Raw genomic sequence first — 115,343 nt, 5'->3', positions numbered from 1 at the left:
CATGCAACAATTCCGCACAGTCTGAAGTACTTGAGACTGAAAGTGTAAGGAATTGCTGACAGATTAATAATCATTATATCATGAAAATGGAAAAGGAAAAAGATATCAGCTGGCTTTTTTAGTGCAACCGGCGTCAGTCTATGATACAATGTTTTTATACGGCAAATACTGTTGGTGAAGTTGTTCATGTTGTGGCGGGAGGATTTTTATGAAGGTTATTGATTTTAAGAATGCAAGCTGTAAGCATTGCTATAAATGTGTTCGTTCGTGTTCTGTCAAGGCGATTAAGGTCAAAGATGCACAGGCAACGATTATGGATGATCATTGTGTCCTTTGCGGCACATGTCTGGAAGTCTGTCCGCAGAATGCCAAGACCTTTGTCAGTGATCTGGAGAAAGTCAGGGCATTCATTACAATGGGAGAGAAAACGATTGTGTCACTGGCACCGGCCTATCTCGGTATCTTTGATTATGACAAGCCTGGGCAGGTTGTGGATGCGCTTTTGAGGCTTGGATTTTCTGAAGTGCGGGAGACGGCAGAGGGGGCAGCCTATGTGACGGAGGCTTATACCAGGCTTCTGGCAGAGGGGCAGATGAAGAATATCATTTCCACATGCTGTCCAAGTGTGAATGAATTGGTAGAGAAGTATTATCCGGAGCTGGTGGAATATATGGCACCGGTTGTATCTCCGATGATTGCCCATGGCAAACTGATCAAATCTATGTACGGGCCGGATGTGAAGGTTGTATTTGTGGGCCCTTGTATTGCCAAGAAGCAGGAAGCAGAGGGGGATGACCGGACAACTGGTTTTGTGGATGCGGTTCTGAATTTTGAAGAGATTGAATCATGGCTGCAGGAGCGTGATATCTCCATCAGAGAATGTGAAGAGAAGCAGCCGACCAATCCGGATCCGAAGATCAACCGCCTGTATCCGGTGACCAGCGGTGTCATTTCATCTGTTCTGGCGAAGAAAAAGGTGGATTCATACAAGAAAATTTTTGTAGACGGTATTGAGGATTGCCGTGAAGTTTTTGAAGATATGAAAAAAGGGCTGATCGAGAACTGTTTTATTGAGGCCAATATGTGTGAGGGCGGCTGTGTGAAAGGACCTGCCGTGAATAAATTGCATATTTCCAAGTACAAGGCAACCATGGTGATCGAGGAACAGGTTGAGAAGCAAGATCCGGCATATCCGCAGCTGGCAGGGAACATTGATATCAACAAGCATTTCAGATCGGAGAGGATTCAGGATGAAATGCCGACAGAGGAACAGATTACACGGATTCTCAAGGCAACCGGCAAATACAATAAGACACAGGAGTTGAACTGCGGTGCCTGCGGTTATCCGACATGCCGGGACAAAGCCATTGCCGTTTTTCAGGGCAAGGCAGAACAGGAGATGTGTCTGCCGCATGTGTATGAGAAGGCGCGTTCCATGTCCAATGTGGTGCTGGAAGCTACACCTGAAATCATTTTGATCGTAGATTCGGCTTTCCAGATCATTGAGTTTAATAAGCGGGCAGAGGATGTTTTTGGTATCAACAAATCAGAGGCTGTCAATAAGATGATCTTTGAGATTATGGATGCTTCCGATTTTGAACAGGTTCTGGAGGATCACCTGTCCATCAAACGCAAGAAGATCCATCTCAGCGGTCTGGGACTTGTTCTGTTGGAGAATATTATCTATATTGAGGAAATGGATGCTATGCTGGCTATTTTCCAGGATGTTACCGATGAGGAAGCGGAAATGGAACGACAGCTTCAAATGCGGATGGATACGGTGGATATTGCGCAGCAGGTTATTGATAAGCAGATGACGGTAGCGCAGGAAATTGCCGGATTACTTGGTGAGACAACCGCTGAGACGAAGGTGATTTTGACCCAGTTGAGAGATTCTATGATGAAGGAAGCAGATCAGACTGATAGTCGTCGGAGGAAGATAGAATGGAAGTAAGTGTTGAAACATGCTGGAAAAGTCTGAATAAGATACATGAGGAACTGTGCGGCGACAAAGTGGAGATCCTTAAGACAGAAGATTCGGATGTGGTCATTCTGGCAGACGGTATGGGAAGCGGTGTAAAGGCCAACATTCTGGCAACGCTGACATCTAAGATCCTCCGCACGATGTTTCAGAAAGGAGCACCTATCGAGCAGGGGGTTGAGACGATCGCACGAACGCTGCCGATTTGCCAGGTGCGTCAGGTGGCTTATTCCACCTTCAGTATTTTGCAGATTTTTCATAATGGGGAAGCTTATCTTGTGGAATATGACAATCCGGGATGTATTTTTGTCCGGGACGGCAAATTGATGGATATCCCTTATACAGTCAGGGAGATTGAAGGCAAGAAGATTAGAGAATACCGTTTTCAGGTCAAATTGAAAGACTGTTTTGTCCTGATGAGCGACGGCGTGATCTATGCCGGTGTCGGAGAACTGCTGAATTTCGGCTGGACGTGGGAAAGCATGGCGGACTACACCGTGAAATGTACCAGGGATACACTTTCGGCCAAGCGTCTGGCAGCGATGCTGTCCCAGGCCTGCGACGACCTGTATATGCAGAAACCGGGAGACGATACAACAGTGGCGGTAGCAAGAGTCATTGAGCGAAAAGTGGTCAATATCTTTACGGGCCCGCCGAAGGATATGGATGATGATGAGCGGATCATGCTTGATTTCATTACAAGTCCGGGCAAACATATCGTATCCGGCGGAACAACAGCCAGCATTGCTTCAAGATATCTGAAGCAGCCGGTGACCAACAACTACGATGGCACACCGGAAGTACCGCCGACATCTAATATTAAAGGCATCGATCTTGTTACAGAAGGGGTTTTGACTATGAACAGAACTCTTTACCTTCTGCGTGAATTGGCCAAAGACGATGTGGATTTTGACATTTTCCTTCAGCTGGACGAAGACAATGGTGCGGCGAAACTGGCCAAGATCATATCAGAAGAATGCACAGATCTGAATTTATTTGTGGGCAAAGCCAACAACACAGCCCATGAAACTCTGCTCTTTGATGTCAGCGTCCGGCATAACCTTGTCGAGCAGCTCAAAGAAGCAGCAGAAAAGCTTGGCAAAAACGTCACCATACGGTATTATTAAAGCAGACACTAAAATGCCGCATTTACGACAGGAGGGATGCAGGTGTATACCTATTCGATGACACAATGGCTGGCATTTTTCTTCATCTATTGTTTCTTTGGGTGGTGTTTTGAATCGGTATATGTTTCAGTTCATGAACACAGATGGGTCAATCGAGGATTTATGACAGGCCCCTATATTCCATTGTACGGATCAGGCGCGGTTCTGATGCTTTTTCTCACGATACCGGTAAGAGGTAATTATCTGTTGATGTATATTGTGGGTGCCATCGGAGCAACGGTGCTTGAATACATAACAGGAACAGTGATGGAGAACCTTTTTGGGGTCCGTTATTGGGATTATACAGACAAGAAGTTCAATTTCCGCGGCAGAATCTGTCTTGAAGCGACAGTTCTGTGGGGATTTTTTACCCTTGTGATGGTGGAAGTGATTCAGCCGCCGGTGGAGCATATGGTGATGATGATCAATGACAGAGTGTTGTATTATATGACCTGGGGGATCACGGTTGTATTTACATTTGATTTTGCATCATCCTTCAGAACAGCCATCGACCTGAAAGAAGTGCTTATTCAGGCAGAGCGCGCCAAAGAAGAAGTTCAGCGTATGCAGAAACGAGTTGAAGTACTTGAAGCTGTGGTGAATGATTCACTTGAAAGTGCGAAGGATGGAATGGAAGTCCGCTGGGATGAACAGAAGCAGAGAATGGCACTTTTGACAGAAGAGAGAATGACAGAGCTTGCGAGACATATGGATGCCCTTCGTAAGCGCCTGGAGAACTCAGAGAGTATCGAAAGAATCCGTGAAGCGGTGGAAACATCGGGAGCCGGTGAGAAGCTTGAAGATATTCAGAATGAAATGCGTCAGATGCGCGGCAGAATTGAGGCGATGAGAATGCGTGTACGCACAAAGATGCATCCGAGACAGCTGCATATGATGCTTCGAAATCCTTCTGCAAGATCTTTCAAGTACCAGGAAGGCTGGCGGTATCTGAAGAATAAGATGTCCCGCGGTGAGGACAATGAAAAGAAATAAATGCGCAGGAATCTCTTTGTGCGTATTGAAAGAAAAAATAAAGTGATCGATGGAGGTTGACAAATGAAAATTGCATTATGTCAGACAACAGTTCATAAGGATTGGCATAAGAATCTCAGAAATGCAGAGCGCGTGATCGCAGATGCTGTCAAGTCCAAAGCAGATATGGTTGTTCTGCCTGAGATGTTTATCTGTCCATACAACAAGAAAGCCATTTCGGCAGCGGCCCAGCCGGAAGGCGGGGAAGCATGGCAGGCGATGTCAGAGGCGGCTGCAAAGAATCATGTTTATCTTGTGGCGGGAAGTGTACCGGAGAGCGCGGATGGACATATTTACAGTACAGCCTATACTTTTGACAGAGAAGGCAGACAGATTGGCAAGTATCGCAAGATGCATATGTTTGATATTGATGTGGAAGGTGGACAGTATTACAGTGAGTCCAGCGTCATTACGGCCGGAGATGAAGTGTGTGTTGTCGAAACAGAATTTGGTCCGATTGGTGTAGCTATCTGCTATGATGTGAGATTTCCTGAGTTGTTCCGGCTTCTTGCGAAGCGAGGGGCAAAGGCGGTTGTTATGCCGGCATCCTTCAACAGAACAACAGGACCGGCACATTGGGAGCTGCTGATGCGGGCACGTGCCCTTGATCAGGAGATGTATGTTCTTGGATGTGCGGCAGCAGGTGACCTGGCCGGTTCTTATAACGGATGGGGACATTCCATTGCGGTGGATCCATGGGGATCGATCATGGAGGAACTGGGCGAGGGTCCGAACATGCTGATGGCTGCAGTAGACTTCGCAAAGGCGGATGCAGTACGCAGTCAGATCCCTGTTTTGCAGCAGTTAAGGACCGATATTTATGAAGTTTGTGAAAAGACTGTCGGATAAACAGAAAAAGCCTTGACAAAAGGGCCAGAAACGTATATAAATAGATTTGTTAACATTGAAGCGTATGGCCGAAAGAGCGGTAAATGCAAGGGTTTCCGCCGGTTTCATTTGCAGAAGATGACTGCGTACGCTTATGATAATTGAGGAGGAATTATAATGAATAAAGCAGAATTAGTTGCAGCAATGGCTGAGAAAACAGGCATGAAGAAGAATGATGCTGAAAAAGCTTTAAAGGCATTTGTAGATGTTGTTACAGACGAACTTGTAAAAGGTGAGAAGATTCAGCTTGTAGGCTTTGGTACATTTGAAGTGTCTGAAAGACCTGAAAGAGAAGGAAGAAATCCTAGAACAGGTGAGACAATGAAGATCGCTGCTTCTAAAGCGCCTAAATTCAAAGCAGGTAAGGCATTAAAGGATATGATCAACGCCTAATCGAAGATAACACAAGAAGGATTCCCGCTCAGCATTTATCTGGTGAAAGGGAATCCTTTTCTTTTTGTAAAGGAGAAATAAAATGAGACTTGATAAATATTTAAAGGTTTCCAGACTGATCAAGAGAAGGACGGTAGCTAATGAAGCCTGCGATGCCGGTCGTGTGATGATTAACGGAAAAACAGCGAAGGCAGGTACAGATGTGAAAGTCGGCGATGTGATTGAAATCGGATTTGGTACAAGAAATGTCAAGGTAGAAGTATTGGATGTACAGGAAACAACCCGAAAAGAGGATGCGAAAGAGCTGTTCCGTTATTTATAAAAAAGGTCATGAAACGGCAGGATGTCTCATATACTAGGAGCAATAGCAGATGCTGGCGGTGAAGTCTATGTATATGGAAGAACAGCCTGTGGTGAAGCCTCACAGACTGACAATGCAGAACCGGTCGACGATTCAGGTGACGGGGGTTTCGAATGTGATCGCCTATGATCCCGGAGAGATCATTCTTGAGACATCAGCGGGCCTTTTGCTGATCAAAGGGGCGGAACTTCACATGAATCATTTGTCCCTTGAAAAAGGAGAGACCGGGGTAGACGGCAGAGTGGATAGTTTGACATATTCCGAAGCCAATGGCGGTGCAAGGCAGGCCGGAAGCTTTTTCGGGCGGCTTTTTAAATAACCATGAGTCAGGATGTGGTGTTTCAGGCAAGGCTTTTTGGAATGGCTGTCCTGTGGGGTACGGGATTGATGCTGGCTTATGATTGCCTGCGGATGCTCAGAATGATGATCAGGCAGCGTAAAGGCATACAGGCGGCAGAAGAAGCTGTATTCTGGCTGCTGGCGGCCGGCTGTCTTTTTGGGTTGCTTTACCGTTTTAATAACGGTGCAGTACGCAATTATATTGTATGCGGAATGGGGACAGGCATGGTGCTCTACAGATGGCTGCTGTCATCCATGGTTGTTCGTTGGATGCTGGCGGTATTGCGCCCGATAAGACAAATAGTTCGAATTTTTAAAACTTTTGTGAAGAATGCAGGAAATACATTGCAATCTGCCGCTGCAAAGCGTACAATTAAAGGTAGAAAGTTACAACAAAGACAGGGGGAGCATGATGACAGCTAACAGGCGGTCTGTCAGAAAACGCAGATCGAAGCATAAAGGCAGTATGAAGATCATTACGTTGATCGTGCTGGTGTTATGCGGAGTGTTTGGCGTTTTTACATGGCAGAATACACAGAAGAGTGAACAGTATGCTTTAGTACAGGAGAATCTGCAGCAGCAGATTGACGATGAAGAAGAGAACCAGAAAGCGATTGAAGAGCAGGCTGAATACCAGAAGACAGATGCTTATATTGAGGATCTGGCCAGGGAGAAGCTGGGATTGGTTCATGAAGATGAGATTATCTTCAAGAAGAAGTAATAGAGAATAGAACGACAGAGGAATCAAAATGGCTGATTTATTATATTATGTTGTAGAGAAAATGGCCGGGATTCATGATGTGCTTATGACGTTGAATGATTCTTATGAGACGATGTTTTCTGATAAGGAATTGCATTTTATTGTCATTGGTGTGCTGGGAATGGCATTGCTTTTTGTCATTTTTCCGCTGTTCAAAGCGCTCAGCAGGCATCATGTTCTGGTGATTGCATGGATTTATGTATTTATGGTCATGATCGTTGTGACCTTTGCAATAGAGATCGGTCAGGGCATCACGAATACCGGGAAGATGGAAATGGAAGATATCGTAAGCGGTCTGGCTGGATTTATGTTCCTGTTTATCATATTTGCGGTGCTGAGGGCGATTGTTCTTGGCATTGTGCATCTGGTCAGAGGTATTATGGGCCGGGATGATGACGACGATGACGATGATGATGAATAGAAAACAGACGGATAGGAGATGAGACTCTTATCCGTCTGTTTTTGTGTTATAGGTATGAAATATCAGCAATGCGCCGATTGCTGTGGGGTTATTTAGATTTCTGTGCTGAAACGGGTATAATCAGCTTCCGTCTGAGGCATGACGCTGCCGCCGTAAGGGATGATGTAAACATCTTTGCCTTTGATATCAACATCAGCCATGATATCTTCCATGCGGTCATATTTTCTGATGCCCATATCGTTGACAATTCGGGCATCCAGCTTAGGACCGGCCAGCAGAAGAATATTGGCCTTGCGGATATTTTCACAGGCAGCATAGAAAATATAGCCGGCGATCGTAAAGGCTTCACGAAGACTCTGATCAAGATGGCCCTCTCTCAGCGGTGTCAGCCAGTCAAAGAAATCTTTGGCACCGGCGCCTTCGCTGCATTCAGCCAGCATGACGAGTGTTCCGCCGGGTTTGACGGCACGAACGGCATTAAAGAGACTCTTGGAACCCTGATAGAAGTTCAGATCCTTTGGAAAGCCGCCGCAGCTGACAAAGACAACATCTGCCTGATCTTTGATCGGAAGACCGTAACATTGCTGGACATACTTGCAGCTTTCCCGCCATGCAGCATCGAAGTCACCGCAAAAAAGACCGCTGTGTCTGGAGGCGGAGTTGACAACAATATTGATGCCGAAGACCGGATGAAGCAGTGCACCTGCTTCGCGCATGTCTTCATTGATCGGGTTATTGTTGAATTTGCCGGGACCGACTCTCGGATCACTTTGCTCGCAGTGAGGATCCAGGGCCATGGCATGGTTGTGCCGGATAGTTTCACGGCCGGCAATACCGGGAACGATGCTCTTTCTGCCGCCGCCGTAACCGGCCATCAGATGATGAACAGTGCCGCCGATGCAGATGACCTTGCGGCCGATGGACAGCGGATTGATCAGGACTCTGGTTCCATAAGAGGTTGTGCCGATATCGACAAGATCCGGGGCATCACAGTCGTGGTCCACAACAGCGGCAACATGGTCATAGACATAAGCACCTGTCAGAACCTTCTGGTCGGCAGGTGTATTTTTGTGATGGGTACCGAGGCCGATCAGGACGACTATGTGTTCAAAAGGAATACCGATGACTTCATTCAGATAACGAACCAGTTCCTCACAGATGATATCCTGGCGCATCCAGAAGCGGGTCATATCGCTGATCACAATGGTGATTTGGTCTTCAGGGTTCACCAGCTGATCAAGTGCCGGTGATTCGATGACATCTGTGCTGACTGCTTTGAGAAAAGCTGCATGAATGTCTTCAATTGTGTTCATAGGGTTCTCTGTCAGCGTCTGAATGCTGCGGGCACCATCAAGAACAAAAGATACTTCGCTTTTACCATACTTTAAAGAAAAATTTTTCATCATTTAATCTACTTTCTTAAATCACTGTCTTTGTTAATAGCGGATTTTCTTAATGCAGATTTGCCGTTTCCATCGAAGCGGCGGCTACATCGTTATGAATAGTTACATACTAACACTTTAAAGCTGCATAGTCAATGACGGACATGAGGACCTTAAAAAACCCTCGAAAAAACATTTGAAGGGAGGTCTTGTCATCCGATTGGAATCGTAAGTGTCTCGTTTTTCCATATAATGCATGTAACAGATCCATGAAGCGGCAAAATGCGGATCTGTACAAAATTCAGGAGGCATGTGCATGAGAAAGCTTGGCATGAAAGATTTATTGGTGATCGTCCTTGGTGCGTTCATCAATCTGTTTGTCTGGCACGACAGAAACCCGGTGGGTGTTGCGTTTTTCTGCGCGGCATACGCCCTGATCCCGGGGAAAATGCTGTTGGCGATGGCTGCCCTGTTCGGGATGGCCTATGCACTACCGATGACTTCTTTTATAAGATATACAGGATTGATAACGACGGTGATGGCTATGGCAGCTGTTTTGAAAAAATGGCGGCCGGCCGGGCTGACACCGGTGGTTATGTGTGGTCTGATGGTGTTGACGATGGTGACAGCCGGCGTAGGTTATGGCCTGGCTTACGGGGAAGGCTGGCAGCAGCATATGTTGGACACACTGCCGGAATCGGCATTAGAACTGGCAGCGGCATTTGTGTGTTACTGGCTGTTTGCAGGAATGATCGCCTGGATGAAGGGCTGGCGTCCTGTAGGAAGGAGGAATATGCCGATGAAAGAAGAAGCGATGATCACCAAAAATCAGCTGCATGCTTTTTCGGAATCTTTCAGAAAATTATCCCAGTCCTTTGAGGTAGATGTCAGTCCCCGCGGCGCTTTAAATGATCAGGAGATGCAGGATATTTTTAATGCCGTAACAGAGCAGGTATGCAAAGACTGCAGCCGGTGCAGTTATTGTTGGGAAAATGTATTTGAGGACAGCTGTGAATCGGCCTATGAGATTTTGAAATTGTGCAGTGAGCGCGTGAATATGAAGAAAAAGGATCTGCCGGAACGCTTCAGGCAGCGATGTGTCCGATCAGATAATTTCCTGGCGGAAGCCCGAAGAATGATGGGGCTGGCGCAGACGAATCTGTCCTGGCAGAACCGCCTGGCAGAAAGCAGATTGGCACTGGCGGGCCAGTTCGGGGAAGTGGCAGATGTCATAGGGGATTTTTCAAAACAGATCAGTGATGAACCTGTCAGAAAAGGGGCACCGGAAAAACAGGCGGTGCACCGGCTGGCGGCTCAGAAAATCAATGTGCGCAGAATCGCAGCGTCTGACCGTTCAAATGGTCGCAAATGCGTTTATATAGAGGCAAAGACACCAAAAAATATTGAAAAAACAGCGCAGGAGGCGGCAGATATCATCGGAAGGGTCTATGGGCGGCGGTATCTGCCGCGACCGGGAACGGCATCGGTTATCGGACATCGATGGGAAATGCTGTCTTTTGAGGAAGATGTCCGCTATCGGACCATTATCGGTGATGCCAGGATGGTCCGGATGGGGGAAGCTGTTTCAGGGGACAGTTTTACGGTGATGCATATGGAAAGCGGACAGACTGTGCTGTCCTTATCCGATGGTATGGGAAGCGGTGAGAAGGCAGAAAAGGAGAGCAACCGCATTATTGGGCTTTTGGAACAGCTGCTGTCTACCGGATTTAACCGTCAGTCTGCTATCAGACTGATTCATTCAGTGGTGTTATCCGGCAGTGAACCGCACACCTATTCAACGCTGGATCTGGCTACCCTGGATTTATTTAATGGAAAATGTGAACTGATCAAGATGGGGGCGGCGGCCTCCTTTATTAAAAATGGTCCGGATGTGAAAAAAATCACCTCGGAGGCGCTGCCTCCGGGGGTGCTTCCGGAACCGGAAAATGAAGTCAAGACGGCGGAAATGGTCCACGGCGATATGCTTGTTATGATGAGTGACGGTGTATTGATGGGACTTGGACAGGATGATGACCGGAATGAAGAAAAGATGGCAGAGTTTTTGAAATCCTGTCAGGCGGTGAATCCGCAGGAACTGGCCAATGCCATTTTGAATCATGCGATGGCAGCCTGTCATTATGAGGCAGAGGATGATATGACGGTACTTGTCTGTGGTCTTTACCGCAAACCGAAGTTGTAATATGAGGCATGTGTTTTGAGCAATGTGTATGAAATGTGTTGAATGCAGTGTGGGTGGCGGATTGAAATGGAGGGGGTTGACGGAATATGTTATACTCAAAATACAGAGTATTCGGACTTTGTAAGGGCTATATGCAGCAATCAGGTAAAGACTGAAAGTATAAGTTGATGAGCTGCCGGAATGGAGTAAAATGAAAGAAAAGGAAACGGGTGATGAAAGTGGACAAACTGGTCAAAAATGTATATGAGACAATCATGGCATCAGAGATGATCTGTCAGGGAGATTCGGTGGTGGTCGGCGTTTCAGGCGGGGCGGATTCTGTCTGCCTGCTGTCTGTGTTGAAAAACCTGCAGATGTCCATGGCACTTCAATTGACGGCTGTCCATATTCATCATGGCCTGCGGGGAGAGGCAGCGGATCGTGACAGGGATTTTGTAACGGCACTTTGCGAAGATATGCAGATTCCGTGTGTATGTTTTCAGGCAGATATTCGGGCAATGGCGAGGGAGCAGCATTTATCGGAGGAAGAGGCCGGAAGAAAATTCCGCTATGACTGTTTTGAAGAAGTCAGACAGGAAAGGCAGGCATCTAAAATCGCAGTGGCTCATCACAGGGATGATCTGGCAGAGACAGTGCTGCTGAATCTTTTCAGGGGAAGTGGCCTGAAAGGATTATCCGGTATTCCGATGATGCGCGGCTGTATTGTTCGGCCTCTGCTTGGTGTCGGACGGGCGGATATAGAAGCGTATCTCGGACGGCAGGGAATGTCTTACCGGAATGATGCCACCAATTTTGAGACAGAATATACCAGAAACAGAATTCGACTGGATATTCTGCCCTATGTCACAGAGCATATTAATCAGGCAGCGGTTTCGCATATTGCGGAGACAGCGGCCATTGCATCTGATATCTGTCGTTATGTGGAGAATCAGGCAGCAGCCATTGGAAAATCGATCATTCAGTGGAACGGGGAGGCGGAATGTCTGACGGCGGAGATTGATGCAGCTGCATTTGTAGGACAGGATATTGCGATTCAGCGCGAATTATTGCGGCAAGTGCTGGAACGGACGGCCGGTCAGCTGAAAGATATCCGGTCTGTTCATATTGGGACGCTCAGGGCACTGTTTTACGGGCATGCAGGAAAAAAGGCAGATCTGCCTTACGGCCTTCGTGCGGAACGCACCTATCGGACAGTGAGCGTCTCACAGAAAAAGACACATAAAAGTGCAGATGCTCTGCATGGGGATGACGCGGAGATCAGACTGAGTGCACCCGGAAAATATGTTTTGGATGGTGGGAAAAGAGAGGTTTGCCTTAAAATTTTTCCTGTGGAGAAAAATCTGCAAATTCCTAAAAAAATGTATACGAAATGGTTTGATTATGATAAAATAAAAAATGGACTGGTTCTGCGGCAGCGCCGTCCTGGTGATTTTATGATGATCGGCGGCGGACACAAGAAGGCAATTCGACGTATTTTGATGGATGATAAGGTGCCGCAGTCGAACCGAGAGACATTGAACATGTTGACAGATGGCGGTCATGTCCTGTGGATACCGGATATTGACCGTATGAGCGAATATTATAAGATTACCGGAGAGACAAGGCTGATTTTATCAGCGGAACTGAAGGAGATTGAAGAATGAAAGAAAAGATTAAGGTTTTATTGCCGGAAGCAGAAGTTGACAAGAAGATTCAGGAACTGGGGGAACAGATCAGCAAGGATTATGAAGGCAAGAACATTCATATGATCTGTGTATTAAAGGGCGGCGTGTTCTTCACATGCGAACTGGCCAAGAGAATCAGCGTACCTGTATCCCTTGACTTTATGTCCGTTTCCAGTTATGGCAATGGTACGACATCATCAGGTGCCGTTCGTATTGTCAAGGATCTGGATGAGCCGCTGGAAGGCAAGGATGTTCTGATTGTTGAAGATATTATTGACTCAGGCAATACGCTGCATTATCTTGTTGAGATTCTTTATAAGAGAAGACCAAACAGCATCAAGATCTGTACACTGCTGGACAAACCGGAACGCCGGACAGCAGATGTTAAGGTAGACTATTCCGGATTCAACATTCCTGATGAATTTGTTGTAGGCTATGGTCTTGACTATGCGCAGAAATACAGAAATCTTCCGTTTATCGGAGTTGTTGAATTTACAGAATAACAGAAGATAAGTCGAACAGAAGCTGAAGGGGGTTGCTGCGCGTTTATGAGCAGCATCCCTTTTTCATCCTATTCATCCTATTTTTTGAGGAGAATTATCAATAAAGACAAAAGAGAAGTCATGAAGTGACAGGAGGAGTGTAACATTGAATAATAAGAAAAGAGGAATTGGCCTCTGGGTCGTTGTTCTTGTCTGTGTATTCATTGGGATTATTGTCAGTGAGGGATGGAACCTGCTGACAACCAGTGATTACTCGTACAGCGATTTCCAGCAGGATATACAGACTAAGGCAGAACAGATTGAAGATGTTGTCATCTCACCGAATAAGGAGACACCGACAGGTATGATCTCTGTAGAGTGGAAGAACAGCAGCAAAGAGGAAAGTTTTTATGTCACAGATGTCAATCAGGTCAAGGAATGGCTTGAATCTGTGAATTATACAGACTACAAAGAGACAGATGTCATTAACCGAGAAGGCTGGTTTTATAATAACGGTGCTCTGTTAGTGCTTGGCGGCATTTTTCTGTGGTTCCTGTTCTCCTTTATCAACAGTCAGCAAAGCGGCGGCGGAAATAAAATGACGGATTTCGGCAAGAGCCATGCGAAGATGACAAAGGACGGCAGTCACAATGTAACATTTCGTGATGTGGCAGGTCTTCAGGAAGAGAAAGAAGATCTCCAGGAGATCGTTGATTTCCTGAAGTCCCCTGAGAAGTATACAAAAGTCGGCGCACGTATTCCGAAGGGGGTTATCCTTGTGGGACCTCCGGGAACAGGTAAGACATTGCTGGCCAAGGCGGTAGCCGGAGAAGCCGGTGTACCTTTCTTCAGTATCTCCGGTTCGGACTTTGTGGAAATGTTTGTAGGTGTCGGTGCATCCAGAGTGCGTGATCTTTTTGAAAATGCCAAGAAGAACGCACCGTGTATTGTTTTTATTGATGAGATCGATGCGGTAGCAAGAAAACGTGGAACAGGTCTCGGCGGCGGCCACGATGAACGTGAGCAGACACTGAATCAGCTGCTTGTAGAGATGGATGGTTTTGGTGTCAATGAGGGCATCATTGTTATGGCAGCTACAAACCGTGTGGATATTCTTGATCCGGCAATCCTTCGTCCGGGCCGTTTCGACCGTAAGGTTGGCGTTGGCCGTCCGGATATTCAGGGACGTCGTGAAATCCTTGAAGTGCATGCCAAGGGCAAGCCGCTGGGGGATGATGTGGATCTGGATCAGATTGCCCGTACAACAGCAGGTTTTACAGGTGCAGATCTTGAGAATCTGATGAATGAAGCAGCCATTTATGCGGCAAAACAGAGTCGTGCATATATTGTGCAGGATGATATTCGCCGGGCGTTTGTCAAAGTCGGCATCGGTGCAGAAAAGAAGAGCCGTGTTATTTCCGACAAGGAGAAGAAGATTACGGCTTATCATGAATCCGGACATGCGTTATTATTCCATCTGCTTCCGGATGTAGGACCGGTTTATTCCGTATCTATTATTCCGACAGGTATTGGTGCAGCAGGTTATACAATGCCGCTGCCTGAAAGAGACAATATGTTCAATACCAAGGGCAAGATGATGCAGGATATTGTTGTATCTCTGGGCGGACGTGTCGCGGAAGAATTGATCTTTGATGATATTACAACGGGTGCCTCCCAGGATATTAAGACGGCAACAGAGACAGCACGTGCCATGGTTACAGAGTACGGTATGTCTGATGCAGTTGGTCTGATTAATTATACAAGCGGCAGTGATGAGGTGTTCATCGGCAGAGATATCGGCCATTCCAAGCCATATGGTGAGGGCATTGCAGCTGTGATCGACCAGGAAGTGAAACGTATCGTTGATGGCTGCCATCAGGAAGCCAGACGTATCATTACAGAGCATCTGGATGAGCTGCATGCATGCGCGAATCTGCTCATTGATAAAGAAAAGATAACAAGAGAAGAATTTGAGGCAATTTTTCCAGAGAAAACAGAAAATGAAAAATTGCGCTTTATGTAACTTGCATAAAAAGGTTTGGTGAATAAATAAAACTTTGTGAACACTTTTAAGTGGGGGCATGGTATTATAATAGACGTAAACCCCCCAATACATTATAAAGTTTTTGTTTCACCCCATAAACAAAAATACCTTCTCCAAAAGGACAGCAACGGAAGCTGTCCTTTTTTCTTTGTCCCCCAAAATTAGAAAAAATAATAGATGAAATGCGGCTCAAGAGTATTTCGAAGCTTTTTTCCGAAGCATTTTTGAGCTGCATTTTATCTATTTTCAGATAAAATTTTAGAATTAAAGGATACATATTTTCATAGTTTGTGTGTATACAATGTAGTAGAAGGTTGAAAAACCATTTAATTTACTATACAATAGAAATAATTTTGCGGCTGTTTAAAGATAAGTGAGGTAGTATGAAATTGTTGATAAATATGAGGCAATATGGATATTATATTTGAACGGTTGCTATCAATATCTGCGAAATTCTCAGTATTCTTGGATGAAACAATAGGATGGGCAAATTCATGGAAGGTGCTTCCGATGCGACCAGTACTTAGGCACTGTTTTTTAGTGCCTTATGTACTGCTGTCAGCGTCGGGCAACGCGAGTGTGCCTGCCATGAATTTGCCCATCCTATTGTTTCTCGAAAATAAGGATGAGTTTCGCTCCAATTTTTTTGACAGGAGCAAGGGAATGAATAAAATTTTGAACAGACAGGCGTTCTTTGCGGATGGGACTCCTTTTTATCGGTTATATACATCTGACGGCACCGGTTATGGTGTCAGGCTGCGCTTTCGGACGGCGAAGGATAATGCAGAACTGGTAACGGTTGTGACGGACAGCATGAAAGCAGATATGCATAAATGTTTTACGGAAGGTCGGTTTGATTATTATGAAGTGATGCTTCATTATCCGGAGTGCGGCACGAATTATTATTTTACGGTTACCGGAGCGGAAACTGACGAAGGCAAAAGGACAGCTGTGTACAATAAACGCGGTGTGATGGACGGTGTGCAGGATTATTATAACTTCAATTTCTATCCGGAGTTCAAGACGCCAGACTGGGCGAAAGGTGCCGTTTTTTATCAGATTTTTACAGATCGGTTCTGTAACGGAGATCCGACAAATGATGTGCTGGATCGGGAGTATAGCTATGTGAAGCTGCATTCAGAGCAGGAGAAGGACTGGCAGGCTTATCCGCATGACATGGATGTCTGTCACTTCTATGGCGGCGATCTTCAGGGAATTATGCACAAGCTGGATTATCTGCAGGATCTGGGGATTGAAGTTCTTTACCTGAATCCGATTTTTGTTTCACCATCCAATCATAAATATGACATTCAGGATTATGATTATATTGATCCACATTTTGGCAGAATTGTTGATGATGCAGGAGAAGTACTGGAGAAAAGCGATATGGACAATTGTCATGCCAGCCGCTATATCCGTCGTGTAACCAATAAGAAGAATCTGGAAGCCAGCAACGAACTTTTTGTTCAGTTTGTAGAGGAAGTACATCGCAGAGGCATGAAAGTGATTCTGGACGGTGTGTTCAATCACTGCGGTTCTTTCAATAAATGGATGGACAGAGAGCGGATTTATGAAGGACAGGAGGGCTATGCGCCGGGGGCATATGTGGATGAGAAGAGCCCTTATCGCAGCTTTTTCAAATTTCATTCAGAAAAATGGCCGTATAATAAGGATTATGATGGCTGGTGGGGGCATGATACACTGCCGAAGCTGAATTATGAAGAATCTGAAAGTTTGTGTGAATATATTCTGAGAATCGGACAGAAGTGGGTGTCACCGCCTTACAATGTGGATGGCTGGCGTTTGGATGTGGCGGCGGATCTCGGTTATTCTCCGGAGTATAATCATTTATTCTGGAAACGTTTCCGAAAAGCAGTCAAAGAAGCAAATCCGAATGCCTTGATTCTGGCTGAAAATTATACAGATCCGGCTTCATGGCTTGAAGGGGATGAATGGGATACCGTGATGAACTATGAGGCATTTATGGAGCCGATCACATGGTTCCTGACCGGTGTGGAAAAACACAGTGATGAGAGAAGAGATGATCTGCTGTGTAATCCGGAGACATTTGAAGGTGCTATGAGTCATCATATGTCACGCTTTGAGTATGATTCTCTCTATGTGGCCATGAATGAGTTGTCCAATCACGATCATTCAAGATTCCTTACAAGAACCAATGGACAGGTTGGAAGAATTCAGAGCAAAGGGGCAAAGGCAGCTGAAGAAGGCATCCATGATGCTGTTATGCGGGAGGCTGTGATCATGCAGATGACGTGGCCGGGAGCACCGACTGTTTATTATGGGGATGAGGCCGGTGTCTGCGGATGGACGGATCCGGACAATAGAAGAACTTATCCGTGGGGTCATGAAGATAAGCAGATGCTGCAATTCCACAAAGAAGCCATTCGAATTCACAAAAGCAGCACGGCACTGTGTACCGGTTCCTACAAAATGCTTTATACAGCATGGGGAATATTGGGCTATGGCCGTTTTGATAAGAATGAGCGGTATGCAGTCATTGTCAATAATACACAGGAGACAGTGAATGTGGCAGTGCCGGTTTGGCAGATTGGTGTGGCAGATGGAAGCCGCATGGAGCAGCAGTTGATGAGTGTGGCAGAGTCGTTTACAAAGGTGCCGGATATTTATGTTGTAACAGATGGCTATTTGATGGTAGCGATGCCGAGGACATCGGCTGTTATCCTGAAGGATATCGGATAACGGATAAGCAATATGTCGGATGGAAGGATAGTTGCATAGCTATTTTGACGCGGTACGGATATACGGTGAAATTTTAGGGGTTGAATTTTAAAATTAAATATGATATCATGGATAGCGGTCAGAAATGACTTATGGATGGATTCCCGAGTGGCCAAAGGGGACAGACTGTAAATCTGCTGCGACACGCTTCGGTGGTTCGAATCCACCTCCATCCATGATTTTATAGACGCCATGTATTTGAGTCATCAGGTACGTGGCGTTTTTGTTTTTCGGGAAATACTTGCATCTGCCTATTGATTATTTTTGGGATAAAAGATATACTGGTATTTAATAATACGCATGCGAACTATTTAAAGAAGAATCAGGAGGACACATCATGCAATATGAAGGAACTGTTTACAGACCACCGAGTGAGGCACGCAGTCTGATTGTGCAGGTAACTGTGGGCTGCGCCCACAACACCTGTACATTCTGCACGATGTATAAAGACAAGAAATTTAAGATCAGACCCCTTGCAGATATACTGGCGGATTTTGATGAGGCTGCGATGCTGTATGGCGGCCATATTCGCAGGATTTTTCTGGCAGACGGTGACGCATTGATTGTGAAAACGGAAATGCTGATACAGATTCTGACGTATATCTGGGAGAAATTCCCGAATCTGGAGCGAGTGACTGCTTACGGAACGACGCAGGATATTCTTCATAAGTCTGAGAAAGAACTGATGCAGTTGAAAGCTGCAGGCCTTGATATGGTTTATATGGGAATTGAGTCCGGTGATCCGCAGGTCTTAAAAGATGTCAAAAAGGGTGTGACAAGGGAAGAGATGATCGAAGCGGGCAGGAAGCTGAAAAGATGCGGTATTCTCTGTTCGGCCACATTGATTTCCGGCCTTGGCGGACGGCAGCGGCTGAGAGAACACGCCATTGCATCGGCTTCCCTGATCAGCGCGATCAAGCCGGATTATGTTGGATTCCTGACATTGATGATCGATCCACAGGCACCGGTTTATTCGAAGATTGTTTCCGGGGAGCTGGAACTTCTCAATCCGGAGGATGTGGTGGAAGAGATGAAATTGTTTCTTCAGAATGTGGATTCCGAGGGTACGGTTTTCAGGTCCAATCATGCATCGAATTATGTTATCCTGAAAGGAACATTGAATGAGGATATTCCGTCTATGATGGCGTATCTGCGACAGGTAGAAGAGCAGGGCAAATACAGAGAAGAACGTTGGAGAAGATTTTAGAATAAAGGCGCTTACTCGGATGCTGGAAGATTTTGCTGCCGGTGTCTGAATAAGTGCCTTTTGGTATCAGCATGGTGGTACTGAAAAAATCAGAAAATTAAAATATTTACACAAAATATATTGACAAATGCAAAAATGATGCTATAATTAAAGCATAAAAAGAAAACAACAGAAGAAATTAACAAATAACTCACGAGAGTAGAAAGGACTGATTCCAAAATTCTAAGTAGCTTTATACCAAGTGTCTAAAAGTGAAGAAGGAGGTACGGACCACCAGAAAGTTTATTTTAATTTTTTAAACCGAAACTGAAGAAAGGAGTATAGTCCAATGTACTGTACAGAAGAACACCAGTGAAGGGTCATCTGATGATTATATATAACGTCGGATGGCTCTTTTTTTGCGTTTCCAGGGGTGGCGGTGAACAGTTTTCACTTTTTAGTATTGCGCATTTGCTTCGGGTAATATATACTGAACCAATGAAGAGAGGTTTTAGTTATGTCAAAAAGATGTGCTTTTTCGGGTCACAGGCCTTTTTATTTTCCATGGAAAGAGAATGAGTCTGATCCGGCCTGTATACATTTGAAAGCGGCCCTGGAAGCTGAAATCAACAAGGCTGTAGCGGACGGATTCTTTTATTTTATTGTCGGCGGCGCTGATGGTGTTGACACATGGGCCGCTGAGATTGTATTGGAGAAAAAGAAAACGAATCCGGAGATTAACTTGGAGCTTGCGAAGCCCTTTGCGGATTATAACAAACATTTGCAGAATGATTATGGTCGGAGACTTCGGGCCATTGAGGAAGCCGCGGATCGTGTGACGGCTGTATCAGATGGTGCGGATGAGGCAGCGGATTATATTTTGCGGGACTGCTATATGGTGGATGCCAGTGAGCGGATGATCATTGTCTATGACGATGACAGCAAAGGACCAAGCGGTACGAAGGATGCGCTGCTTTATGCGAGATCCAGCGGTGTGGAGATCCGTCAGATCCAATGGATGCATTTATAAGAAAGAAGAGGTAATTTGTTGAAAGAAGAATTTAAAAAATATCTGGCAATGATACTGGCCGTATTCTGTACAGCGGCATTGAGTATTCTGTTCTTCTTTATATTATTCAGAATGGATGCACTGCGAAGTCTGATCGGCAAGATATTGAATATACTGATGCCGTTTATATATGGTGCAGGCATTGCCTATGTTCTGAAGCCGCTGTGTAATACCTACGAGCGTTTTTTGAACAAACACTGGCATCCGAAGCGGCAGAAGCTGATCGGTACAGTGAGTGTGATCGGAAGTATTGTGACAGGTCTGGTGGTCATCTATGCAGTCCTGGCTATGCTGCTTCCGCAGTTGGCACTGAGTGTGGCAAGGATCGCACGGTCACTGCCGGAGATGATCGAGAGTATCAGTCATATGGTGGATCATCTGTTTGAAGGCAATGAAGTGATCCGGAATTATATTATGCAGTTGTCAGATGCAGGCACAGAGTCCCTTTCAGGATGGTTAAAGGAGAGTATTCTTCCGTATATGAATATGATCCTCACCGGTTTATCTGACAGTATGATCAATATGGCAGGAATTTTTATGGATCTGTTCATTGGTCTGGTGGTGGCTATTTATCTTTTGTATGGACGCAGAAAATTCAAAAAACAGGGCAAACTGTTGTTGTACAGTCTGTTTAAGGAGCGTTGGGCGGATAAGATTATTGAAGAGATACGTTTTGCGGACAGAGTCTTTTCGGGATTTATTGGCGGTAAGCTGCTGGATTCAGCTATTATCGGCGGTATCTGTTATATTGGAATGATGATCATGGGGCTGCCTTATGCGATCCTCATCAGTGTCATTGTCGGTGTGACGAATATCATTCCGTTTTTTGGACCATACATCGGCGCTATTCCATCGGCGATCATTTTGCTGACGGTTAGTCCAATGTCCTGTCTGATGTTTGTTATTTTTATTGTGATTTTGCAGCAGGTGGACGGCAATATCATCGGGCCGAAGATTCTTGGAAGCAGTACGGGATTATCTGGTATCTGGGTGCTTTTCTCTATTCTGCTTTTCGGTGGATTATTCGGTTTTGTCGGTATGATCATTGGCGTGCCTGTTTTTGCGGTTATTTATGATTTGATCAGGCAGCTGATCATCAGGGGCCTGGAGCTTCGAAGCAAGTCAAAGATGTTTGATGATTATCAGCAGGAATATCCGCGCAAAGAATAAAAGCAAAATATTGAGGAGTGATAAATGTGTTGAAGAACTGGAAAGTACAGGAGATTGGCGGTGCAGTGGCCCTGCTGATCTGCGGGCTTGTTTTATTGTTGATGCCGGAACTGACGCTGGTCACGATTGCCAATGTGATCGGTATTCTGGTGATCATGATTGGTGCGTTTTTCCTGATCGGTTATTTTCTGAGGAAGGAACTGGCAGCGGGCAATAATGATCTGATCAAAGGACTGGTGATTGTCTGCATCGGTATTTTTATTTGTGTGAAATCGGAACTTGTAGTTTCTGTTTTGCCCGTTGTTCTGGGAATCGGTGTTGTCCTCAGCGGTATTCTGAAACTGCAGCATGCTTTCGATCTGAAACGAATGGGATTTGATACATGGGTGCGGATCGGTCTGACATCAGCGGTGAATATTTTTATCGGTTTAATTGTCATACTGAATCCGTTTTCAACCGTGGCATGGCTGATGCGTCTTGTGGGCATCGGATTCCTTTTCAGCGGTGTGACAGACCTCATTACAACCATTTATGTTTCTAAAAAGGCATCTGAATATTATGTGGATGGTAAAGCTGAAGAGACGGATGAGGAAATAAAATGACACTGCAGCAGTTAAAATATGTCATTGCCATTGCCGAGAAAGGGAGCATTAATGAGGCGGCAAAGGTGCTGTATATTTCACAGCCCAGCCTGACCAATGCCATGCATGATCTGGAGAATGATCTGGGAATTCAGTTGTTTATCCGCAATAATAAAGGCATCCGTGTGACGAATAAAGGAGAAGAATTTCTCAGGTATGCAAGGCAGGTCATTGAGCAGGTTGTACTGCTTGAGGACAAGTACCTCAATAAGGAGCCGGAAAAGCAGTATTTTCATATATCTGCCCAACATTATAACTTTGCGGTCAGGGCATTTATTGATCTGGTGCAGGAATATGGGCCGGATGAGTATGATCTGGCACTTTCGGAGAAGAAGACATATGACATTATAGAGGATGTCAAAAATGGTCGAAGTGAGTTGGGAATCCTGTATCTGGCAGATTTCAACAAGAAGGTCATTATGCGGACTTTGAAGGAGTATAATCTGACTTTTACGGAGATGTATACAACGAAGCCCTACATTTTTATTTCAGCGAGACATCCCCTGGCAGATCGGGATCTGATCCGGATGGAGGATCTGGAACCTTATCCGTATATTTATTTTGAACAGGGCGAGAGCAATTCTTTTTATTTTGCGGAAGAGGTCCTCAGTACATTTCAGCATAAGAAGTCCATTCGTGTGACGGACAGGGCAACATGTTTTAACCTGATTCTCGGCCTGAACGGCTATACACCGAGTGCAGGTATTTATATTGAAGAATTGGGCGGCGGGGATCTGATCTGTAAGCCGTTGGCGTTGGATGAGACGATCCATATCGGGGCGATCGCAATGAAAGATTCGGTCCGGAGCGAGATCGGCCGTAAATACCTCGAATTTTTAAAAAAATATCTGATCGAATAGCGGCAGATGCTGTTGCCGTAATAATAGGAGCTTGCTATAGCTGATGACTATAGCAAGCTATATTTTTTGGGAATTATGCAAATTTTGGAAAATGGTTTAAAATAAATGTAGTATGTGATGAATTATTCACCGCCCGGACTGACGTTCCCTCAATACAGTTAATTTTTATTAACTTTGTCAGGCCGGGCTTTCTGTTACAAAACGGTGTAAAGATATCACGGAATTTTGGGAAAGAGGATTGCAGATATGAATTTGATGGCATTTAAGAGAGGACTGAGAGATGGCATTGCGATTGCAATTGGTTATTTCTCAGTCTCTTTTTCATTTGGACTGACAGCGGTTGCTTCGGGCATCAGCTGGTGGGAAGCCGTGTTGATCTCGCTGACGAACCTGACATCATCCGGACAGTTTGCGGGGATCGGGATTATAGCGGCATCGGGGTCCTATGTTGAAATGATGGTGACGGAACTGGTCATCAATATGCGGTATGCGCTGATGAGTATTTCTTTGTCACAGAAGCTGGATCCTACATTTAAGCGGTGGCAGCAGCTGATCCTGGGTCACTGCAATACGGACGAGATTTTTGCGGTGGCTATGAGCCGGAATAAGACTGTAACACCTGCGTATATGACTGGTCTGGCCGTTCTTCCGTATATCGGATGGACAGGCGGCACCCTTGTAGGGGCTATCTGCGGCAATATTTTGCCGACAACTCTCGGCAACGCATTGGGCATTATGATCTATGGCATGTTCCTGGCGATTATTATTCCTGCTATGCGGAAGGAACATCCGATTCTTGTGGTTGTATGTGTGGCGGTACTGCTGAGCTGCATCATCCATTTTGTGCCGGTATTTTCATTCATTACAGACGGATTTTCAATTATTATCTGTGCGGTGGCAGCATCCGCGGTAGGCGCACTGCTTTATCCGGTGTCAGAAGAAGAGGAGGCCGAACATGCAGCATAATTACTGGATTTATCTTTTTATCATGTTTGCGGTGACATATCTTGTACGTGTCCTGCCGCTGGTCGTTTTCAAGAAGAAGATCACCAATCGTTTTGTACGGTCGTTTCTGACCTATATTCCATATGCGGTGCTTGCAGCGATGACTTTCCCGGCTGTGTTTTTTGCAGTGGACTGTATTCCGGCAGCGGCAGCCGGTGTAGTGGCCGGTGTGATTGCGGCACTTGCGGGAGGCAGTTTGTTTACCGTTGCCATTTCTGCCAGCGCAGTGGTTTATGTCCTTTTGCTTATTATTTAGATCATATTCAAAAACAGCTGAATTTTATACTTTTTTGTAAAATTCAGCTGTTTTTCCTGTAATGATTATGGTATTATTTTCCTATGTACATTATGACAGGAGGGGAAAGAATGAAAAAGCTTGTTGCAGTGACAACAACTATTTTGATTATTCTGATTGCTGTACTGGGTGTATTCATGATCAAGGGGCATGGGTCTGACAGCAGTACGGCGAAATCGACACTATCGGATCTGAAAGAGAGTCTGTCTGATAAAGAAGATACAAAGGCAGCGGAGGCATCCAAAGACAGTGATGCGGACTGGGTGTATGATGGTGAGCTGCTTCGCATGAATAAGCAGATGAAGACCATTACATATGAAGGAAGAGATTTTAAGGTCAAGTTTACCAATCCGTTTTATGAAGAAGGCAGTGACAGCTACATCAGTGTCATTTTTTATGATAAGGCGCATGGATATCTGCTGAAGTCTCTGGGAGAAGGCACGGACAGTGCATTCTATGAAGCCTATAAAACTGAAGATGGCTGTGAGACATGGAATAAATGTACTGCGGATGTATGGTTTGACTTAAATGGCAGTAATCATTTGGAGATGATCAGTGAGAATGAGATCGTCTATGTATGTTCAGTGGTCAATGAGAATCTCGGTACCAATGAGACGACCATCAGCTACAGTGCAGACGGCGGTGATTCATGGCAGGCATTTAAGAGTAATTCCGGCGGTGACAGTGAAGCAATCAAGGCTATCATTGACAAGATGACACTGGAGCAGAAGGTGGCACAGTTATTTGTTGTTTCTCCGGAGACACTGACCGGTGTGGATTCTGTACAGTATGCGGGCGATATGACCTATCAGGCTTTACAGGATTATCCGGTGGGCGGTATTGTGTTTGCGAAGGATAATATTGATTCTTCAAGCCAGTTTGGTACGATGACAGATAATCTGCAGTCTTACAGTGAAGAGATATCCGGCCTTCCGCTTTTCCTGGCAGCAGCCGAAGAGGGCGGAAGCGCATCTGTTCTCGGCAATAATGACAATCTGGATGAATACTACGAGAACAGCTACAGTGATGACGGCAGTGACTATTCGTCATCATCAGCAAATTCGGTACATAGCGGTGCACCGTCCATGTCTGAAATCGGACGCAAGGATGACAGTACCAATGCCTATGAAGCAGGCAAGTCCATCGGCAGTCTGATGTCAGCATATGGATTGAATCTTGATCTGGCACCGGTTGCGGATGTTTTATCCGGCAACAGTACCGGCATCGGCAATCGTACATTTGGCACTGATGCCCAGACGGTTTCCGATATGGCACTGGAGGTTATAAGAGGTATCCAGGAGGAAGATGTGAATGCGGCTATGAAGTATTTCCCGGGATACGGTGCAGCATCTTCGAACATGTCCGGTTTTCCGGTGATCAACAGTTCACTGGATGAGCTGAAGAAGAAGGAATTCCTGCCGTACAGCAATGCCATTGCACAGGGAATGGATTTTGTTATGGTGGGACATATTTCTGTGCCGAATGTGACAGGTGATGATACACCGACTTCGTTGTCTGAGAAGATGATCAGCGAGGTCCTTCGCAAGGATCTTGGATTTAAGGGAATTGTTATGACAGATTATCTGAACGACAAGACCATTGTGAAGAACTACGGTGCAGCGGATGCAGCGGTGAAGGCTATTCAGGCCGGGGCTGATCTTCTGCTTGAACCGGATGATTTGGAGGCAGCCTACGAAGGCGTACTCAAGGCAGTTAAGAAAGGAGATATCACAGAGGATCGCCTGGATGAATCTATTTACCGAATTCTCAGAGTGAAGCTTTCCATGCAGGATGAATCCTCAGATACGACAGAGTCAGAGAGCGTCAGTGACTATTAGATACAGGGCAAAGTATAAACTTCTTCTAAAATAATGCCCGTATTCCTGTTAAAGACTTGACGTTTTCGGGAATCTGCTGTATATTCGATACACAGACAGGACAGATGGTTGGCTTTTCCATTTGTCTGTAAGATATATTAGGAGGAGTATATGAGAAGACATACCAGAATCATGTTATTTATGCTGCTGGTAATGCTCTTGGCTTTGACAGGGTGTGAGAAGATATATACCGGCAATGCAGATACGCAGACATCATCCGATTCAGAGAAATTGACAGAGACTGTACAGGAGACGGAGACAAATCCGGAAACTGTGCGTGAAAGTGTGGAATCAGATAAAGTCACAGAAGGCAGTACACAGAACAAGAAAGTGTTTGAGAGCAGCCTGGGTTACAGTGTGATTTATGATGACACCGTATTTGAATATAATCGCACAGGAGATTATGATGAAATTGGTCTGAGAGGACAGACATTTTCTTCAAAGCCGGTTTTCTTCGCGGCCATGAAGATCAAGAATGAAGACATCCAGACGGTGATGGACCAGATTTTCAACAATTCTGTACAGCAGACAACCATCGGAGTCAAGGCTTACAGTGCAGTTTGCCAGCCGACAACAGAAGAAGTGGATGGCGGCAAGAATCTTAAGTATCATAATCAGTATCTGGTGGAACTGGCCAATGGTGATGCATTGCTCTTTGAAGTCCAGTGGTTTGAAGAGAACAAGAATTTCAGAGAGACAGAAGCGACCGGAGAGAGTGAAGATACTGCAGAGACTGAGAACGTTCGGGAGACGGAAGAAACAGTCAAAGGTACAGAGGCAGCAGCTGAAAGCAGTAAAGAAGTTGTCGCTGAGAGTGCCAGCAAGAAACTGTCAGAGATGTTGGATTCTATTGAGATTGAGGTGTCGGTTAAAGGCGAGGAGCCTGCGGAGGCATTGGAGACGGTTCTGGAATCCGGGACAGAGACTCAGCAGACTGAAGAAACAGCGAAATAGCATAGATTTATGCATTTGATGTATAGCCAGAAGATATAAATGTATTGACACAGCATGTGATTTCCAGTAAAATATTTATATGAACTAGCGTATATGAAGTACGCATACGAATAATTATTTGGCGGATACGCCACACCGACGAAATGCGTAGCATTTTGGAGGTTAGCTTTGAACAGTTACCAGTATATTTATTTTAACAGATATATGCACAGGCAGTGTATGATAGTGGAGTATGAAGCTCCTGTCCTTTTGGACAGGAGCTTTTTACGTTTGTAAATACAACATTATTTAATTTGTAACTGTTCAGAGCCAAGCAAAATTTCAAAAAGCAGGTATAAAATGCGTAGCATTTTGGAGGTTAGCTCTGAACAGATACTTTAATTTTATGTAGAGGCGTAATTGAAGGGGAAGTCGATGAAGAAGGATGAATTATTAAAGAATATTGAAAAGTATTGGACAAATCGTGCAGAAGGCTATTCACAGGTGAATCTTGAAGAACTGGCAGGTGAAAAATGGCCGGTCTGGTTGTCGGTCATTGAAGAACATATGCCAAAAGTGGAAAGAAAAGGGATAAGAATTCTGGATATAGGAACAGGACCGGGTTTTTTTTCAATTATCTTATCAAGAGCCGGCTATCAGGTGACAGCTATTGATTATACAGAAGAAATGCTGAAAAAAGCAAAGAATAATGCCGGTATCCTGGCAGATAAAATCGAATGGTATCAGATGGATGCACAGGCGCTTCGGTTCGCTGATAATACATTTGATATGATTGTCAGCCGAAATGTAACATGGAATCTGGAACATCCGGATAGGGCATACTATGAATGGATGCGTGTTTTGAAGCCTGGCGGCGTTCTTTTGAATTTTGATGCCAATTGGTATCATCATTTATTTGATGAAGAGAAAAGAGCTGCATATGAGGCGGATCGCAATAAGGTCAGCAGTCTTGGAATGCATGATGATTATACGTGTACGGACATTGAAGCAATGGAGGCAATTGCACGTCAGGTGCCGCTTAGTCACATTCAGCGTCCGGAATGGGATCGTCAGATTCTTAAACAATTAAATGGTATACAGATACAGTTGGATGAAAAGGTGTGGCAGCGTGTCTGGTGTGAGGCTGAAAAAGTGAATAATGGTTCTACACCGATGTTTATGGTTGCGTGTACTAAAGCACCGGTACAGCAGACAGAGCGGCTGAGACTTCAGGCTGCGATGGTATAGATAGAGGAGAAAGGTTTTGGCAAATTTATGAAATTTTTGATAAAAAAGGCGGGAGGCTTTTGCCTGTTGATCATAGGCATTACATTTTTATCGTTTCTCCTGTCTTATCTGTCTCCGGGAGATCCGGCACAGATACTATTGAATAATCAGGGGGTAAAAGCCAGTGAGGAAGCGCTGCAGTCCACCCGGCATGAGCTGGGACTTGACCGACCGATGATTGTTCAGTATGGTGATTGGCTGATGGACTTATGCAAGGGTGATATGGGCACTTCTTATAAGTCCAATCGGCCGGTATTAAGTGAAATGACAGCAAAGATTCCGGGAACACTTATTCTGACAGTGACAGCACTTGGGGTTACAATGCTGCTTTCTATTCCTTTAGGTACTTGGTGTGCGTGGTATGCAGGCGGCAAAGCAGATCGCCTGATTCAGATGGTGACTTATCTATTTGCTTCGCTTCCGTCTTTTTTTCTGGCGCTTTTACTGATGTATTTTTTGTCTTTAAAGATAAAAATATTTCCGGTGATCGGAAGTCTTAGTCTGAAAGGACTTGTTATGCCGGTTTTGACGTTGGCATTGACCTTGTCAGCCTGGTATATACGTCAGGTGAGAGCCATTATCAGAAAAGAAATGCAGGGATCCTATATAGATGGCCTCAGGGCAAGAGGTATGTCTGAACGGCAGATTTTATTTGGACACGTACTGCGTAATTGCAGAGGCCCATTAGTGACTTTGATCGGGATATCTTTTGGCAGTATGCTTGGTGGTACAACAATTGTGGAAAGTATTTTTTCATGGCCGGGAGTCGGCAAATTGGCAGTAGATGCGATTACAGCCAGAGACTATCCGGTGATACAGAGTTATGTTGTCTGGATGGCAGTTATTTATCTGAGTATCAATTATCTGATTGAATTTCTGTATCCTTTGCTGGATCCGAGGACAGGCAGGAGGAGACAGAAATGAAAAAGAAAAAAATGATCAAGTTCAGACTGATAATTCTGATGGTACTTTGTGCAGGCCTTTTGCTGGGCGCATGGATCGTGCGGGGGCATTTGATTCATGAACCATTTCGTACCAATGTGCGTCAGGCTTTTCAGGCACCCTGCAGAGAGTATATCTTTGGGACAGATAATCTGGGAAGGTGTGTTGCCTGCAGAATTCTTTATGGCGCAGCGACATCCCTTTATGCGGCTGTTCTTGCCGTTCTTGCTGTATTTATTATCGGAACGGCAGTTGGTGTTACAGCAGCATATGCCGGTGGTATTGTGGATCGGATATTAATGAAGATTACATTGGTTTTTCAGGCTTTTCCGAATTTTATTCTGGCAGTTGCAGTAGCCGGAATGCTGGGAACAGGCTTAAAAAACAGTGTGCTGGCGCTGGGGGCTGTTTATTGGATCACTTATGCAAAACTGTCCCGAAGCCTGGTTTTGTCAATCAGAGATTCTGAGTATATAAGGGCAGCAAAAATATGCGGTGCAGGACCGACGGCAATTATTTTTAAATATATACTGCCGAATATGGTTTCACCGCTTATTGTGACGGCTGCTCTGGATGTCAGCAGTTTTATACTGAGTATGGCCGGTTTATCGTTTCTTGGGCTGGGGCCGTCCAGACCAACAGCGGAGTGGGGAGCCACCATGAGCGAGGCGAAAACATTTATCCAACAGGCGCCATGGTGTATTGTATTTCCGGGGCTGGCGCTGTTGGTTACAGTTGTTATATTCAATTTATTGGGAGATGCACTTCGTGATGTGATTGATGAAGGGTAATAAAAGGGTAACATTTTAAATTTATATAAAAAAGAACAAGGAGTAATCAAATGAAAAAGAAATTATTAACGATTGCTGTGACAGCAGCAATGGTGTTTAGCCTTGTGGCCTGCGGCAGTAATGGTGGGAGCAATGAAACAAAGGCGGTGGAGACAAGTGCGTCAGAAACAGCAGCTGAGAGTGCTGTTTCTGAAGGTGATGGTGAGAAAACACTGAAAGCCGGTGCAACAACAGGATTTTTCGGCGCAGAGAGTCTGGATCCTGCGAACAACTGGGATGGATGGATTATGTCCATTTATGGTATTAGTGAGAACTTGTTCAGATTAGATGATAATCTGGCACCTCAGCCATGGCTGGTTGACAGCTATGAGAATACGGATGATACAACATGGGTATTCACCTTGAAGGATGGCATCACATTTTCCAATGGCAATGCCGTTACTGCAGAAGCTGTAAAGAAGTGTTTTGAAAGAACCTATAGCAATAATACCCGGGCGGCCAGTACACTGAAAATTGATTCCATGGAGGCTGACGGCCAGATATTGACGATTCATACACCAGAAGCGAATCCTACAATTTTGAATGATCTTTGTGATCCGATGTTTGGTGTTTATGACGCGGAAAGTGAGATTGATCCTGAACTTGGGGCATCATGTACAGGACCTTACGTGGCGACTGCTTTCACAGCTATGACAGAAGTAAAGATGGACAAAAACAGCAATTACTGGGGCGGAGAACCGGCAATTGATCATATTGAACTGAAAATTATGGATGATGTAGATGCGTTAAATATGGCACTTCAGAATGGAGAAATTGATATGATTGCACAGCTGCCGGCAGCAAGTGCTTCACTTTTCTCTGATACAGATACCTATACAATTGGTGCAGCAACATCAACAAGATCCCAGTTCCTTCAGTTCAATCTTGAATCAGAAGCATTGAAGGATGTGAATATTCGTAAAGCCATCAGTATGTGTATTGATCGTGAGGGCTATGCAGATGTTGTATTTGCAGGATATGCAAAACCATCCTATGGCATTTATCCGGATACATTGAGTTATGGCGGTACGGATGGCATTAATCTTTCTGTTGATAAGTACGATACAGAAGCAGCCAAAGCACTGGTAGAAGCTGCAGGTTACACACCGGAAAAACCTCTGGAATTAAAACTGGTTACATACAGCTACAACACAGGTTTACTGCAAATGACAGATATGCTGCAGCCGGAGCTGGAAGCAATTGGAATTAAGTTAAGTATTGAGACTTATGATGTACTGGATGATGTACTTCAGGACGGAAACTTTGATATTGCAGCTTTGAGTTATGCCCTTGCACCAACAGGTAATGCTCAGTATCTGATCAATATGTTGTTTGTATCAGATGGCACTGATAATTATGGCCATTACAGTAATTCAGATGTAGATGCGGATGCACAGAAACTGGAAACTACCTTTGATACATCTGAAAGAGATGCAATCGTCAAAGATCTGACTCAGAAAGTTGTAGATGATTGCCCGGATGCTTTTATTGCCAGCCAGCAGCTGCTTATTGTTTATAACAATAAAGTAACGGGTGTGGATGTGAATCCATCTGAGTATTATCTGATTACGAATACATTGGATATTGCGGAGTAAAACATATGCTTTCAGTTGAACAGCTTTATGTGAATTACGGAGAAAAAGAAATACTGCATGATGTCGATCTTCAGGTTGCTCAGGAAGAAATTGTGATGATTGTGGGAGAGAGCGGCAGTGGGAAAAGTACTCTGGTGCGCAGTATCATGGGCCTTTTGGGTGAAGAAGGGCGTATTACTAAAGGAAATATTGTCTTTCAGGGGGTCAATTTGTGTCAACTGAACAAAAAACAATACCGGGAGCTGAGAGGCTCCCGTATTGCTATGGTTTTTCAGCAGCCGGAGAGTTCTTTTGATCCCACTCAGACCATTCATCGTCAGTTTTACGAGGCTATGAATGTACATAGGAAAGTCAATGTGCAGGAGGCAGAGCAGACAGCAAAAAGCCTACTTGGAATGCTTGGATTCAGGGAGCCGGAAACCATTCTTTCAAAATATCCTTTTGAATTAAGCGGCGGCATGGCGCAGCGGGTGGCTATTGCGTTGGCTGTTGTTAATGAACCGGCGTTTTTGCTGGCTGATGAGCCTACGAGTGCCTTAGATGTGGTTGTACAGAAGCAAACATTGGATATGATATTGGATATGCGTCAAAAATTGCATATGACAATGCTGATGGTGACGCATAATATGGGAGTTGTCGCATATATGGCGGATAAAGTCGGCGTGATGCATCATGGCCACCTGGTAGAATGGGGCAAAAAGACAGAATTGTTGAAAAATCCACAGCATCCATATACCAGAGAATTGATTCGTGCGATTCCGACCATGAATGGCATTCTTCCGCAATATCAGGAAACACCGCAGATGAAAGGTTGGAAGAACAAAGTCTGGTATTCTGAGACACACTGGGCATTGATGGTGTAAAGGGCATAGGAGATATGAAAATAGCAGAAATTAGAAATCTCAGTTATAGTTATAGAGAAAATTGTGGACAGAAAAAGGCTGTATCGAATATTTCTTTTGATATTGATGAAGGGGAGTGCCTTGGCCTGATTGGAGAGAGCGGCAGTGGTAAAAGTACAATTGGCTCATTGATAGGAAATTTTCTGACAGGGTATGACGGAAGTATCCATTTGATGTCTAATGAAAAAGAATTGGCAGACATGTCAAAAAAGGAACGGCATGATTTGTATAGGGATATACAGGTGGTATTTCAGAATCCCTGGCAGTCTTTCCCGCCTAATATGTGTGTAGGAGAAGGTATTGCAGAAGGTATTCGATATTACAGTCGAGGATTAGCTTCAGATCAGAAAAAGTTAAAAGAGAAGGTGTTGGAGACCATGCATCTTGTGGGACTATCCGCATCTTACTATCAAAAGAAATGCAGAGAGCTGAGTGGTGGAGAGTGCCAGAGGGCAGCTATTGGGCGTGCGATTATTCGATCACCGAGGCTACTTATTTGCGATGAAGTGACAAGTGCATTGGATGTGTCGATTCAGGCACAAATTATGCAGCTTTTATTTTCACTGAAAAAAGAGATGGGGATGGCAATGCTTTTTATTTCCCATGATCTTGCACTGGTAGGCGGTATCTGTGATCGGGTCTGTGTCCTGCATGATGGACAGTTAGTGGAAGAATTGCCGGGAGGCAGGAAAATGTATGAGAAAGCAGAACATCCATATACAAGATTGCTGATGAAGTCAGTGCTGGATATTATATAGAAAATTTGTAACTGTTCAGAGCCAGGCAAAATTTCAAAAAGCAGGTATAAAATGCGTAGCATTTTGGAGGTTGGCTCTGAACAGTTACAAAAACTTTAAGAACATCGCTTACATTGATATCGGTACATGAAAGTGTATTGATTGCATGTACGGTGTTCTTTTTTTACGAATTCATTTGTTGTCAGAACAGTATATGGACGGTATAATGGGACTATATGCAGAGGAATTTTGGGCATAGCTTGATAATTGTGTTAGTTTGATTCATAGGTAATTGCAGAATATAAAGCATTTTTGATGGCTTTAAAAGACTGAGAAGGTGCCATTACCGTGAAACGAAAGGATGGATTTTCGTGAATTTCTGTTATGATGTTTTGAATTATAAGTACCCATCCAGGCGGGAGGTAGTCTACGGGCGAAAGGGCATGGTATGTACATCTCAGTCGCTGGCGGCTCAGGCCGGACTGGATATTATCAAGGCCGGAGGTAATGCGGTGGATGCGGCGTTGGCCACGGCAGCCTGCATGATCGTGCTGGAGCCTACATCCAATGGCTTCGGCAGTGATGCTTTTGCACAGGTCTGGATGGACGGGAAGCTTTATGGACTTAATGCCAGCGGTTTTTCGCCGGCTTTGCTGACGAGAGAGGCGTTGATGGATAAAGGCTATGAACAGATGCCGAAGTTCGGCTGGGAACCTGTGACAGTCCCGGGAGCTGTTTCCGGATGGAAGAAACTGCATGACCGGTTCGGAACATTATCCTGGGAGAAGATCTTTGAACCGGCGATTCGCTATGCGGAGGAGGGCTATGTGGTGACGCCGGTGATCTCCAAAATGTGGCGTCAGGCATGGGATGATTATGAAGAAAGCCTTTCACCTGAATTGTTTGAGGAATGGAGGAAAGTCTTTGCCCCGGATGGTCATACACCCCGGGCCGGAGAGATCTGGTCATCCAAAGCCCATGCGGAGACATTCAGGGAATTGGCGGCAACGGATTGCGAGAGCCTGTACAGAGGCCGCCTGGCGGATGAAATAGACAGCTATTCAAGGACAACCGGCGGTTATTTGAGAAAAGGGGATCTGGTAGCCTATGAGGCCGAATGGGTACAGCCAGTGAGCACTTCCTACAGAGGTTATGATGTGTGGGAAATACCGCCGAACGGTCACGGCATTGTTGCACTGATGGCTTTGAATATCATGGAATGTATGCAGTTTGCGGCCGGCCATGACAGTGAAGAAGTGGTTCACAGGCAGTTGGAGGCCATGAAACTGGCCTATTCGGATGGGCAGCAGTATATTGCAGATCCCCGAAGTATGAAAGTAACGACGGAGCAAATGCTGTCGAAAGTCTATGCTGCTTACCGTGCGGCCAATATTGGTCAGCGTGCAGCAAAACCGCAGTACGGGAATCCTGCCAGCGGCGGTACGATTTATCTGTGCACAGCGGACGGCGCAGGCAATATGGTCAGTTTTATTCAGTCTAATTACTGCAATTTCGGTTCAGGGATTGTAGTGCCGAAAACAGGCATTGCACTTCAGAATAGAGGATTCAATTTTTATATGGACCCGGAAAGTGCCAATTGTGTCGGTCCGCATAAGAAAACCTATCATACCATTATCCCGGGATTTCTGACCAGAAATGGCAAAGCCATCGGCCCTTTTGGTGTCATGGGCGGTTTTATGCAGCCTCAGGGGCATGTACAGGTGATGATGAATCTCATAGATTTTCATATGAATCCCCAGGAGGCACTGGATGCCCCGAGATGGCAGTGGACAGGTGATATGAATATTGAGATTGAACAGGGCTTTCCGATGGATATGGCAGGTCGATTAAAAGCCAGAGGACATCATGTGACGGTGGCCACAGACAGCATGGATTTTGGCCGGGGACAGTTGATCTTCAGAGATGAGAATGGCATACTGACCGGGGCAACAGAACCAAGAGCCGGCGGCGCTGTAGCAGCCTGGTAGAAGCTGACAGTTGGTTAAGGTAAGAGATAATAAGAGGTGGAAGAAAGCATAAAAATGACGGACTGGAAAAAGTATTTTAACAGCACCATTCTTTCAAGGGGAAGACAGTATTACCATGAGGGAAGAGTCAAGGGGCTGACACATCGTGATCACGAATGGTTTGCGGCTGTTAAAGGCAGCAGGAGCTACAATGTCATCGCTCGGATGGGAGAAGACGGAGATATTGAAGACATGGAGTGTTCCTGCCTTTATGCATATAACGGCCAGAATTGCAAACATATGGCGGCGCTTTTGTATGCGGTGGAAGCAGATCAAAAGGAAAATGATGTTCAGACAGAATTAGAGCTGGCACAGCAGAGAATGGATAGGGAAGATAAAGTCATTTTCAAAAAGTTGGCAGCCCAGACGGAATATAATTATTTTGATCTGAATATGGCTGCTCAAAAACTGGAATTGTCAAGGAGTATATGGGAGAAGGCCAAAAGACTGGCAGAGCAAAAGCAGATTGTCCTTGATGATATTCAAACGGGGTATTTGGGCTGGTACGGTGATTCGAAGCTTATTCTGCATGCAGAGGGCAGATATCTTACAAAAGGAAATGATGGTTATGCGGTTCAGGTCCTTTGCTCTAAGGACCGTGTTGAACAGGCACTGTGTTATGTCAGAGGATGCAGAGGATCTTATACGGCTCCCGGAGAGGGATATAGAGCGTATAGTTATGGCAATGTTTGTGTCCATGAGGCAGCGCTTATGTATCTCATGGAAGATTATCTGATCGCACACAGACCGGGGGATGCGACAGATTTGCGAGGAAAGCAGATTCTGGGGGTTTATCAGCAAAGATATGTCAAAAACAGTTCAAATACGTCCGTTTCTGACAAGCAAACGCTTTATCTGGAACCAAGGTTTGAGTGTCTGTCAGGTGGTCTGGCGGTATCTTTCAAGGTTGGCACAGGGAAAATGTATGTGATCAAAGATCTGACGGAGTTTGTCGGGCAGATGGAGCGCGGAGATACAGTAGCTTTCGGTAAAACAACAAGGATCAGTTTTGCCGGCTGCCGGTTGGAAGAGACTTCTGAGAAGTATTATGCTTTTATTAAAAGACAGATTAAAGAGCAGCAGCAGAGAATGCGCCGCAATCGGACACGCAGTTACTATTCGATGGAAGAAGAAATTAAAGGGAATATCGATTTGTCTGGAACCGATCTTGACCAGATTTATAGTTTGATCAGGGACAGAAAGCCAGAATGTTCCAAATGGACGTCACAAGGCAGAAAGAAAGTTTATCTTGAATGTGCAGATGGCGTGCCGAACATGACAATGACAGTGAGCCGGCTGGCGGATGCAGGAAATCAATTTGACGGCATTCATGTTTCATGCAAAATAAACGAAGTCATGGAGGGAACAGAGGCTGTTTATTTCCTTGAAGATCATCGTGAAAAAATAGTGCTGTGCAGAACAGAGCGGGAAGCTATAGAAGGTCTACTGCCTCTATATAATATGTCGAATGACAGCGGGAAAATTCAATTTAATATCGGCAGAAAGCATCTTGCGGATTTTTACTATCGGTTTCTGCCTGAATTTAAGAAGTATGGCAGCGTAAAAGGTGCTGAAAGCAGGGATATCCTGCAGTATCTGCCGCCGGAAGCAAAGTTTGCCTTTTATCTGGATGCGGAAGAAGAAAATCTGACCTGCGAGATTAAGGCTGTTTATGGTGAGAACACTGTAGATGTGACATGTCGTGGGGGTTCGGCAGAGGATTTTCGTGATCTTTTTAAGGAACATGAGATTATAGATCAGGTGATGCAGTATTTCCCTGAAGTAGATGAGAGCGGATCGGTCTTTCATTGCGGACGGGAAGAAGCACTGATTTATCAGGTTCTGGATCAGGGAATTGAAGCATTGATGACTTTGGGGGAAGTCAACAGTACAGATCGTTTTAAACGACTCAGTATTCGACGGATGCCGAAGGTATCTGTGGGTGTTTCCATGGAAAGCGGATTGATGGATTTGTCTATTACGCTGGATGACATGACCAATGAAGAGCTTTTGGAGGTTTTGAATAGCTATCGCAGAAAGAAAAAATATTTTCGTCTGAAAAACGGTGATTTTGTTAATATTGAAGAGGATAGTGTGGAAATCCTCGGACAGATGATGGATGCATTGCATTTGTCACCAAAGGAATTTGTGCAGGGAAAGATGCAGCTGCCGGTTTACCGGGCGCTGTATCTGGACAAAATGCTGGAGCAAAGCAGCGGTATTTATCTGAAAAGAGACAGTCATTTCAGAAAGCTGGTCAAAGATTTCAAGACGGTGACGGATTCAGATTATGAAGTACCGGAAACGCTTCAGGATACGATGCGCCAATATCAGACAGAGGGGTATAAGTGGCTGCGTACGGTTGAAAGTGGCGGTTTTGGCGGCATTCTGGCAGATGATATGGGTCTCGGCAAGACACTTCAGATGATTGCGGTATTTCTGGTATGGAAACGGGAGGGACAAAAAGGCACCTCTCTGGTTGTATGTCCGGCTTCTCTTGTTTATAACTGGAAAGAAGAACTGGCACGTTTTGCACCTGCGTTAAATGCCGAGACGCTGACTGGAACACAGAAAGAGCGAAAAGAGAAAATCAGCCGTTATCAGGAGTGGGATGTTCTGATCACTTCTTATGATCTGCTGAAACGGGATATCCATGAATATGAAGGGTGTCAGTTCCGGGGGCAGGTACTGGATGAGGCACAGTACATTAAAAATCATACAACGGCTGCGGCAAAAGCGGTGAAGTTGATCCATAGTCAGGTTCGGTATGCGCTGACCGGTACGCCGATTGAGAACCGTTTAAGTGAACTGTGGAGTATTTTTGATTATCTGATGCCGGGATTCCTGTATACATATGAAGATTTCAAAAAGAATGTTGAAATGCCGATCGTCAAAAATCAGGACAAGCATGTTTCGGACAATCTCAGAAGGATGACAGCGCCCTTTATTATGCGGCGTCTGAAGAAAGATGTGCTGAAAGATCTGCCGGACAAACTGGAAAAAGTATGTTATGCGGCTTTTGATACAAAACAGCAGAAGTTATATGACGGACAGGTTGTTCATATGCAGGCTATGCTGGAGGAACAGGCGGATGCGGAATTTGTTCAGAATAAACTGAAGATTCTTGCTGAGCTGACGAGACTCAGACAGGTGTGCTGTGATCCGTCACTGCTTTATGAGGCGTATGACGGCGGTTCAGCCAAACGTGAAGCTTGTATGGAACTGATTAGCCAGGCTATTGAAGGCGGCCATCGTATGCTGATTTTTTCACAGTTTACATCGATGCTGGAATTGCTGGAACAGGATTTGAAAGCGGCCCATATTGAATGGTATAAGATCACCGGCGAGACAGCCAAGGAGAAACGAATTGAGCTGGTACGTGATTTTAATGAGGGAACCGTGCCTGTATTTTTGATTTCACTGAAGGCAGGCGGAACCGGACTGAATCTGACCGGGGCGGATGTGGTCATTCATTATGATCCATGGTGGAATCTGGCGGTGCAGAATCAGGCAACAGACAGGGCACACCGAATTGGGCAGAAGAATATTGTTACTGTGTATAAATTAATTGCCAAAAATTCTATTGAGGAGAAAATCCTTGAAATGCAGGAAGCGAAGAAGCAGCTGGCAGATGAGATCCTCAGCGGTGAGATGGGCGGTCTGTCTGCGTTGACAAAGGATGAATTGATGGCACTATTGAAAATATAAAAAACTTAAAAAAAACTGTTGACAAATCTTTCACTATAAGGTATTATTAATAGCGTCGCTGGTGCAAACGAGCGACGGTAAGCCCAGATAGCTCAGTCGGTAGAGCAGAGGACTGAAAATCCTCGTGTCACTGGTTCGATTCCGGTTCTGGGCACGCAGGTGTAGTTCAATGGTAGAACATCAGCCTTCCAAGCTGAATACGTGGGTTCGATTCCCATCACCTGCTTTGAAAATGAATATTTTATTTATTATGCGCGAGTGGCTCAGTTGGTGGAGCACGACCTTGCCAAGGTCGGGGTCGCGGGTTCGAGTCCCGTCTCGCGCTCTTCTTATATACAAAAGGTATCCTAAAAGGATACCTTTTGTATATAAACGAGTCCTGCCGGACTCGAACGGTTCGTATCTTCGTTCCACTTCGGTCGGTGCTAACGGAAGTCCAATGGACTTCCAGCACCCCGTCTCGCGCAATGAAGGACTCCGCCGGACTCGAACGGTTCGTATCTTCGTTCCACTTCGGTCGGTGCTAACGGAAGTCCAATGGACTTCCAGCACCCCGTCTCGCGCAATGAAGGACTCCGCCGGACTCGAACGTTCGAGGTCTCCGCTCTGCTCCGGTCGGTGCTAACGGAAGTCCAATGGACTTCCAGCACCCCGTCTCGCGCAATGAAGGACTCCGCCGGACTCGAACGGTTCGTATCTTCGTTCCACTTCGGTCGGTGCAGGATTGTGTTTTTTTAGTTTTATAAGAGATGAGGGAGTAGCAGGCGCGTTTTTCAGCGTAACAAGTCAACATACTGGCCATTGGCCTGGCTTGTTTTAAATAGCGAGACTCATGTATAACTGACAGGCTATACGTGCGTCTTGTGTGAATACAGAATAAATGACAGGTATAGTCGATGGACTATACTTTTTTTATGTCGTCATAGGATTAATTAAGAGAAAAATTGGGAGGTTAGTATGAGCTGGAGTTTGGCTTTTGTGGTCAATAGTATTTTGCTGGGTGTAGGACTTGCGATGGATGCTTTTTCTGTGTCCATGGCGAATGGTTTGAATGAGCCGAATATGAAGAAGAGAAAGATGCTGGGGATTGCTGGGACTTTCGGTGTATTTCAGGCGTTGATGCCGATGGTCGGGTGGATATGTGTCCATATGATCGTAGAATACTTTTCAGCATTTGAAAAATTTATTCCGTGGATCGCACTTATCTTGTTGGGATATATCGGCGGACATATGATCTATGAGAGTGTCTGTCCCAGGGACAGTGAGGAGGAGGAAACCGGCGTGGGCTTCTGGGCATTGATGGTCCAGGGGGTAGCCACATCCATTGACGCACTGTCCGTAGGATTTACGATTGCTGAATATGACTGGCTGATGGCTCTGGTCTGTTCCCTGATCATTGCAGCTGTCACATTTCTTATTTGTATTGGAGGGCTGTTCATTGGCCGTAAATTCGGAATAAAGCTGGCAGGCAAAGCGCAGATATTGGGCGGTGTGATTTTGATCGGTATAGGTCTGGAAATTTTCATCAGCAATGTATTTTGAAATTGCTTGAAAAGACAATTGGTGTTTTTTTCAGAACTGGTAGAAATGCGTTTTGCTTTTCTTGACAAAAACATATTCGTATGTTATCATGATAGCACGTTAGTAGAGTAAAGAAAATGAATCGTGAAAACGTAAGATGGAGGCATTTATGAAAAAGGGTTTAGCTTTATGCATGGCTGCAGTATTAGCCATGGGATGTTTGTTAACAGGCTGTGGAAGCAGTGATACAGGCGCGAAGTCAACAACAGAAAGTGCTGCGGCAAGCACGGAGGCAGTGGGAACGGAAACTGCCGGAACCGAGGCTGCCGGTACTGAGACGGCCGGTAATGGCAAGACATTTACCGTTGGCTTTGATGCCAGCTTCCCGCCATATGGTTATCAGGAGAATGGCGAGTATGTCGGCTTTGACCTGGACCTGGCGCAGGAAGTCTGTGACAGAAATGGTTGGGAACTTGTGAAGACACCAATCGACTGGGATGCCAAGAATATCGAATTAAATGGAGGTTCCATTGACTGTATCTGGAACGGCTTTACGATGAATGGCCGTGAAGATGATTATACATGGACACCGGCTTATATCAACAATACACAGGTATTTGCAGTGAACAAGAACAGCGGCATCAAAAAGGCAGTTGATCTTGCAGGCAAGAATGTCCTTGTTCAGGCGGATTCTTCAGCACTGGCAGCACTTCAGGATGAAGAAAACACAGATATCAAGGCTTTGGCAGATTCTTTCGGCAGCCTGACACAGGTACCGGATTATGAGAGCGCGCTGATGGAGCTTGAAGCAGGTTCCGCAGATGCCGTTGCCATGGATGAAGGTGTTGCACTGACGAAGCAGGCCCAGAATGACAATATTGTGATCCTTGATGATGTGATTTCACAGGAACAGTATGGCATTGCTTTTAAGAAAGGCAATGATGAATTGAGAGATCAGGTATGGTCTACATTACTTGAAATGGAGAAAGACGGCACTGTAGATAAGATTGCAGCGAAGTATCCATCCATCAATACAGCCAATATCTGTATTAGTGACAATGAATAAGAATTGAATAGAGCATCTTGGCTGCTACAAAATTCATCAATTGATTTTGTGGCAGTTCTTTTGCTCTTATAAAGGAGGAAATGAGAATGACGGTCATGCAGATTGTCCAACAGTTATTTGGCAGTATGGGTATCACGATGGAAATCTTTTTTGTTACACTGATTACATCGCTGATTCTCGGTCTTGGTCTGGCCCTGATTCGTATGTCAAAGAATCCGATATTGTCAGTGATTGCCAAATTTTATATTTCTGTCATGCGTGGTACACCATTGATGCTGCAGTTGCTTGTTGTATATTTTGGCCCTTTTTTTATTTTCGGGATGCAGATCACGCCATCTTACCGCCTGAAAGCTGTCCTGATCGGCTTTGCTTTAAATTATGCCGCTTATTTTGCAGAGATTTACAGATCCGGCATTGCAGCGATTCCGGTTGGTCAGTATGAGGCGGCCAGAATGCTGGGATACAGCAAAACACAGACATTTGCCTATATTGTGATGCCTCAGGTCATCAAGCGGATTATTCCGCCGGTAGCCAATGAAACCATTACCCTGGTCAAGGATACATCTCTGGCTTTTACATTGGCGGTAGCAGAAGTATTTACCGTGACGAAACAGCTGGTGGCTTCCCAGTCATCCGTTGTTCCGTTTATTGTGGCGGGTATTTTTTATTACATTTTCAATCTGATTGTGGCGGTATTTTTTGATTATCTTGAAAAGAAAATGGATTATTACAGATAGGAGGAGAGCCCATGCGTTTACTGGAAATGAACCATATTAAGAAAAGCTTTGATGGGCAGGAAGTCCTGAAAGATATATCTATTCATGTGGATGAAGGTGAAGTTTTGAGTATTATCGGGCCCTCCGGTTCCGGTAAGTCTACCATGCTGCGGTGCGCGACGATGCTTGAGACCATTGATGACGGAGAGATTATTTATCTTGGGGATAAGGCGGCTTTCAGCAAGGACGGACATGCAGTGTATGCCAAGGCGGCGGATTTGAAGAAGATCCATAGTTACTATGGACTTGTTTTCCAGAATTTCAATCTGTTTCCGCATTATTCCGTCATAAAAAACATTACGGATGCCCCATTGAGAGTGCAGAAAAGAAATAAATCCGAAGTTTATGCAGAGGCAAGAGAACTTTTGAAGAAAATGGGCCTTGAGGACAAGGAGAATTCCTATCCTTATCAGCTGTCCGGCGGTCAGCAGCAGAGAGTATCTATTGCAAGAGCACTGGCAATGAAACCGAAGATTTTGTTCTTCGATGAACCGACATCTGCGCTGGATCCGGAGCTGACAGGTGAGATCCTGAAGATTATTAAGAATCTGGCAGCAGAAAAGATGACAATGGTCATTGTTACCCATGAGATGAATTTCGCCAAAAATGTGTCGGATTATGTGGTTTTCATGGACAAGGGTGTGATCGTTGAGGAAGGCAAACCGGAAGATGTGTTTAATTCAGAAAATCCTCGAATGAAGGAATTCCTTGGCAAATTTGAATCATAAATCAAAAATAGCGAAAAAAAGGTTTTTTTTCGGCGTATTCAGTGGTATGATAGTCAATGCTGATCAAGTTGTGTGCGTGTCCGGCTTGAAATAACAGTTACAGAAAGGATTTGTAAGACGATGTTATTTTGCAGTATAGAATTCATATTTCTGTTTATGCCGATTTTTTTGTTGATTTATTATACTGTTCCGGAAAAATATGGCAACCTGATACTGTTTTTGGGAAGCCTGTTTTTTTATGCCTATGGTGAACATCGGTTTTTCTGGCTGATTCTTGTTTCGCTGGTGATCCATTACGCATTGACCAGGTATTCCCAGGGAAAAAGCCGGAAATGTCAGAGGATTTGTCTGGTGGTCATGCTTGTGTATGGCTTTGGCATGCTGTTTATATTTAAATATATGGATTTTTTTGTAGCCAACTGGAATCATCTGGCCGTCTGGCTGGCGGACAGGGGAAGCAGTGTGAAGCTGCCCCATGTGAATGCACCGGAGGTATCGCTGCCTTTAGGCATCAGTTTCTATACTTTCCAGATTGCAGCTTATGCCATTGATGTTTACAGAGGTCAAGTGAAGCCGGAGGAACGTTTTGTTGATCTGGGCGCTTTTCTGAGTATGTTTCCTCAGTTGATCGCCGGTCCGATTGTATTGTATCATGATGTGTCAGCGCAGCTGAAAAAGCGTGTTTTGAGCTGGCACCATATGGAAAATGGTATTAAGACCTTTATCATTGGTCTGAGCCTGAAGATGCTGTTGGCGAATACCTTTGGGACTTTGTGGAATCAGGTTCAGACGGCAGGTGTCAGTGCAGCGTCTGTTCCAATGGTCTGGCTGGGAGCACTGGGATATACCTTTCAGATTTATTTTGACTTCCAGGGCTATTCTATGATGGCTATGGGGCTTGGAGAAATGCTGGGATTTCGAATTCCCAGAAACTTTCGGCATCCGTATATGGCGACTTCTGTTACAGATTTCTGGCGTCGCTGGCATATGACTCTCAGCGGATGGTTTAAGAATTATGTCTATATTCCTCTCGGCGGCAGCCGTCACGGCAAAGTCAGAATGTTGTTCAATATGTTTGTGGTCTGGTCTTTGACTGGGTTATGGCATGGCGCTGGATGGAACTTTATTCTGTGGGGCATGTATTATTTTTCCCTGTTGATGATAGAAAAGCTGTTTTTGCTGAGATTTTTTGAGAAATATCCTGTTGTCGGATGGTGTTTCACATTTCCGGCAGTGGTGACCGGATGGGTAATTTTTGCATCGGATAATCTGAGTGCAGTCAAAACCTATCTGATGCAGATGTTCGGACATTTGAGTGATGCCGGTTACTGGACAATGAATCTGGATCTGTTTGAGCAGACTGTACGGCAGTATGGTATTTATCTGGTGTTGGCCTTTATCTTTTCGACGGCGTGGCCTTATGGGAAATACCGTGAGAATAAGAACAGGCCGCTGACAATTTTGATTCTCCTTGTCCTGTTTGGTCTGTGTGTCTATAAGATGCAGACAGCAGCCAGCAATCCGTTTTTATATTTCAGATTTTAGGAGGTGCAGAGGATGCGTGGATGGATCGATTGGGCCAGAAAGTACCCGATGACGATGCTTTTGATCATCTGTTGCCTTATTGGCGGCCCTTACTTTGGCGGGCAGCGTGCGATCGAGGCCTATAAGAATTATACAGGGAAGGCAACGGCGGCGGATGTCCTTGGTACATGGACCCAGAAGGCAGCAGAGCATCCGACACTGCTGAAAGCGGATGCCCAGGGAACGAAGGAACAGCAGGCCGCCAAAAAAGGCGGACCGTTTACGGATGTGGATCAGAGTTATCTGGATGATGCGGTGTTTATCGGTGATTCCAGAACGGATACATTGAAAATGTATGCGGGATGGGAGAATACGACGTACTATGTTAAGACTGGAACTAACATCTGGGATATCATGGATGTGGTGCCGGATGATGAAGACAGGACCATTGATGAGGAACTTCAGAATAAACAGTTCGGCAAAGTTTATATCATGTTGGGAGTGAATGAACTGGGAACCGGTACAGCGGAAACCTATTACCAGCAGTTCAAAAAGGTTGTGGCGCGTATCAGGGAACTTCAGCCGAATGCGTTGATCTTCGTGGAGTCTATTATTCATGTATCCGCCGAGAAGGATGCAGAGGGTACAGTGATCAACAATACAGAAATCAACGCCCGCAATAAGTGGCTTAAAAAACTGGCGGACAACAAGACGATTTTTTATCTGGATTATAATGAAGTTCTGGATGATGAGAACGGTGCATTAAAAGCCGATTCCACCTTTGATGGTGTTCATTTGCAGGCGGATAAGATTGAGCCGTGGAAGCAATTTATCCTGAGCCACGGCGTGAAATAGGGCGGCCGCTGAATAATGAAATGATTGCGGTCATAAGTATTAATATTGCTCTTTTGGAATCCCATTTTTAGTTTTGAACCGCAATCGATTTATTATTTAATGCGGCCGCTTTCCCTATGGCAATCTTATATAAAATCTGCTAAAATAAAGTATATGGAAAATCATTTTCATGAGATGACTTGATTTATGGATATTCAGAAAATAGCAAAACGCTTGTTATTCTTGGATAAACATCTAAATTAACAGTTCGCAGCAGGTGGTTCAACATCGCCGGTCCTTAGGCGCTGTTTTTTAGCGCCTTAGTACCGTTGCAGATGTTGTGCAGCGGAAGCGTACCTGCGGGGAACTGTTAATTTAGATGTTTTCGAAGAACAAGGAAGCATTTTGCACCATCTGAATTTACAGAAAGGGGGATTTTTATGGGATTAAAGACGGTTGTTTTGAATTCAGAGAGGATGAATTACGATGGCAAGCTGGATCTGTCCGTTTTGTCATCTGAGGTCAAGGAATATGCTTCTACAGAGCAGGATCAGATTCTTGAACGTGTGCAGGGGATGGATGTTGTTGTGACGAAGGAGATGCCCGTTGACGGCGATACAATTGCCCGTTTTCCGGATTCTGTTCAGTTGATCTGTGAGGCCGGAACAGGATACAACAATATCGATATTGAAGCTGCAAGGGCCAGAGGTATTACGGTATGCAATATTCCGGCTTACAGCACAGAACGTGTGGCCCATACAGCGATTATGATGATTCTGAATCTCAGTTCCTCCATGCAGATCCAGCAGGCAATGCTGGCAAGGGGAGACCGAAGCAATTTTACGAAATGTATGCAGGTCAGCCATGTGGAAGTCAATGGCAAGGTTCTGGGTGTTGTGGGAGCCGGAACTATTGGACGTGAAGTGATCAAGGTGGCACAGGCCCTTGGCATGAAAGTACTTGCTTATACAAGGACACCGAGAGCCGATGAGGATAATCTTAAGTACGTCTCCTTGGAAGAATTGCTGAAACAGAGTGATTATATCAGTCTGCATTGTCCGCTGACACCGCAGACAAGACATATGATCAACAAAGAGACCATTGCCATGATGAAACCGACAGCTTACATTATTAATACCGGACGCGGTGCCCTTATTGATGAACCGGCGCTGATCGAAGCGCTGAAAGAGGGGAGAATTGCCGGTGCAGGTCTGGATGTACAGGAGACAGAGCCGCCGGTACAGGATAATCCGCTTTATGATATGCCGAATGTTATTCTGACGCCGCATATGGGCTGGAAGGGCCTTGAGACGCGTCAGAGACTGGTGTCTATCCTGGCTGCCAATATTCAGGCGTTTGACGAGGGCAGACCTCAGAATGTGGTCAGCTAAGCTTCATTTTGGCTTACATTTAGCTAAAGAGCAGATTCTTTAAATGAAAAGGTTTGATTTCCTGCATATTTGTGATAGAATAGCTTATGTTCGATTTGAGTAGGATGGGTATTATAGTAGAATTGCAGAGGTGCAGGAAAGATGATGAATTATATTATTGTATTTTTAATTTCAATGGTGCCGCTGATTGAACTCCGCGGCTCCATTCTTTATGCCACCGGAATAGGACTTCCGTTTTTGCCGGCCTATATCACAGCCATTATCGGCAATATGCTGCCGGTCCCTTTTATCTTTCTGTTTGCGAGAAAGATACTGGTCTGGGGAGCTGATAAGCCGGTCATCGGCAGATTTTTCAGTTTTTGCCTTGAGAAAGGCGAGAAGGGCGGCAAGAAGCTTCAGGCGAAGGCAGGCAGAGGTTTGTTTGTGGCGCTTTTATTATTCGTGGGCATTCCGCTTCCGGGAACAGGTGCCTGGACGGGAACTCTGGCAGCCAGTCTTCTGGATATGGATTTCAAGTCCAGTGTGGTGGCTGTTATGTGCGGTGTACTCCTGGCAGGTATTATCATGGGAGCTGCAAGTGCGGGACTTTTTGGCGCGCTTGGCGCATTGATTGGCTAGAAACCTACAAGGAAGCCTTTGAAATATGCTGGGGTCGGATAAGACGCATGACTGCCGGGCAGACATGTATTTTATGCCGGAGAGGCCTGATTTAGAATGAGAGAGAGGAAAGAGCTAATGATAAACATGTTGTTTAATGGTGTGCCGGCGAATATAATGGCACTGGCCGGTCTGGTATTTGCTTTTATAATGACCTGTCTGCTCCTTGTCAAGTGCAATGATAGACTGCCGAAGGATCAGGGAAGAGAGTTCGCTGTGAACGGTGCCCTGTCTGCGGGAAAGCCGAGAGGTGCAGGATTTATATTTATCCTTGTATTTATCGTATCAGTTGTTTTATTCTGCGAGCTGAATACAGAGATTATTATTTACCTTGTATTACTGGCAGCCGCCATGATGACAGGATTTCTGGACGATTGTTCCAGAGCCCCTTGGGGAGAACTCAAGAAAGGGCTTCTGGATTTCGCCATTGCGGTCATGGTTGCCATTACATTTTTGAACTTTAACAGCAACGTTGTAGAGTTTGCAATCTTCGGCGGCAGTATCACGATCCCTCCGGTGATCTTCGGTATTCTGACCGTTGTTCTTGTATGGGTATCCATCAATGTGACAAACTGCAGTGATGGTGTGGATGGTCTGTCCGGTACGCTGACGATCATCACATTGATCAGTTTGTATATGGTGGATCAGATCAAGGGAATGGATCCGGTCTTCTCCCATACGATTTTGCTGTTTGTCATCTGTATTCTGGCTTATCTCTGGTTTAATGCAACACCGAGTAAGCTGATGATGGGCGATGCAGGTTCAAGAGCCATGGGCTTTTTCATCAGTATTGCAGCCCTGAAGACGGGAAGCCCATTTATTTATATCCCTGTAGCGATTGTACTGATTCTGGACGGCGGTCTCGGTCTTCTGAAGGTATCGTTGCTTCGCTTCCTGAAGATCAGGATTCTTGTGAATACAAGAACACCGCTGCATGATCATGTCCGTAAGGTGATGGGATGGTCCAACACACAGGCTGTGTTCAGATTTGCCATCATTCAGATCATGATTTCAGCAGCAGTTGTTTATCTGATCATGTAATAGAATAGCGTTTATTATATAAAAGGCCAGTTCCGTTGAATGACGGGACTGGTCTTTTAGACTATCTGTATTTAATGTTTAATTTTGCATTTTGCGCAGGCACTTGGGGATAATGCACATCCGCCAAGGGCCGTTTCGCGCAGTTCAGCAGGCAGTTTTTTTCCGACGGTATACATGATATCCATCATTTCATCCAGCGGGATCAGCTGGTGAATACCTGCAAGGGAAATTTCAGCGGCCACAATGGCGTTGGATGCACCGGATGCATTTCGGTTCTGGCATGGATATTCTACCAGGCCACCCACCGGGTCGCAGACAAGACCCAACATGTTCATAAGCACTGTTGAGGCGGCATCTGTACATTGTTCCGGTGTTCCGCCCATCAACTCGACAACAGCGGCAGCGGCCATTGCGGCAGCAACGCCGATTTCGGCCTGACATCCGCCGACGGCACCGGCAACGGTTGCATTGAGCATGGCAAGATAGCCAATGGCAGAACAGGTGAAGAGTGCGTCGATGATCTGGTCATCGGTGAAATCATATTCTTCCTGAAGTGCCAGAAGGACACCTGGAATAACACCGGATGAGCCGGCTGTCGGTGCGGCAACGATGAGCCCCATGGAAGCATTGACTTCCAGCACACCCATAGAGTAGGCAATCGCTTTGGAAAGCAGATTGCCGGCAATATTTTTCCCGGAGGACTGCAAGTCAGACAGTTTTCTGCTTTCACCGCCAATCAGACCGCCCATGGACTGGGAAGGCTGGTTGATGGCTTCTTTGGTGGCATCCTTCATGATTTGAAGGGAGACAGCCATTCTGGATCTGATTTCATCCAGAGGCTTTTCTGTCATCTCACATTCACGATCCATCATGATCTGAGAGATGGGTTTGTCATATTCTTTGCAGAGAGATAATAACTCTGCAGCTTTTTTAAAATCCATGTTGTGTTCCTCCCGGATTATGGTTCGATAATCATAACGTCGTGTACATAATGATTGTCAGAGATCATTTCCTTAATACCCTTCGGAAGGTCTCCGTCGACTTCAACAAGGGTGTAGGCCGTCTGACCTTTGGATTCGCGGAACAGACGCATGAAGGCAATGTTGACTCCGAAATGGCTGAGAACGGCAGTGATATGCGCAACAAGACCTAACTGATCCTGGTGTACCACAATAACGGAACTGTATTCACCGGTGAATTCAACTTCAACATTGTTGATCCTGGAAATACGTACTTTGCCGCCGCCAAGGGATTCACCACGGATAAGCATGGTTGTTCCGGCTTCATTTTCCATCAGGATATCCACAGAGTTTGGGTGAATATCGGTGACGGTGTCATTCGGTATAAAATGATATTCAATGCCGCGTTCGGATGCGATTCGGAAAGAATCCCGGATACGTTTGTCATCTGTATGGAAACCAAGTAACCCGCCTAAAAGCGCACGGTCTGTACCGTGGCCGGAATAGGTATGGGCAAAGGAACCATACAGCGTAAATGTTGCTTTTATAATAGGGCCGTTGATCATCTTCTGGGCGAGATAAGCAATCACGGCTGCGCCCGCTGTATGTGAGCTTGAAGGGCCGATCATATTAGGGCCTAATACATCAAATGCGCTGAGTTGTGCCATAGTTATCTCCAATCTGCTGTAAATAATAGGATGTTGTGTTAGACTTCTTCGTCAAATGTTTTGCCTGAGTAAGTCATATCTACAAAAGTACCACAAATGTAGAGTGGAAGTAAAGGGATAAAATATTATTTTTGTCGTTGAGCTCTGATTTTGTACAGGATAACATACAATGTTAAATGAATCAAATTTATGGATTCGATAAAAATAATATCTGTCACTTCTCTAATTCGATACACGGTTATAATGTGGAAATTATGCGACAACCCATATGTAGCATAGTGTAGTTGAAAAATGTAATATATTACCATAGGACTTGAATTATATTCGATTATAAAACATGCATTAAAGTCATATAATAATTGTATTATATTTCAAAAGGCGGAGAGCATGTGAAATTGACGATTGGCAAAAGAGTAAAAGAACTGAGAGTGAAGAATAAAATGACGCAGGAGCAGTTGGCGGAAGCTGTAGATGCCTGTGTTGGATATATAAGCAAGATTGAGAATAACAGAGTGAATAATATCAGCCTGTCATTGGCATGTGAGTTGGCATCTGTACTGAATGTGTCATTGGGATATCTGGTTGGTGAATCCACAGAGAATGAAATGATGGATGAAGAGATGCTGAGAAAATACGGTGCGTGTACGGCAGATGAGAAGAGAAAGCTGTTAAAGATTGTAGATATTTTAAGGGATGAGGATTAGTTCCGGAATACGTGCTTTTGGCTGAATAAAACGAGAAGTCTGATAGTAGGCAATACAGATTTGGAGAACCGGATGCAACCGATACTGAAAAGAAAAGCGGCAGTTCCTGAAATACAAAGTGTAGATCAGGCTGTCGCTTTTTGTGCGTTCTGAATCAAATGATGTTGGGGTCAAAAGGTCAAAAATCCTCTTGCAAGCAAGCTTGCATTGGCTTTCTGACCTTTTGACCATGGTATCATCATATTAAATAGACAATTTCATATCGCCGCTTTTGATCCAGTTTTTCTTGCGCATGGCTTCTGAGAAGACCAGGGTAAGAAGACCGGGAAGAATAAAATGAAACAGAAAAATCTTGATCAGGACGAGAACCGGACTTTCAACGGCCGTCATTGTCTGCCATGTCATAATCTGTCCTACCAGGCCGGATGTACCCATACCGCTTCCGGTGGCATTATTGGTCATGCCAACAAAACGGCTGATGGCAATTGGCCCCAGAATAGCTGATGAGAGAATTTCAGGGATCCAGATCTGGGGATGGCGGATGATATTCGGTACCTGAAGCATGGAAGTGCCGATACCCTGTGCAAGCAGGCCGCCAACGCCGTTTTCACGGAAGCTGGCAACAGCGAAGCCGATCATCTGGCAGCAGCATCCGATGGTGGCAGCACCGGCAGCAGGACCTGAGAGTCCGAGGATGATGCCAAGGGCAGCAGAACTGATGGGAAGGGTGAGTACCATACCCATGATGACAGACACGACAATGCCCATGATCAGAGGTTGCTGAACCGTGCCCCAATTGATGATATCACCAAGGCGTGTCATGATCGTTGACACAGGCGGACCGACGATAATGCCCACTGCACCGCCCGCGATAATGGTGACAGCAGGGGTGATCAATAAGTCCAGTTTGGTTTTGCCGGCAGGGAGAGAACCAACAGCAATGCCTGCAAGAGCAGCAATGAAAGCTGACAGAGGATCGCCGGGACCGCTGTAGACCAGGGCACCATCAGAAAGAATGGAACCGGAGATAATCGCAGTTGCATAAGCGCCGATCATACCTGCGGCAGCGGCAGATAATGTGACATAAGTCGAGGATTTATACTTGTAGGCGACACCGATACCGATGCCGGCGCCGGTGAGACGCTGGGCCATAACGGCAAAAACACCCAGATAATAGCCGAAATCGCCGCCGATCAGATCAGCGGCCTGTTTGAGGATTGTGCCGATAATCAGGGTGGAAAACAGGCCGAGGGCCATGCCGCTCAGACCGTCAATAAAAATCAAATTTAAAAACTTCTTAATTGTTGACATAGAAAAACTCCCTGTATACACATGTGTCTTGTCATGTTTTGCCAAATAAAAAGGTTGACCTTATGCGCGAACAAGGTAACCTTTTTCACGAAGTGCACATTCGATATTGTCCAACATGGCTTCGGATCGGGCTTCAACTGTGTGATAATGGGTGCCGCTTGCGATGATATTCAGCGGTTTGGCATTGAAATGCTTCAAACGGTCACAGAATTCTGCCACATCCCGACGGTTCTCCAGAATGAGATTGGCTGTGATTTGCCCGTAAATCTCATGTTCAATGATGACATCAAGCACCTTGCCGCCGTTGTCAACAATGGTATTCAATTCATCTGCAATGGCATCATCGCTGTGGTTGACACAGTAAATCCGGTGACAGGCTTCCGTCTGCTGACTGTACAGAACATATCCCTTCGTTGTGGCGAGAATATCCTTATTCACTGCACGCAGCAGCGCAATATCCTGAACAATAACCTGACGGCTGACACCAAGTGAACGGGCCAGGGCACTTCCCGAGATAGGAGCTGTGCTGTCCCTCAGCATCTGCAGAAGCTGTTCGCGCCTTGCTTCACCTTCCTGCATGTAAATCCTCCTTCCTGTATATGTACTGCCCGGACAAACATCAGCATCTGCATGCATCTGATCTATATGAATCCAATCTGCAAGCATCAGGAAGAAATGCCTGTGGGCAAAATCCTTATGACTAATATGATAACTTTAAAATCATATTTTGTAAAGAAAAAAGATATGATATAATGGGGAAGAGGTGAATAATAAAATGAGATACTATAATCAGACAAACTATCCCCATGTTCCATATCCGACACTGACAGATCTTCCTGAACTGGGACGTTCAGATACAACCGTCAGAGATGCGGGCTGTGGCCTCTGCGCTTCATGTATGGTTGTTGAGAATATGACAGGCAGGGAATTCCCATTGATCGACTGTCTGGAACTTTCCATCAATGTCAATGCCAACCACAGTCCGGGCACAGACTTAACTGTCCTTGGACCGTATATTGCAGAACGCTTTGACCTGGATCTTGTGATCACAGATGATCCTGAGCTTCTGAGAGCGCATCTGAAGAAAGGCTATATGGCCGTTGCATGCTCTGCAGGGGACAGACCGGAAGAAGATTATATCGGTGTATTCTCACATGGCGGGCACTTTATCGCTGTTGTGGGTATCGAAGAAGACGGCGAGCATATCACAGTCCTTGACCCGTCATTAATGCCGGATAAATATCAGGAAGACGGCCGTCGCGACAAGGTCATTGTCAACGGCAACGTCCTTCATACAACCATGAAGGTTCTGGCAGAAGACTGTCGTTACAGAGAAATCAAATACTATGCAGACGGCGACTTCAAGAAATGGCTGGAGCAGGAAGAACCGGATGCCAACAAAGACCGTTACTTCCTTTTCAGCCCTAAAGCATCCGAGAGCAGATAAACCGAATCAATATCATCAATTTTGGAGAATGATATGTACAAAACTCTGCAGGGGCAGTATCCGGTTATCTTTCTCACACGCCGGATAAAAGAATAGCCAGGGAATAAAAATAATCGTCCACGGGCAGGTGCTTCTGCCTGTGGACGATTATTTTTATTCCCTTCAAGGACTATTGAGTATTCACAAACAATTTTACTTATAGAATGCCACGAATGCGTTGTAGGCTTCGTAAACATCCATCTTGGATACGATTTCCATCGGTGCATGCATGGACATAACCGGTACGCCCAGATCGACAACATCGATGTTCATACCTGCGATGAACTGTGCAACAGTACCGCCGCCGCCTTCATCGACTTTGCCAAGTTCTCCGGCCTGCCAGTAAACATTGTTGGCTTCCATGATACCGATGACTTTGGACATGGTCTCTGCACTGGCGTCACTGGAGCCGCTCTTGCCTCTTGCACCTGTGTATTTGGTCAGAACACAGCCTTTACCAAGGTAGCAGGAGTTGCCTGCTTCATAGACATCAGGGAATGTCGGGTCAAAGGCAGCACTGACATCTGAGGACAGGCACAGTGCATGCTGGATCATGTCTTTATAAGAAACACCTGCATTTTCGGCAAGATATTCAAGATAATGGCGAACATAATCGGAGTGAAGGCCTGTATTGCCGACGGAACCGATTTCTTCCTTGTCGGTGAGGATGGTTACAGTTGTATATGTAGGATGCAGTGTATCCAACTCTGCACGGAGTGCCGGATAAGCACATACACGGTCATCATGAGCGGCAGATGCGATCAGGCTTCTGTCAAAACCAACATCACGGGCAGGGCCTGCGGCAACAATTTCAAGTTCAGCACGATAGAAATCTGCTTCAACAATACCGTATTTCTCATTCAGGATCTGAAGAACTTTTAACTTCACAGGGTCCTTTAAGCCTTTCTCAGGATAAGGGATGGAACCGATGAGAATATTCAGTTCTTCACCTTTAATACCTTCAGCCAGGGAACGCTGATTCTGTCTTGCTGACAGATGCGGAAGCAGATCACTGATATAGAAAACAGGATCGGCAGGATCTTCACCGATATTCACGATAACGGCATCGCCGTTTTTCTTGTAGATCACACCGTGAAGAGAAAGAGGAATTGTTGCCCACTGGTATTTGCGGATACCGCCGTAATAATGGGTCTTGAAGTAAGCAATATCATTCTTCTCATAAACAGGCGTTGGCTTTAAATCCAGTCTCGGTGCATCGATATGAGCGGCATTCAGACGAACACCTTCATCTAAAGGTGCAGTACCGAAGGTAGAAGCGATAATCGCTTTGCCGCGGTTGTTGAAATAAACCTTATCTCCAGGCTGGTAGGAAGCCTTCGGGTCGAATTCTGTGTAGCCGGCTTCTTTTAACATTGCTTCGGCTTTTGCTACACATTCACGTTCTGTCTTGGCTTCGGATAAAAATGCTTTGTAAGGTTCGCAGAAATCATAAGCTTCTTTGACACGTTCCGGAGCTTCCAGGGCAACAGAAGGGAACTTCCATGTCAGTTCTTCCTGGAGCTTCTGTCCGGCAGTCTTTTCATTTGTGTTTTCCATTGTAAAAATCTCCTTAGTTTATTATAATAATTCGCCGACATAGTCCGTTGTCATGCGAACGGCCTGGTCGATAAAGGCCTGAAGCGGCCCGTTGGACAGCATGGCAATACGGGTATTGCAGCTGTCGAAAGGAATCAGAATCCGTCGGGCATTGCTGGCCCCGATAGCCTGAGCCATAGTCGGTGTTAATTCGCCAAGAATGGCATTGGCAACAACAATAGCAACAACGCCCACGATAATATCGGAGCGTCCTGCATTGAGGACGATGGCATTCTCGCCTGTCGCACCATCATTCGCACCGCCTTTGAGCATGTTGGATGTGGCCAGGGAGTTGGTCCCCAGTGCACGGATGGTGACAGGCAGATCCTTTGGAAGGACAGAGGTAAGGGCAGAAATGTATTGTCTGCCGATGCCGCCGCCCTGACCGTCGATCACACTGATTAATATATTTTTCTTTTGCATGTTTCTTCCTTTCAGGTTAAAATCATTGTTCTTAGTATAGCTTAAAAAGGGAAAAAAAGCAATGATGCCGACGTTAATCCAGAATATCTCTTGTCATTTCCTGATGGGTTTTCTGATAGAAAGTCACTTGATTATTCATGTCGCAGGTAGCCAGCAAAACTTCCCTCAGATTAGAAATATTCTGGGCATGCATCTGTTTATTCAGCCACTGGATATCTTTGCCGGCGTGCTGCAGATTTCTCTCCATAATGTGACCGTCAATGATCACATTAGCCACAAGGAATTCTTGTTCAGGAGTCATAGACATATCTTCGGGAATGACGGGACGTTTGTCGGATTTTGGAAGGAAACTCATACGGCCATTGGGTTCCAATAGGATTGTCTGCAGATCCGACAAATTGAAATAGCCGTTGACCCGACATTGCAGCAGCATTTCGGATAAATCTATTTTGCCTTTCAAGAGATTCTTTTCATAGATCGTGTCATGGTCCATCAGAATCAAAGGTTTGCCGGAGATCACTCGACGGGCGGCCATGGATTTGACGGAAATATAGGAAAGAACAATGGCGGCCAGGGCATAAACGACCATGGCAGTCAGGGGCAGCCACCAGTCCTTTTCAAGGGAGGTGGCCATTTCAGCGGCAATAGAGCCAATAGTGATGCCGTTGATATAATCAAACATGCTCATTTCAGACATCTGCCGGTAGCCCATGAGTTTGGTGAGGATGAAAAGGGCAATCAGGGAGAAAAGTGAGAGAAGAATGACGTTTAAGATATCCATAAGAAAACCTCCAAAAAATTTTAACCATCATCTAAAAATAGAAAATCATTTGCTTGATTATACGTGAATTTAACAATGGCATTAATAATATGTGTGTGTGCAGGAAAAACTATGCAGTTGTTTTATAGTGATGCTCGTTTATATCACCAATGGGGATGACATCGGGCAGCACAAATGATTACTTAATGACATCGTATATAAAAGATTTTGCAAAAATACACCGGAACAGTTGCAAGAGGACTGGATTTAAGTGTATAATAAATTCAATTTAAGCCAATATTGATGCAAATTGCTTTGAAATAACTTGCAAAGCAAGGACAGGAGGTTCTATGATTACATTACTTCAAAACGGTGCCTGGCTGTTAAACGGACAGGAAATTGTTGAAGATACTGCTGATAGTACGACAATTCTTAATTCAAAACTCGGATATGTGCCGGAGAAGAAGGATGCAGCGGCACAGACAATGGCTTACAATATTTTGCAGGCTCATAACACTTCTGATTCAAAAGAGCAGTTAAAGATCAAGTTCGACAAGATGACATCCCATGATATCACGTTTGTCGGCATTATTCAGACTGCAAGGGCAAGCGGACTTGAGAAATTCCCGATTCCGTATGTACTGACGAACTGCCACAACAGTCTTTGTGCAGTCGGCGGCACGATCAATGAAGATGACCATATGTTTGGGCTTACATGTGCCCAGAAATACGGCGGCATTTATGTACCGCCACATCAGGCAGTCATCCATCAGTTTGCCCGTGAAATGCTGGCAACCTGCGGCGGCATGATTCTGGGGTCTGACAGTCATACACGTTACGGTGCCCTTGGTACAATGGCTATCGGTGAAGGCGGCGGCGAATTGGCCAAACAGCTGCTTTGCAGAACGTATGATATCAATATGCCTGGGGTAGTCGGCATTTATCTGACGGGCGAACCGATGAAGGGCGTAGGCCCTCAGGACGTGGCATTGGCGATTATCGGTGAAGTATTTGCCAACGGCTATGTGAACAACAAAGTCATGGAATTCGTAGGACCAGGTGTTTCCAATCTGAGTGCAGAATTCCGTATCGGTATCGATGTTATGACAACAGAGACAACCTGTCTGTCTTCTATCTGGCGTACAGATGACAAGATCGAAGAATTTTATGCATTGCATAACAGACCGGAAGATTACAAAGAACTGAATCCTGGAAAAGTTGCTTACTATGATGGTATGGTTGTGGTTGATCTCAGCGCCATCAAACCAATGATTGCAATGCCGTTCCATCCAAGCAATACATATACAATTGAGGAGTTGAATGCCAATCTTGAAGATATTCTGGATGATGTGGCAAAACGTGCAGCAGTCAGCTTTGACGGTGCCGTTGATTACACATTGAAGGACAAGATTGTTGACGGCAAGTTATACTGTGACCAGGGTATTATCGCAGGATGTGCCGGCGGCGGATTCGAGAACATCTGCGATGCAGCGGATATTATGAGAGGCCGCAGCATCGGTTCAGACAAGTTTACCATGAATGTTTATCCTGCAAGTACACCAATTTATATGGAACTGCTGAGAAACGGCGTGGCAGCTGATCTGCTTGCAACAGGTACCGTTCTGAAGACAGCTTTCTGCGGTCCTTGCTTTGGTGCTGGTGACACACCGGCGAATAATGCTTTCAGTATCCGTCACACAACACGTAACTTCCCGAACCGTGAAGGTTCCAAGCTTCAGAATGGCCAGGTAGCTTCTGTTGCACTGATGGATGCCCGTTCTATCGCAGCAACAGCAGCTAATAAAGGATTCCTGACACCTGCAACCGATCTGGCAGATATTGAATACAAGCATCCAAAATATCATTTTGATAAGACGATTTATGACAACAGAGTTTATGACAGCAAGGGTGTGGCTCATCCTGAAGTGGAGATCCATTTTGGACCAAACATCAAGGACTGGCCTGCAATGACCGCTTTGACAGATGATCTGATCGTTAAGGTTGTATCCGAAATCCATGATCCGGTTACAACAACCGATGAATTGATTCCATCCGGTGAAACATCTTCCTTCAGATCCAACCCGCTTGGTCTGGCTGAATTTACATTATCAAGAAAAGATCCTGCTTATGTGGGTCGTGCAAAGGCTGTTCGTGCACTTGAAGAGGCAAGACAGGCCGGCGGATGCCCATGCTCCGGCGGTACAGAACTGTCTGATGAAGTCAAAGCAGTTATTGAGAATATCAAGAAAGCATTCCCGGATATGGATGCGAAGAAAACAGCTGTAGGCAGTACGATTTATGCGGTGAAGCCGGGGGATGGTTCTGCCCGTGAACAGGCTGCTTCATGTCAGAAGGTACTTGGCGGATGGGCCAATATTGCTAAAGGCTATGCAACAAAGCGTTATCGTTCCAACCTGATCAACTGGGGCATGCTGCCATTTATCTATCCTGAAGATGAGCTGCCGTTTGCCAACGATGACTATATTTTCATTCCTGGCATTAGAAAGGCGATTGAGGATAAGCTGACAGATATTCCTGCTTATGTTGTGGGCGAAGAGATGAAACCGATTACATTGAAGATGGGTGAACTGACAGATGATGAACGCAAGATCATTCTTGCAGGTTGTCTGATCAACTACTATAAAGAGGCTTAAGAGACTGAGTAAGTCAATGCTACTATATTGAGACAGGCCGGCGGTAGCTTTTGCCGCTGTCGGTCTGAACTTCACATATTACGGGAGGACATGACGATGGACAAGATTAAAATGACAACACCGTTGGTTGAGATGGACGGCGATGAGATGACAAGAATTCTCTGGAAGATGATCAAAGACGAACTGCTTCTTCCATTTATTGATCTGAAGACAGAATATTATGATCTGGGGCTGGAGTACAGAGATCAGACCAACGATCAGGTAACCATTGATTCTGCCATGGCAACAAAGAAATACGGTGTTGCTGTCAAATGTGCAACAATCACACCGAACGCTGCTCGTGTGAAAGAATACAATCTGAAAGAAATGTGGAAGAGCCCGAATGGTACGATCCGTGCCATTCTTGATGGTACTGTTTTCCGTGCGCCAATCGTTGTGAAAGGTATTGAACCAACAGTCAGAACATGGAAGAAACCAATTACTATTGCCAGACATGCATATGGTGATGTTTATAAGGCAACAGAGATGAAGATTCCTGCAGCAGGCAAGGCGGAACTTGTTTATACCAATGAAGCCGGTGAAGAGACACGTGAACTGATTCACCAGTTTGATGGACCGGGCATTATTCAGGGGCAGCACAACATCTGCGCTTCCATCGAAAGCTTTGCCAAAGCATGCTTTAATTATGCACTGGACACCCATCAGGATCTCTGGTTTGCAACAAAAGATACCATTTCCAAGAAATATGACCATACATTCAAAGACATTTTCCAGGAAATCTTTGATGCAGAATACAAAGAGAAATTTGATGCAGCAGGCATTGAATACTTCTATACACTGATTGATGATGCAGTTGCCCGTGTCATTCGTTCAGAGGGCGGTTATATCTGGGCTTGCAAGAACTATGATGGCGATGTTATGAGCGATATGGTAGCTACAGCTTTTGGTTCTCTGGCGATGATGACATCTGTTCTGGTTGCACCGGATGGCACTTATGAGTATGAAGCTGCTCATGGTACTGTTCAGAGACATTATTATAAATACCTGAAGGGCGAAGAAACATCTACAAACTCTGTAGCAACCATTTTTGCATGGACCGGCGCTCTGAGAAAACGTGGTGAACTGGATAATATTCCTGAACTGATGGCTTTTGCCGACAAGTTGGAGAAAGCAACCATCGATACGATTGAGAATGGTACAATGACCAAAGACCTGGCACTGATCACAACCATGAAAGATGTGACAGTTGCCAACAGTGAAGAATTCATTAAAGCCATCAGAAAGACGCTGGAAGCAGCATTATAATAGACGCTTTATTAAAAATCGAACAAAAGGCAGCCTGCCATCTTTAATATTAATGAAGGCGGCGGGAAAGTCTTAAATAAAGGAGAGACAAATGGGAATCGAAGAAAACGAAGAAATGGACGAATTTGATACAGTGACACTTGAAATGGAAGATGGCAGCGAAGTAGAATTTGCCATCTTGGATGAATTCGAGATGGAGACTGAAAAATTCGTTTTACTCGGTGAAATCGAAGGAGACAATATCAACACAGATCCGGATGGCATGCTGTTTATGAAAGCAATCATGGATGAATCCTGTGAAGAAGATGAAGTCATTCTGAACGTCATCGAGGATCCTGAAAAATACAGCGCAGTTGTTGACTTTTATGCTGAACTGGATTAATTAAATCAATAGTTGTATGAGCGAAATATCCTGGCAGGACAGGCTTTGAGCTTGAATGTCAGGATATTTTTGTTTGATTTCTTTTGGAATATTTTGTATAATTATAAACCGTACAATATTTTATATCCCAGTGGAATGATAAGTCCACTGAGTTTTTGACTTGCATAATCTAACTAGGAGAAGCATTATGGCAGAGAATACAAAGAAACAGGATTTGGCAACGGGTGCTGAATTGACATTAGAAGAGAAGATCAATAAGATCAAGTCTCGTGAGATTACAGAGGCTGAGAAGAATATGCTGACTTTACCTGCTTTTGAGGCAGCTTGTGAGGCAGTGAAGAAAGTGACACAGGAAACAGGTCTGATTTACAGCAAATATTTCAGTGATCACACAGGCAATAAGATATATTTTAAACCAGAGAATATGCAGCTGACAGGTGCCTACAAGCTGAGAGGTGCTTATTACACAATCGGTACGCTTACAGAGGAAGAGAGACAGAGAGGTCTGATTACGGCATCTGCCGGCAATCATGCACAGGGGGTTGCCTATGCGGCGCAGTGTTATGGTGTAAAGGCTGTTATCGTCATGCCGACGACCACACCGCTGATCAAGGTAGAGCGTACAAAGGCTTATGGTGCAGAAGTGGTTCTTTACGGTGATGTTTACGATCAGGCATGTGAGAAAGCTTATGAACTGGCAGCAGAGCATGGTTATACATTTATTCATCCATTTGATGATCTGCGCGTAGCAACAGGACAGGGAACAATCGCTATGGAAGTGATTCAGGATTTGCCACTGGTAGATTATATTCTTGTTCCAATTGGCGGCGGTGGTCTGGCAACAGGCGTATCCACACTGGCCAAGATGCTGAAGAACAATATCAAAGTCATCGGTGTTGAGCCATCCGGTGCAGCTTGTATGAAAGCATCCCTTGAGAATGGCAAAGTGACAACGGTTTCACCGGTCAATACTATCGCAGATGGTACAGCGGTTCAGACACCGGGTACCAAGATTTTCCCATATATCCAGAAGAACCTGGATGGCATTATCACAGTGGATGATGAAGAACTGGTTGTTGCCTTTCTCGATATGGTTGAGAATCATAAGATGATTGTTGAGAACTCAGGCCTTTTGACTGTTGCAGCGCTGAAGCATTTAGATGTGAAGGGCAAGAAAGTCGTTTCTATTTTGAGCGGCGGCAACATGGATGTTATCACCATGTCATCTGTTGTCCAGAATGGTCTTATTGCAAGGGACAGAATCTTTACCATCTCTGTTCTTCTGCCGGATAAGCCGGGTGAACTGGTCCGCGTATCACAGGTTATCGCTGACAAGCGCGGTAATGTGATCAAGCTGGATCATAATCAGTTCTTTAGCACTAACAGAAGTGCAGCAGTGGAACTGAAGATCACACTGGAAGCCTTTGGTACAGAGCATAAGAAAGAGATTATACAGGCATTGGAAGAAGCCGGTTATAAGCCAAAACAGATTCGTCCGAACTTATAAAATACAGAATAGGATTTAAACATATGAAACGGGGAGCAAATGAAAAGTATCATTTGTTCCCCGTTTATCTATTGGACTGAAAATTTAAAGGGCCTGTTTTATTTCAGCAAAATTGATGTAAAGATGCAATGGCAAAGAAAGTATTGCGTATTCTATGAGAGATGACCTATAATAGATGAGTGATATTCGCAAAGCGCTTACTGAATTTGGGACTGACCGATAAGCGAGTGATGGATGAAGAAGAGATAAACAGAAAAGACATAATGGCTGAAAATGTATAAGTCATAGAATAGAAATGTAGAAATGAACTGAGGGATAGAGAATGAAGATTGTGTTGGCAGCGATCAATGCCAAGTATATTCATGCCAACCTGGCAGTGTGCAGTCTGCGGGCTTTTTCAGATGAATATAAAGAACAGATTCAGATCAAAGAATATACGATCAATCAGTATACAGAAGATATACTGGCAGATCTTTACAAGGAGAAAGCGGATATGGTCGCTTTTTCCTGTTATATATGGAATATGGGAATGGTGGAGGAACTGACGGAACTTTTGCATCAGATAAGGCCGGATATGCCGATCTGGTTCGGTGGTCCGGAGGTATCTTATGATGCTGCGGAATGTCTGGAGCGAAATCCGGGAGTGACCGGCGTTATTCGTGGTGAAGGAGAAGAGACATTTCATGAATTGATGCAGTACTATATTGACGGCAGTGGAAAGCTTGAGGATATTCGGGGGATTGTTTACCGTGAAAACGGACAATTGGTGGATAACGGCTGGCGTGAAGTCATGGATCTGAACAAGGTACCTTTTGTCTATGAAGATATGAATGATTTCAAGAATAAGATTATTTATTATGAAACAAGCAGAGGATGCCCATTTTCATGCAGTTATTGTCTGTCTTCCGTGGACAAGAAGGTGCGTTTAAGAGATATGGCCCTTGTGGAAAAGGAACTGCAGTTTTTCATTGATCATGAGGTGCCGCAGGTCAAATTTGTGGACAGAACTTTTAACTGCAATAAGAAACACGCTATGGCTATCTGGCGTTATATCAAAGCCCATGACAACGGTATAACGAATTTCCACTTTGAAATCGGTGCGGATCTGCTGGATGATGAGGAGCTGGCGATTCTGTCAGATATGCGTCCGGGATTGGTTCAGCTGGAAATCGGTGTCCAGTCCACCAATGACGCGACGATTCAGGAGGTTTCCAGGACCATGCGGCTGGATCGCCTGGCAAAGGCTGTGCATACCGTGAATGTCGGACATAATATTCATCAGCACCTGGATCTGATCGCCGGACTGCCATATGAAGATTATGACAGATTCAGACAGTCTTTTAATGATGTGTATCAGATGGAGCCGGAACAGCTGCAGTTGGGCTTTTTAAAGGTATTAAAAGGTTCCAGGATGTATGATATGGCTGAAACATATGGCATTGTTTATCGAAAAAAGGCGCCGTATGAGGTGATGAAAACAGACTGGATGAGTTATGATGATATTCTGAAGTTAAAAGGTGTGGAAGAAATGGTGGAGATTTATTACAACAGCCATCAGTTTGAGCAGTCTGTGACATATCTTATGCATTTTTATAAGGCACCTTTTGATTTCTTTGAAGATCTGGCAGCGTTTTACGAGCAGTGCGGATTTGGCAAAGTACAGCATGGCAGAATGCAGCGATATGATATTTTGCTGCAGTTTGCAGAGGAACGGCATCTGGGGAAAGTGGTCAATGATATGGCTGCAGCTGATAAAAAGAAGGATATTCAAGAGGTACACGGTGATGCCATAGAAATTCTGAAAGCCACCATGCTTTACGATCTCTATGCCAGAGAGAATCTTAAGTCGCGGCCGGAATGGGCACATGAGATTCTTTATCGTCCGCTGTGTGAAGATTTTTACAGGAATCGGGAAATGACAGAAAGGTATCTGCCATCCTATGAGGGATGCACGGCCCGCCAGATGAAGCGAATGACCCATATGGAAGGATTTGCCATGGATATCCGTGCAACGGCGGCATCCGGGCAATGGACAGGAAAACCGGAAGTACTGCTGTTTGATTATAAAGAGAGAAATCCATTAACGTATGCAGCAAAGATGACGGCAATTTCTGTGTCGGAATGCAATGCTGAAATGGAGGAAACAGCAAATGGTTAAAGATTATGTGGTATTTGACCTGGAGACGACAGGACTGTCTCCGGATAAAGACACGATCATAGAAATCGGCGCCCTGAAGGTCATTCAGGGGAAAGTGGCAGACCGTTTTTCGGAGTTTATTAATCCTCATCAGAAGCTGACGCAGCAGATTTCCGAATTGACCGGCATTACGGATGACATGCTGGCCGGGGCGAGAAATCTGCAGGTGGTTGTGGGAGATTTTGTCGATTTTTGCGAAGATTATGTGGTTGTCGGTCATAATCTGGGGTTTGATTATCGTTTTACCAAAATGGCTGCCGAAAAGTACCATCTGCCTTTTGAGCATGAGGGTATTGATACTTTAAAGATTGCTAAAACTGTACATAAGGATCTGCCGTCGAGAAGTCTGGGCGCATTGTGTGAACATTACGGTATTATCAACAGTTCCGCACATCGTGCTTACCATGATGCATTGGCGACGGCTAAATTGTATCAGACGCTGGCCCATTATTTTGAAACATCGGAGCCGAAGCTTTTTGTACCGGAGAAGATGGGCTTTAAGGCAAAAAAGCAGCAGCCCATGACAAAAAAACAAAAAGCCTACTTGAAGGATTTATGTAAATATCATAAAATAGAGTTTAACGATGCAATGGAGCAGATGACAATGAGTGAAGCGTCCCGTTGGATTGATAAAACGATTCTTCAGTATGGACGCATGAAGCGTTTTAATAGGAGTGATAGAAATGAATAAAAAGACAACAAAGATTATTTCAACGATTATTGTTGCATTGATTGTAATTTCCATGGTTCTGAGCATGGTTATCCAGTTCGTTTAGAATGTGCAGTTATTCAGACAGGGCGTTGAATAACATGAGATGTATTGAAACCGAAGACTGACAGGATAGAGAGAGCCTGTGGGGGACATATGATGAAAAAAGCTTGGAAAGGAATACTGGGACTGTTAATGGCAATGACGTTCACCGTGTCAGCCGGCAGAATGGTTTATGCTGAGACGGTTGATGAAAATCATGAAGTGCCGGAGGGGGTCACTGTCAATGGTATGGAACTTGGCGGCCTGACGGTGAAGGCGGCAGAAGATAAGCTGCAGCAGTATATGGATGAAGTTTGCGGCGGTTCCGTGACATTAACTGTTTCAGGGGAAGATGTCACTTTTGCCTACAAGGATTTTGATATGCATGCGGCGGACAGTACAGTTGTGCAGGATATATGTCAGATCGGCACAAAGGGCAATTTGATCAGGCGCTACAAAGAGCTGTCAGATGTGAAGAATAATAAAGCTGAATTTACATTGAAGTTTGAATATGATCATAACAAACTGAAGGAAGTTATCAGTGAGAAGACAGAGCCGTATAATAAAGAGGCTGAGAATGCGTCACTGGTGCGCCATTCCGGTGAGTTTATCATTACAGATGATGTAACAGGGGTGAAAGTGGATACAGATGCCACAACAGCTGAAGTTGAAAAGGCGTTAGGCGATGGCTGGGACGGATCCAGTCAGAAACTGGATGCTGTGGTTGAAGAGACGAAAGCGGCTCATACAAGTGATGAGTTGAAACAGGTGACAGATCTTCTCGGCGGTTATTCAACAGATTATTCGTCATCCAGCAGCAATCGTATTGCCAATATTGCCAACGGTGCATCGCTGGTCGATGAGACGGTCGTCTATCCTGGGGATACATTTTCTTTTTTGAATCATGTAACACCTTTTACGGCGGCGAATGGCTATTATCAAGCCACCGGCTATTCAGGCGGTCGGGTAGTACCAAGTACCGGCGGCGGTATCTGCCAGGTTTCATCCACGATGTATAATGCCGTTTTGAGAGCGGAACTGGAAGTGGTTGAGCGTTCCAATCATGGTCTGACTGTTGGATATGTGCCCCTTGGCGCAGATGCCACGGTTGCGGAGGGCGGTGTGGATTTCAGATTCAGAAATAATCTGGATGCACCGGTTTATATTGAAGCCTATACGTACGGCGGACAAATCTATGTGAACATTTACGGGCATGAGACAAGAGCTTCCAATCGAAGCATTGAGTTTACCAGTGTGACAGATAAGACCATTAAGCCCGGGGATGATGTCATTACCAAGGATGATACACAGCCGGAGGGATGGCAGGAAGTGACACAGAGCGCCCATGACGGCTATGTGGCATCGTTTTATAAGAAGATTTACGTGGACGGAAGCCTTCAGGATACCGTCTGGATCAACACAAGTTATTACAGTGCGTCTCCTAGGTATATTACTGTCGGTACGAAGAAGGAAAGCAGTGATGACAATAGCGATCAGAAGGAAGAGGCAGATAATACAAGCGGCGACAAGAAGAATGAGTGATGTATGCGCAGCGTCGGTTTGAACTGCGGAGCATTCGATGGTCAATAGAGAATGAATATCAGGAGTTGGGATATGCTGGATTACGGCAAGGTGACAGACACAATTTACAAACGTTCTGTAAGGAAAGTAATAGAGAGAAATGTGCCGGGTGCGGGGGACAATCGCATCGGCGGAAGGGATATATTATATTTTGCGGCGGACAGTGATAAAGCGATGCTGACGGCTTTTGCGACATTGACAGGCAATCAGCTGGCAGCAGCAGGTGCGGTGCATCTGGCAGTCAATCGTCTGGCAGCAGCAGGCGCCTATGCGCTGGCTGTGAATATACAGTTGATCGTATCCGCGGAATTACCGGAGAAATCCATCAAAGCACTGATGGGATCGGTTTCTGAGAGCTGCGGGAAGCTTCATATAACATCCGTGCAGGCGGATGTAGCTGCGGTTCCGGGTTTGACGGAAACTGTCATTACAGCAACAGCTATTGGGGAAGCCGGAGGCCTTTTTGAACCGGAAAAGGCCGAGGCGGACCAGGATATTATCATGGCTGGTTATGCAGGCGATTATGGTGCGGCAAAGCTGGCTTTTGCCGGTCAGGCAGAGCTGGAGCGGCATTTTAATCCTGTATTTTTGAGTCCTGTGATGGAAGCGGATTATACAGGAGATACAATTTCGGCTGTATCAGCTGTCAAAGCGGCAGCGGCAGCCGGAGTGAGAAGTATGTATGCCTGCGGCGAAGGCGGTGTTTATACAGCTGTATGGGAACTGGCGGAGAATGCAGGGCTCGGAGCTCGTATTCAGCTGAAGGAAGTACCGCTCAGGCAGGAGACAGTGGAGATTTGTGATTATTTTAATATCAGCCCATATCAGCTGATGTCAGCAGGCGCAGTGCTTCTGACGGCCACGCATGGTCAGAAAGTATTGGCGGAGCTGGCTGCCGCGGGCATCCCGGCTGTTATCATCGGACATCTGACTGATGATAATGACCGGGTGGTTTTAAACGATGAAGAAGTGCGCTTTCTGGAGCCATTTCGATATGAGAGTCTGAATCAGGCAAAATCTGAATCATAGAAAGCAGACAGCTGGATTTGATCATCTATAGCAATCATAGAAAAGGGGTATGAGAAAATGAATGAAATGAAAGAGAAGATTTTATCTGTCATAGAAAAAAACAGCAAGATCAGCATCAAGGATCTTGCAATTGTACTGGGTGAACCTGAAGAAGAAGTTGCAAAAGCCATTTATGAGATGGAATCAGACAAGACGATTTGCGGTTATCATACAATCATTAACTGGGATAAGACAAATCGTGAAAAAGTTGTAGCATTGATCGAAGTGCGCGTGACACCTCAGAGAGGTCATGGTTTTGACCATATTGCTGAGCGTATTTACAACTTCCCTGAAGTGGACACTGTCTATCTGATGTCCGGTGCTTATGATTTCTGTGTGATGCTGGAAGGCAAGACTTTGAAACAGGTGTCTGCATTTGTTTCCGAAAAACTTTCCACACTGGAATCCGTGACAAGCACAGCAACCCATTTTGTACTGAAGAAATACAAAGATCACGGTACAATCATGGTTTCTGAGACAAATAAGAAAGAAAGGCAGCTGATCACACCATGAGAAACCCATTATCCGATAAAGTCATAGACATTAAACCTTCCGGCATCCGTAAGTTTTTTGATCTTGTCGTAGAAATGAATGACCCGAATGTCATTTCTCTTGGTGTGGGTGAACCGGATTTTGATACACCGTGGCATATCCGTGAGGAAGGTATCTATTCTCTGGAAAAAGGCCGTACATTTTATACATCCAATGCCGGATTGAAGGAACTGAAGGAAGAAATCAGTGCTTATCTGGAACGTAAATGCCATGTTGAATATGACCCTGCGAACGAAATTATGGTGACAGTGGGCGGTTCTGAAGCCATTGATATTGCCATGCGCGCCATGCTCAATCCCGGTGAAGAGGTCATTATTCCGCAGCCAAGTTATGTTTCTTATCAGCCGTGCGTTGTGCTGGCGGATGGTGTGCCTGTGATTATTAATCTTCAGGAAAAAAATGAATTTAAACTGACAGCAGCAGAACTGGAAGCTGCGATCACACCAAAGACAAAGATTCTGGTGCTGCCTTTCCCGAACAATCCGACAGGCTCCATTATGACAGAGGAAGACCTAAAGCCCATTGCCGAACTGTGCGTGAAGCATGATATTTTCGTTATCAGTGATGAAATTTACAGTGAACTGACTTATGAATATCCGCATACATCCATTGCATCCCTGCCTGGCATGAAGGAGAGAACGGTTCTTATCAACGGTTTTTCAAAGGCTTATGCCATGACAGGATGGCGTCTCGGTTATGCCTGCGCACCGGATGTGATTCTGCATCAGATGCTGAAAATTCATCAGTTCGCCATTATGTGTGCACCGACAACCAGCCAGTATGCGGCTGTGGAGGCTCTTCGCAATGGTGATGATGATGTAGCCATGATGCGTGAATCCTACAATCAGCGCCGACGTTTCCTTGTACATACATTCAGGGAGATGGGACTGGACTGCTTTGAACCATTCGGCGCTTTTTATATTTTCCCAAGCATCAAGAGCCTGGGCATGACCTCAGATGAATTTGCGGAAGAATTATTGAAGAAGGAAAAAGTAGCAGTTGTTCCGGGTACAGCATTCGGAGACAGCGGCGAGGGTTTCCTGAGAATTTCCTATGCCTATTCTCTTGAAGAATTAAAAGAAGCGACAGACCGTATGGCACGTTTTGTCAGCTGGGTGAGAAAAGAGAAAAATCTATGAGTATGAATATTGTTTTACTGGAACCGGAGATGCCTGCCAACACAGGCAACATCGGACGAACCTGTGTGGCCACCGGTACCAAACTGCATCTGATAAAGCCGCTGGGCTTTGAAATTACGGACAAGATGGTTAAGCGTGCGGGACTGGACTATTGGCCGCACCTGAACTATGAAGTGTATGAGAATTTTGAAGATTTTCTTGAGAAGAATCCGGATTGTATCGGCAAGCTTTATATGGCAACAACAAAGGCCAGACATATTTACACGGAAGTGGCCTATGAGCCGGACAGTTATCTGATGTTTGGCAAGGAAAGTGCCGGTATCCCGGAAGAAATTCTTGTGAAATACGAAGATTATTGTATGCGTATCCCGATGGAATACAACATACGTTCATTGAACTTGAGCAATTCAGTGGCCATTGTGCTGTATGAGGCCCTCAGACAGCATCAGTTTGCGCAGATGGAACTGCAGGGGCATCTGCACAGACTGCATTGGCACGAAGAGTGACGAAAATATCAAGTGCTTAAATTTGTTGGTAATATAAATAAGGGCTTTTCTATTTGACGTCTTTCGTATATAATAGTGAAGAATCTTGAGACGCTACAGAGAAGAGGAGAACTTTTATGGAAAACAAAAGAATTATACAGGTTGATGAGAAAGTCCCTGTAAAGCTGCTGATTCCGCTCAGTATTCAGCATATGTTCGCCATGTTCGGTGCATCTGTGCTTGTTCCGTTCGTGTTTGGTATTAATCCGGCAATCGTGTTGTTTATGAATGGTCTTGGTACGCTGCTGTTTATTTTAATCACAAAGGGACGTGCGCCGGCTTATCTGGGCTCCAGTTTTGCATTTCTGGCACCGGCAGGTATCGTTATCAGCAAATGGGGCTATGATTATGCCCTGGGTTGTTTCGTGGCCGTCGGCTTCTGCGGCTGTGTTCTGGCATTGATTATTTACAAGTTTGGTTCTGAGTGGATCAATGTGGTTCTGCCTCCGGCAGCAATGGGCCCTGTTGTTGCTCTTATTGGTCTGGAACTGGCAGGTACGGCAGCTTCTAATGCAGGCCTGAAGGATGAAGTGCTTCTTCCGGCCAATATCATTGTTTTTCTGGTGACACTTTTGACAGCCGTTATCGGTTCTGTCGTATTCCGTGGATTTTTGTCCGTTATTCCGATTCTGATCGCTATTATTGCCGGTTACGTGGCTTCTCTGGCATGCGGTATTGTTGACTTCTCAGAAGTGGCAGCGGCGCCGTTGTTTGCCCTTCCGAACTTCCAGACACCGAAGTTCAATATGCAGGCCATTGCTATTGTACTTCCTGTTCTGTTAGTTATCACCTCCGAGCATATCGGACATCAGATCGTTACAAGCAAGATCGTGGGAAGAGATTTGCTGAAGGATCCTGGTCTGCACCGTTCTTTATTTGCAGATAACTTTTCAACGATGCTCTCCGGTTTTATCGGTTCTGTTCCGACAACAACTTATGGTGAGAACATCGGCGTTATGGCTATGACAAAGGTTTACAGTGTTTACGTTATCGGCGGTGCAGCGGTACTATCTATCATCTGTTCCTTTATCGGCAAGATGACAACACTCATCAGTACGATTCCGGGACCGGTTATCGGAGGAATCTCATTCCTGCTCTATGGTATGATCGGTGCATCCGGTATCCGTATCCTTGTAGATGCACAGGTAGATTACGGCAAATCCCGTAATCAGGCTATGACAGCCGTTGTATTCGTTACAGGTCTCTCAGGCATTTCCGTACAGCTCGGAAGCATTCAATTGACAGGTATGGTACTGGCCTGTGTTGTTGGTATGATCATGGGTCTGGCATTCTATATTCTGGACAAACTGAAACTGACGAACGATAGAGACGAATAAAATGTGCGAAACGCAAGTTGATTCTTAGAAGAACATAAAGAAATAGCAGTTCAGAACCGGCAGCGAGAGCGGCCTGTTTTGAACTGCTATTTTTTATGTTCTATCCTAGAAAATGAGCGTTTCGTCATCATATTTATCCCAACATTCGAGGCCGACAGCGAGAGGTCAATCAAATTCTCCGTCCAAATTGCTCAAAGACTACGATATTGAAACCAAGAAACTATAAACTATTTCGTACCAAAAATTCTATCGCCTGCATCGCCAAGTCCAGGGCAGATATAGGCATGTTCGTTCAGGCAGCGATCCAGATGGCCGATGTAGATCTGAACGTCCGGATGTGCCTCGTGAAGAGCTTTGACACCTTCAGGAGCAGCGATAATACACATGAATTTGATGTTTCTGCCGCCATGTTTCTTGATCATGGTGATGGCATCAATAGCAGAACCGCCTGTTGCCAGCATTGGGTCGCAGACAACGATGGTACGTTCTTCTATCGGGCTAGGCAGTTTGCAGTAGTATTCATGAGGCTCGAAGGTTTCTTCGTCACGGTAGAGACCGATATGGCCGATTTTTGCAGATGGAACGAGAGCAAGGATACCTTCAACCATACCGAGACCTGCGCGCAGAATCGGAACGATAGCCAACTTACGGCCTGCGATCATTGGTGTCTTGCATTTTTCAATCGGTGTTTCGATTTCAACTTCTTCCAGAGGCAGGTCATTGAGGGCTTCAAAACCTTCCAGCATAGCAATCTCTTCTACCAGATGACGAAATTCGTTTGTTCCGGTTTCTTTTTTTCTGAGGATAGAAATTTTGTGCTGGATCAGTGGATGGTTAAAATAAGTAACGTTTTCAAATTTTTCCATAATGCTCTCCTTTAATCAACATTTCTCTTATAGTTTTATGTTATTCATTTGCCATTCCTTCAGGCAAAATTATTCCAATGATAGTGTACGTGAAAATGTACATTTTTTCAATGATAAATCATGACAATTTTTATTTTTACAGCTGTTTTGAGTCGGCATGCACAATGGGCTGCCAATTACTTAAATTCGACGATGGTAACGCCGGTCTCACCCTCACCAAATGTTCCAAGACGATAACTCTTGACATATTTGCTCTTGCGCAGTTTTTCGTGGACAGCTTTTCGCAGAGCGCCTGTGCCGCGGCCGTGGATGATGGTGACATTCGGTATGTGGGCCAGATAAGCATCATCGAGATATTTGTCCAGATCAATCATGGCTTCATCAACGGTTTCACCGATCAGATTGATGGAAGTATTGACATGGGCCGCTTTATTCATCTTGATCTTGCCGGAGCCGGTCTTATTGATCATCGGTGTGTTGATGACTTCTTCGTCAATTGGCTCCAGATCACTGAAGTGAATACGGGATTTGAGAATGCCCATCTGGATCGACAGTTCACCTTTGCTGTTTGGCTGGGAGACAACGGTGCCTTTTAAGTCAAGGCTGCGAACATGGACGGAATCCCCCTGCTTGAAATCAGAAGCTGCATAGACCTTGGCCTTTTGGGCAGTCGGCGCAGCTTTCTTGCGGTTGTTGGATTGATTCAGCTTGTCACGGACACGGCTTCGCTCCTGTTCAAGGGCTTTCATATCCACACCGCCGGATTTCGACAGTTTATTCATAGTACGGATGGTATGATCGGCATAATCCTTAGCATCCTGAAGAATGTTCTGGGCTTTTTCATTGGCTTCGTTGAGAATCCGTTCTTTCTGTTTGGCAATGTTGTCATGCTTTTCTTCCAGACGTTTCTTCAGGGATTCCACCTGAGCCTTGTAAGCGGATAATTCTTCCTGCTCTTTCTCAATGGTGGCACGGCTTGTTTCCAGGTCAGCAATCAGTTCTTCAAAATTCTGTTCCTGAACATCAATATTCTTCTTGGCTTCCTCAATAATATGAGCCGGAAGGCCGAGTTTGCCGGAGATGGCAAAGGCATTGCTTTTGCCGGGAATGCCGATGAGTAAGCGGTATGTCGGACTCAGGGTTGCCACGTCAAATTCGCAGCAGGCATTGCAGACCTGATCCGTTGTCAGGGCAAATACCTTCAATTCGCTGTAATGGGTAGTGGCCATGGTGGTGACATGTCGGTTCAGTAACGTTTTCAAAATAGCAATGGCCAGAGCGGCACCTTCTGTCGGGTCTGTACCGGCGCAAAGCTCATCGAAAAGCACCAGTGTCTTGGCGTCGGCCGCATTCAGTATTCTGACAATATTTGTCATATGGGATGAGAAAGTACTGAGGCTCTGCTCAATGCTCTGTTCATCGCCGATATCTGCAAAAACATCGTCAAAAATCGCCAGTTCCGAATGATCAAATGCCGGAATATGAAGACCTGCCTGCCCCATCAGTGTGAAAAGACCGACCGTTTTCAGAGAGACGGTCTTACCGCCGGTATTTGGGCCGGTGACAATAAGCATCCGGTAATCCTTGCCGAGAATCAGGTCGATTGGAACAACCTTCTTCTTGTCCAGAAGGGGATGACGGCCTTTCTTGATGTGAATATAGCCATTCTCATTGAAAACAGGTTCGCTGCCATTGTAGGTACGGGACAGGGAAGCCTTAGCGAAAATAAAGTCCAGACGTGTCAGAACCGCAATGTCCTGTTCCAGCATAACAGCGGATTCACCTGCCAGTTCACTTAAAGTATCCAGAATATGTTCAATCTCTTCCTTTTCCTTGCTGCCGAGTTCCCGCAGATCGTTGTTCAGCTTGACAACAGCCATGGGTTCAATGAACAGTGTGGAGCCGGTGGAGGACTGGTCGTGGATCATACCCTGCACCTGTGAACGGTATTCAGCCTTGACAGGCAGGCAGTAGCGGCCGTTTCGCATGGTGACCAGGTTGTCCTGCAGTTTGGAACCGATATTTTGGGAAGAAACCATAGATGCCAGCTGTGAGTGGATGCGTTCGTTGGTCAGTTTGATCTGGCGGCGAATGGATTTCAATGTTGGACTGGCATCATCCGCCATGGTTTCTTCATCTATAATGCATCGACGGATTTCGTGGTTCAGATTCGACAGTGGTTCAATCTGTGCAAAAAGGCCCTCCAGCGAATCCTGATCTTCATCATCGGCTTCACGGCGTCCGTAGGATTTCGCACGCAGTGCCACATCCAGAGTGGCAGCGATATTCAACAGTTCAGCCATACCGACGGTACTGCCAACCTTCAGACGGAGCAGGGAGCCGCGGATATCACGGATGCCGGAGAAGGAGAGACTGCCCTTTTTCATGACACGGGTCAGGGCGTCACTGGTCTCCATCTGTCCCTGAAGAATCTCAGAAATATCAGAGGAAGGCATCAGATTACGGCACAGCTCCTTGCCCATAGGGGAGCTGGCATAGCCGGTAAGCATATCTATAATTTTAGGGTATTCGAGAATACGCAATGCTTTTTCATTCATAAGTAAAAACCTCCAAAATAATAGTAAAGCATAACGGCCTTGTTGTCAAACTTTTCGTCTTCTCGGAAGGGCAAAAGTCTGATATACTATAGTATTGAAAACATTGATGAATTAGAAAGGCAGAACCCCGCAAAGAGCGGGCAGAGGGAGAGTATGAGATATATTAACGAATTAAAATCAGGCGATATGATTTCAGATATTTATTTGTGCAAAACAAAACAGACATTGAAGACGAAGGCAGGAAAGAGCTATTATTCTATGATGCTTCAGGATAAGACCGGTACAGTGGATGCTAAGGTCTGGGAATTGACACCGGGCATTGAATATTTTGAGCCGATGGACTTTATCAAGGTAGAAGGACAGGTGACTTCTTTCCAGGGATCACTGCAGCTGAATCTGCGCCGTATCCGCCGTGCCAAAGAGGGCGAATATATTCCTGCAGATTATATGCCGTGCAGCCGCTATAGTATAGAAGATATGTACAAAGAGCTGATGGGATATGTAGATAGCGTCAAAGAACCGCATCTGCATGAATTACTGGAATTATTCTTTGTAAAGAATACAGCATTTATCAAGTCTTTTAAGGAGCATTCTGCAGCGAAGAGCATTCATCATGGTTTTGTGGGTGGATTGCTTGAACATACACTTAGTGTAACAAAACTCTGTGATTTTTATACAACCCGTTATCCGCATCTGAACCATGATCTGTTGATCACAGCAGCTATCTGTCATGATATTGGCAAGACAAAGGAATTATCCTTATTCCCATCCAATGATTATACTGATGAGGGACAGCTCATCGGCCATATTGTGACAGGTGTGGAGATGATCCATGACGCCATCCGTGAGATTCCGGGATTCCCTGTTGTATTGGCCAACGAGTTGAAGCATTGTATCGTGGCCCATCACGGTGAGTTGGAATACGGTTCACCGAAGAAACCGGCACTGATGGAAGCCATGGCGCTGAATCTGGCGGACAATACAGATGCCCGTATGGAGACGATGACAGAGATCTTCGACCGTTCAGAAGATAATCTGGAATGGCTTGGATTTAACCGCATTTTTGAGTCGAATATCAGAAGAACGTCCAAATAATACGGAATGGAGTCAGGGATGGAGAAAAAAACAATCAAGAAGAATGATATATATACAATCGAGATTGAAGATCTGAGTACAGACGGTTCCGGTATCGGCAAGGTGGATGGCTATACACTTTTTGTGAAGGATGCACTGATCGGTGATACAGCGGAGGTCAAAGTCATCAAGACAAAGAAGCATTACGGTTACGGTCGTCTGATGCGCATCATCACACCGTCACCGGACCGTGTGGAGGCGCTGTGCCCGCATGCCCGCAGCTGCGGCGGATGTCAGATTCAGCATTTATCCTATGAACGGCAGCTGGCTTTCAAGGAGAATAAGGTCCGGAATCTGCTGAGCCGTGTGGGACATGTGGAAGATTATGTGATGCATCCGATTATTGGAATGGAGCATCCATATTATTATCGCAATAAGGCACAGTTTCCGGTGGGACTTGGCAAAGACGGACAAATCGTCACAGGATTTTATGCCGGTCACACGCATGTTATTGTAGACTCTGCCCATTGCTGTATTCAGGCACCGGTCAATGAGCAGCTGCTTGTTATTGTCAAAAAATGGATGACGGATCATGATATTGCACCTTATGATGAAACGACGCATAAAGGGCTTGTTCGACACATTCTGACAAGAGTTGGTTTTAAGACAAAGGAGATCATGGTCTGTCTCATTATCAACGGCAAAAAGCTGCCGCACAGTGAAAGTCTGGTAGAAGCCCTCCGTGAGATTCCGGGGATGACAAGTATTTCCTTTAATATCAATCAGGAGAAGACTAATGTGATCCTTGGTAGTAAAGTGGTGACACTCTGGGGACAGGATTATATTACGGACTATATTGGTGATGTCCGTTATCAGATTTCACCGCTATCTTTCTATCAGGTGAATCCGGTGCAGACAGAGAAACTTTACGGAGCGGCCCTTAAGTTTGCCAATCCGGGACCAAATGATGTTATTTGGGACTTATACTGCGGTATCGGTACCATTTCACTTTTTATGGCCAAGAAAGCCAAACAGGTCTATGGGGTTGAAATTGTTCCCCAGGCTATTGATGATGCCAAGCGCAATGCTGCAATCAATGATATACATAATGCTGAATTTTATGTGGGAAAGGCAGAAGAAGTGCTGCCGCAGACTTATGAACGTGAGCATATCCATGCAGACATCATCGTGGTGGACCCGCCGAGAAAGGGCTGTGACGAGAGCCTGCTGGCATGTATCACACAGATGCAGCCAAAGCGGGTGGTCTATGTCAGCTGTGATCCGGCCACACTGGCCAGAGATCTGAAGTATCTGGAAGAAAGGGATTATAAGGTCAAAGAGGTTCAGTGTGTTGATATGTTCGGGCACTCGGTTCATGTAGAAACTGTCGTTTTATTGGAGAGGAAATAGGCGGTTTTGACCATTTAACAGATTATGAAAATTGACCTATAATATGTTTAACAAGGCAGCCGGAAGGAGAATACAGATATGTCAAATAAATCAAGAGATAAGCATGAGAAAATGATAGAACAGGTTGCTGCGACAATGGCTATTGAAGATATGCCATTGACACAAGCCTGCTATGAGAATTTAAGGGCTATGGCATCCGGCGAAAAGACACGTGAACAGATTACAAAAGAAATCACTGAAAAATATAAAAAGCGTCGTTGATTTCTAATCAGCCCTTTGTTATCAAACCGCCAGAATCCGCAGCAGATTACGGATAATGGAGTGGGCGTCTCCTCGGATGCCGTAATCACAATATTGAAAGATTGGCGAATTCAGGTTGGTGTTTACCGCAATGATACATTGACTGTTTTTCATGCCGGCCAGATGCTGGATAGCTCCGGAGATGCCGAAGGCCAGATATACTTTGGGATGAACGAAACTGCCGGTCTGGCCGATTTGCTCTGAAGGCCCTGCCCAGCCGCAGTCAACAACAGGTCTGGAGGCACCCACTGAGGCGTCAAAGAAATCTGCCAGTCTGCGCAATGCTTCAAAGCTCTGTTCATTCATCAGGCCTCTGCCACCGGCGAAAATGAGTGGAGCGTCTTTGATATCTTTTGACACATTTTCGTGAATAATTTTTCTCACAAAAACAATTTTACCGGGAGCAGCATGGTTCCCTGGGCATTTTTCTGCAGTATTACCGGGAGCAGAGGCAGAAAGTTCAGCAACTTTGACACAGCTCTGAAGTAAATTCTGACGAGGTTCTGTGATGCCGGTGCCTTTGACAACGATGACTGTCGGTTGATCGTCAGAAAAAGCATAATGTGAAAAACTTTTGCCGTCGAGAGAGGGACGGAGACCTTGCAGACGCCCATTGTCAACGCTTAAAGCAATGCAGTCTGTCAGCAGTGAAGCGGACAGACGTACGGCCATTTCGGCAGCTGCTTCCCGAAAAAGTGGCGTAGACGGCAGCAGAATATAATCAGTTTTTACGTTTTGAAAATAATGCGTGATTTCATATGTGAATATCATGTTGAAAGAATGTTCCGTGATGCCAAGATCACTCAGATTTATGAAGGAACAAATGAAATCCAGTAACTGATTGTCGGTGGCGCATTATTCAGATAATTAAGTTAGCTCGCCTATTTGATAAAAAGAGAAAGGTCTGTATGTCCTATCACATACAGGCCTTTTTCGTGCATTCGTTCAAAGCATAAAATCCGGCATTGGGCTACTGTTCAATGGCCTGATAATCATCGCCGAGGGTGATGCCCAGATCAGAAGCAATCTGCGGATTGTAAATGCGTGTCAGACTCTGAGGGTCTTCAACAGGCATTTCGGCCGGATTCTTGCCGTTTACAAGGATGTCATAGGCCTGTTCACCGGCACGGTAGCCGATATCATAGAAATCGATGGAGAGAGAGGCAAGGCCGCAGCCTGTACACTGGCTTTCTTCACCACAGATGATCGGTACGCCTGCAGGACGGGCAACAGCGTCGATAATGGACTGGTTGCTGGATACAACATTATCCGTTGGTACGTAGATCACATCGCATTCAGAAACACAATTGTTGGTCACGGCCTGCAGGTCATTGGAATCTGAAAAACTGAAATCCTTGTGCTTAATATTCAGATCATCCAGATAAGCGGCGATATGTTCTGCCTGGTAAACGGAGTTGACTTCGGCTGAACAATAGAGGATACCGACCTGTTTTACATCCGGGAAAAGGTCAGCAATGATCTGTGCCTGCTGATCAAGCGGTGCAAGATCGTTGGTACCGGTGACATTGATGCCTGTGCAGCCATTCGCATCCAGCTCAATATCCAGTGCAGCGGCGAAACTTGTGACAGATGTGCCGACAACAGGAATTGTTGATGTGGCATTCGAGCAGGCCTGAAGGGCAGCTGTTGCATTGGCCATGATCAAATCAACACCGCCGTTGACAAACTGGTTGGCAATGGTTGCACATGTCTGGGAGTCACCCTGGGCGTTCTGAACATTGAATGCAACATGATTTTCTCCGAGCAGCTTTACCAATGCATCTTCGAATCCCTGTGTAGCTCTGTCCAGTGCATCGTGCTGGACGAGCTGGCAGATAGCAATCTGATAGACTTTGTCGTCGGCTGCGGTACTGTCGGAAGCAGTTTCGGCTGCGGCTGTTGAAGTGTTTTCTGCAGCTGATTCAGTTGTTGTATTTGCTGCGGATGAGTTGGTGTTGGAGCCGCAGCCTGCCAGGCAACCCATAGCCAAAGCTGCACAGACAATGGCAGATAACATTTTTCTAATTCCCTTTTTCATTCATTTCCTCCTTGTACGTAACTTCTGAATCGTGATGTGAAGATTACGATTGACTTTCCTTCTTAAAAATATAAATATAACTGCCAGTTTAAAGCGTTGCGCTTTAAATCGATAAATTAAATTATAACATTATTTACGCAACAATTCAACAGGGAAATCATTTGAAATTAAGTTAGTTGTATGATAGGCTGCAATTATGAAAAGTACATAAAGAGTGTAAAATATTTAAAACACATTGTGTAGTATACAAAAGTGCGATATAATAGACGTAAGATGTAATATTTTAAAGAGCGAATCGGAGACATACAAGGCTATATATGTCTGTGGATGTGCGTGATTTGAGGAGGAAAATGAGATTATGACAGAGTGCCAACAGAAGATTAAAGAATTAAGAGAAATAACAGGGATGAACAGAAGACAGTTTTGTGAGGCATTTGAGATTCCTTACAGGACAGTCACTGAGTGGGAGCGCGGAACGAGAAATGCGCCAAAATATGTTCTGAAGTTTATGGAGTATTATATTCAGAATGAAAAAGTGAAGAAAGAAAATGAACAGGAAGCTTCGGAGAACTAAGTCGGTTCTGAAGGCGTTAGTAGCCGGAATTAAGAACAAGGTGAGATAAGAGGAGCCTGTGCAGCATATCAAAGAAAATGCTGTACAGGCTCCTTTTTAGCCGATACCACCCAGTGCGATACCGAGAATCAAAACCAGAAAACAAATCGGAATGTAAATGTATTTGCAAATTGGGAAGAACAGCCCGGTAAAAGGCTTTTCACGGCCGGTGTTGACCTGCTTTTCTACATATTTTTTGCCGAGGACCCAGAAGAACATAATGCCTGCCAGACCTGCACCAAGAGGGCAGATGTAAATGGACAGTACATCCATCCAGTCGGAGACAATGCCCTGGATCAGCATGGAAACGACGATGCCGATGGCTGCGATAACGAGACAGGATGCTTTTCTTCCGAGGCCGGTTTTCTCCTGAACGGTGGCGATAGGAGCCTCATAAAGGTTCATCAGAGAGGACATACCGGCCAAAAAGACAGCCGCAAAGAAGATAATAGCAATTATTCTTCCGCCGGGCATGGCTTTGATCAGATGAGGCAGGTAGATGAATAATAATCCGGGACCGCCCTGATCGAGCTGTGCACCTGTGGTGGCCATGGCAGGGATAATGACCATGGCAGCCAGCATAGCGGCGATGGTATCAAAAAAAGCAACTCTGGCTGCGGAAGCTGGGACGTCTTCCGTATCCGGAAGATAGGAACCGTAGATCAGAGTACCATTTCCTGCTACAGACAGAGAGAAGAATGCCTGGCCAAGAGCAAAAATCCATGTGACTGGATCGGACAGTGCCTTTGGATCGACTCTGAAAATATAATGGTATCCATCGACGGCACCGGGTTGGAAAGCAACATAAATGCCGAGAATGATGAACAGGACAAAGAAAACAGGCATCATGATCTTGTTGGCTTTCTCAATGCCGCTGCCGACACCGAACATCAGAATGATCATGCAGATCACTAAAGCGGCAGTCTGCCAGAAATTATTGCCGAAGGAAGAGGCCATTGAGCCGAAAGCACCGGCGAAGCCATCAATATCGGCAGGGGCCAGAACAGCACCGGTAAAAGTCCCGATGGTATACTTCAAAATCCAGCCCATGACAACGGTGTAGCCAATAGCCATGGCCAGTGCGCCAAGAACCGGAATCCATCCTAAGGCTTCTCCTGCCTTGCGATGTCCTCTGGATTCACAGGCAATTCCGAAGGCGTCGATAGGGCCGGAGCGGGTGGCACGGCCAAAACTCATTTCACTGATAACACCCGTAAAGCCGATCAGGATGACAAAGATAAAATAAGGGATAAGGAAAGCCCCGCCTCCGTAGAGGGAGACGCGGGTTGGAAACATCCAGATATTGCCCATGCCGACTGCAGAACCGATGCAGGCCAGTATAAAGCCCCATCGGCTGTTAAAAGATTCTCTTTTTCTCATATCATATCCTTTCAAGAGTTTCGTTTATTTATAATGAAAAGAAGTAGCTTTCGGATTACTGCATCAGTGATTCGAAAGCTGCTTCTTTTGAATGAATGAGGTGAACACGCATGGCGGCAACTGCACTGGCGAGATCACCGGATTCGATATAATTAATGAGTTCAAGGTGTTCGTTGGCAGCAATTTTATGGCGCTCCCAGATGTTGCGCTCACCTAAAATACGGATGCGCATGTTCTGGTCATAAATGGATGAGAGATTCATGCTGAGGTATTTGTTCTTACAGGCATCGGCAATGGTTCTGTGCAATTCGTCATCCAGATCACAGCATCTTTCAGCATGTTCGTTGTCTGCAATGTCCGTTTGTAGAATCTCCTCTGTCTGTTTGCGGAGTTCCTGAAGCTTCACATGGTCTATATACTGGCTGTAGTGCTCGATAATATAAGGTTCCATCAGCATGCGGGCTTCAAAAGTCATGGCTACTTCTTTCATTGTAAGGGGAAGTACCATGATGCCTTTCTTGGGAATGATGCGGACAAGGCCTTCCTGTGACAGCATGTTTAATGCTTCACGAATTGGTGTCCGGCTTGCATCGATTTCTTCCATCAGCATCATCTCGCTCAAAATATCATTCGGCATATAATCACAATGGATAATCTTTCTTTTAATTGTTTCATAGGCAATCTGCTTTAGATTAGTTTCTGTTTTCTTCATCATCTATACAATCTCCCATAAAAGCACCACTTATCTGATATTACGCATTCATCTTGTATACAAGATGAATGCGTTTTCTTTTTAACGAAGTTCTGATACTATCTAAGTATAACAAATATATGACATGTCGGGAAGTTGTTTATTAAAAAATTTTGTAATTCAGCATTAAAGAATTGATTTTTCAAATGGGAGGAAGTAGATATGCAGAGCAAATGGAAAAAAATCATCGCTGTACTGATGATAGCGGTTTTTGTTCTTTCAGGCTGCGGAAGTATCGGGGAGAAAAAGAACAGTGCCAACGGAACCGTTCATCTGACATTCGGACACGGACAGGCCGAGGGACATCCTTATCATAAAGCGGCACTTTATTTTAAGGAGCAGGTGGAAAATAAGACAAATGGAAGAGTTATTGTTGATATTCAGCCAAACGGTAATCTCGGTGATGAACGAGAGATGACAGAGGGACTTCAGCTGGGCACTATTGATATCACAGTGGCTGTTGCGGCAACACTGAGCGGCTTTGATTCAGATATGGATGTATTTAATTTCCCATATCTGTTTGATACAAGAGAACAGGCCTTTCAGGTATTGGACAGCGAGACCGGCAAAGAAATCTTTGACGGGATGAAGGAACAGGGAATTGAAATCTATGGCACATTTGATCTTGGTTTTCGAAGCATGACCAATTCAAAGCATCCTATTAAGACACCGGAAGATGCAAAAGGTATTCGAATGAGAACACTGGAAAGCTCTGTTTGTGTGGATTCACTGGGTGAGCTGGGTATTGATGCAGTTTCCATGAGCTTTGGTGAGTTATTTACTGCACTGCAGACCGGTGCGGTGGATGGACAGGAAAATCCATTGTTCACTATTTATAATTCAAGATTTTATGAAGTTCAGAAGTATCTCTCTTTGACAGAGCATTTCTATCCGGTATGTCCGCTGATGGTCAGTGACCTGATGTGGGATAAATTAAGTGATGAAGATGCAGCAATTGTAAAAGAAGAGCTTTATGACATGGTTGACTATGAACGCGAAGTTGCGGGGGATGAACTGGATAAGACACTGCAGGCTATCAAAGATTCGGGAATGGAAGTCAACGAGGTTGATAAAGAAGCTTTTAAAGAAGCCGTCGCACCTGTTTATGATAAATATGCAGACAAATATGGTGATCTGTTTAAAAAGATTGAAGCGGCAAAGGAGGAGAAGTAATGAAAGCGGTTCATACGATAGACCATGTGGTCAATACGATTTTACGCTGGATTGTTATGATCATGCTGAGCGTCATGTCAGTAGTTGTATTTGCACAGGTAGTTTTCAGAATTGTACATTTATCTATTCCATGGAGCGAGGAACTTTCAAAATATCTTCTGATCTGGAGTACATTTATGGGCGCAGCTCTGTGCGTTCGCAAAGGTTCCCTTGTTGGTCTTGAATTTCTGCAGTCTGCTCTGACAAAACGCGGACAGAAAGCATTGAAGATTGTTTTAAGTATCATTATCTGTGCGATGCTGGTATTTCTTATTGGTGTTGGTTTCTGGGCAGTTCGAAGAGTCTGTTTTCAGATTACGCCGGTTTTGAAGCAATCCATGGGTCTGATGTATGCTGCTATTCCGGTGGGGTCAGTTTTTATGCTGATCAATCAGATTATTACAACGATTTATTTGATCAAGGGGGATGAAGAAGCATGACAGCCATATTATTTATAAGTTTGATTGTATTACTCATCATTGGTGTGCCGATTGCTTTTGTGCTTTGCGGTTCTTCTATCCTGGCTATTCTGGCATCTGGTGATATTCATAGTGCCATTGTTATCCAGCGTATGTTTTCAGGCTGCGGAAGCTTCACATTGCTGGCAATACCATTCTTTGTGTTAGCAGGTAATCTGATGAGTGCCGGCGGTATTTCAAAACGTCTGGTGAATCTCTGCAACAGTTTATTCGGACATATTTCCGGTGGTCTGGCTATGGTAGCCATCATTACATGTGCATTTTTTGCAGCTATTTCAGGTTCAAGTGCAGCCACAGCAGCGGCTGTAGGTACCATTATTATTCCTGAAATGCTGAATCATAAGTATGACAAGAATTTTGCGGCAGCGACAGTTGCTTCCTCCGCAGAGCTGGGGGTTATCATTCCTCCGAGTATCGGTTTAATCCAGTATGGTGTGGCAACAGGTACTTCCATCAGTGACTTGTTTATGGCTGGTTTTCTTCCGGGTATCTTCATCTGTCTGGTGCTCTGTGTGGTAGCGCATTTCATGTGCAAAAAACAGGGTTTTGAAGCTAGTGAAAAGGCTTCAGGTAAAGAAAGATGGCAGGCGTTCAAGGATGCAATCCTTGCAATTCTGATGCCAGTCATTATTCTGGGCGGTATTTACAGTGGTTTATTCACACCGACAGAAGCGGCGGTTGTAGCAGTCTTCTACGGTTTGTTCGTCGGATTGTTTGTTTATAAAGAAATCAAATTCTCCGATATTCCGAAGATTTTGACAGATTCAGCCATGACAATGGCAACAGTACTTCTGATTATGTCTGCATCCACTATTTTTGGATGGATTCTGACAAAACAGCAGATTCCTCAGGCAGTAGCCGCAGGCTTCTTAAGTATATCTGCAAGCAAATATGTTTTCCTTCTGTTGGTCAATGTATTGCTGCTGATTATCGGTATGTTCTGCGAAGCAGGTGCAGCCATGGTTATTCTGGCACCGCTTTTGGCCCCGGTGGCTCAGACATTGGGCATCGACCTGGTTCACTTTGGTGTCATTATGATGGCCAACCTGGCAATCGGTATGATGACCCCTCCAGTTGGCGTCAACCTTTATGTTGTCTGTGATACAGCTAAAGTTAAGATTGAGGGCATGATGCCGTATCTGATTAAATTCTTCCTGGCTCTGATTGCCGGCGTGCTGGTTGTTACATATGTACCTCAGTTGTCACTGTTGTTTGTTCACTTATTTGGTCAGTAAAATTATTAGTCTTGAATTTAGGCGTGAGAGCGCAGAAATGGGAGTATTATGAAAATTACAGATATTAAAACAATAATCCTGCATTATCCATATAAGCAATGGATTGCAGATGGATGCGGCAGCTGTGGTGCCAGGGGGGCTTTTCTGATTCTCATTGAAACGGATACCGAACTTTGTGGAATCGGGGAAGCCGCCACCTTCGGTGGTTCCATGGAGGCTATGAAAAGTATTGTGGAAAAGCAGTTAAAACCATTGATTCTTGGAGAGGATCCGACAAAAATCGAGTATCTGCATCAAAAAATGATGTGGAATAACTGGTCCAACGGTCGCAAAGGTATGGTGATGGGCGCCATCAGCGGCATTGATGTTGCACTTTGGGATCTGCTTGGCAAGGTGGCAGGATTGCCGGTATGCAAGCTGCTGGGGCAGGTGACAGATAAGGTACAGGGTTATGCCAGCGCAGGTTTCTATGCACCGGGAAAAACTCTGGAAGACCTGCAGCGTGAAATCGAAGGCTATCTCCAGAGAGGTTTTACGGCTTTCAAAATGAAAATCGGACGTACAGCCAATAACCACAAAATGCGCCTGCAGTTTATGAATAACGGTGATTTTTATCTGACACCAGAGGAAGACAGGGCGCGAATCGCCCTTGTAAGACGGACCATCGGGCCGGACAAAATTCTGATGGTGGACATGAATTGTACCTGGGATATGAATGATGTCCTGGAAGCGAAGGATTTCTTTAAAGAAAATAATATTTTTATGGTGGAAGAACCGATTCGTTCCGATGATATCGCCGGATATAAGCGTCTGACAAAGGAGATGGGCAGTATCCGTGTGGCGGGTATTGAATCAGAGCAGGGCTTGTCGAGATTTGGTGAGTTGATTGCAGAGGAAGCTATGGATGTTGTTCAGGCCTCACTTGGCTGGGCAGGCGGTTTTACAGCATGTAAGAACATCGCAACATTGGCCCATGCTTTTGATAAATTATATACACCGCACTCATTTTTCTCGGCCGTGATGACAGCAGCCAATATCCAGCTGGCGGCTTCACAGGTTAATATTCCGTTTATTGAGGCGGAAGAAAATGAGAATCCGTTGAGAACAGAACTTTTGAAAGAGCCAATCGAAGCGGATGCACATATGAATTATTATGTCACAGACAAGCCTGGCCTGGGCGTGGAGCTTGACTGGGATGTGGTTGAAAAATATGCGGTTAAGTAAATATAATTTTTAGGTAACAGTAAAATTTATTATAAACATATCAAAATTATCATCATATCAAATTTAATTTTAGGAGGATTTTCAAATGAAAGTAGGATTTATTGGACTTGGAATTATGGGTAAACCGATGGCAAAGAATCTTTTAAAGGCAGGTCATGATGTTTATGTTAACGACTTAAACAAAGATGCAGTGGCTGAACTTGTTGCAGCAGGTGCACATGCTGGGGAAAGCAATGCAGATGTGGCTAAGAATGTAGAAGTTGTTATCACAATGGTTCCTAATTCTCCACATGTAAGAGCAGCTGTTCTTGGCGAAGGTGGTGTCATCGAAGGGGCAACAAGTGATACAGTTATTATCGATATGTCTTCTATCGATCCTGTAGAATCCAAGAAAATTGCAGCAGAACTGAAAGAAAAGAAAGGTATTGAAATGCTGGACTGCCCTGTTTCAGGCGGCGAACCAAAGGCTATTGATGGCACACTTTCCATCATGTGCGGCGGCAATAAAGAAATTTGGGATAAATATTATGATGTATTAAAGGCGATGGGTGCATCTGTTGTTTATGTGGGTGAAATCGGTTCGGGTAATGTTGCAAAACTTGCCAACCAGATGGTAGTTGCCATTAACATTGGTGCATGTGCAGAAGCAATGACATTTGCAAAGAAAATGGGTTCTGACCCTGAACTGGTCTATCAGGCCATCCGCGGTGGTCTTGCAGGTTCCACAGTTATGGATGCAAAAGTGCCGATGATGTTAGCAGGTAATTATAATCCAGGATTCCGTATCGACCTGCATATCAAAGATTTAAATAATGCTTTAAATGCTTCTCATGCCATCAATATGCCTGTACCAATGACAGCACAGATGATGGAAGTGATGCAGGAATTGAAGAATCACGGCGAAGGCAGCTGTGATCATGATGATATCGTTCGTTACTATGAGAGAATGACAGGCGTTTCAATTGTGAAAGGGAAATAATGAATACAGAATTTATTAAAGGTGTTATTGTACCGATTATTACAGTGATCAATGAAGATGAGAAAATTGACGAAGCCGGTATGAGAGACCAGGTGGATTACGTGATCGAGGGTGGTCTTGACGGAATTCTGGCTTATGGTTCCAATGGTGAATTCTACCAGATTGAAGAAGATGAGATGGAACGCGGCTTCAGGATTATGGTAGACCAGGCTGCCGGCCGTGTCCCTGTCTACTTTGGCATTGGTGCCATCAATACAAAGAAGTGCGTTCGTCTGGCAAAAATGGCAGTAGCTAACGGTGCAACCGGAATCTCCGTTCTGCAGCCGATGTTTTTGAAACCGGATGCAGAGGAACTTTTCTTACATTTCAAGACGATTGCAGAAGCTGTTCCTGAAACACCGGTTCTGCTCTATAATAATCCGGGCAGAGTGGGATACACACTGAGTGCAGATTTAGTTGAAAAACTGGCTCATGAAGTGCCGAATATCGTTGGCATGAAAGATACATCCGGCGATATCACACAGACAGAAGAATTCATTCGCAGAAATCGTGATGTGGACTTCAAAGTATTTGGCGGCAAAGATACTCTGCTTTATGCCAGCCTCTGCATCGGTGCTGTGGGCGGTGTGTGTACAGCAGGCAACTTTATGCCGGAACTGATTATGGATATCTATCATAAATATACAGCCGGAGATATCAAAGGGGCTCTTGAGGCTCAGTATAAACTGAATCCGGTCCGTCTGGCCATGGATGCTGCAAGCTTCCCAGTGGCAGCAAAAGATATGGCACAGATGAGAGGCAGAAAAGTCGGGGCACCTTATTTGCCGAATAAGCTCACAGGACCGGGAAAAGCTTTTGATAAGATGCATTCTGAAATGAAAAAAGCGGGTCTGATTTAAAAAGAAAAATATACATATACTAAAGAAAAGTGCATAATAACTCCCTAAAAAGTTGTTTCTATAGAAATAAATATAGGAACAACTTTTTTATCTGTACAATGCTGTTTTGACATTTAACAGATGGGAAGAATAGATGATATATCATTGGAAATTGATCGGATATGAAAACGAGCTGAAAAAATTGTATACAAAAATGTCGTGAAAGCGACAAAATCAAGAAATTGTCATGACATCTGATTTTTATTTTATGTTAGAATATATCGCAGAACAAACAGGTTGAATAGGAAAAACAATAAGTGATATAGAATAAATAATGGAGATTGATGACAATGAGTAAGATTGGCTTGGTATTGGAAGGCGGCGGCATGAAATGTGCCTATACCGCCGGAATTCTGGATGCCATGATGGATAATGGCGTCACTTTTGATTATTGTATCGGTGTTTCAGCCGGTTCGGCCAATGGGGTTTCTTTTGTAGCCGGACAGCGGGGCAGAAATATCCGCTTTTACACAGAGCATATTAATGAGAAGGGCTACTTTGGTCTTTCTTCTTTTTTGAAGACGGGTAATCTTTTCGGGCTCCAGTATATATATGGAACACTGACCAATTCCGGTGGCGCAGATCCGCTGGATTTTGATGCCTTTATGAAAAGTCCGATGGAATACTGGCTGGTGGCAACGGATGCTCAGACAGGCAAGCCAACTTATTTCAGTAAGAAAGATATGCATAAGGATGATTATCGTCATGTGATGGCATCCTGTGCGATTCCTGCAGCCTGCAGGCCTGTTGAGATCGATGGAAGATTTTACTACGATGGCGGTGTGTCGGATTCTATTCCTGTTCAGAAAGCCATGGATGACGGCTGTGACAAGCTGGTTGTCATTTTGACCAAGCCCCATGACTTTGTGAAGGAGCCGGAGAAAGACCGGTTTATTTACAAGAGATTATGCAGAAAATATCCGAAGATCATCGAAGCACTGGATCACAGACATATCATGTACAAAGCCTGCCAGGATAAAATGTTTGCGTTGGAAAAGTCAGGTAAAGCATTTGTTTTTGCACCGGAACATGTACTTGGCGGCGGCACTTACAGCATGGATGCCAAGGAGGAAGAGGCTATTTATGAGATGGGCATCAAGGATTTTTATGCACAGCAGGAAAAACTGAAGGCTTTTATGAAGTAAGTGTTGTAGAGTAAAGCTTTACCCATGAGAGCGCCATATTCAAATTCACTGCCAGAGTGCAGTCAAATCAAATATTAAGGGAAGGATTTAAAATGAGTCTATTCTTCGCTGGCAGTGAGAGCGGCCTGTGAAGAATAGACTCATTTTGAATCCTTTTATTAAACTATGGGATCGTACTCGTCTTACTTTTTGAAAGCACTCAAATCGATCATTCGATGGACAAGGGAGCTGTATTTATCGTAAAATGTCTGCAGGCTTTCTGCATCGTAGTGGCTGCAGAAATCGGCATTTTTCAGATCGTCCAGGTAACTGCTGATCCTCTGGATCAGCTGGTCAGATAGGACAGAATAAAAGTAAGGACCGACGTCTGTATGATAGCGTCCCGGATTCTTCAGGAACAGCTTTTTACGATTGTTGAAAATGGAGAAATGTATCTCGGAATCCCGCACCGACTCGTTGGCGTAATCGATCATGAGCTTATTGCCATCGATGGTATAGGTGAAATCGTAGGATATGGAGGGCAGCTCCATTGCGCCGCTTCCGCTGCCGTCAAAGGAATAGGTGGTCGTTCCGTCGAACTCCCATGTGCCTGCAAGTGCGTCCGTGCCGCCGGAGCAGCCTTTTGCCAGCAGTATAATGCCAACGATGATTACCGCCAGTGCGGCGATCGCACCGCAAAGCACCATACGGCGCTGCGTCTGTTTTTTCTTCCTTTTTCTGATTCTCTCTACCGTTCGATCTGACTCGTTCGGGAATCGTCCCGGCGGTTGCTGCCTGATGGGGCGGTTCGATTGATAATCCTGCATCATGTGGTTCTTCTCCAGTCCAAGCGAAAGGGCGATGACGGCAATGTCCGTCACCGCCCTTTGCTCAAAGGTTCGCAGCTGATTTATTCAGCGTTTTCTTTCTTCTTTTTGCTGTAAGCGGTGATGCCGATCACTGCGCCGCCGCTGATAAACAGCAGTGCGATCCAGAGGATCATATTGCTGTTGTCACCGGTCTGCGGAGAATCCGGACCAGTCGGCTTGCCCGGCTCAGTCGGTGTTCCGGTAGCCGGAATCTCAACTGCCGCCTTCTTGTAGCCGCAAACCTTGCACTCCTCATGCTTGGAGCCCTTTTGCGTTGCGGTCGCTTCCTTGTCAACAACCCACTTGAAGTCGTGCGCCGCCTTATCGGCCTTATCTCCGCAAGAGCACTCATGCCAGTGGTTGTCGGCATCGTTCTTCCAGTCGGAGCCGTAGCTGTGAGTATGCTCACCGCCGCCGGTTGCCGGGATAGTTTCGGTTGCCATCGTATAACCACAGACGGTGCATTTCTTATGCTTTGTGCCGCTTGTGGTAGCTGTTGCCGGGGTATCGATGATCCATTCGCCGGCGGTATGCGCTGCTGTATCTTTCTTATCGCCGCAGGAGCACTCATGCCAGTGGTTGTCGGCATCGTTCTTCCAGTCGGAGCCGTAGCTGTGAGTATGCTCACCGCCGCCGGTTGCCGGGATAGTTTCGGTTGCCATCGTATAACCGCAGACGGTGCATTCCTTATGCTTTGAGCCGCTTGTGGTAGATGTTGCCGGGGTGTCGATAATCCATTCGCCGGCGGTATGCGCTGCTGTATCTTTCTTATCGCCGCAGGAGCACTCATGCCAGTGGTTGTCGGCATCGTTTTTCCACTCGCTGCCGTAGCTGTGAGTATGCTCACCGCCGCCGGTTGCCGGGATAGTTTCGGTTGTCATCGTATAACCGCAGACGGTGCATTCCTTATGCTTTGAGCCGCTTGTGGTAGATGTTGCCGGGGTGTCGATAATCCATTCGCCGGCGGTATGCGCTGCTGTATCTTTCTTATCGCCGCAGGAGCACTCATGCCAGTGGTTGTCGGCATCGTTCTTCCACTCGCTGCCGTAGCTGTGAGTATGCTCACCGCCGCCGGTTGCCGGGATAGTTTCGGTTGCCATCGTATAACCGCAGACGGTGCATTCCTTATGCTTTGAGCCGTCGGTTGTATCAGTTGCCGGGGTGTCGATGATCCATTCACCGGCGGTATGCGCCGCCTTGCTGTCCTCGATGATCACGCCGCAGCCGACAACGGTGCACTCTTTCCAGTGATCGGTATTATCGGACTTCCAGTCGGAAGCGCTATGACCTGTTGCCGCAAGGATTACGCTTGTCTTGTCGGTAATTTCGGATGCACCGGTTGCATCCTCAAACCACTTGTCACAGCCGTCGCAGGTGTAATATGCTGTGTTGCCTTTCTCCGTGCAAGTAGGAGCCTTTGCGGGAACAAGGGTCAGATTGTGCGTATGCGGTACGGTCTTGTTATATCCGCAGGTGTCGCAGATGTTATCGCTGCCGTAATCGTGAGCCGCCTCGTCCTTCTTTTCGTGGCAGCGAGAGCATTCTTTCCAATGATTGTCTGTGTCCTTGCTCCAATCGCTTGCCCATGCGTGCCCGAGCTGTGTACCTGCTGCAGTAAAGGTTTCTGTTGTGCTGATCTCTCCGCAGGAGCAGCTCTTGAAATATACTTCATCGTTGGTGCAGTCGGCAGCCGACTTGAGGGTTTCCGGCTTCTGAATTTCCTGATCGTAGGTGTGGGTATGGGGAATTGCCTTGTATGTTACAATAACGGTTTTGTCTGCGTCCATCGTAACATTCAGGATATTGGAAAGTACGTCTGTTGCAACGCCGTTCACAGTAACAATGTCGATTTCATAGCCGTCATCAGGGGTAAAGATAACCGTTTCGGTGGAGCCTTCGGTCAGTCCGGTTTTGCTTGCGGAAATCGTTCCGTGACCGCCGTTTACCTGTGTTGTGAGGCTATAGGTGGTGACAGGTGCGTTCTTGTAGGTCGCTTTCACGCTGACTTCACTGTCAGGCATTATGAAAGTAGTGGTTTCACTGTTCGCATCTTCAAGAGTAGTGCTGCCGCTTTCTACTACCCACTTATCAAACACCTTACCGTCAGGAGCCGCATTTGCGGTCAGAGTAATGGTTGTTCCTTGCGCCGCTTTACTGATTTCGCTTCCTGCACCGATTGTCGCTTTGCCGTCCGTTACGATGATGGAATACTCTTTACTCTCCCAGATTGCATAGAAGGTAGTATCCGAGCTTACTTCATAGGTCGTGCCGGAAATAACCGAACCGTCGGCACTGGTTGACCAGCCCTTGAATTGCTTGCCTTCCGGTTCAGTAAAACCGCAGGCGGGCAGGGTGTAGCTGCCGGAAACGCCGGTGACATCTGCCATTGTGCCGCCGCCACCGTTGGCATTGAATCTGACGGTGTACTCGGCAGGCGGAGTCACGGTGCGGTCATAGCCGCAGGTGTCGCAGATCATATCCGCATCGTCGTCATAGCTATGTGCTTCCGTTACCCGGCCCTTGTCGGCGTATGGGCAATTTTCAGCGGCGCAGACGCGGTAATGGCCGGTTTCGCCATCGGCGGTCCAGTCGCCGTAGGTATGCTCATGCTGCGTACCGAAGCGCCCATAGGCGCAGACGTTGCAGAATTCATCCTGATCGTCATCATAGACGTGGGGCGCGCTGTCCATTTTTTCGCCCCAATACGGGCAGTCTTCGGCGGAGCAGATGCGATAGTGCCGTTCGGCATTATAGCGCCAGCCGTCAAAGGTGTGCGTATGGCTGAATTTGGTGGAGCGAACATAACCGCAGTCGTTGCAGTATGGATCCGTGTCATCATCATAGCTGTGGGCGGCTTTGTCCTTGATGCTGCCGGTCTTATCCGTGCAGTCTGCATCGGTACACTCGTGCCAGTGGCTGTTTATGTCCCAGCTCCAATCGCCGTAGACATGACCGCCGGAATGGTCCGGGGCAGCGGAACGCTCGTATTTGCAGACATTGCAGGTGGTGTCCGCGTCGTCGTCATAGACGTGGGCATCCCTGTTGATGATCCGACCGTTCTCCTCCGGGCAGTTCGGATCGGTGCATTCGCGCCAATGCTCCCGGCTGTCCCGGCTCCACTCGCCATAGAAATGGGTATGAGCCGGGGTGATGGAACGGTCGTAGCCGCAGACGCTGCAAATGTCGCCGCTGTAGGTGTGGCCGGACTTCCCGGTCTGGGCCTGGCAGCCGGGTTTGGTGCAGGTCTTCCAGTGTTCGGAACCGTCATAGTGCCATTCCCCGTAGGCGTGCTCGGTATGCCGGTAGCCGCAGACGGTGCAGTCGCCGTAGCTGTTGAAGGTATGGGCCGCTTTGTCCTTTTGAGAGCCGGATCGGTCTGTGCAGACCGGGTTGGTACACTCGCGCCAGTGGCTGGTCTCATCCCAACTGTTAAAGCCTTCCGAGTAGGTGTGGCCGCAGATGGTGCGGGTATAGCCGCAGGTGACGCATTCCGTGCCGGTCTCGCTGTCGTAAACATGCTCGGCATAGTCGGAAACAAATTTGCAATAGCCTGAGCTGACAAAGCACTGTTTCCAGTGATGGCTCCCGCTGGTCTTCCACTCGTCCGCGATATCATGCTCATGGGTCTCGTAGCTGTTGCAGGTCTGGCACCACCAATACTCCAGAACACCGTTTCTATACGAGGGGCTGAGGGTGTGCTTGCCGCGGGAAATGACCACATTGCAGCCGGGCTTTCTGCATTCCTTCCAGTGCTGTTCATCGTCGCAGAGATAGGTTCCGAAGTCATGCTGGCAGGTGATGGTACGGACGTAGCCGCAGGTCTCACAGGTGGCGTTGTCTTCGCCGAAGCTGTGGGCCTCGAGGTCCTCCGTAGCCGTGCAGCCGTCCTGCGCGCAGGCGTGCCAGTGACTGCTCTCGTCCGTGGACCAGACCTCCTCGAAGCTGTGCTCGTGGTCTGCCACACCGCAGCCGCGGCAGATGCCGTTTTCGTCATAGTCATGCACCGCGGTCACGAGGACGTTAAACTCGATATTCTTGGTGTAACGTTTCAGCGACCCCAACGCACCGCCGTGAATGGTTAGGTGATCCCGGATATCCTCCTCGTCGGGGACAAAGAAGGGGCTGCCCGCCTTGGGCTCCAGGTAGAATTCGGCGCAGTAGGTCTGGCCGCCGATGATGGTCCCCGTGAAGGTCTTTCCGTCAACCGTGCACCAGCAGGCATCAGTAGACTCCGGGTGCTGGCTGCGCAGCAGCCAGTAGGGGGCATCCTCCGGCGTTGTGACCACCGGGGGCGGCTCGGGGCTGTAGGTCTTTCTTTTTTCGACGACAGTGCCGCATTTCGGAGCCTCGACGGTCACATCGATGGAGCAGGTCCAGCTGCTGTCGTGGCCCGGCGCGGGAATCTCCGTGACATCGGTCTTTTCGTCGCAGCGGGTGCAGTGGCGGGACTTGCTGCCGTCGGTCTCGCAGGTGGGCTGGACATCGACGGTGAAGTCCTCCTCCCAGTCATGGCCCAGCGGGCCGCTGGTCACGGTTTCTACATGGGAGGGGTCTCGCTTACAGGTTTTTTTCACCAGACCGCCTTCAGTGCAGGTCGCCGAAACGGTCTCCGGTTCGCCCCAGTCGTGGCCCAGGGCGGGGGTGGATACCACGGTTTTGTAGGTGCAGCCCTCCCGCTGGCAGGTACTGATGATATGACCCGACGTGTCGCAGGTAGCGGTGTTGACTACTTTCAGATCATGGCCCAGAGCCGGAATTTCTTTCCGTTCCTCAATGACCCTACCGCAGATTGTGCAGGTCACGCCCTTGGTCAGGCCGGTTTCGGTGCAGGTGGCGGGGGTTTCCTCGACGGTATCCCAGCTGTAGGCGGCGCAATAATGATTGATGGTCAACTCGACCGTCAGATCCTCCCAGACGTTATCGATACGAAAGCGTTTGAGGTAATAATCGCTCGTTTCCTGCTGAACCTCTTTGTTTTTATTGTTGACGATCTTGTCAGGTGAGATGTACGGTTTATTTTTATAGCTGTAAGTAAAGGTGTCACCCGCATGGATCGTACTGGTCTCAGTGGAGCTGGCGCTGGTAAGCTCCTCGCCCGACTCAGGATCAAAGAATTTGGTGATGGTGGTGACCGTTACCTCCGGCAGAGGCTTGGGCTCTACGGCGTAGGTATAGACGGCAGAAGACGCCGAATTTGCCGCATTATCAAAGGATGCTTCCAGCCAGATCTTGCAATTATCCAGAGATGACAGCTTTGTTATGTTATTGCCAAATACGATATCGTCCAATTTGACATGGACGAACCCATATTCATCCGTAAGCTCAGAATCATTGCCGATGTCCTTGCACCAGTAGCGGGAGAAAGTGTGCTCGTTGTTGACATCCATATAGGAAGTCTGCACGACCAGCCAGACTCTGGGCTGACGAGGGCCTCCCAAACTGCTTTTGGCATAGATCTCGCCCTTCTCCCGGTTGACATATAGCTCACCTAAATTTTTACCATGCTGCTCTGCGTCCAGACGAAGCGTCATGGGGTAATTTATGCTTGTTTCATCAACGGAACCGGTCCGAACTTCACCCGCGCCGCTGCCGCTGCTGAGTTCTTCCTGAATCGGAACCATGGAGGCAAAGAGGACTTTATCCAGATCCAGATTTGTCGCCGGCAGCATAGCCGCCGTATCTCCCCAGACCACGTGGTCTGTCCCAAATTGGTCCGTATAGAAGTTGTGAACCAGCTTTTTTCCGGTATAGATGCTGCTGTCAATGCTAACGCTATAGGCGGACACGTTTTGGTGGTCAAAGGCAGTGCGCGACCAGGCCGCGTTGCAATAATCGGCCTGAGTGCTCTGTACCCGAATGCTCTTTAGCCGAATCTGATCGTTAGAGCCAATATAAATCGTATCTTCCTCCGATGCCTTGATGGCAGGGAGATACAGCTTATCTTTGAGCGTATAGACGCGGTTGTTGTTTCCGAGGTCTGTATTTTTGTAGGGCGTTTCGTTTAAAAGGGCTTTCTCAACACGGTTGAACAGTTTATTATCATGAGCAATGGTGTTTCTCAGGCGCCAACGCGAATAGCTTGCCGCATAATACGAGATATCAACCTCTGTCGGCGCGGCAGCGCCATCTGTATAGCTGCTTCCCCATGATGAATCATAATCGATTCTAGTTGCTCCCAGGACTCGCTGGAATACCTCTCTTTGTTCGTATCCGGAAGGATCTGTTAAGCTGGTTGCGGCAAACAACACCGTATTTCTTCCGTTCACTCCATTATCTTTCCCAAAGACATACCACTTTTGGTTACCGTTTCGCCCACGGCTGTTTTTGCCAAGGGTGATCACTGCGCCAGAGTTGGTTTCCAGATCATCAACGGTTGCGTATTCTCTGCTTGATATCTCAACCGGACGGACTGTAAGGGTCATTGCATACGCTGTCATCGGCAGCAGTGTCAGCACCATACAGCACATGAGCAGGATGCTGAGCAGTCGTTTCTTCATGTTGATTCCTCCTTATCTTCCGCATCCTCCATGCGGATCGTTTTTTTCTTTTTGCATCGGATGCAGATCATGGTCACTGTCACCCCTACCGCAAAGGCGGCGATGCCGACCACAATGTATGCGCTTGCGCCTCCTCGCAGCAGCACAGAGCCATAACTGTCCGCCACGGTGGGGACGCCGCCTGACTGTACCTTCCGCAAAAGAATACCGATCTCGGCAAAGAGAAGCAGACTGCACACGCTTAAGGTGGAAAGCACGCGCCTTTCGTGCCGCTTCCTGTATTGCCTCGTCCGTCGCCGGATCTCCCGAACCCGGCGCTCCGTTCTGCCGGTCATTGTCAATGCCTCCTTTCGCTTTTTGTTTCCAGGGTCAATCAACGACCCTCTACTTCTTAAAAGACATGAAATCCAAAATCCTTCCACCCAAAATCGAAAAAAATTCAAAAAAATTGAGCCGCCCCGAATTTGGGACGGCTCTGTACACGAAATCTGTATTTATTCAAAGGAAATGTTCCCTCTTGGCAGCAGCTGCTTTGCTGCGTATAGGCAGAGGAGGAGCAGCGACGGAAAGAGGTATCCCGCCGTTTTCCACACACCGTCCGCTGTGATGAGCAGATTATAGATGGCGTGGAAGCCGATGCAGGCGCCGAGAATGCCCACAGCGCCGGTCGCTGCCAGCCAACGGCGGCGAAAGACATAAGAAACACCGAAGCCGGAAAGAACGCCGCAGAGAAGATGCAGTGCTCCGGCGGAGATCCCGCGGATCAGCAGAAAATTGAAATTGGCCGCGCCGTTTTCCGTCAGGTAGCAGACATTTTCAAAGGTAGCAAAACCAACGGCGATGGCGATGGCTGCCGCAGGCATCTCTTTCGGCTCCGGCTCAAAAATCAGATAGAAAAACAGCAGTGGCAGCAGTTTCATGACTTCTTCACATACGGGTGTGATCTCGATAGCGGCAACGGTGCCATCCACTCCATATTGCCCCATGAAGAAGCTGTTGACATAGGCGCTGAGCAGGCAAACGGCCATACCGACGGTCAAAAACAGCGCATAGCGCCGAACGCGCCCCTTCATGAAAAACAGGGATAAGATCAGCGGGAGCGCAAGGCAGAGGAAAATGTTTTCAATATAGGTCAAGCTCGCTTCACCTCCCGCAGTGTCAGGGGCAGCAGCGCCGCCATGGATAACGTCAGCGCAAGGTCTACAGCGTAGTAGAGCTGAAAGCGTGTGTAGTCGTGCGTGTAATTAGAAATCAAATATAACAACACCTGCAACATAACGCAGATGATCATAAAAAAGTCTCTTTTTCGGTACAAGCTGCCGTTTTGTATATGAGATACCGAGAGATACATGATCGCACCCGCCGTGAGCGAAAACAGTGCGGAAATAAGATAAGACGGGCCGAAATCGTGGTCGAGAAAAGCAACCGCCGCAATGACCGCCGCGGTGGCTCCGGCAGGGAGCGAAAAGCGGCACTCCATCCCCTCCGTTCGCAAAATCTGTGCGGACAGGTAGAAAAGCCACGCAGCCAGCCATGAGATCTCCGCCACATAAAATACTTGCGGCCAGATACCGATGATGACCAGATACAGCACATAGTATATTGTTCCCATGGCGAAGCAGGCATAGGCGAGGGACAGGATCAAAAGATCACGGCTCCTGCGCCGCAGAGCAAAAATGCCTGCGGCAGCGGCGGCACAAAGGAGCACCACGATCTGAAAGAAGTTGTCAATGAGTTCAAAGCTCTCCATCTCCGGCATCCTCCTGCTTCTGTCGTTCATATCTCCGATGCAGACGGTACAAAAGAACCGTCACGCAAACCCCAAGAAGAAACGCCAGCAGCCCCATTATGATATAACCCAGTGCAGCATGACTTCCGAGCAGACTTGCCGTCCCCGAAGGGTGGGCAATCCCGCCGTCCGCTGTGTTTCTCATCAATCCCGGCATAAGCGCGCCGATGCCGATCACCAAAAACAGGCAGGCCGCCATGCACGCCGCATCCAGTCGGCGCTGTCTTTTTATTCGACGCTCCTGTTTGATTTCCGCTGTCCGCCTGTGGATCAGGCGGGCACGCTCCTTACTTGTCCGCATAAGTAAATCCCTCCTGCTCCAAAATTACTTTCAGGCTTTGTTTTCCACGGTAGACCAGTTTTGTGATCTGGCTCTCACTCTTGTTCATGACCGTTGCCGCGTTTCGGTAACTCATATCCTCAAAGTAGACCAGATAAAGAGCCTCCCGGTATTCCGCCTTTAATTTTTCGAGAGCGTCATAAAGCTGGCGGTCTCGTTCGCTGCGGAGCATAGCCGTCTCTGCAAGGGAGTCGCTCCGCGGCTCAAAGTCCAACTCATCCAAGCACAGAAACACAAGACGGTGTTTCTGCTTATGCCGAAGGGCAAGGTGACGAGCGATTTTGTAGAGATATGCCTTAAAACTGCCCTCACCCTCAATCGGCCGCTCCTTTGCGAAAAGCTGTGAAAAGGCCTCGATCATCAGATCCTCCGCCTCGTGAATGTCCTTTATGTATCCATTTATGTAAAGCGTCAGCGCATCGCCGTAGCGTTCCACCAGCAGGTCGGCAGCCTTCTCCTCGCCGTCCAGATACCGCCGGTACGCGGTTTTATCGGAGATCATATCCACCGCCTCCTTCCGTGGCTTTCCTGCGCGGGTCGGACGGCTTTTCCGCGTTTTCCGGGAGCGCCCATGAACGCCCGAACCGGGCCGCGCCGGAGATCCGCCCCTCGGCGCAATACTGGTTGACCCGCCGCTCTGACACGCCCCAACGGTAAGACGCCTCCCGAATGGAGATATAGCCCTTGATCCCGTTCATACCGCATCTCCGCATGGATAATACTCAACATATTACATCATATACGAATATCCGAATAAAAGCAAGCCCACACGGACGACTTTGCACGAAGTTTTTTCGGGGTCGTCAAATTCATCTGCGATCAATAATCGGGAGACGGTGTTGCATATTCGTCCGGCAGTATCCGAAACAGAGGATATATTTGCAGATTTTTCTCCATGATCAGGGCTGTGTCATATTTGAGTGAAGTCAATTCATGCAGTTTTGTTCAGCCTGTACATATCCTGCATTTGGTGGTCACTCTCGGCTGTTTTCGCGGCAGGAAGAAAAAGCAACGGTCGATTTGCTTTCAAGCAGCTTGGACGGTTCATTGCTTCGCCCCCGTTTTATATTTCTCTTTTTGGCGAGGCAGACAGGAGCATTTCCGTTCCCCCTTCGCCCTTCGTATGACAAGGTTCTATGCGGCTTATATGTGGCGATGTATTACTCAACCTTTTTATTATTCATATACCTTTTTATTTTAACTGCGGACGGGTTCAAACCGCCATTGTCGAATAATCCACCGCATCGGCAATACCGAAAAATGCTTCCGCAGCAGCGTTGAAAACAGCATAAAAGCCCTTATTTCAAGCCGTTTTCTGCCCATTTCCGCAAATGGGCTTGTATCAAAGACGGCTTTTAGATAGATGGCGGTGTATCGGATTCTATTCCTGTTCAGAAAGCCATGGATGACGGCTGTGACAAGCTGGTTGTCATTTTGACCAAGCCCCATGATTTTGTGAAGGAGCCGGAGAGAGATCGGTTTATTTACAAGAGATTATGCAGAAAGTATCCGAAGATCATCGAAGCACTGGATCACAGGCATATCATGTACAAAGCCTGCCAGGATAAAATGTTTGCGTTGGAAAAGTCAGGTAAAGTATTTGTTTTTGCACCGGAACACGTACTTGGCGGCGGCACTTACAGCATGGATGCCAAGGAGGAAGAGGCTATTTATGAGATGGGCATCAGGGATTTTTATGCACATCAGGAAAAACTGAAGGCTTTTATGAAATAAGTGTTGTAGAGTAAAGCTTTGCCCATGAGAGTGCCATATTCGATTACTGGCCAGAGTGCTTTTGAAAAGTTCAATGGCGTGCTGCTCAAAAAACATTGAAATGCCTTTAACTCTAAAGGCGCTTTTAAAATAAACAGAGTACGGTCAAATATTAAGGGAAGGATTTAAAATGAGTCTATTCTTCGCTGGCAGTGAGAGCGGCCTGTGAAGAATAGACTTATTTTGAATCCTTTTATTAAACTATGGGATCGTACTCGTCTTACTTTTTGAAAGCACTCAAATCGATCATTCGATGGACAAGGGAGCTGTATTTATCGTAAAATGTCTGCAGGCTTTCTGCATCGTAGTGGCTGCAGTAATCGGCATTTTTCAGATCGTCCAGGTAACTGCTGATTCTCTGGATCAGCTGGTCAGAGAGGACAGAATAAAAGTAAGGACCGACGTCTGTATGATAGCGCCCCGGATTCTTCAGGAACAGCTTTTTACGATTGTTGAAAATGGAGAATTGTATCATCTGTTGTTTGTTGACTAATTGTTCGTCATCGACAACATAGAATTGGATATTCCGATTCTTTTTGGAAAGAGCCAGTACATTCTCGATGTGCAGCTTGCGCTCTTCCGGTGTCATATGATAAATCACATCTGCGAAAATAATCTCACCATCATCAATATACTTCATTAAAGAGGATTTCAGTACATAGAAATCCAATGTATTCTTCTCAAAAATCTCTTCCCATGTGATTTGAAGCTGAGCCACAATAAGGGCCATAAATTCATCATGATAATCTTCTTTGGCAACGTTGATGATCTTATCCCAGCATTCCTGAGGCAGCAGATATTCAAAGCCAAGCGTCAGGAGAAACTGGAAGTTGTCCTTGGTATAAAAGTCTGTACGATAACCGTGCTGGTAGAATTCAAGCTGTTCTGTTGCATGGGCCAGAAGATCTGATGTACGGAAAGCGGGCAACGTGCGGACATAGATCTGATTCACTTTCTCAGGATCGAAGATCACACTGGCTACAGTGACACGATTGTATTGGTCAAGGGCACAGATAATGGCTACGCGGTCCTTCACTACAATGGTATTCAATGTGTGCATGAGGGTGTTGTCATAAAAATCAAAGGAAATGGCACGGTTTGCATTGATAAAATAGTAAAGGGCTTTGAGTCCGTCATTGTTGTCGGCATAGAGAAGATCTGTGTCAATACCGATTTTCACATTGACCGGGTGCTTGGCTGTCAGATGGGAGTAGGCATTGGAAGGTCTGTCCATGGCAAAGCGACAGACATCCAGTGTGCATAAGACATCCAGAGTATCATCATAATTCAGAAGCATCTGCGGCAGTTCATGATCAAAGAAATTGTAAATATCATTGGCCAGCGTCAGAATGCGCGGTTTATAGGTGGTCTGCTGCTTCAATTCCGTGGAAGCTTCACTGCTGGAGCTGCTGTAGTTCTCCTTTAATAAAGTATAGATGGTGTTCTCGAGATTGTCCGGACAGACTTCTGTTGAAAAAGTCTTTTCAAAATCTCCCAGAATTTCCTGGCTCAAAATCTCCTGAGCAAAAAGTGAAGCCATGCTTCTGTTGATCTCCGGGGCCATCTTGGCAGCGGGCAGCATGGATTTGTTGCACCATTTGCTTATGTAAGATACGTCATAACCAATCACATCTGAAATTGTGGACAGTTTCGAACCAGTCAGCTGGATCAGCTGCTTTAATACAGTTCCATATGCATTCATAATAATACCCCTTTGTTATCTATCAAATTCAATAGCACATTGCTTGCATACAATCGTTGTATATAGTTTAGTATGCCAACATGTTATGAAATTGTCAAGTAAAAATTGAATCAACTAGAATTCAATTTGCAAAACTTGAGTAAAGCACACACAAATTGATTTTATTGCTTCAAAGCTGATAAAAATTTACAATAGACCCATCGAAAGAAAGAAAAAAATGTATAAAATCGACAACAATTAACAAACTTGATGGAGGGATTCGAGATGGGTAAAGTTAAAGTCTTAACAGCGAGACAGGCCGCTGATCTGATCAAAGATGGCGACACAGTGACTTTAAGCGGATTCGTTGCAAATGGTATTGCAGAAGCTTTGAATGCAGCAGCTGAGGAGAGATTTCTTGAGACAGGACATCCAAAGGATCTGACATTATTCTGGGTAGCCGGTACAGGCAACAAGGATGGCAGTCACGCCGATCATTATGCCCATGAAGGCATGGTCAAGAAAGTTATCGGCGGACATTTCAATTTTGTTCCTAAGATCTGCGAAATGCTTTCAGAGAATAAAATCGAAGGCTACAATGTTCCACAGGGTGCCATTGCTCAGATGCTCAGAGATAATGCAGCACACAAAGTAGGAACCATCAGCCACGTTGGTATCGGCACATTTGCAGATCCAAGAAACGGCGGCGGACGTTTAAGTGAGAAGACAAAAGAAGATATCGTTAAGGTCATCGAACTGGAAGGTCAGGAACAGTTATTCTATCCTAGAATTCCTCTGGATGTGGCTTTTATCCGCGGTACATATGCTGATGAGTTAGGTAACATCACTTTAGAAAAAGAAATGGCTCCTCTGGATGCAACATCTCAGGCAATGGCTGTTCACAACAATGGTGGTTTGGTCGTTGTTCAGGTTGAAAGAGTTGTCAAAGCAGGTCATCTTGATCCGAAGCTTGTAAAGATTCCTGGTATTTATGTAGATGCTGTTGTTGAATGTCCGGCAGATGATCCGAAACAGTCACAGAGTATCAACTGTACATATGATCCGGCTTATGCAGGTAACACACAGGTACCTGTATCCAGCCTTGAACCAAAGAAACTGGATGCCAAGAAGATCATCGGCCGCCGTGCAGCAATGGAATTAAAGAAAAACGTTGTTGTTAACCTTGGTGTTGGTGTTCCTGAATGGGTATCTTCTGTAGCAGCTGAAGAAGGCGTAGCAGATGAAATGACATTGACTGTTGAGTGTGGTCCTGTCGGCGGTGTACCTGGCGGCGGCCTCAGATTTGGTGGTTCTGTCAATGCACAGGCTTACATGGATGAAGGTTACCAGTTCGACTTTTACGATGGCGGCGGTTTGGATCTTTGCTTCCTTGGTCTTGCAGAAGTCGATAACAACGGTGATGTGAATGTCAGCCGTCTCGGAACAAGAATCACAGGCAGCGGCGGTTTCACAAATATTTCTTCTAACTCCAAGAAAGCTGTTTTCTGTGGTACATTCACAAATGGTGTGAAGATTCAGACAGGCGACGGCAAGCTGACAATCCTTGAAGAAGGTAAGAAACATAAATTTGTCAATAAAGTAACTGAAATCACATTCTCAGGTGTAGTTGCCGGAAAGGCAGGCAAAGATGTCCTTTATGTGACAGAGCGTGCAGTCTTCGCATTGAAGGCAGATGGTATTCATCTGATCGAAGTAGCACCTGGCATCGATGTTCAGACACAGGTTCTCGATGAAATGGATTTTGCACCGATCGTTGACCGGGATGCAGATGGCAATGTGAAATTAATGGATGCCAGAATCTTCAAAGATGAAGTCATGGGCATGACAATTGAGTAAAAAACAGTTTTTTATAAATAATATCAAACAGGGAGGATTTATTATCATGGAAAACTTATTTGCAAACACAGGAATTGGCAAACACATTATCAGAACACATCATTGGGGTATTGTTTTACCTACACTGGAAAAAGCAGAAGCTTTTATGAAAACATTTGGTCTTCAGGAAGATTACAGAGGCCATGTAAAAGCTTATGATGCAGATCTGATCTTCACAAAACACGGCAACGGTGTAGACGCAGTTGAATTTATCATTCCATTATCAGGCGTTTTGACAGAGTTCAACAAAGGTAAAGGCGGTATCGCTCATGTAGCTTACCTTGTAGATGATATCAATGCTGTTTCAGAAGAAGTCAAAGCCATGGGTTATGAACTTCTTGAAAAAGAACCTCAGGAAGGTACAGAAGATATCATTGTTAACTTTATCCGTCCAAAATATACACAGGGTATTCTTGTAGAACTGATCCAGCAGGTTGGTGACATCAATTACGATGCAACATTCACAAGCCGCTGGGGCAACGAAAAATAATTATAAGCGATAATGACAGGAGGAAATGTCAGTGTACACATTAGGTATTGATATTGGTTCCGCTTCCAGTAAAGCGGTGATCTTAAAGGATGGAACGGATGTTGTCGCATCAGCAGTCGTTCAGGTAGGTACGGGAACTTCAGGTCCGGGACGTGTTCTGGAAGAAGTTTTCAGTAATGTCGATTTAACACAGGAAGACATGGATTATACAGTGGCAACAGGTTATGGCCGTTTTTCTGTAGAAAATGCAGACAAACAGCTCAGTGAGATTACCTGCCATGCAAAGGGAATTTTCCACCTTGTGCCATCTGCAAGAACCATCATTGATATCGGCGGGCAGGACGCTAAAGCCATTCAGTTGGATGCAAAGGGAAATATCCAGAAATTTGTAATGAATGATAAATGCGCTGCCGGTACAGGGCGTTTCTTGGATGTTATGTCAAGAGTTTTGGAAGTTCCGTTAGATCAGATGGGCAAAGTTCATTTCCAGGCAAAGGAATGGGCACAGGTCAGCAGTACATGTACGGTATTTGCTGAATCTGAAGTTATTTCCCAGCTGTCCAAGGGACTGCCGAGAGAAAGTATTGTCGCAGGTGTTCATCAGTCTGTAGCCAGTAAGGCGTGTTCTTTAGCATACCGTATAGGGGTTAAAAACGATGTGGTTATGTGCGGTGGTGTTGCACAAAATGCAGGCGTTGTAGACGCAATTGAGAAAGAGTTAAAGCAGAGTATTATTGTTGCACCGCACCCTCAGATCACAGGAGCTCTCGGAGCGGCACTGATGGCATACGAAGAATTAATGAAAGCGAATAAATAAACCCAATTTAATGGAAGGAAGGTAAAAATTTATGGAATTTAATGCAATGGAAGCCAGCGCAAAAGAATGTTTGGCATATTATCAGGCAAAACTCGATGAAGAAGCATGGGAGGCTAAAAAGAACGGTAAGCTTGTCTGTTGGTCAGCTTCTGTAGCTCCTCCAGAATTCTGTGTAGCTATGGATATCGCTATGGTTTATCCTGAAACACATGCAGCAGGTGCAGGCGCAAGAAAAGCATCTATGGATCTTCTTGAAGTAGCAGATGAAAAAGGCTACAACATTGATATCTGCTCATATGCACGTACAAACCTCGGTTATATGGAACTGCTGAAACAGGAAGCATTAACAGGTCAGAAACCTGAAAAACTGGCAAACTCCAAAGCAGCTTATGTTCCTCTTCCGGACCTGGTTATCACATGCAACAACATCTGTAATACACTGTTAAAATGGTATGAAAACCTTGCAAAGGAACTGAACATTCCATGTATCATCATCGATGTTCCTTTCAACCATACAATGCCTGTATCCCGTCATAACAAAGAGTACATTGCAGATCAGTACAGAGCAGCCATCAAACAGCTGGAAGAAATCACAGGTAGAGCATTTGATTATGATAAATTCTTCGCAGTTCAGGAACAGGTACAGCGTTCTGTATTCTGGTGGAACAAAGTAGCAACATACGCACAGCGTAAACCATCTCCACTGAATGGTTTCGACCTGTTCAACTACATGGCACTGATCGTTTGCGCAAGAGCAAGAGATTATGCTGAAATTACATTCCACAAATTTGCTGATGAATTGGAAGCAAAGGATGCTGCCGGTCAGTACGCATTCGGTGCACCGGAAAACGAAAAGCATCGTGTTACATGGGAAGGTATCGCTGTATGGACTTACCTTGGTGCAACATTCAAGGGCTTAAAGAATCAGGGCGCTGTTATGACAGGTTCTGCTTACCCAGGCCTCTGGAGCCTCGTTTACACACCAGGTGATCTTGAATCCATGGCTGAAGCTTATACAAATGTTTATATCAATACATGCGGTCCTAACAGATACGAAGAATTCTACAAAGTTGTTAAGAACTCCAAGAGTGACGGTATCGTTCTCCATCTGAACAGAAGCTGTAAACTGATGGGGCTGTTAAATAATGAAGGCGCAGAATATGTCAATGCAAAACTGGGTGTACCATATGTCAGCTTCGACGGTGACCAGACAGATCCTCGTGTCTTCACACCAGCTCAGTATGAGACACGTGTTCAGGCATTAACAGAGATGATGGACGAAAATCAGTAATCAGAGGAGGAATATATAAGATGAGAACAGCGAAAGAGATCATTAATGAGTTTAAAGCAATTGCTGACAATCCTAGAAAAGCAATGGATGACTATAAAAAAGAAACCGGTAAAGGTGCAGTAGGTATCATGCCTGTATACTGTCCAGAAGAAATCGTACATGCAGCAGGCTATCTGCCAATCGGTATGTGGGGTGCACAGAAGAAACAGATTTCAAAAGCACGTACTTATCTGCCTCCATTTGCATGCTCCATTATGCAGTCTGTCATGGAATTACAGTTAGAAGGCGTTTATGATGACCTGGAAGCAGTCATCTTCTCTGTACCATGTGATACATTAAAATGTATGAGCCAGAAATGGAACCGTCCGGTACCTGCTATCGTATTTACACATCCTCAGAACCGTAAGATCGCAAAGGATGCAGCGAATGTATTTGCTCGTGAAGAGTTCAATATTGTTAAAGAGAAACTGGAAGACATCCTTGATGTTCATATTTCTAATAAAGCAATCAAAAACAGTATTGCAGTTTACAATGAAAACAGAGCAGTTTGCCGTGAATTCTCTGATGTAGCAGCAGAATATGCAGCAGTTGTTACACCATCCGACAGACATGCAGTTATCAAAGCACGTTGGTTCATGGAGAAATCCCGTCATACAGCACTTGTTAAAGAACTGATCGCAGCTCTGAAAGCTGAACCGGCTCCTGAATTCAAGGGCAAGAAGATTATCGTTACAGGTATTCAGGTTGAGCCATATGATGTGCTTGATATCTTCCAGGAAAATGGTTTTGCTATTGTAGCAGATGATCTTGCTCAGGAAACACGTAACTTCCGTCAGGATGTTCCTGATGATGACGATGCACTGATGGCACTGGCAAGAGCTTGGAATGAATTTGATGGATGTTCACTGGCAACAGATGCCAATAAACCAAAGGGTCAGATGATCATTGATGCAGTTAAGAAATACGGCGCAGACGCTGTTGTTGTATGCATGATGAAATTCTGTGATCCGGAAGAATTTGATTATCCGATCCTTCTTCAGGAATTCGAGGCAGCAGGAGTGAAAAACCTGTATATCGAGGTAGATCAGGAATCTACAGCATTTGAACAGGTTAAAACACGTATTCAGACTTTCGCAGAAATTCTGTAATAACAAAAACAGAGAGGGGTTTACAGTATGTTTGCGATCATAGCCTTTATTCCAATTATTGTTACGATTATTGTCATGGCCGGTTTTAACTGGCCTGCAAAAATCGCTCTGCCTCTGGCGTGGCTCATTACAGCCGTTGTATGCTTCTTCGGATGGCAGATGGATTTTATTACAATTGCAGCACACACCGTATCCGGATTCCTTACATCTATTGATACAATCGTCATTATTTTGGGTGCAATTTTAATCATGAACACGTTGAAACATTCCGGGGGTATGGATGTTATCAACCATATGTTCACCAACATCAGCGATGACCCACGCATTCAGTTGATTATTATCGGCTTTATGTTTGGCGCATTCATAGAAGGTGCCGCAGGTTTTGGTACACCTGCAGCACTGGCTGCCCCTCTGCTGATCAGTGTCGGTTTTCCTCCTTTATGTGCCGCCATGGTGGCACTTGTACTGAATAGCACACCTGTCCCTTTTGGTGCTGTCGGTACGCCGGCCGCTACTGCATTTAATATGGTCAGCGGAGAAGTAGCAGAATCAGGTATCGCCAATGGCGAGGCTTGGAAACTTGGATTGACAAAATGGGTTGCTATTCCAAGTGCAATCATTTGTCCAATCATCATTTTTGTAGCAATGTGCATGATGTGTAAAATGTTTGGCAAGACAAAATCCATCAAACCGGCACTGGAATGTATTCCATATATTCTGATGTCAGCAGTGGCTTTCTGTGTGCCATATATCATCTGTGCGATGTTCCTTGGACCGGAATTCCCATCACTGATCGGTGCGCTGATCGCATTGGTCATCTGTATTGTGACAGCTCGAAAGGGTATTCTTGTTCCAAAGTCAAAATTTGAATTCCCGGCGCGTTCCGAATGGGATGCAACATGGAAATCTGCAACAGCAGAAGAAACAGAACAGACAGAAACTGAAAATAAAGTTGTGGAAAGTAAGATTTCACCGGTAATGGCATGGGTTCCATACGGACTGATCGCTATCATCCTTGTTGTAACACGTATTCCACAGCTGGGTATTAAAGGTATTCTGAATGTTTCAGAAGCGCCATTTGCAATCTCCCTTGTACATATTTTTGGCGTAGAAGTTAACTGGAGCTTTAAATGGGCATGGAATCCTGGTGTTTTGCCATTCATCCTTGTTGCACTGCTGATCATTCCTCTTCATAAGATGAAAGCAGAGCAGGTGAAAGCAGCATGGAAAGAAACCGGACAGATGGTCGGCGGCGCAGCTATCGCTCTGATGTTTGGTATCGCTATGGTACAGCTTTTCAGAAACTCCGGTGCACAGTTCAATCACAGTGGTATGGACAGTATGCTGATCGTTATGGCAAATGGTATGGCCGATCTGTTTGGTAAGGCTTACATTGTTGTATCACCACTCATTGGTGTTATCGGTGCCTTTATCTCAGGTTCAGCAACTGTATCAAATACATTATTCTCAACACTGCAGTTTGCAGCAGCGGTTCGTCTTGGACTGCCGGCTATGTTAATTGTAGCTATGCAGGTTATGGGCGGTGCCATGGGCAACATGGTTTGTGTCAACAATATCGTTTCAGCATGTGCAACCTGTGGTACAGTAGGAACTGAAGGACGTCTGATCCGTTCCAACATTGTTCCTTGTCTGATTTATGCTGTTCTGACGATTTTAATCCTCGGCGGCATGATCATGGCTGGTATCGACCCGGCAGCAGCACTTCACTAAGTGCGCAATTCCCTTTAGTTAATTTACTGGTACATCGTTATTGCGAAAACGATGTACCAGGTCATATACTTCCTCGATATATGTTTTCTGCAGGTGATACCTGCAAACCACCACATTATTAAAACATAAAAAGTCGTATCCGTTGCTTTAATGGGATGAAGCAGGGATGCGGCTTTTTATGTTTAATAATGCGGCAGTTTGCTTTTAATAAGAATGGTTTTATGATATACTAAAAGAAAAAGTGGGATGTGATTTTCTTGAAGTTTGAATGGGATGAGGAAAAGAATCAAATTAACAAAAGAAAACATAAGATATCATTTGAAACAGCAGCATACGTATTTGAAGATGAAAATTATATAGAAATGTATGATTTTGAACATAGTATAGAAGAAGACCGATATATAGCGATTGGTTGTGTCGGAGATGTATTATTTGTTGTATTTACAGAGAGAAAGGATAATATCCGATTAATTTCAGCCAGATTAGCTACGGAATCTGAAAGGAGGTTATATTATGACCAAAACATTCATTATTAACAAAGGACAAAAGCCATCAAAGGAACAAATTCGAGAAGTGATGGAAGCAAAAAAATATCCCATAGAACCAGATGAAGATGCACCCGAATTATCGCCTGCAATGTATAAGGCTTTTAAAAGCAGTGTGATTCAGCGGAATAGAAAGAAAAATGCTTGATAAAAAGATAATTATAATCAAAATAGCAGTTCGAGTTTCGAACTGCTATTTTCAACGGTAAAGCGGAGGATAAAAGCGTGGTCGATACAGTTTTGTTTGACTTGGATAATACATTGTTGGACTTCAATAAAGCAGAGAAAATAGCGGTGGAACGAACCCTGCGGGAAATGGGCGTGACGCCGGATGAGAGAATGTTAAAGCGTTATAGCGAGTTGAATCTGGCCCAGTGGCATTTGCTGGAGCAGGGAAAGATTACAAGATCTCAGGTGAAAGTGCAGCGCTATGTGAATCTGTTCCGGGAGTATCATATAGAAGGTGACCCGGCAGAAGCTGCAAAAGTTTATGAAGCCTATCTTGCCATTGGTCACTATTATGTAGAAGGTGCCGAGGAACTTCTGAAGCACCTATCTGAAAAATATCATCTTTATATGGTTACAAATGGAACTCTCAGTGTACAAAAAGGACGCATCAAAAGTGCCGGGATGCGCCCTTACTTTAAAGATATATTTATATCAGAAGAAATCGGTTACGATAAACCGGGTAAAGCCTATTTTGACTATTGCTTTTCAAGAATATCGAACTTTCACAGAGAGAACACCGTTATTATTGGTGACAGCCTTACCTCAGACATACAGGGCGGCAAAAACGCCGGCATCCGGACCATCTGGTATAATCCTCATCAGAGTCAGAATACTTCAGAAATTCAGCCGGATTACGAGGTTAATGAGCTTTCAGCGATTGAAGACTTATTGGAAAAAATTTAGTTTTGCGTTGATGTTCTACGGCATAGAGAATAAGATTTAAAAGGCTTGCGAAATAAAGATGAAAATGGTAGTATGATGGAGTGGATAAGATTGAGTAAAGAAAGGAACTGACAGATGATTCGTTTACTTGCATTAGATATGGATGGTACTTGCCTGAACGGGCGCAGCCGGATGACAGAGGAGACAATCCGTACAATACGTAAGGCTGCAGATGCAGGCATCATCATCGTGCCGACGTCAGGACGTCCATTGACGTGTCTGCCATATCAGATGACGCAGGAGAAAGGTTTGTACCGATACACGATCACTTCTAATGGTGCACAAGTTGTAGATCTGGAAGAGAAAAAGACCCTTTTCCGGATGCTGATGAAACGTGAACGAGTGGTACAGTTTCTGAGGGAATGTGAAGGGTTGAATGTGGTCCGGATGACACATATACAGCATCGTTATGTGATGGAAGGACCATTGATGGAAGTGGCAGGGCGTATTGTCTATGGCAGAGATGTGGATGGCATCCGCAGAGTCAATGATATGGAAGCCTTTGTCGAAAAGATTCATTATGATATAGAAGAAGTACAGGTTTATTTTTTCTCCGGCAGAACCCGAAGAAAGGTTGCGGAGATACTTGAAGGCTATCCGGAGTTTTCATCAGCATTTGGCAGCAAATATGTGGAGATATTTGCGAAGAACACTTCTAAGGGAACCGCATTAAATGCATTGGCATCAAGGCTTGGCATTGCTAAAGAGGAAATTGCCTGTATTGGTGACAGTGCCAATGATCTGCCGATGTTTGAAGCGGCAGGATTGAAAATCGCCATGGGCAATGCAGTGCCGGAATTGAAGAAGAAAGCCGACATAGTCGCTTATTCCAATCATATTGATGGTGCAGCGAAGGCCATTGAGCAATACATTTTGTAATGGCTTATCTTTAGGATTGATTTTTGGTCAGAACAGATAATTATATAAAATATGCGCATACTAATAGAGCATTCAGAAAGATGTTATTTGAATATAACACTTTTGGATGCTCTATTTTTCGTGCTGCAGGAGGTCCGGTGAGATTTTTCGCAGCATGGAGATACATTGCGTACCGGAAAATGTATACGCTGCTCTTGTGAGCAGTCATTATTTTAAGGAGAAATGAGGTATGGAATATGGAAGAACAGACATTGCACATTTTAAATGAATGCAGCTCAGGGTGCAAGATGGCCATTCACAGCATGCAGCAGGTTTTGGAGTATGTGGAAAATGAAAAGCTGGAGCAGGTGATTATGGCGGCAGAACGCAAGCACAAGGAAATTGCAGCACGGACAGCAAAGGCGCTGACATGCTATGGAGAAAAAGGAAAGAAGCCGGGAGCGGCGGCGGAAACATTTGCCTGGCTTACAACGGAAATGAAGATGTTGATCCGGGATGACAGCAGTCAGATTGCAAAGATTATGACCAACGGCTGCAACATGGGCATTCAGTCCATCATGGAAGTTTTGAATGAAAACCCGGAGGCGGACAGAGAGAGCAAAAATATTGCCGGGGATCTGGTGAAGGCCGAGGAGTATTTCGCGGATGAATTGAAGGCATTTCTGTAACTATTTCAACGAGACAGCAAATTAGGCAGGGAAGCAAATTGGACAGGACATAGAATCAGGAAGTCGGATGAGAGAAAAGTTAGAGGCATTAAAACAGAGGTACGGGAACTGATAGAAGTCTGAAGATTGTTATACTCTTATTAGAAGGTCAGTGAATGGTTAAAATGCAGAGCCATTCACTGGCAGATTGAAAGGAGTCAACAATGAGAAAAGGAAGTAAAGTAATAAAAATTAAGTATGAAGAAGACAGTATTTTTGTCGGTGCAGCCTGGGGGAGAAAAAGAACAAGATGGGGACGAAAAGGAGCCAGACTGACCCTGGAAGTTATATCGGATTATTTGAAAAAAGGAGCTGGCGTGCATAGTGAGGAGGCTTATCTGGACGAAGTGAAGTGTGATTTGCTGAGGTTGATTCGCAAAAGATTATATCAGCAGGCCTTAAAGGATGGAAAAGAAATAAAGGAATATGAGTGCAGCTTTGAAGGGGTCGTGATATGGCCGGGAAAAAACAAATTTATCTGTTTTAATTTTGGCGATGGTGCTGTTTTGGGAAAAACAGATCAAGGACATATAGGCAGTCTGTTGCTATCTGAAAAAAGAATCAGGAAGCTCCCGCAATTGACAATGGATGGAGCTGTTTCTGCCGTCGGACTGAAAAGAGGTGTTTGGTCAGCTTATCATGAGTTGTATATACTGGAAGGACGTCAGGAGCGATGGGCGATGTCCGTCAGTGAGGATAAAATAGAAGAAGGTGAGAATCCGCTGCTTTTGTCGATAAAAGCCTGTTGACAGAGGCAGAAGCATGCAGAAATTGTGTACAACAGGCGGTGTTTATGAGATAATAGATTTTATCGAATAAACGGTAAAGGAGAGAGAAAAATGCCTTTGTATACAGATATGATTATGGATAATTTTGAGGATTATGCCAAACATCATGAAGATGACGGTGTGATCAAGCTTCAGAATATGCCGGAAGACGCTTCTATGGAACAATGGGGTGCGAAGCTTCAGGAAATCGCCGATGAATTTATATGTGCACCGAGATATTTTTTGATGTGCTGGCTGGCATCCTATTGTCTGGATAAGGATTTGCTGGATGATGAAACTTACACCAGAGAGTTTCCTGCTTTTACATACCAGAGAGAAGGTGGCCGGAAGAAATTCGGGTTTCAGCCGGTTTCGAAGGAATATGCCCAGAACCTGGAAGAGGATGAGAGAGATCAGTATATCGATATTTTATCGGAAATTGCGGCCAGTCATTCCGGTGACAAGAAAGCGGAATGGAGAGGTGTATTCAGGACAGCATTTTTGTGGCACAAAAAGAAGAAAAAAATGATTTCCAAAGAGGATGGTTTCAAGATTGCGCATGGATTGGATATGAGCTATACGTTGACGGATTTCTTTTTGACCCGTGTACTGGAAAATGATGGTTTTGATTTTACGAAGTCAGCGGATGTTATCCATGCCTACTGCTGTTTCAGAAGCAAATGTTATCAGGACTTTTTAGAGTTAGAGGCCCTTTACGCTGAGGCAGCAAAGGATGTTGCTCAAGGAACAATAGAAGAAAAGCCGGAACATTTTACAGAAGGCATGCTGCCTGGAGATGAAGAAGGTGCCGGACGGAATCAGGACAACTCTTTGTTTGGACTGGTAGAAAAGTGGAAATCCGAAAATATTGAAATCGTTGATGCAGAAAAACATCTGGATAATGTGGACCTGAAGTTTATTGATTGGATGAAGGAGAAGGCACCATTTCTGGATTTGCCGGGAAAAACAGCATGTGAGATTTTTAAGAGACTGACAGCGTTTGTCTATGCAGACACGGAAGAAAGACAGCAAAAGCTTGAGATACAGCGTGAAAATGGCCAAAATGCTTCAGATGATGACTGGGATGATGAGGAGTCACTGGAAGAGGATGCCTGGGATAACGTTGAACGGAATATTGTTTCAGATTTAAAAGGTGTATACAGTGAAGGAAGTTTGTGGCAGCTGAATCAGATGGTGGGTGAGGCTTTCATCAAGGAAATCCAGAAATGTCTGAATGAATTGTCCGGAAAGCTTTATAAGAATCATCCGGAACGACTGGCCAGATATCTGTCTGTGGATGCCAACGGTGAGGTGAACATTACGGTGATCACAAGCCGACTGCCGCTATTATTGTCAGGAAAAGCAAATGTGACAAAGGCAGATATGCTGTTTATGCTATGGGTGGCTTACACCTTATATCAGCGTGAAACCGGAGAGCCGGAGGCCCTCAGCGACAGAGTATGGAGTTTTATGGAGCTGGCCAATGATGTGCTGGAGAAGGCTTTTTTGCCGGCATTCTACATTCCGCATATTCTGGAACGTTCATTTTTGATCAGTTTGTGTATGAATGGACTTGAAAGTGAAAACGAGG

At 45.5% G+C, this 115,343-nt stretch carries 103 protein-coding genes, 4 tRNA genes and 1 pseudogene (1 of these 108 cut by a window edge); 85 read left to right on the top strand and 23 right to left on the bottom strand.

The genetic code is table 11. The annotated features are described in order from the left end of the window. Positions 1-208 precede the first annotated feature (208 nt). The 10 genes from NBH03_RS01030 to NBH03_RS00985 all read left to right on the top strand — a co-directional run bounded on the left by NBH03_RS01030 (position 209) and on the right by NBH03_RS00985 (position 7,341). Positions 209-1,954 carry a [Fe-Fe] hydrogenase large subunit C-terminal domain-containing protein gene (locus tag NBH03_RS01030; protein WP_250796001.1) on the top strand — a complete coding sequence of 582 codons (1,746 nt, stop codon included), beginning with the start codon at positions 209-211 and terminating at the stop codon, positions 1,952-1,954. Continuing rightward, a complete protein-coding gene (locus NBH03_RS01025; protein ID WP_015513469.1) occupies positions 1,945-3,108 on the top strand; it encodes a SpoIIE family protein phosphatase in 1,164 nt (387 codons plus the stop codon). Before NBH03_RS01030 ends, NBH03_RS01025 begins: the two co-directional genes overlap by 10 nt. A 42-nt stretch (positions 3,109-3,150) precedes the next feature. After that, a complete protein-coding gene (locus NBH03_RS01020) occupies positions 3,151-4,140 on the top strand; it encodes a putative ABC transporter permease (protein WP_250795994.1) in 990 nt (329 codons plus the stop codon). Positions 4,141-4,203: 63 nt separating this feature from the next. Next, positions 4,204-5,028 (top strand): carbon-nitrogen hydrolase family protein, encoded by an 825-nt coding sequence (locus NBH03_RS01015; RefSeq protein ID WP_250795987.1) that lies wholly within the window; start codon positions 4,204-4,206, stop codon positions 5,026-5,028. Positions 5,029-5,184: 156 nt separating this feature from the next. Then, a complete protein-coding gene (gene hbs / locus NBH03_RS01010; RefSeq protein ID WP_015513472.1) occupies positions 5,185-5,460 on the top strand; it encodes a non-specific DNA-binding protein Hbs in 276 nt (91 codons plus the stop codon). An 82-nt stretch (positions 5,461-5,542) separates the two neighbouring features. Continuing rightward, entirely contained in the window at positions 5,543-5,782 is a 240-nt protein-coding gene (locus NBH03_RS01005) for an RNA-binding S4 domain-containing protein (RefSeq protein WP_015513473.1), read from the top strand. 49 nt (positions 5,783-5,831) lie between these two features. After that, positions 5,832-6,140: a sporulation protein YabP gene (gene yabP, locus NBH03_RS01000; RefSeq protein ID WP_250795978.1), complete on the top strand. Its 309-nt coding sequence runs from the start codon at positions 5,832-5,834 to the stop codon at positions 6,138-6,140. A 2-nt stretch (positions 6,141-6,142) separates the two neighbouring features. Continuing rightward, a complete protein-coding gene (yabQ, locus tag NBH03_RS00995) occupies positions 6,143-6,583 on the top strand; it encodes a spore cortex biosynthesis protein YabQ (protein ID WP_250795973.1) in 441 nt (146 codons plus the stop codon). Then, positions 6,570-6,881: an FtsB family cell division protein gene (locus tag NBH03_RS00990; protein ID WP_250795970.1), complete on the top strand. Its 312-nt coding sequence runs from the start codon at positions 6,570-6,572 to the stop codon at positions 6,879-6,881. The genes yabQ and NBH03_RS00990 overlap by 14 nt, the downstream gene beginning before the upstream one ends. 28 nt (positions 6,882-6,909) lie before the next feature. Then, on the top strand, positions 6,910-7,341 hold the full coding sequence (locus NBH03_RS00985; protein ID WP_250795962.1) for a hypothetical protein: 432 nt from the start codon (positions 6,910-6,912) through the stop codon (positions 7,339-7,341). Between the two features lie 92 nt (positions 7,342-7,433). On the opposite strand, the gene NBH03_RS00980 is transcribed toward NBH03_RS00985, so the two are convergent. Then, complete coding sequence (locus tag NBH03_RS00980) at positions 7,434-8,747, bottom strand: nickel-dependent lactate racemase family protein (RefSeq protein WP_250795953.1); 1,314 nt, start codon at positions 8,745-8,747, stop codon at positions 7,434-7,436. A 292-nt stretch (positions 8,748-9,039) separates the two neighbouring features. Here NBH03_RS00980 and NBH03_RS00975 point away from each other — a divergent pair, with 292 nt between their 5' ends. The 35 genes from NBH03_RS00975 to NBH03_RS00805 all read left to right on the top strand — a co-directional run bounded on the left by NBH03_RS00975 (position 9,040) and on the right by NBH03_RS00805 (position 48,475). Further along, complete coding sequence (locus NBH03_RS00975; RefSeq protein ID WP_250795951.1) at positions 9,040-10,923, top strand: SpoIIE family protein phosphatase; 1,884 nt, start codon at positions 9,040-9,042, stop codon at positions 10,921-10,923. Positions 10,924-11,135: 212 nt separating this feature from the next. Beyond that, complete coding sequence (gene tilS / locus NBH03_RS00970; RefSeq protein WP_250795946.1) at positions 11,136-12,566, top strand: tRNA lysidine(34) synthetase TilS; 1,431 nt, start codon at positions 11,136-11,138, stop codon at positions 12,564-12,566. Continuing rightward, the gene (gene hpt / locus NBH03_RS00965; RefSeq protein ID WP_215689163.1) at positions 12,563-13,090 is read left to right on the top strand and encodes a hypoxanthine phosphoribosyltransferase; all 528 of its coding nucleotides are present in this window, start codon (positions 12,563-12,565) and stop codon (positions 13,088-13,090) included. Before tilS ends, hpt begins: the two co-directional genes overlap by 4 nt. A gap of 145 nt (positions 13,091-13,235) precedes the next feature. Then, positions 13,236-15,092 (top strand): ATP-dependent zinc metalloprotease FtsH, encoded by a 1,857-nt coding sequence (gene ftsH, locus NBH03_RS00960; protein WP_117541134.1) that lies wholly within the window; start codon positions 13,236-13,238, stop codon positions 15,090-15,092. Between the two features lie 684 nt (positions 15,093-15,776). Next, the gene (locus tag NBH03_RS00955) at positions 15,777-17,834 is read left to right on the top strand and encodes a glycoside hydrolase family 13 protein (protein ID WP_250795944.1); all 2,058 of its coding nucleotides are present in this window, start codon (positions 15,777-15,779) and stop codon (positions 17,832-17,834) included. A gap of 133 nt (positions 17,835-17,967) precedes the next feature. Then, positions 17,968-18,049: transfer RNA gene (locus tag NBH03_RS00950), tRNA-Tyr, on the top strand. A gap of 161 nt (positions 18,050-18,210) precedes the next feature. Beyond that, positions 18,211-19,080: a radical SAM protein gene (locus NBH03_RS00945; RefSeq protein WP_250795935.1), complete on the top strand. Its 870-nt coding sequence runs from the start codon at positions 18,211-18,213 to the stop codon at positions 19,078-19,080. A gap of 496 nt (positions 19,081-19,576) precedes the next feature. Further along, complete coding sequence (locus NBH03_RS00940) at positions 19,577-20,089, top strand: SLOG family protein (RefSeq protein WP_250795927.1); 513 nt, start codon at positions 19,577-19,579, stop codon at positions 20,087-20,089. An 18-nt stretch (positions 20,090-20,107) separates the two neighbouring features. Beyond that, on the top strand, positions 20,108-21,298 hold the full coding sequence (locus NBH03_RS00935; protein ID WP_250795921.1) for an AI-2E family transporter: 1,191 nt from the start codon (positions 20,108-20,110) through the stop codon (positions 21,296-21,298). Between the two features lie 29 nt (positions 21,299-21,327). Beyond that, complete coding sequence (locus NBH03_RS00930) at positions 21,328-21,900, top strand: HdeD family acid-resistance protein (RefSeq protein WP_250795916.1); 573 nt, start codon at positions 21,328-21,330, stop codon at positions 21,898-21,900. After that, complete coding sequence (locus NBH03_RS00925; RefSeq protein ID WP_117526689.1) at positions 21,897-22,799, top strand: LysR family transcriptional regulator; 903 nt, start codon at positions 21,897-21,899, stop codon at positions 22,797-22,799. Before NBH03_RS00930 ends, NBH03_RS00925 begins: the two co-directional genes overlap by 4 nt. 246 nt (positions 22,800-23,045) lie before the next feature. After that, the gene (locus tag NBH03_RS00920) at positions 23,046-23,765 is read left to right on the top strand and encodes an AzlC family ABC transporter permease (RefSeq protein ID WP_250795907.1); all 720 of its coding nucleotides are present in this window, start codon (positions 23,046-23,048) and stop codon (positions 23,763-23,765) included. After that, entirely contained in the window at positions 23,755-24,060 is a 306-nt protein-coding gene (locus NBH03_RS00915; RefSeq protein WP_250795902.1) for an AzlD domain-containing protein, read from the top strand. Before NBH03_RS00920 ends, NBH03_RS00915 begins: the two co-directional genes overlap by 11 nt. Before the next feature lie 110 nt (positions 24,061-24,170). Beyond that, the gene (locus NBH03_RS00910) at positions 24,171-25,937 is read left to right on the top strand and encodes a glycoside hydrolase family 3 N-terminal domain-containing protein (RefSeq protein WP_250795894.1); all 1,767 of its coding nucleotides are present in this window, start codon (positions 24,171-24,173) and stop codon (positions 25,935-25,937) included. Between the two features lie 150 nt (positions 25,938-26,087). After that, positions 26,088-26,930: a hypothetical protein gene (locus tag NBH03_RS00905; RefSeq protein WP_250795884.1), complete on the top strand. Its 843-nt coding sequence runs from the start codon at positions 26,088-26,090 to the stop codon at positions 26,928-26,930. 414 nt (positions 26,931-27,344) lie between these two features. Then, positions 27,345-28,157: a class I SAM-dependent methyltransferase gene (locus NBH03_RS00900; protein WP_221717643.1), complete on the top strand. Its 813-nt coding sequence runs from the start codon at positions 27,345-27,347 to the stop codon at positions 28,155-28,157. A gap of 27 nt (positions 28,158-28,184) precedes the next feature. Further along, a complete protein-coding gene (gene nikB, locus NBH03_RS00895; RefSeq protein WP_284703400.1) occupies positions 28,185-29,120 on the top strand; it encodes a nickel ABC transporter permease in 936 nt (311 codons plus the stop codon). Further along, complete coding sequence (locus NBH03_RS00890; protein ID WP_015513494.1) at positions 29,117-29,929, top strand: ABC transporter permease; 813 nt, start codon at positions 29,117-29,119, stop codon at positions 29,927-29,929. Before nikB ends, NBH03_RS00890 begins: the two co-directional genes overlap by 4 nt. A 50-nt stretch (positions 29,930-29,979) precedes the next feature. After that, positions 29,980-31,563, top strand: a complete 1,584-nt coding sequence (locus tag NBH03_RS00885) for an ABC transporter substrate-binding protein (RefSeq protein WP_250795871.1) — start codon at positions 29,980-29,982, stop codon at positions 31,561-31,563. 5 nt (positions 31,564-31,568) lie between these two features. Continuing rightward, entirely contained in the window at positions 31,569-32,426 is an 858-nt protein-coding gene (locus NBH03_RS00880) for an ABC transporter ATP-binding protein (protein WP_250795861.1), read from the top strand. A gap of 14 nt (positions 32,427-32,440) precedes the next feature. Continuing rightward, on the top strand, positions 32,441-33,223 hold the full coding sequence (locus NBH03_RS00875; RefSeq protein WP_250795856.1) for an ABC transporter ATP-binding protein: 783 nt from the start codon (positions 32,441-32,443) through the stop codon (positions 33,221-33,223). 350 nt (positions 33,224-33,573) lie between these two features. Continuing rightward, complete coding sequence (locus tag NBH03_RS00870; protein ID WP_331476014.1) at positions 33,574-35,190, top strand: gamma-glutamyltransferase family protein; 1,617 nt, start codon at positions 33,574-33,576, stop codon at positions 35,188-35,190. A 36-nt stretch (positions 35,191-35,226) separates the two neighbouring features. After that, on the top strand, positions 35,227-38,937 hold the full coding sequence (locus NBH03_RS00865; RefSeq protein WP_250795855.1) for an SNF2-related protein: 3,711 nt from the start codon (positions 35,227-35,229) through the stop codon (positions 38,935-38,937). Between the two features lie 81 nt (positions 38,938-39,018). Beyond that, a tRNA-Phe gene (locus NBH03_RS00860) sits at positions 39,019-39,091 on the top strand. A 1-nt stretch (position 39,092) separates the two neighbouring features. Continuing rightward, positions 39,093-39,163: transfer RNA gene (locus NBH03_RS00855), tRNA-Gly, on the top strand. Positions 39,164-39,189: 26 nt separating this feature from the next. After that, positions 39,190-39,262 (top strand) — tRNA-Gly (locus NBH03_RS00850). A 632-nt stretch (positions 39,263-39,894) separates the two neighbouring features. Next, positions 39,895-40,479, top strand: coding sequence for a manganese efflux pump MntP (locus NBH03_RS00845; RefSeq protein ID WP_250795848.1), 585 nt, complete (start codon positions 39,895-39,897; stop codon positions 40,477-40,479). Between the two features lie 148 nt (positions 40,480-40,627). Then, positions 40,628-41,524, top strand: coding sequence for a transporter substrate-binding domain-containing protein (locus NBH03_RS00840; protein WP_250795842.1), 897 nt, complete (start codon positions 40,628-40,630; stop codon positions 41,522-41,524). 86 nt (positions 41,525-41,610) lie between these two features. Beyond that, positions 41,611-42,261, top strand: a complete 651-nt coding sequence (locus tag NBH03_RS00835; protein WP_015513502.1) for an amino acid ABC transporter permease — start codon at positions 41,611-41,613, stop codon at positions 42,259-42,261. 11 nt (positions 42,262-42,272) lie between these two features. Continuing rightward, the gene (locus NBH03_RS00830; protein ID WP_250795836.1) at positions 42,273-43,028 is read left to right on the top strand and encodes an amino acid ABC transporter ATP-binding protein; all 756 of its coding nucleotides are present in this window, start codon (positions 42,273-42,275) and stop codon (positions 43,026-43,028) included. A 120-nt stretch (positions 43,029-43,148) separates the two neighbouring features. Beyond that, positions 43,149-44,573 carry an MBOAT family O-acyltransferase gene (locus tag NBH03_RS00825; RefSeq protein WP_250795829.1) on the top strand — a complete coding sequence of 475 codons (1,425 nt, stop codon included), beginning with the start codon at positions 43,149-43,151 and terminating at the stop codon, positions 44,571-44,573. Between the two features lie 12 nt (positions 44,574-44,585). Continuing rightward, positions 44,586-45,407, top strand: a complete 822-nt coding sequence (locus tag NBH03_RS00820) for a GDSL-type esterase/lipase family protein (protein WP_227082482.1) — start codon at positions 44,586-44,588, stop codon at positions 45,405-45,407. A 419-nt stretch (positions 45,408-45,826) separates the two neighbouring features. Continuing rightward, positions 45,827-46,777 (top strand): D-2-hydroxyacid dehydrogenase, encoded by a 951-nt coding sequence (locus NBH03_RS00815; protein WP_215689613.1) that lies wholly within the window; start codon positions 45,827-45,829, stop codon positions 46,775-46,777. A gap of 141 nt (positions 46,778-46,918) precedes the next feature. After that, positions 46,919-47,395: a COG2426 family protein gene (locus tag NBH03_RS00810; protein ID WP_215689614.1), complete on the top strand. Its 477-nt coding sequence runs from the start codon at positions 46,919-46,921 to the stop codon at positions 47,393-47,395. Between the two features lie 117 nt (positions 47,396-47,512). Then, positions 47,513-48,475: an MraY family glycosyltransferase gene (locus NBH03_RS00805; RefSeq protein WP_250795822.1), complete on the top strand. Its 963-nt coding sequence runs from the start codon at positions 47,513-47,515 to the stop codon at positions 48,473-48,475. Positions 48,476-48,546: 71 nt separating this feature from the next. On the opposite strand, the gene sdaAA is transcribed toward NBH03_RS00805, so the two are convergent. Together sdaAA and sdaAB are read right to left on the bottom strand one after the other, a co-directional pair. Further along, positions 48,547-49,416 carry an L-serine ammonia-lyase, iron-sulfur-dependent, subunit alpha gene (gene sdaAA / locus NBH03_RS00800; RefSeq protein ID WP_250795818.1) on the bottom strand — a complete coding sequence of 290 codons (870 nt, stop codon included), beginning with the start codon at positions 49,414-49,416 and terminating at the stop codon, positions 48,547-48,549. 17 nt (positions 49,417-49,433) lie between these two features. Further along, a complete protein-coding gene (gene sdaAB, locus NBH03_RS00795; RefSeq protein WP_015513511.1) occupies positions 49,434-50,102 on the bottom strand; it encodes an L-serine ammonia-lyase, iron-sulfur-dependent subunit beta in 669 nt (222 codons plus the stop codon). Positions 50,103-50,491: 389 nt separating this feature from the next. Here sdaAB and NBH03_RS00790 point away from each other — a divergent pair, with 389 nt between their 5' ends. Beyond that, entirely contained in the window at positions 50,492-50,806 is a 315-nt protein-coding gene (locus NBH03_RS00790) for a helix-turn-helix domain-containing protein (RefSeq protein WP_117526655.1), read from the top strand. Between the two features lie 243 nt (positions 50,807-51,049). On the opposite strand, the gene NBH03_RS00785 is transcribed toward NBH03_RS00790, so the two are convergent. Then, positions 51,050-52,117, bottom strand: coding sequence for a PTS sugar transporter subunit IIC (locus tag NBH03_RS00785; RefSeq protein ID WP_117541313.1), 1,068 nt, complete (start codon positions 52,115-52,117; stop codon positions 51,050-51,052). Positions 52,118-52,177: 60 nt separating this feature from the next. Continuing rightward, on the bottom strand, positions 52,178-52,696 hold the full coding sequence (locus NBH03_RS00780) for a transcription repressor NadR (protein WP_250795808.1): 519 nt from the start codon (positions 52,694-52,696) through the stop codon (positions 52,178-52,180). A gap of 196 nt (positions 52,697-52,892) precedes the next feature. Here NBH03_RS00780 and NBH03_RS00775 point away from each other — a divergent pair, with 196 nt between their 5' ends. Next, the gene (locus NBH03_RS00775) at positions 52,893-53,564 is read left to right on the top strand and encodes a cysteine peptidase family C39 domain-containing protein (RefSeq protein WP_015513514.1); all 672 of its coding nucleotides are present in this window, start codon (positions 52,893-52,895) and stop codon (positions 53,562-53,564) included. A gap of 192 nt (positions 53,565-53,756) precedes the next feature. Here NBH03_RS00775 and NBH03_RS00770 read toward each other — a convergent pair whose 3' ends face one another. From NBH03_RS00770 to NBH03_RS00760, 3 genes are all read right to left on the bottom strand, one after another. Then, positions 53,757-55,160, bottom strand: a complete 1,404-nt coding sequence (locus tag NBH03_RS00770) for an aminopeptidase (protein WP_250795806.1) — start codon at positions 55,158-55,160, stop codon at positions 53,757-53,759. A gap of 21 nt (positions 55,161-55,181) precedes the next feature. Next, a complete protein-coding gene (locus NBH03_RS00765; RefSeq protein ID WP_015513516.1) occupies positions 55,182-55,622 on the bottom strand; it encodes a DUF3842 family protein in 441 nt (146 codons plus the stop codon). Between the two features lie 73 nt (positions 55,623-55,695). Continuing rightward, positions 55,696-56,403 (bottom strand): YetF domain-containing protein, encoded by a 708-nt coding sequence (locus NBH03_RS00760; protein WP_250795804.1) that lies wholly within the window; start codon positions 56,401-56,403, stop codon positions 55,696-55,698. A 329-nt stretch (positions 56,404-56,732) separates the two neighbouring features. On the opposite strand from NBH03_RS00760, the gene NBH03_RS00755 reads away from it, so the two are divergent. The 12 genes from NBH03_RS00755 to uraA all read left to right on the top strand — a co-directional run bounded on the left by NBH03_RS00755 (position 56,733) and on the right by uraA (position 71,400). Beyond that, complete coding sequence (locus tag NBH03_RS00755; protein ID WP_250795799.1) at positions 56,733-59,036, top strand: hydratase; 2,304 nt, start codon at positions 56,733-56,735, stop codon at positions 59,034-59,036. Positions 59,037-59,132: 96 nt separating this feature from the next. Further along, positions 59,133-60,341, top strand: coding sequence for an NADP-dependent isocitrate dehydrogenase (locus NBH03_RS00750; RefSeq protein WP_215689622.1), 1,209 nt, complete (start codon positions 59,133-59,135; stop codon positions 60,339-60,341). Positions 60,342-60,432: 91 nt separating this feature from the next. Further along, positions 60,433-60,723 carry a DUF1292 domain-containing protein gene (locus tag NBH03_RS00745; RefSeq protein WP_015513520.1) on the top strand — a complete coding sequence of 97 codons (291 nt, stop codon included), beginning with the start codon at positions 60,433-60,435 and terminating at the stop codon, positions 60,721-60,723. Positions 60,724-61,018: 295 nt separating this feature from the next. After that, a complete protein-coding gene (gene ilvA / locus NBH03_RS00740; RefSeq protein ID WP_215689663.1) occupies positions 61,019-62,230 on the top strand; it encodes a threonine ammonia-lyase in 1,212 nt (403 codons plus the stop codon). Between the two features lie 322 nt (positions 62,231-62,552). After that, complete coding sequence (locus NBH03_RS00735; protein WP_250795792.1) at positions 62,553-64,388, top strand: B12-binding domain-containing radical SAM protein; 1,836 nt, start codon at positions 62,553-62,555, stop codon at positions 64,386-64,388. Then, positions 64,381-65,118, top strand: coding sequence for a 3'-5' exonuclease (locus tag NBH03_RS00730; RefSeq protein ID WP_015513523.1), 738 nt, complete (start codon positions 64,381-64,383; stop codon positions 65,116-65,118). The genes NBH03_RS00735 and NBH03_RS00730 overlap by 8 nt, the downstream gene beginning before the upstream one ends. Before the next feature lie 174 nt (positions 65,119-65,292). Continuing rightward, on the top strand, positions 65,293-66,720 hold the full coding sequence (locus tag NBH03_RS00725; protein WP_250795779.1) for a VanW family protein: 1,428 nt from the start codon (positions 65,293-65,295) through the stop codon (positions 66,718-66,720). 51 nt (positions 66,721-66,771) lie between these two features. Then, positions 66,772-67,788 carry an AIR synthase-related protein gene (locus tag NBH03_RS00720; RefSeq protein WP_250795772.1) on the top strand — a complete coding sequence of 339 codons (1,017 nt, stop codon included), beginning with the start codon at positions 66,772-66,774 and terminating at the stop codon, positions 67,786-67,788. 66 nt (positions 67,789-67,854) lie between these two features. Continuing rightward, on the top strand, positions 67,855-68,340 hold the full coding sequence (locus tag NBH03_RS00715; RefSeq protein WP_117526736.1) for an Lrp/AsnC family transcriptional regulator: 486 nt from the start codon (positions 67,855-67,857) through the stop codon (positions 68,338-68,340). Beyond that, entirely contained in the window at positions 68,337-69,518 is a 1,182-nt protein-coding gene (locus NBH03_RS00710; RefSeq protein ID WP_250795766.1) for an aminotransferase class I/II-fold pyridoxal phosphate-dependent enzyme, read from the top strand. The genes NBH03_RS00715 and NBH03_RS00710 overlap by 4 nt, the downstream gene beginning before the upstream one ends. Before the next feature lie 2 nt (positions 69,519-69,520). Next, positions 69,521-70,024 carry a tRNA (cytidine(34)-2'-O)-methyltransferase gene (locus NBH03_RS00705; protein WP_117526734.1) on the top strand — a complete coding sequence of 168 codons (504 nt, stop codon included), beginning with the start codon at positions 69,521-69,523 and terminating at the stop codon, positions 70,022-70,024. Positions 70,025-70,140: 116 nt separating this feature from the next. Then, the gene (gene uraA, locus NBH03_RS00700; RefSeq protein ID WP_250795750.1) at positions 70,141-71,400 is read left to right on the top strand and encodes a uracil permease; all 1,260 of its coding nucleotides are present in this window, start codon (positions 70,141-70,143) and stop codon (positions 71,398-71,400) included. Between the two features lie 227 nt (positions 71,401-71,627). Here the strand turns inward: uraA and upp are convergent, their stop codons facing one another. After that, on the bottom strand, positions 71,628-72,266 hold the full coding sequence (gene upp / locus NBH03_RS00695; RefSeq protein ID WP_178438077.1) for a uracil phosphoribosyltransferase: 639 nt from the start codon (positions 72,264-72,266) through the stop codon (positions 71,628-71,630). A gap of 176 nt (positions 72,267-72,442) precedes the next feature. Further along, positions 72,443-74,824, bottom strand: a complete 2,382-nt coding sequence (locus NBH03_RS00690) for an endonuclease MutS2 (RefSeq protein ID WP_215689628.1) — start codon at positions 74,822-74,824, stop codon at positions 72,443-72,445. A 153-nt stretch (positions 74,825-74,977) separates the two neighbouring features. Here NBH03_RS00690 and NBH03_RS00685 point away from each other — a divergent pair, with 153 nt between their 5' ends. From NBH03_RS00685 to NBH03_RS00675, 3 genes are all read left to right on the top strand, one after another. Next, on the top strand, positions 74,978-75,919 hold the full coding sequence (locus tag NBH03_RS00685) for a 3'-5' exoribonuclease YhaM family protein (RefSeq protein WP_015513533.1): 942 nt from the start codon (positions 74,978-74,980) through the stop codon (positions 75,917-75,919). Positions 75,920-75,937: 18 nt separating this feature from the next. After that, a complete protein-coding gene (gene rlmD / locus NBH03_RS00680; RefSeq protein WP_250795743.1) occupies positions 75,938-77,308 on the top strand; it encodes a 23S rRNA (uracil(1939)-C(5))-methyltransferase RlmD in 1,371 nt (456 codons plus the stop codon). 78 nt (positions 77,309-77,386) lie between these two features. Next, complete coding sequence (locus NBH03_RS00675; protein WP_250795736.1) at positions 77,387-77,569, top strand: hypothetical protein; 183 nt, start codon at positions 77,387-77,389, stop codon at positions 77,567-77,569. A 21-nt stretch (positions 77,570-77,590) separates the two neighbouring features. On the opposite strand, the gene NBH03_RS00670 is transcribed toward NBH03_RS00675, so the two are convergent. Further along, a complete protein-coding gene (locus tag NBH03_RS00670) occupies positions 77,591-78,379 on the bottom strand; it encodes an electron transfer flavoprotein subunit alpha/FixB family protein (RefSeq protein WP_331476013.1) in 789 nt (262 codons plus the stop codon). Here NBH03_RS00670 and NBH03_RS00665 point away from each other — a divergent pair. Next, positions 78,362-78,445 (top strand): annotated as a pseudogene (locus NBH03_RS00665) (acyl-CoA dehydrogenase family protein); the annotation flags it as partial. The gene NBH03_RS00670 and the pseudogene NBH03_RS00665 sit on opposite strands and share 18 nt — an antisense overlap. Positions 78,446-78,578: 133 nt before the next feature. On the opposite strand, the gene NBH03_RS00660 reads toward NBH03_RS00665, so the two are convergent. Further along, positions 78,579-79,646: an ABC transporter substrate-binding protein gene (locus tag NBH03_RS00660; protein ID WP_250795729.1), complete on the bottom strand. Its 1,068-nt coding sequence runs from the start codon at positions 79,644-79,646 to the stop codon at positions 78,579-78,581. Between the two features lie 358 nt (positions 79,647-80,004). Here NBH03_RS00660 and NBH03_RS00655 point away from each other — a divergent pair, with 358 nt between their 5' ends. Beyond that, a complete protein-coding gene (locus NBH03_RS00655; protein WP_015513546.1) occupies positions 80,005-80,220 on the top strand; it encodes a helix-turn-helix domain-containing protein in 216 nt (71 codons plus the stop codon). Positions 80,221-80,316: 96 nt separating this feature from the next. Here NBH03_RS00655 and NBH03_RS00650 read toward each other — a convergent pair whose 3' ends face one another. Together NBH03_RS00650 and NBH03_RS00645 are read right to left on the bottom strand one after the other, a co-directional pair. Continuing rightward, a complete protein-coding gene (locus tag NBH03_RS00650; protein ID WP_250795718.1) occupies positions 80,317-81,639 on the bottom strand; it encodes a sodium-dependent transporter in 1,323 nt (440 codons plus the stop codon). A 55-nt stretch (positions 81,640-81,694) separates the two neighbouring features. Next, on the bottom strand, positions 81,695-82,354 hold the full coding sequence (locus tag NBH03_RS00645) for a GntR family transcriptional regulator (protein WP_250795716.1): 660 nt from the start codon (positions 82,352-82,354) through the stop codon (positions 81,695-81,697). 198 nt (positions 82,355-82,552) lie between these two features. On the opposite strand from NBH03_RS00645, the gene NBH03_RS00640 reads away from it, so the two are divergent. The 7 genes from NBH03_RS00640 (at position 82,553) to NBH03_RS00610 (ending at position 89,602) form a co-directional block, all read left to right on the top strand. Continuing rightward, a complete protein-coding gene (locus NBH03_RS00640) occupies positions 82,553-83,563 on the top strand; it encodes a TRAP transporter substrate-binding protein (protein WP_250795714.1) in 1,011 nt (336 codons plus the stop codon). Next, positions 83,563-84,042: a TRAP transporter small permease gene (locus NBH03_RS00635; protein WP_250795711.1), complete on the top strand. Its 480-nt coding sequence runs from the start codon at positions 83,563-83,565 to the stop codon at positions 84,040-84,042. The genes NBH03_RS00640 and NBH03_RS00635 overlap by 1 nt, the downstream gene beginning before the upstream one ends. Beyond that, on the top strand, positions 84,039-85,316 hold the full coding sequence (locus tag NBH03_RS00630) for a TRAP transporter large permease (RefSeq protein ID WP_250795702.1): 1,278 nt from the start codon (positions 84,039-84,041) through the stop codon (positions 85,314-85,316). The genes NBH03_RS00635 and NBH03_RS00630 overlap by 4 nt, the downstream gene beginning before the upstream one ends. Before the next feature lie 48 nt (positions 85,317-85,364). Further along, positions 85,365-86,540, top strand: a complete 1,176-nt coding sequence (locus NBH03_RS00625) for a mandelate racemase/muconate lactonizing enzyme family protein (protein ID WP_250795697.1) — start codon at positions 85,365-85,367, stop codon at positions 86,538-86,540. A gap of 85 nt (positions 86,541-86,625) precedes the next feature. Next, entirely contained in the window at positions 86,626-87,519 is an 894-nt protein-coding gene (garR, locus tag NBH03_RS00620) for a 2-hydroxy-3-oxopropionate reductase (protein WP_250795693.1), read from the top strand. Further along, on the top strand, positions 87,519-88,418 hold the full coding sequence (locus NBH03_RS00615; protein WP_250795690.1) for a dihydrodipicolinate synthase family protein: 900 nt from the start codon (positions 87,519-87,521) through the stop codon (positions 88,416-88,418). The genes garR and NBH03_RS00615 overlap by 1 nt, the downstream gene beginning before the upstream one ends. 329 nt (positions 88,419-88,747) lie before the next feature. Then, entirely contained in the window at positions 88,748-89,602 is an 855-nt protein-coding gene (locus NBH03_RS00610) for a patatin-like phospholipase family protein (protein WP_250795681.1), read from the top strand. 182 nt (positions 89,603-89,784) lie between these two features. Here NBH03_RS00610 and NBH03_RS00605 read toward each other — a convergent pair whose 3' ends face one another. The 8 genes from NBH03_RS00605 to NBH03_RS00570 all read right to left on the bottom strand — a co-directional run bounded on the left by NBH03_RS00605 (position 89,785) and on the right by NBH03_RS00570 (position 99,774). Then, on the bottom strand, positions 89,785-90,462 hold the full coding sequence (locus NBH03_RS00605; RefSeq protein ID WP_250795677.1) for a DUF5640 domain-containing protein: 678 nt from the start codon (positions 90,460-90,462) through the stop codon (positions 89,785-89,787). Positions 90,463-90,491: 29 nt separating this feature from the next. Further along, positions 90,492-96,947, bottom strand: a complete 6,456-nt coding sequence (locus NBH03_RS00600) for an InlB B-repeat-containing protein (RefSeq protein WP_250795669.1) — start codon at positions 96,945-96,947, stop codon at positions 90,492-90,494. Beyond that, a complete protein-coding gene (locus NBH03_RS00595; protein WP_250795655.1) occupies positions 96,944-97,324 on the bottom strand; it encodes a hypothetical protein in 381 nt (126 codons plus the stop codon). Before NBH03_RS00595 ends, NBH03_RS00600 begins: the two co-directional genes overlap by 4 nt. A gap of 117 nt (positions 97,325-97,441) precedes the next feature. Beyond that, complete coding sequence (locus NBH03_RS00590) at positions 97,442-98,083, bottom strand: PrsW family glutamic-type intramembrane protease (RefSeq protein WP_227083678.1); 642 nt, start codon at positions 98,081-98,083, stop codon at positions 97,442-97,444. Further along, on the bottom strand, positions 98,080-98,697 hold the full coding sequence (locus NBH03_RS00585) for a hypothetical protein (protein WP_250795653.1): 618 nt from the start codon (positions 98,695-98,697) through the stop codon (positions 98,080-98,082). The genes NBH03_RS00590 and NBH03_RS00585 overlap by 4 nt, the downstream gene beginning before the upstream one ends. Continuing rightward, complete coding sequence (locus NBH03_RS00580) at positions 98,684-99,037, bottom strand: DUF4179 domain-containing protein (RefSeq protein WP_227083674.1); 354 nt, start codon at positions 99,035-99,037, stop codon at positions 98,684-98,686. Before NBH03_RS00580 ends, NBH03_RS00585 begins: the two co-directional genes overlap by 14 nt. Further along, a complete protein-coding gene (locus NBH03_RS00575) occupies positions 99,024-99,578 on the bottom strand; it encodes an RNA polymerase sigma factor (protein WP_227083692.1) in 555 nt (184 codons plus the stop codon). The genes NBH03_RS00580 and NBH03_RS00575 overlap by 14 nt, the downstream gene beginning before the upstream one ends. Continuing rightward, the gene (locus tag NBH03_RS00570) at positions 99,565-99,774 is read right to left on the bottom strand and encodes a helix-turn-helix domain-containing protein (protein ID WP_227083672.1); all 210 of its coding nucleotides are present in this window, start codon (positions 99,772-99,774) and stop codon (positions 99,565-99,567) included. The genes NBH03_RS00575 and NBH03_RS00570 overlap by 14 nt, the downstream gene beginning before the upstream one ends. Before the next feature lie 703 nt (positions 99,775-100,477). Here NBH03_RS00570 and NBH03_RS00565 point away from each other — a divergent pair. Continuing rightward, positions 100,478-100,810, top strand: a complete 333-nt coding sequence (locus NBH03_RS00565) for a DUF6363 domain-containing protein (protein ID WP_250795645.1) — start codon at positions 100,478-100,480, stop codon at positions 100,808-100,810. A 259-nt stretch (positions 100,811-101,069) separates the two neighbouring features. Here NBH03_RS00565 and NBH03_RS00560 read toward each other — a convergent pair whose 3' ends face one another. Continuing rightward, complete coding sequence (locus NBH03_RS00560; RefSeq protein WP_250795640.1) at positions 101,070-102,551, bottom strand: hypothetical protein; 1,482 nt, start codon at positions 102,549-102,551, stop codon at positions 101,070-101,072. A gap of 264 nt (positions 102,552-102,815) precedes the next feature. On the opposite strand from NBH03_RS00560, the gene NBH03_RS00555 reads away from it, so the two are divergent. The 13 genes from NBH03_RS00555 to NBH03_RS00495 form a co-directional block, all read left to right on the top strand. Beyond that, positions 102,816-104,387, top strand: a complete 1,572-nt coding sequence (locus NBH03_RS00555; RefSeq protein ID WP_227083105.1) for an acyl CoA:acetate/3-ketoacid CoA transferase — start codon at positions 102,816-102,818, stop codon at positions 104,385-104,387. 46 nt (positions 104,388-104,433) lie between these two features. Further along, positions 104,434-104,916 carry a VOC family protein gene (locus NBH03_RS00550; RefSeq protein ID WP_215689643.1) on the top strand — a complete coding sequence of 161 codons (483 nt, stop codon included), beginning with the start codon at positions 104,434-104,436 and terminating at the stop codon, positions 104,914-104,916. A gap of 31 nt (positions 104,917-104,947) precedes the next feature. Then, positions 104,948-105,733: an acyl-CoA dehydratase activase gene (locus NBH03_RS00545; RefSeq protein WP_117539851.1), complete on the top strand. Its 786-nt coding sequence runs from the start codon at positions 104,948-104,950 to the stop codon at positions 105,731-105,733. A gap of 31 nt (positions 105,734-105,764) precedes the next feature. Then, positions 105,765-107,024 (top strand): 2-hydroxyacyl-CoA dehydratase subunit D, encoded by a 1,260-nt coding sequence (locus tag NBH03_RS00540; RefSeq protein ID WP_215631458.1) that lies wholly within the window; start codon positions 105,765-105,767, stop codon positions 107,022-107,024. 20 nt (positions 107,025-107,044) lie between these two features. Beyond that, positions 107,045-108,172, top strand: a complete 1,128-nt coding sequence (locus tag NBH03_RS00535; protein ID WP_250795638.1) for a 2-hydroxyacyl-CoA dehydratase subunit D — start codon at positions 107,045-107,047, stop codon at positions 108,170-108,172. Positions 108,173-108,199: 27 nt separating this feature from the next. Further along, positions 108,200-109,903, top strand: a complete 1,704-nt coding sequence (locus NBH03_RS00530) for an L-lactate permease (RefSeq protein ID WP_250795635.1) — start codon at positions 108,200-108,202, stop codon at positions 109,901-109,903. Positions 109,904-110,151: 248 nt separating this feature from the next. After that, positions 110,152-110,439, top strand: coding sequence for a BrnT family toxin (locus NBH03_RS00525; protein ID WP_330371313.1), 288 nt, complete (start codon positions 110,152-110,154; stop codon positions 110,437-110,439). Next, a complete protein-coding gene (locus tag NBH03_RS00520) occupies positions 110,417-110,596 on the top strand; it encodes a hypothetical protein (RefSeq protein ID WP_015513555.1) in 180 nt (59 codons plus the stop codon). The genes NBH03_RS00525 and NBH03_RS00520 overlap by 23 nt, the downstream gene beginning before the upstream one ends. Positions 110,597-110,673: 77 nt before the next feature. Beyond that, positions 110,674-111,360: a YjjG family noncanonical pyrimidine nucleotidase gene (locus tag NBH03_RS00515; RefSeq protein WP_117539857.1), complete on the top strand. Its 687-nt coding sequence runs from the start codon at positions 110,674-110,676 to the stop codon at positions 111,358-111,360. A 114-nt stretch (positions 111,361-111,474) separates the two neighbouring features. Further along, entirely contained in the window at positions 111,475-112,278 is an 804-nt protein-coding gene (locus NBH03_RS00510) for a Cof-type HAD-IIB family hydrolase (RefSeq protein WP_250795628.1), read from the top strand. A 236-nt stretch (positions 112,279-112,514) separates the two neighbouring features. Further along, positions 112,515-112,946: a hypothetical protein gene (locus tag NBH03_RS00505; protein WP_250795623.1), complete on the top strand. Its 432-nt coding sequence runs from the start codon at positions 112,515-112,517 to the stop codon at positions 112,944-112,946. A 203-nt stretch (positions 112,947-113,149) separates the two neighbouring features. Further along, entirely contained in the window at positions 113,150-113,734 is a 585-nt protein-coding gene (locus tag NBH03_RS00500) for a protein phosphatase 2C domain-containing protein (protein ID WP_250795618.1), read from the top strand. 90 nt (positions 113,735-113,824) lie between these two features. Continuing rightward, a protein-coding gene (locus NBH03_RS00495; protein WP_250795612.1) for a hypothetical protein crosses the window boundary here: on the top strand, positions 113,825-115,343 show its 5' portion. The gene runs 80 nt beyond the window's last position; only the first 1,519 of its 1,599 coding nucleotides appear in the window; its start codon is at positions 113,825-113,827; its stop codon lies off the right edge, out of view.

This window comes from Coprococcus intestinalis, assembly GCF_023656595.1.
Lineage (GTDB): Bacteria > Bacillota > Clostridia > Lachnospirales > Lachnospiraceae > Coprococcus_A > Coprococcus_A intestinihominis.
The sequence above is the reverse complement of the archived record's forward strand: the minus strand, read 5'-3'. Positions and strand labels throughout refer to the sequence as shown.

What these genes read in the sequence shown, in the direction of transcription:
- hpt (WP_215689163.1), top strand. Translation starts at nt 12,563, where the DNA reads ATGAAAGAAAAGATTAAGGTTTTATTGCCGGAAGCAGAAGTTGACAAG.
- NBH03_RS00720 (WP_250795772.1), top strand. Translation starts at nt 66,772, where the DNA reads ATGAATATCAGGAGTTGGGATATGCTGGATTACGGCAAGGTGACAGAC.
- NBH03_RS00980 (WP_250795953.1), bottom strand. Translation starts at nt 8,747, where the DNA reads ATGATGAAAAATTTTTCTTTAAAGTATGGTAAAAGCGAAGTATCTTTT.
- NBH03_RS01005 (WP_015513473.1), top strand. Translation starts at nt 5,543, where the DNA reads ATGAGACTTGATAAATATTTAAAGGTTTCCAGACTGATCAAGAGAAGG.
- NBH03_RS00690 (WP_215689628.1), bottom strand. Translation starts at nt 74,824, where the DNA reads ATGAATGAAAAAGCATTGCGTATTCTCGAATACCCTAAAATTATAGAT.
- NBH03_RS00745 (WP_015513520.1), top strand. Translation starts at nt 60,433, where the DNA reads ATGGGAATCGAAGAAAACGAAGAAATGGACGAATTTGATACAGTGACA.
- NBH03_RS00510 (WP_250795628.1), top strand. Translation starts at nt 111,475, where the DNA reads ATGATTCGTTTACTTGCATTAGATATGGATGGTACTTGCCTGAACGGG.
- NBH03_RS00840 (WP_250795842.1), top strand. Translation starts at nt 40,628, where the DNA reads ATGAAAAAGGGTTTAGCTTTATGCATGGCTGCAGTATTAGCCATGGGA.
- NBH03_RS00830 (WP_250795836.1), top strand. Translation starts at nt 42,273, where the DNA reads ATGCGTTTACTGGAAATGAACCATATTAAGAAAAGCTTTGATGGGCAG.
- NBH03_RS00845 (WP_250795848.1), top strand. Translation starts at nt 39,895, where the DNA reads ATGAGCTGGAGTTTGGCTTTTGTGGTCAATAGTATTTTGCTGGGTGTA.
- NBH03_RS00765 (WP_015513516.1), bottom strand. Translation starts at nt 55,622, where the DNA reads ATGCAAAAGAAAAATATATTAATCAGTGTGATCGACGGTCAGGGCGGC.
- NBH03_RS00555 (WP_227083105.1), top strand. Translation starts at nt 102,816, where the DNA reads ATGGGTAAAGTTAAAGTCTTAACAGCGAGACAGGCCGCTGATCTGATC.
- NBH03_RS00655 (WP_015513546.1), top strand. Translation starts at nt 80,005, where the DNA reads ATGACAGAGTGCCAACAGAAGATTAAAGAATTAAGAGAAATAACAGGG.
- NBH03_RS01030 (WP_250796001.1), top strand. Translation starts at nt 209, where the DNA reads ATGAAGGTTATTGATTTTAAGAATGCAAGCTGTAAGCATTGCTATAAA.
- NBH03_RS00630 (WP_250795702.1), top strand. Translation starts at nt 84,039, where the DNA reads ATGACAGCCATATTATTTATAAGTTTGATTGTATTACTCATCATTGGT.
- NBH03_RS00775 (WP_015513514.1), top strand. Translation starts at nt 52,893, where the DNA reads ATGAGATACTATAATCAGACAAACTATCCCCATGTTCCATATCCGACA.
- NBH03_RS00600 (WP_250795669.1), bottom strand. Translation starts at nt 96,947, where the DNA reads ATGAAGAAACGACTGCTCAGCATCCTGCTCATGTGCTGTATGGTGCTG.
- NBH03_RS00835 (WP_015513502.1), top strand. Translation starts at nt 41,611, where the DNA reads ATGACGGTCATGCAGATTGTCCAACAGTTATTTGGCAGTATGGGTATC.
- NBH03_RS00670 (WP_331476013.1), bottom strand. Translation starts at nt 78,379, where the DNA reads ATGATATTCACATATGAAATCACGCATTATTTTCAAAACGTAAAAACT.
- NBH03_RS00710 (WP_250795766.1), top strand. Translation starts at nt 68,337, where the DNA reads ATGAGAAACCCATTATCCGATAAAGTCATAGACATTAAACCTTCCGGC.
- NBH03_RS00560 (WP_250795640.1), bottom strand. Translation starts at nt 102,551, where the DNA reads ATGAATGCATATGGAACTGTATTAAAGCAGCTGATCCAGCTGACTGGT.
- NBH03_RS00885 (WP_250795871.1), top strand. Translation starts at nt 29,980, where the DNA reads ATGAAAAAGAAATTATTAACGATTGCTGTGACAGCAGCAATGGTGTTT.
- rlmD (WP_250795743.1), top strand. Translation starts at nt 75,938, where the DNA reads ATGGAGAAAAAAACAATCAAGAAGAATGATATATATACAATCGAGATT.
- NBH03_RS00585 (WP_250795653.1), bottom strand. Translation starts at nt 98,697, where the DNA reads ATGGAGAGCTTTGAACTCATTGACAACTTCTTTCAGATCGTGGTGCTC.
- NBH03_RS00945 (WP_250795935.1), top strand. Translation starts at nt 18,211, where the DNA reads ATGCAATATGAAGGAACTGTTTACAGACCACCGAGTGAGGCACGCAGT.
- NBH03_RS00925 (WP_117526689.1), top strand. Translation starts at nt 21,897, where the DNA reads ATGACACTGCAGCAGTTAAAATATGTCATTGCCATTGCCGAGAAAGGG.
- tilS (WP_250795946.1), top strand. Translation starts at nt 11,136, where the DNA reads ATGAAAGTGGACAAACTGGTCAAAAATGTATATGAGACAATCATGGCA.
- garR (WP_250795693.1), top strand. Translation starts at nt 86,626, where the DNA reads ATGAAAGTAGGATTTATTGGACTTGGAATTATGGGTAAACCGATGGCA.
- NBH03_RS00705 (WP_117526734.1), top strand. Translation starts at nt 69,521, where the DNA reads ATGAATATTGTTTTACTGGAACCGGAGATGCCTGCCAACACAGGCAAC.
- NBH03_RS00975 (WP_250795951.1), top strand. Translation starts at nt 9,040, where the DNA reads ATGAGAAAGCTTGGCATGAAAGATTTATTGGTGATCGTCCTTGGTGCG.
- NBH03_RS00825 (WP_250795829.1), top strand. Translation starts at nt 43,149, where the DNA reads ATGTTATTTTGCAGTATAGAATTCATATTTCTGTTTATGCCGATTTTT.
- NBH03_RS00520 (WP_015513555.1), top strand. Translation starts at nt 110,417, where the DNA reads ATGACCAAAACATTCATTATTAACAAAGGACAAAAGCCATCAAAGGAA.
- NBH03_RS00940 (WP_250795927.1), top strand. Translation starts at nt 19,577, where the DNA reads ATGTCAAAAAGATGTGCTTTTTCGGGTCACAGGCCTTTTTATTTTCCA.
- NBH03_RS00660 (WP_250795729.1), bottom strand. Translation starts at nt 79,646, where the DNA reads ATGAAAAAGGGAATTAGAAAAATGTTATCTGCCATTGTCTGTGCAGCT.
- NBH03_RS01015 (WP_250795987.1), top strand. Translation starts at nt 4,204, where the DNA reads ATGAAAATTGCATTATGTCAGACAACAGTTCATAAGGATTGGCATAAG.
- NBH03_RS00750 (WP_215689622.1), top strand. Translation starts at nt 59,133, where the DNA reads ATGGACAAGATTAAAATGACAACACCGTTGGTTGAGATGGACGGCGAT.
- upp (WP_178438077.1), bottom strand. Translation starts at nt 72,266, where the DNA reads ATGGAAAAATTTGAAAACGTTACTTATTTTAACCATCCACTGATCCAG.
- NBH03_RS00640 (WP_250795714.1), top strand. Translation starts at nt 82,553, where the DNA reads ATGCAGAGCAAATGGAAAAAAATCATCGCTGTACTGATGATAGCGGTT.
- NBH03_RS00645 (WP_250795716.1), bottom strand. Translation starts at nt 82,354, where the DNA reads ATGATGAAGAAAACAGAAACTAATCTAAAGCAGATTGCCTATGAAACA.
- NBH03_RS01025 (WP_015513469.1), top strand. Translation starts at nt 1,945, where the DNA reads ATGGAAGTAAGTGTTGAAACATGCTGGAAAAGTCTGAATAAGATACAT.
- NBH03_RS00635 (WP_250795711.1), top strand. Translation starts at nt 83,563, where the DNA reads ATGAAAGCGGTTCATACGATAGACCATGTGGTCAATACGATTTTACGC.
- sdaAA (WP_250795818.1), bottom strand. Translation starts at nt 49,416, where the DNA reads ATGGATTTTAAAAAAGCTGCAGAGTTATTATCTCTCTGCAAAGAATAT.
- NBH03_RS00910 (WP_250795894.1), top strand. Translation starts at nt 24,171, where the DNA reads ATGAAAAAGCTTGTTGCAGTGACAACAACTATTTTGATTATTCTGATT.
- NBH03_RS00955 (WP_250795944.1), top strand. Translation starts at nt 15,777, where the DNA reads ATGAATAAAATTTTGAACAGACAGGCGTTCTTTGCGGATGGGACTCCT.
- sdaAB (WP_015513511.1), bottom strand. Translation starts at nt 50,102, where the DNA reads ATGGCACAACTCAGCGCATTTGATGTATTAGGCCCTAATATGATCGGC.
- NBH03_RS00990 (WP_250795970.1), top strand. Translation starts at nt 6,570, where the DNA reads ATGATGACAGCTAACAGGCGGTCTGTCAGAAAACGCAGATCGAAGCAT.
- NBH03_RS00615 (WP_250795690.1), top strand. Translation starts at nt 87,519, where the DNA reads ATGAATACAGAATTTATTAAAGGTGTTATTGTACCGATTATTACAGTG.
- NBH03_RS00730 (WP_015513523.1), top strand. Translation starts at nt 64,381, where the DNA reads ATGGTTAAAGATTATGTGGTATTTGACCTGGAGACGACAGGACTGTCT.
- NBH03_RS00985 (WP_250795962.1), top strand. Translation starts at nt 6,910, where the DNA reads ATGGCTGATTTATTATATTATGTTGTAGAGAAAATGGCCGGGATTCAT.
- NBH03_RS00715 (WP_117526736.1), top strand. Translation starts at nt 67,855, where the DNA reads ATGAAAGAGAAGATTTTATCTGTCATAGAAAAAAACAGCAAGATCAGC.
- NBH03_RS00625 (WP_250795697.1), top strand. Translation starts at nt 85,365, where the DNA reads ATGAAAATTACAGATATTAAAACAATAATCCTGCATTATCCATATAAG.
- NBH03_RS00815 (WP_215689613.1), top strand. Translation starts at nt 45,827, where the DNA reads ATGGGATTAAAGACGGTTGTTTTGAATTCAGAGAGGATGAATTACGAT.
- NBH03_RS00575 (WP_227083692.1), bottom strand. Translation starts at nt 99,578, where the DNA reads ATGATCTCCGATAAAACCGCGTACCGGCGGTATCTGGACGGCGAGGAG.
- uraA (WP_250795750.1), top strand. Translation starts at nt 70,141, where the DNA reads ATGGAAAACAAAAGAATTATACAGGTTGATGAGAAAGTCCCTGTAAAG.
- NBH03_RS00685 (WP_015513533.1), top strand. Translation starts at nt 74,978, where the DNA reads ATGAGATATATTAACGAATTAAAATCAGGCGATATGATTTCAGATATT.
- NBH03_RS00755 (WP_250795799.1), top strand. Translation starts at nt 56,733, where the DNA reads ATGATTACATTACTTCAAAACGGTGCCTGGCTGTTAAACGGACAGGAA.
- NBH03_RS00810 (WP_215689614.1), top strand. Translation starts at nt 46,919, where the DNA reads ATGATGAATTATATTATTGTATTTTTAATTTCAATGGTGCCGCTGATT.
- ilvA (WP_215689663.1), top strand. Translation starts at nt 61,019, where the DNA reads ATGCTGACTTTACCTGCTTTTGAGGCAGCTTGTGAGGCAGTGAAGAAA.
- NBH03_RS00900 (WP_221717643.1), top strand. Translation starts at nt 27,345, where the DNA reads ATGAAGAAGGATGAATTATTAAAGAATATTGAAAAGTATTGGACAAAT.
- NBH03_RS00500 (WP_250795618.1), top strand. Translation starts at nt 113,150, where the DNA reads ATGAGAAAAGGAAGTAAAGTAATAAAAATTAAGTATGAAGAAGACAGT.
- NBH03_RS00905 (WP_250795884.1), top strand. Translation starts at nt 26,088, where the DNA reads ATGAGAAGACATACCAGAATCATGTTATTTATGCTGCTGGTAATGCTC.
- NBH03_RS00565 (WP_250795645.1), top strand. Translation starts at nt 100,478, where the DNA reads ATGGATGACGGCTGTGACAAGCTGGTTGTCATTTTGACCAAGCCCCAT.
- NBH03_RS00675 (WP_250795736.1), top strand. Translation starts at nt 77,387, where the DNA reads ATGTCAAATAAATCAAGAGATAAGCATGAGAAAATGATAGAACAGGTT.
- NBH03_RS00505 (WP_250795623.1), top strand. Translation starts at nt 112,515, where the DNA reads ATGGAAGAACAGACATTGCACATTTTAAATGAATGCAGCTCAGGGTGC.
- nikB (WP_284703400.1), top strand. Translation starts at nt 28,185, where the DNA reads ATGAAATTTTTGATAAAAAAGGCGGGAGGCTTTTGCCTGTTGATCATA.
- NBH03_RS00650 (WP_250795718.1), bottom strand. Translation starts at nt 81,639, where the DNA reads ATGAGAAAAAGAGAATCTTTTAACAGCCGATGGGGCTTTATACTGGCC.
- NBH03_RS00920 (WP_250795907.1), top strand. Translation starts at nt 23,046, where the DNA reads ATGAATTTGATGGCATTTAAGAGAGGACTGAGAGATGGCATTGCGATT.
- yabP (WP_250795978.1), top strand. Translation starts at nt 5,832, where the DNA reads ATGCTGGCGGTGAAGTCTATGTATATGGAAGAACAGCCTGTGGTGAAG.
- NBH03_RS00760 (WP_250795804.1), bottom strand. Translation starts at nt 56,403, where the DNA reads ATGGATATCTTAAACGTCATTCTTCTCTCACTTTTCTCCCTGATTGCC.
- NBH03_RS00785 (WP_117541313.1), bottom strand. Translation starts at nt 52,117, where the DNA reads ATGTCAACAATTAAGAAGTTTTTAAATTTGATTTTTATTGACGGTCTG.
- yabQ (WP_250795973.1), top strand. Translation starts at nt 6,143, where the DNA reads ATGAGTCAGGATGTGGTGTTTCAGGCAAGGCTTTTTGGAATGGCTGTC.
- NBH03_RS00610 (WP_250795681.1), top strand. Translation starts at nt 88,748, where the DNA reads ATGAGTAAGATTGGCTTGGTATTGGAAGGCGGCGGCATGAAATGTGCC.
- NBH03_RS00530 (WP_250795635.1), top strand. Translation starts at nt 108,200, where the DNA reads ATGTTTGCGATCATAGCCTTTATTCCAATTATTGTTACGATTATTGTC.
- NBH03_RS00820 (WP_227082482.1), top strand. Translation starts at nt 44,586, where the DNA reads ATGCGTGGATGGATCGATTGGGCCAGAAAGTACCCGATGACGATGCTT.
- NBH03_RS00890 (WP_015513494.1), top strand. Translation starts at nt 29,117, where the DNA reads ATGAAAAAGAAAAAAATGATCAAGTTCAGACTGATAATTCTGATGGTA.
- NBH03_RS00875 (WP_250795856.1), top strand. Translation starts at nt 32,441, where the DNA reads ATGAAAATAGCAGAAATTAGAAATCTCAGTTATAGTTATAGAGAAAAT.
- NBH03_RS00580 (WP_227083674.1), bottom strand. Translation starts at nt 99,037, where the DNA reads ATGCGGACAAGTAAGGAGCGTGCCCGCCTGATCCACAGGCGGACAGCG.
- NBH03_RS00880 (WP_250795861.1), top strand. Translation starts at nt 31,569, where the DNA reads ATGCTTTCAGTTGAACAGCTTTATGTGAATTACGGAGAAAAAGAAATA.
- NBH03_RS00550 (WP_215689643.1), top strand. Translation starts at nt 104,434, where the DNA reads ATGGAAAACTTATTTGCAAACACAGGAATTGGCAAACACATTATCAGA.
- hbs (WP_015513472.1), top strand. Translation starts at nt 5,185, where the DNA reads ATGAATAAAGCAGAATTAGTTGCAGCAATGGCTGAGAAAACAGGCATG.
- NBH03_RS00725 (WP_250795779.1), top strand. Translation starts at nt 65,293, where the DNA reads ATGATGAAAAAAGCTTGGAAAGGAATACTGGGACTGTTAATGGCAATG.
- NBH03_RS00540 (WP_215631458.1), top strand. Translation starts at nt 105,765, where the DNA reads ATGGAATTTAATGCAATGGAAGCCAGCGCAAAAGAATGTTTGGCATAT.
- NBH03_RS00770 (WP_250795806.1), bottom strand. Translation starts at nt 55,160, where the DNA reads ATGGAAAACACAAATGAAAAGACTGCCGGACAGAAGCTCCAGGAAGAA.
- NBH03_RS00805 (WP_250795822.1), top strand. Translation starts at nt 47,513, where the DNA reads ATGATAAACATGTTGTTTAATGGTGTGCCGGCGAATATAATGGCACTG.
- NBH03_RS00735 (WP_250795792.1), top strand. Translation starts at nt 62,553, where the DNA reads ATGAAGATTGTGTTGGCAGCGATCAATGCCAAGTATATTCATGCCAAC.
- NBH03_RS00915 (WP_250795902.1), top strand. Translation starts at nt 23,755, where the DNA reads ATGCAGCATAATTACTGGATTTATCTTTTTATCATGTTTGCGGTGACA.
- NBH03_RS00780 (WP_250795808.1), bottom strand. Translation starts at nt 52,696, where the DNA reads ATGCAGGAAGGTGAAGCAAGGCGCGAACAGCTTCTGCAGATGCTGAGG.
- NBH03_RS00535 (WP_250795638.1), top strand. Translation starts at nt 107,045, where the DNA reads ATGAGAACAGCGAAAGAGATCATTAATGAGTTTAAAGCAATTGCTGAC.
- NBH03_RS00570 (WP_227083672.1), bottom strand. Translation starts at nt 99,774, where the DNA reads ATGAACGGGATCAAGGGCTATATCTCCATTCGGGAGGCGTCTTACCGT.